91 protein-coding genes and 2 tRNA genes are annotated in these 105,293 nt (G+C 69.4%); 53 read left to right on the forward strand and 40 right to left on the reverse strand.

Annotation, left to right across the window (positions count from 1 at the left end; all coding sequences use genetic code 11):
* The 3 genes from RIC11_RS00180 to RIC11_RS00190 form a co-directional block, all read left to right on the forward strand.
* A partial coding sequence (locus RIC11_RS00180; RefSeq protein WP_350207796.1) for a site-specific integrase occupies positions 1-691 on the forward strand: 691 nt, incomplete at its 5' end.
* Positions 688-1,146 carry a hypothetical protein gene (locus RIC11_RS00185; protein ID WP_350207797.1) on the forward strand — a complete coding sequence of 153 codons (459 nt, stop codon included), beginning with the start codon at positions 688-690 and terminating at the stop codon, positions 1,144-1,146. The genes RIC11_RS00180 and RIC11_RS00185, both read left to right, overlap by 4 nt.
* Before the next feature lie 59 nt (positions 1,147-1,205).
* Positions 1,206-2,435 carry a tyrosine-type recombinase/integrase gene (locus tag RIC11_RS00190; protein ID WP_350207798.1) on the forward strand — a complete coding sequence of 410 codons (1,230 nt, stop codon included), beginning with the start codon at positions 1,206-1,208 and terminating at the stop codon, positions 2,433-2,435.
* Positions 2,436-2,438: 3 nt separating this feature from the next.
* On the opposite strand, the gene RIC11_RS00195 is transcribed toward RIC11_RS00190, so the two are convergent.
* Positions 2,439-2,522, reverse strand: a tRNA-Leu gene (locus tag RIC11_RS00195).
* A gap of 289 nt (positions 2,523-2,811) precedes the next feature.
* Positions 2,812-3,189: a helix-turn-helix domain-containing protein gene (locus RIC11_RS00200; RefSeq protein WP_350207799.1), complete on the reverse strand. Its 378-nt coding sequence runs from the start codon at positions 3,187-3,189 to the stop codon at positions 2,812-2,814.
* Positions 3,190-3,487: 298 nt separating this feature from the next.
* Between RIC11_RS00200 and RIC11_RS00205 the strand changes: the two genes are divergently transcribed.
* From RIC11_RS00205 to RIC11_RS00215, 3 genes are all read left to right on the forward strand, one after another.
* The gene (locus RIC11_RS00205) at positions 3,488-3,706 is read left to right on the forward strand and encodes a hypothetical protein (RefSeq protein WP_350207800.1); all 219 of its coding nucleotides are present in this window, start codon (positions 3,488-3,490) and stop codon (positions 3,704-3,706) included.
* Positions 3,707-4,147: 441 nt separating this feature from the next.
* Entirely contained in the window at positions 4,148-4,576 is a 429-nt protein-coding gene (locus RIC11_RS00210; protein ID WP_350207801.1) for a hypothetical protein, read from the forward strand.
* Between the two features lie 71 nt (positions 4,577-4,647).
* Positions 4,648-5,133 (forward strand): hypothetical protein, encoded by a 486-nt coding sequence (locus tag RIC11_RS00215; protein WP_350207802.1) that lies wholly within the window; start codon positions 4,648-4,650, stop codon positions 5,131-5,133.
* A 33-nt stretch (positions 5,134-5,166) separates the two neighbouring features.
* Here RIC11_RS00215 and RIC11_RS00220 read toward each other — a convergent pair whose 3' ends face one another.
* Complete coding sequence (locus RIC11_RS00220) at positions 5,167-6,897, reverse strand: glutamine--tRNA ligase/YqeY domain fusion protein (RefSeq protein WP_350207803.1); 1,731 nt, start codon at positions 6,895-6,897, stop codon at positions 5,167-5,169.
* A 188-nt stretch (positions 6,898-7,085) separates the two neighbouring features.
* Between RIC11_RS00220 and RIC11_RS00225 the strand changes: the two genes are divergently transcribed.
* The 14 genes from RIC11_RS00225 to RIC11_RS00290 all read left to right on the forward strand — a co-directional run bounded on the left by RIC11_RS00225 (position 7,086) and on the right by RIC11_RS00290 (position 25,583).
* Positions 7,086-8,534: a cytochrome ubiquinol oxidase subunit I gene (locus tag RIC11_RS00225; RefSeq protein WP_350207804.1), complete on the forward strand. Its 1,449-nt coding sequence runs from the start codon at positions 7,086-7,088 to the stop codon at positions 8,532-8,534.
* Positions 8,535-8,638: 104 nt separating this feature from the next.
* Entirely contained in the window at positions 8,639-9,655 is a 1,017-nt protein-coding gene (gene cydB, locus RIC11_RS00230) for a cytochrome d ubiquinol oxidase subunit II (RefSeq protein WP_350207805.1), read from the forward strand.
* A 228-nt stretch (positions 9,656-9,883) separates the two neighbouring features.
* On the forward strand, positions 9,884-11,098 hold the full coding sequence (locus RIC11_RS00235) for an argininosuccinate synthase (RefSeq protein WP_350207806.1): 1,215 nt from the start codon (positions 9,884-9,886) through the stop codon (positions 11,096-11,098).
* A gap of 69 nt (positions 11,099-11,167) precedes the next feature.
* A complete protein-coding gene (locus tag RIC11_RS00240; RefSeq protein ID WP_350207807.1) occupies positions 11,168-11,533 on the forward strand; it encodes a four helix bundle protein in 366 nt (121 codons plus the stop codon).
* A 45-nt stretch (positions 11,534-11,578) separates the two neighbouring features.
* Positions 11,579-13,213 carry an ABC transporter permease subunit gene (locus tag RIC11_RS00245; protein ID WP_350207808.1) on the forward strand — a complete coding sequence of 545 codons (1,635 nt, stop codon included), beginning with the start codon at positions 11,579-11,581 and terminating at the stop codon, positions 13,211-13,213.
* Positions 13,214-13,341: 128 nt separating this feature from the next.
* Positions 13,342-14,133 (forward strand): peroxide stress protein YaaA, encoded by a 792-nt coding sequence (gene yaaA, locus RIC11_RS00250; protein ID WP_350207809.1) that lies wholly within the window; start codon positions 13,342-13,344, stop codon positions 14,131-14,133.
* A gap of 254 nt (positions 14,134-14,387) precedes the next feature.
* Positions 14,388-15,650: a matrixin family metalloprotease gene (locus RIC11_RS00255; protein WP_350207810.1), complete on the forward strand. Its 1,263-nt coding sequence runs from the start codon at positions 14,388-14,390 to the stop codon at positions 15,648-15,650.
* An 88-nt stretch (positions 15,651-15,738) separates the two neighbouring features.
* Positions 15,739-17,019, forward strand: coding sequence for an aspartate/ornithine carbamoyltransferase family protein (locus RIC11_RS00260; protein ID WP_350207811.1), 1,281 nt, complete (start codon positions 15,739-15,741; stop codon positions 17,017-17,019).
* Between the two features lie 86 nt (positions 17,020-17,105).
* Positions 17,106-17,849, forward strand: coding sequence for an NYN domain-containing protein (locus RIC11_RS00265; RefSeq protein ID WP_350207812.1), 744 nt, complete (start codon positions 17,106-17,108; stop codon positions 17,847-17,849).
* 203 nt (positions 17,850-18,052) lie between these two features.
* Positions 18,053-20,800: a hybrid sensor histidine kinase/response regulator gene (locus tag RIC11_RS00270; RefSeq protein ID WP_350207813.1), complete on the forward strand. Its 2,748-nt coding sequence runs from the start codon at positions 18,053-18,055 to the stop codon at positions 20,798-20,800.
* The gene (locus tag RIC11_RS00275; RefSeq protein ID WP_350207814.1) at positions 20,797-21,249 is read left to right on the forward strand and encodes a chemotaxis protein CheW; all 453 of its coding nucleotides are present in this window, start codon (positions 20,797-20,799) and stop codon (positions 21,247-21,249) included. The genes RIC11_RS00270 and RIC11_RS00275 overlap by 4 nt, the downstream gene beginning before the upstream one ends.
* Positions 21,250-21,286: 37 nt before the next feature.
* Complete coding sequence (locus tag RIC11_RS00280; RefSeq protein WP_350207815.1) at positions 21,287-23,632, forward strand: methyl-accepting chemotaxis protein; 2,346 nt, start codon at positions 21,287-21,289, stop codon at positions 23,630-23,632.
* 32 nt (positions 23,633-23,664) lie between these two features.
* Entirely contained in the window at positions 23,665-24,735 is a 1,071-nt protein-coding gene (locus RIC11_RS00285; protein ID WP_350207816.1) for a protein-glutamate methylesterase/protein-glutamine glutaminase, read from the forward strand.
* Positions 24,732-25,583, forward strand: a complete 852-nt coding sequence (locus tag RIC11_RS00290; RefSeq protein ID WP_350207817.1) for a CheR family methyltransferase — start codon at positions 24,732-24,734, stop codon at positions 25,581-25,583. Before RIC11_RS00285 ends, RIC11_RS00290 begins: the two co-directional genes overlap by 4 nt.
* Before the next feature lie 80 nt (positions 25,584-25,663).
* Here RIC11_RS00290 and RIC11_RS00295 read toward each other — a convergent pair whose 3' ends face one another.
* The 4 genes from RIC11_RS00295 to mnmG all read right to left on the reverse strand — a co-directional run bounded on the left by RIC11_RS00295 (position 25,664) and on the right by mnmG (position 29,932).
* Positions 25,664-26,317, reverse strand: a complete 654-nt coding sequence (locus RIC11_RS00295) for a hypothetical protein (protein WP_350207818.1) — start codon at positions 26,315-26,317, stop codon at positions 25,664-25,666.
* Between the two features lie 4 nt (positions 26,318-26,321).
* Positions 26,322-27,044, reverse strand: a complete 723-nt coding sequence (locus RIC11_RS00300; RefSeq protein WP_350207819.1) for a sensor histidine kinase — start codon at positions 27,042-27,044, stop codon at positions 26,322-26,324.
* Between the two features lie 16 nt (positions 27,045-27,060).
* Positions 27,061-27,642, reverse strand: a complete 582-nt coding sequence (locus RIC11_RS00305; RefSeq protein WP_350207820.1) for a response regulator — start codon at positions 27,640-27,642, stop codon at positions 27,061-27,063.
* Between the two features lie 382 nt (positions 27,643-28,024).
* A complete protein-coding gene (gene mnmG / locus RIC11_RS00310; RefSeq protein ID WP_350207821.1) occupies positions 28,025-29,932 on the reverse strand; it encodes a tRNA uridine-5-carboxymethylaminomethyl(34) synthesis enzyme MnmG in 1,908 nt (635 codons plus the stop codon).
* 74 nt (positions 29,933-30,006) lie between these two features.
* On the opposite strand from mnmG, the gene RIC11_RS00315 reads away from it, so the two are divergent.
* Both RIC11_RS00315 and RIC11_RS00320 read left to right on the forward strand, forming a co-directional pair.
* The gene (locus RIC11_RS00315) at positions 30,007-30,615 is read left to right on the forward strand and encodes a Uma2 family endonuclease (RefSeq protein ID WP_350207822.1); all 609 of its coding nucleotides are present in this window, start codon (positions 30,007-30,009) and stop codon (positions 30,613-30,615) included.
* Complete coding sequence (locus RIC11_RS00320; protein WP_350207823.1) at positions 30,612-31,172, forward strand: DNA-3-methyladenine glycosylase I; 561 nt, start codon at positions 30,612-30,614, stop codon at positions 31,170-31,172. The genes RIC11_RS00315 and RIC11_RS00320 overlap by 4 nt, the downstream gene beginning before the upstream one ends.
* 20 nt (positions 31,173-31,192) lie before the next feature.
* On the opposite strand, the gene RIC11_RS00325 is transcribed toward RIC11_RS00320, so the two are convergent.
* From RIC11_RS00325 to hisD, 3 genes are all read right to left on the reverse strand, one after another.
* Positions 31,193-32,434: a hypothetical protein gene (locus RIC11_RS00325; protein WP_350207824.1), complete on the reverse strand. Its 1,242-nt coding sequence runs from the start codon at positions 32,432-32,434 to the stop codon at positions 31,193-31,195.
* A gap of 154 nt (positions 32,435-32,588) precedes the next feature.
* Positions 32,589-33,650, reverse strand: a complete 1,062-nt coding sequence (gene hisC / locus RIC11_RS00330; protein WP_350207825.1) for a histidinol-phosphate transaminase — start codon at positions 33,648-33,650, stop codon at positions 32,589-32,591.
* A gap of 221 nt (positions 33,651-33,871) precedes the next feature.
* Positions 33,872-35,269: a histidinol dehydrogenase gene (gene hisD, locus RIC11_RS00335; protein ID WP_350207826.1), complete on the reverse strand. Its 1,398-nt coding sequence runs from the start codon at positions 35,267-35,269 to the stop codon at positions 33,872-33,874.
* 162 nt (positions 35,270-35,431) lie between these two features.
* On the opposite strand from hisD, the gene RIC11_RS00340 reads away from it, so the two are divergent.
* The 4 genes from RIC11_RS00340 to RIC11_RS00355 all read left to right on the forward strand — a co-directional run bounded on the left by RIC11_RS00340 (position 35,432) and on the right by RIC11_RS00355 (position 37,923).
* Positions 35,432-36,004 carry a peroxiredoxin-like family protein gene (locus tag RIC11_RS00340; protein WP_350207827.1) on the forward strand — a complete coding sequence of 191 codons (573 nt, stop codon included), beginning with the start codon at positions 35,432-35,434 and terminating at the stop codon, positions 36,002-36,004.
* A 13-nt stretch (positions 36,005-36,017) separates the two neighbouring features.
* Positions 36,018-37,091, forward strand: a complete 1,074-nt coding sequence (locus tag RIC11_RS00345; protein ID WP_350207828.1) for a threonine aldolase family protein — start codon at positions 36,018-36,020, stop codon at positions 37,089-37,091.
* Positions 37,092-37,215: 124 nt separating this feature from the next.
* The gene (locus tag RIC11_RS00350) at positions 37,216-37,503 is read left to right on the forward strand and encodes a type II toxin-antitoxin system HigB family toxin (protein ID WP_350207829.1); all 288 of its coding nucleotides are present in this window, start codon (positions 37,216-37,218) and stop codon (positions 37,501-37,503) included.
* A gap of 3 nt (positions 37,504-37,506) precedes the next feature.
* Entirely contained in the window at positions 37,507-37,923 is a 417-nt protein-coding gene (locus RIC11_RS00355) for a helix-turn-helix domain-containing protein (RefSeq protein WP_350207830.1), read from the forward strand.
* A gap of 20 nt (positions 37,924-37,943) precedes the next feature.
* On the opposite strand, the gene RIC11_RS00360 is transcribed toward RIC11_RS00355, so the two are convergent.
* Positions 37,944-39,179 (reverse strand): Glu/Leu/Phe/Val family dehydrogenase, encoded by a 1,236-nt coding sequence (locus RIC11_RS00360; protein WP_350207831.1) that lies wholly within the window; start codon positions 39,177-39,179, stop codon positions 37,944-37,946.
* Positions 39,180-39,307: 128 nt separating this feature from the next.
* On the opposite strand from RIC11_RS00360, the gene RIC11_RS00365 reads away from it, so the two are divergent.
* Both RIC11_RS00365 and RIC11_RS00370 read left to right on the forward strand, forming a co-directional pair.
* Positions 39,308-40,714 (forward strand): hypothetical protein, encoded by a 1,407-nt coding sequence (locus RIC11_RS00365; protein ID WP_350207832.1) that lies wholly within the window; start codon positions 39,308-39,310, stop codon positions 40,712-40,714.
* Positions 40,715-40,770: 56 nt separating this feature from the next.
* Positions 40,771-42,792 (forward strand): hypothetical protein, encoded by a 2,022-nt coding sequence (locus RIC11_RS00370; protein WP_350207833.1) that lies wholly within the window; start codon positions 40,771-40,773, stop codon positions 42,790-42,792.
* Between the two features lie 31 nt (positions 42,793-42,823).
* Here RIC11_RS00370 and aroF read toward each other — a convergent pair whose 3' ends face one another.
* Complete coding sequence (gene aroF / locus RIC11_RS00375) at positions 42,824-43,837, reverse strand: 3-deoxy-7-phosphoheptulonate synthase (RefSeq protein ID WP_350207834.1); 1,014 nt, start codon at positions 43,835-43,837, stop codon at positions 42,824-42,826.
* A 420-nt stretch (positions 43,838-44,257) separates the two neighbouring features.
* On the opposite strand from aroF, the gene msrA reads away from it, so the two are divergent.
* Complete coding sequence (gene msrA, locus RIC11_RS00380; protein WP_350207835.1) at positions 44,258-44,875, forward strand: peptide-methionine (S)-S-oxide reductase MsrA; 618 nt, start codon at positions 44,258-44,260, stop codon at positions 44,873-44,875.
* 38 nt (positions 44,876-44,913) lie between these two features.
* Complete coding sequence (gene msrB, locus RIC11_RS00385) at positions 44,914-45,456, forward strand: peptide-methionine (R)-S-oxide reductase MsrB (protein WP_350207836.1); 543 nt, start codon at positions 44,914-44,916, stop codon at positions 45,454-45,456.
* Here msrB and RIC11_RS00390 read toward each other — a convergent pair.
* The 6 genes from RIC11_RS00390 to RIC11_RS00415 form a co-directional block, all read right to left on the reverse strand.
* Positions 45,453-46,061 (reverse strand): Uma2 family endonuclease, encoded by a 609-nt coding sequence (locus RIC11_RS00390; RefSeq protein WP_350207837.1) that lies wholly within the window; start codon positions 46,059-46,061, stop codon positions 45,453-45,455. The genes msrB and RIC11_RS00390 overlap by 4 nt on opposite strands.
* 53 nt (positions 46,062-46,114) lie before the next feature.
* Complete coding sequence (locus RIC11_RS00395; RefSeq protein WP_350207838.1) at positions 46,115-46,321, reverse strand: dodecin family protein; 207 nt, start codon at positions 46,319-46,321, stop codon at positions 46,115-46,117.
* A gap of 119 nt (positions 46,322-46,440) precedes the next feature.
* On the reverse strand, positions 46,441-47,166 hold the full coding sequence (locus RIC11_RS00400; RefSeq protein ID WP_350207839.1) for a heme-binding protein: 726 nt from the start codon (positions 47,164-47,166) through the stop codon (positions 46,441-46,443).
* Between the two features lie 168 nt (positions 47,167-47,334).
* Complete coding sequence (gene metH / locus RIC11_RS00405; protein ID WP_350207840.1) at positions 47,335-51,090, reverse strand: methionine synthase; 3,756 nt, start codon at positions 51,088-51,090, stop codon at positions 47,335-47,337.
* A gap of 217 nt (positions 51,091-51,307) precedes the next feature.
* Positions 51,308-51,754, reverse strand: a complete 447-nt coding sequence (locus RIC11_RS00410; protein ID WP_350207841.1) for an SET domain-containing protein-lysine N-methyltransferase — start codon at positions 51,752-51,754, stop codon at positions 51,308-51,310.
* Positions 51,751-52,143 carry an S-adenosylmethionine decarboxylase gene (locus RIC11_RS00415; protein WP_350207842.1) on the reverse strand — a complete coding sequence of 131 codons (393 nt, stop codon included), beginning with the start codon at positions 52,141-52,143 and terminating at the stop codon, positions 51,751-51,753. Before RIC11_RS00415 ends, RIC11_RS00410 begins: the two co-directional genes overlap by 4 nt.
* Positions 52,144-52,662: 519 nt before the next feature.
* Here RIC11_RS00415 and RIC11_RS00420 point away from each other — a divergent pair.
* The 6 genes from RIC11_RS00420 to RIC11_RS00445 all read left to right on the forward strand — a co-directional run bounded on the left by RIC11_RS00420 (position 52,663) and on the right by RIC11_RS00445 (position 61,312).
* A tRNA-Thr gene (locus RIC11_RS00420) sits at positions 52,663-52,736 on the forward strand.
* A gap of 108 nt (positions 52,737-52,844) precedes the next feature.
* Entirely contained in the window at positions 52,845-54,170 is a 1,326-nt protein-coding gene (locus RIC11_RS00425) for a DNA-directed RNA polymerase subunit alpha C-terminal domain-containing protein (RefSeq protein WP_350207843.1), read from the forward strand.
* A gap of 89 nt (positions 54,171-54,259) precedes the next feature.
* Complete coding sequence (gene tgt / locus RIC11_RS00430; protein WP_350207844.1) at positions 54,260-55,402, forward strand: tRNA guanosine(34) transglycosylase Tgt; 1,143 nt, start codon at positions 54,260-54,262, stop codon at positions 55,400-55,402.
* A gap of 482 nt (positions 55,403-55,884) precedes the next feature.
* Complete coding sequence (gene yajC, locus RIC11_RS00435) at positions 55,885-56,304, forward strand: preprotein translocase subunit YajC (RefSeq protein WP_350207845.1); 420 nt, start codon at positions 55,885-55,887, stop codon at positions 56,302-56,304.
* A gap of 88 nt (positions 56,305-56,392) precedes the next feature.
* On the forward strand, positions 56,393-59,686 hold the full coding sequence (secD, locus tag RIC11_RS00440) for a protein translocase subunit SecD (RefSeq protein WP_350207846.1): 3,294 nt from the start codon (positions 56,393-56,395) through the stop codon (positions 59,684-59,686).
* Between the two features lie 567 nt (positions 59,687-60,253).
* Positions 60,254-61,312 carry a LysM peptidoglycan-binding domain-containing protein gene (locus RIC11_RS00445; protein WP_350207847.1) on the forward strand — a complete coding sequence of 353 codons (1,059 nt, stop codon included), beginning with the start codon at positions 60,254-60,256 and terminating at the stop codon, positions 61,310-61,312.
* A gap of 34 nt (positions 61,313-61,346) precedes the next feature.
* On the opposite strand, the gene RIC11_RS00450 is transcribed toward RIC11_RS00445, so the two are convergent.
* The 6 genes from RIC11_RS00450 to trpE all read right to left on the reverse strand — a co-directional run bounded on the left by RIC11_RS00450 (position 61,347) and on the right by trpE (position 69,310).
* The gene (locus tag RIC11_RS00450; protein WP_350207848.1) at positions 61,347-63,188 is read right to left on the reverse strand and encodes an ABC transporter permease; all 1,842 of its coding nucleotides are present in this window, start codon (positions 63,186-63,188) and stop codon (positions 61,347-61,349) included.
* 92 nt (positions 63,189-63,280) lie between these two features.
* Positions 63,281-64,231 (reverse strand): serine O-acetyltransferase, encoded by a 951-nt coding sequence (locus tag RIC11_RS00455; protein ID WP_350207849.1) that lies wholly within the window; start codon positions 64,229-64,231, stop codon positions 63,281-63,283.
* Between the two features lie 490 nt (positions 64,232-64,721).
* Entirely contained in the window at positions 64,722-65,570 is an 849-nt protein-coding gene (locus tag RIC11_RS00460) for a PP2C family protein-serine/threonine phosphatase (protein WP_350207850.1), read from the reverse strand.
* Positions 65,567-66,889: a protein kinase domain-containing protein gene (locus RIC11_RS00465; RefSeq protein WP_350207851.1), complete on the reverse strand. Its 1,323-nt coding sequence runs from the start codon at positions 66,887-66,889 to the stop codon at positions 65,567-65,569. The genes RIC11_RS00460 and RIC11_RS00465 overlap by 4 nt, the downstream gene beginning before the upstream one ends.
* A gap of 240 nt (positions 66,890-67,129) precedes the next feature.
* The gene (locus RIC11_RS00470) at positions 67,130-67,678 is read right to left on the reverse strand and encodes a YqgE/AlgH family protein (protein ID WP_350207852.1); all 549 of its coding nucleotides are present in this window, start codon (positions 67,676-67,678) and stop codon (positions 67,130-67,132) included.
* A 96-nt stretch (positions 67,679-67,774) separates the two neighbouring features.
* Positions 67,775-69,310, reverse strand: coding sequence for an anthranilate synthase component I (trpE, locus tag RIC11_RS00475; RefSeq protein ID WP_502879362.1), 1,536 nt, complete (start codon positions 69,308-69,310; stop codon positions 67,775-67,777).
* A 348-nt stretch (positions 69,311-69,658) separates the two neighbouring features.
* On the opposite strand from trpE, the gene RIC11_RS00480 reads away from it, so the two are divergent.
* The 3 genes from RIC11_RS00480 to RIC11_RS00490 all read left to right on the forward strand — a co-directional run bounded on the left by RIC11_RS00480 (position 69,659) and on the right by RIC11_RS00490 (position 71,986).
* On the forward strand, positions 69,659-70,162 hold the full coding sequence (locus tag RIC11_RS00480; protein ID WP_350207853.1) for a UvrB/UvrC motif-containing protein: 504 nt from the start codon (positions 69,659-69,661) through the stop codon (positions 70,160-70,162).
* Positions 70,163-70,267: 105 nt separating this feature from the next.
* On the forward strand, positions 70,268-71,374 hold the full coding sequence (locus RIC11_RS00485; protein ID WP_350207854.1) for a protein arginine kinase: 1,107 nt from the start codon (positions 70,268-70,270) through the stop codon (positions 71,372-71,374).
* 24 nt (positions 71,375-71,398) lie between these two features.
* A complete protein-coding gene (locus tag RIC11_RS00490; RefSeq protein WP_350207855.1) occupies positions 71,399-71,986 on the forward strand; it encodes a DUF488 domain-containing protein in 588 nt (195 codons plus the stop codon).
* Positions 71,987-72,033: 47 nt separating this feature from the next.
* Here the strand turns inward: RIC11_RS00490 and RIC11_RS00495 are convergent, their stop codons facing one another.
* Both RIC11_RS00495 and RIC11_RS00500 read right to left on the reverse strand, forming a co-directional pair.
* Positions 72,034-72,249, reverse strand: coding sequence for a hypothetical protein (locus RIC11_RS00495; protein WP_350207856.1), 216 nt, complete (start codon positions 72,247-72,249; stop codon positions 72,034-72,036).
* Positions 72,236-72,514 carry a BrnT family toxin gene (locus tag RIC11_RS00500; protein ID WP_350207857.1) on the reverse strand — a complete coding sequence of 93 codons (279 nt, stop codon included), beginning with the start codon at positions 72,512-72,514 and terminating at the stop codon, positions 72,236-72,238. The genes RIC11_RS00495 and RIC11_RS00500 overlap by 14 nt, the downstream gene beginning before the upstream one ends.
* 116 nt (positions 72,515-72,630) lie before the next feature.
* Here RIC11_RS00500 and RIC11_RS00505 point away from each other — a divergent pair, with 116 nt between their 5' ends.
* Positions 72,631-73,353: a hypothetical protein gene (locus tag RIC11_RS00505; RefSeq protein ID WP_350207858.1), complete on the forward strand. Its 723-nt coding sequence runs from the start codon at positions 72,631-72,633 to the stop codon at positions 73,351-73,353.
* Between the two features lie 12 nt (positions 73,354-73,365).
* Here RIC11_RS00505 and RIC11_RS00510 read toward each other — a convergent pair whose 3' ends face one another.
* The 5 genes from RIC11_RS00510 to RIC11_RS00530 form a co-directional block, all read right to left on the reverse strand.
* Positions 73,366-74,082, reverse strand: coding sequence for a uracil-DNA glycosylase family protein (locus RIC11_RS00510; protein ID WP_350207859.1), 717 nt, complete (start codon positions 74,080-74,082; stop codon positions 73,366-73,368).
* Positions 74,079-74,267, reverse strand: coding sequence for a DUF433 domain-containing protein (locus RIC11_RS00515; RefSeq protein WP_350207860.1), 189 nt, complete (start codon positions 74,265-74,267; stop codon positions 74,079-74,081). The genes RIC11_RS00510 and RIC11_RS00515 overlap by 4 nt, the downstream gene beginning before the upstream one ends.
* A gap of 66 nt (positions 74,268-74,333) precedes the next feature.
* Positions 74,334-75,137: a polyphosphate kinase 2 family protein gene (locus RIC11_RS00520; RefSeq protein WP_350207861.1), complete on the reverse strand. Its 804-nt coding sequence runs from the start codon at positions 75,135-75,137 to the stop codon at positions 74,334-74,336.
* A 112-nt stretch (positions 75,138-75,249) separates the two neighbouring features.
* Entirely contained in the window at positions 75,250-75,429 is a 180-nt protein-coding gene (locus tag RIC11_RS00525) for a CPXCG motif-containing cysteine-rich protein (protein WP_350207862.1), read from the reverse strand.
* Between the two features lie 103 nt (positions 75,430-75,532).
* Positions 75,533-76,954 (reverse strand): RtcB family protein, encoded by a 1,422-nt coding sequence (locus RIC11_RS00530; protein ID WP_350207863.1) that lies wholly within the window; start codon positions 76,952-76,954, stop codon positions 75,533-75,535.
* A gap of 932 nt (positions 76,955-77,886) precedes the next feature.
* Between RIC11_RS00530 and RIC11_RS00535 the strand changes: the two genes are divergently transcribed.
* Both RIC11_RS00535 and RIC11_RS00540 read left to right on the forward strand, forming a co-directional pair.
* Complete coding sequence (locus RIC11_RS00535; protein WP_350207864.1) at positions 77,887-78,318, forward strand: hypothetical protein; 432 nt, start codon at positions 77,887-77,889, stop codon at positions 78,316-78,318.
* A gap of 95 nt (positions 78,319-78,413) precedes the next feature.
* A complete protein-coding gene (locus RIC11_RS00540; RefSeq protein ID WP_350207865.1) occupies positions 78,414-81,269 on the forward strand; it encodes a secretin N-terminal domain-containing protein in 2,856 nt (951 codons plus the stop codon).
* On the opposite strand, the gene RIC11_RS00545 is transcribed toward RIC11_RS00540, so the two are convergent.
* From RIC11_RS00545 to RIC11_RS00570, 6 genes are all read right to left on the reverse strand, one after another.
* Positions 81,266-81,688 carry an arsenate reductase ArsC gene (locus RIC11_RS00545; protein ID WP_350207866.1) on the reverse strand — a complete coding sequence of 141 codons (423 nt, stop codon included), beginning with the start codon at positions 81,686-81,688 and terminating at the stop codon, positions 81,266-81,268. The genes RIC11_RS00540 and RIC11_RS00545 overlap by 4 nt on opposite strands.
* Positions 81,689-81,731: 43 nt before the next feature.
* Complete coding sequence (locus tag RIC11_RS00550; protein WP_350207867.1) at positions 81,732-82,418, reverse strand: MIP/aquaporin family protein; 687 nt, start codon at positions 82,416-82,418, stop codon at positions 81,732-81,734.
* 100 nt (positions 82,419-82,518) lie between these two features.
* Positions 82,519-86,184: a cytochrome c biogenesis protein gene (locus RIC11_RS00555; RefSeq protein WP_350207868.1), complete on the reverse strand. Its 3,666-nt coding sequence runs from the start codon at positions 86,182-86,184 to the stop codon at positions 82,519-82,521.
* Positions 86,185-86,225: 41 nt separating this feature from the next.
* A complete protein-coding gene (locus RIC11_RS00560; protein ID WP_350207869.1) occupies positions 86,226-87,299 on the reverse strand; it encodes a hypothetical protein in 1,074 nt (357 codons plus the stop codon).
* A gap of 176 nt (positions 87,300-87,475) precedes the next feature.
* Positions 87,476-88,819 carry a helix-turn-helix domain-containing protein gene (locus RIC11_RS00565; protein WP_350207870.1) on the reverse strand — a complete coding sequence of 448 codons (1,344 nt, stop codon included), beginning with the start codon at positions 88,817-88,819 and terminating at the stop codon, positions 87,476-87,478.
* A 97-nt stretch (positions 88,820-88,916) separates the two neighbouring features.
* Positions 88,917-89,519, reverse strand: coding sequence for a flagellar biosynthesis protein FlhF (locus RIC11_RS00570; RefSeq protein ID WP_350207871.1), 603 nt, complete (start codon positions 89,517-89,519; stop codon positions 88,917-88,919).
* A gap of 243 nt (positions 89,520-89,762) precedes the next feature.
* On the opposite strand from RIC11_RS00570, the gene RIC11_RS00575 reads away from it, so the two are divergent.
* The 8 genes from RIC11_RS00575 (at position 89,763) to bioA (ending at position 97,404) form a co-directional block, all read left to right on the forward strand.
* Entirely contained in the window at positions 89,763-90,602 is an 840-nt protein-coding gene (locus tag RIC11_RS00575) for an inositol monophosphatase family protein (RefSeq protein ID WP_350207872.1), read from the forward strand.
* A 144-nt stretch (positions 90,603-90,746) separates the two neighbouring features.
* Positions 90,747-91,010: a 50S ribosomal protein L28 gene (gene rpmB, locus RIC11_RS00580; protein WP_350207873.1), complete on the forward strand. Its 264-nt coding sequence runs from the start codon at positions 90,747-90,749 to the stop codon at positions 91,008-91,010.
* 28 nt (positions 91,011-91,038) lie between these two features.
* A complete protein-coding gene (gene gatC, locus RIC11_RS00585; RefSeq protein WP_350207874.1) occupies positions 91,039-91,329 on the forward strand; it encodes an Asp-tRNA(Asn)/Glu-tRNA(Gln) amidotransferase subunit GatC in 291 nt (96 codons plus the stop codon).
* Positions 91,330-91,433: 104 nt separating this feature from the next.
* Positions 91,434-92,978, forward strand: coding sequence for an Asp-tRNA(Asn)/Glu-tRNA(Gln) amidotransferase subunit GatA (gene gatA, locus RIC11_RS00590; protein ID WP_350207875.1), 1,545 nt, complete (start codon positions 91,434-91,436; stop codon positions 92,976-92,978).
* A gap of 50 nt (positions 92,979-93,028) precedes the next feature.
* A complete protein-coding gene (locus RIC11_RS00595; RefSeq protein WP_350207876.1) occupies positions 93,029-93,412 on the forward strand; it encodes a GxxExxY protein in 384 nt (127 codons plus the stop codon).
* A 33-nt stretch (positions 93,413-93,445) separates the two neighbouring features.
* Positions 93,446-94,933 (forward strand): Asp-tRNA(Asn)/Glu-tRNA(Gln) amidotransferase subunit GatB, encoded by a 1,488-nt coding sequence (gene gatB, locus RIC11_RS00600; protein ID WP_350207877.1) that lies wholly within the window; start codon positions 93,446-93,448, stop codon positions 94,931-94,933.
* Positions 94,934-95,058: 125 nt separating this feature from the next.
* Entirely contained in the window at positions 95,059-95,877 is an 819-nt protein-coding gene (locus tag RIC11_RS00605; RefSeq protein ID WP_350207878.1) for an SAM hydrolase/SAM-dependent halogenase family protein, read from the forward strand.
* Between the two features lie 192 nt (positions 95,878-96,069).
* Entirely contained in the window at positions 96,070-97,404 is a 1,335-nt protein-coding gene (bioA, locus tag RIC11_RS00610) for an adenosylmethionine--8-amino-7-oxononanoate transaminase (protein ID WP_350207879.1), read from the forward strand.
* Positions 97,405-97,497: 93 nt separating this feature from the next.
* Here bioA and RIC11_RS00615 read toward each other — a convergent pair whose 3' ends face one another.
* On the reverse strand, positions 97,498-99,396 hold the full coding sequence (locus RIC11_RS00615) for a sigma-54-dependent Fis family transcriptional regulator (protein ID WP_350207880.1): 1,899 nt from the start codon (positions 99,394-99,396) through the stop codon (positions 97,498-97,500).
* Between the two features lie 200 nt (positions 99,397-99,596).
* On the opposite strand from RIC11_RS00615, the gene RIC11_RS00620 reads away from it, so the two are divergent.
* The 3 genes from RIC11_RS00620 (at position 99,597) to RIC11_RS00630 (ending at position 103,473) form a co-directional block, all read left to right on the forward strand.
* Entirely contained in the window at positions 99,597-101,735 is a 2,139-nt protein-coding gene (locus RIC11_RS00620) for an aspartyl protease family protein (protein ID WP_350207881.1), read from the forward strand.
* A gap of 548 nt (positions 101,736-102,283) precedes the next feature.
* Positions 102,284-102,616, forward strand: a complete 333-nt coding sequence (locus RIC11_RS00625; RefSeq protein ID WP_350207882.1) for an HPF/RaiA family ribosome-associated protein — start codon at positions 102,284-102,286, stop codon at positions 102,614-102,616.
* 524 nt (positions 102,617-103,140) lie between these two features.
* Positions 103,141-103,473, forward strand: coding sequence for a hypothetical protein (locus RIC11_RS00630; RefSeq protein WP_350207883.1), 333 nt, complete (start codon positions 103,141-103,143; stop codon positions 103,471-103,473).
* Between the two features lie 156 nt (positions 103,474-103,629).
* Here RIC11_RS00630 and RIC11_RS00635 read toward each other — a convergent pair whose 3' ends face one another.
* Both RIC11_RS00635 and RIC11_RS00640 read right to left on the reverse strand, forming a co-directional pair.
* On the reverse strand, positions 103,630-104,064 hold the full coding sequence (locus RIC11_RS00635; protein WP_350207884.1) for a hypothetical protein: 435 nt from the start codon (positions 104,062-104,064) through the stop codon (positions 103,630-103,632).
* Positions 104,065-104,260: 196 nt separating this feature from the next.
* The coding region (locus RIC11_RS00640) for a leucine-rich repeat domain-containing protein (protein ID WP_350207885.1) at positions 104,261-105,293 on the reverse strand (1,033 nt) is incomplete at its 5' end.

Here is a 105,293-nt window from a genome sequence, read left to right on the forward strand (position 1 = left end):
GCTCGCCCTCTGGCGGTGGTTCGCCCGGCGCGACGGCCGCACGATGCCCGACGTCGCTTTGCCGCCGAAAGCCCGGAAGACTCCCGAGGCGTGGGTTCCCGAGGAGGTCGAGCGGCTCGACAAGGCGGCCCGCGCGGCCGACTGGTGGATCGGTGGCGTGCCCGCGAACCTCTACTTCCCCGCGCTGATCGGCGTGGCGATCAACACCGGCGAGCGGCACGGCGCGATACACCACCTGGCGCCGGGCGACATCCACCTCGAGAAGCGGCTCGTCTACTTCCGGGCCGAGCACCGCAAGGGCGGGGCGACCGACGCCCGCAAGCCGATCTCCGCCGAGACAGCCCACGACCTGCGGCTGCTGCTCGAGGCGAGCCCGGCCGACGTGTTCAACGTGGTGCAGCTGACGAGCACCTATCCGCCGATGCGGCGGCTGCTCCTCGAGGCGGGCCTGAAGGCGACGCGGAACAACATGTTCCACGCGTTCCGGCGCTACCACGCCACGCAGGTGGCGATCGCCGGGGGCGACCCGACCACGGCGCTGGGCCACAGCGACCCGAGCCTCGCCCGGAAGAGCTACGTCGACCCGACGCAGCTGCCGGCCGTCACGCCGGGGGTGAGGCCCGTGGCTAAGCCGACGCCGGCCCCTCGCCCTGGTTGGCTCGCACGCATCACCGGGAGGGCCGCGTCATGAAGCCGATCGACCTGACCAAAGCGGCCCAGCGGTACGTCGCCGAGCACAAGCTCACGCCGCGGAGCCGCCGCTACCTCCTGGCGATCCCGAAGCGGCTCAGCGAGCACCTCGGGACGCCGGCGACGACGGCCGACCTGGACCCCGTCACGGTGCGGATCTGGCTGCAGGAGCGAGCGGAGATCGTTGGCGAGCTCGCGGTGAGGACCGACGCCAAGCGGTGCGTCACGCTGTGGCGGTGGTGCGCCAGCCAGGGGTGGGCGGACCCGCCGTGGCTGAACTCAACCGAGCTCTGCCCGGGGGAGCTGCGGAAGTACCGGCCAGAGGGGGCGCCGCTCCCCTTGCCGCCGAAGCCGCCGGAGGGCGCTAAGTTCACCGGAGGCAGCCGCTACCGGTTCCGCGGAAAGGCGCCGTCGCGGCCCGATAGCGGCCTGCTGTCGCGGCTGTTCAAGGGCTGATCGATCAACGCCCGGTCGCTCCGCGTGGGGCGGCCGGGCTCAACTCAAAAGGGGGAGCGATGAGCGAGACCATCACCGTGCACGTGGTGAAGTACCCCGGCCGAACCAACCTCATGATGCGTTACCGATGCCCGGTCACGCGCAAGCAGGTGGCCCGGTCGACAGGCACCGCCAAGCGACGCGAGGCCGAGAAGGCCGCGGCGAAGTGGGAGGCGGAGCTGCGGGAGGGGCGGTATCAACGTGACTCGCGGATGGGCTGGGCCGAGTTCCGGGTGTTCTATGAGACCAACGCCCTGGCCGCCCTAGCCCCCGGCACCCGTGTCACGTACTGCGCGACCCTGAACCGCCTCGAGCGATTCTGCCGGCCCGATCGGCTGGCGGATGTCACCACGGCCAGGGTGACCGCGTTCGTGGCTCACCTGCGGGCCGGCGGCTGCAGCGAGGCCACGGTCGCCCGCCACCTTCGGGCCATCAAAGCCGTGACCCGGTGGGCCGTGCGGCAAGGCCTGCTCTCCAACGCCCCGCAGGTTGAAATGCCGAAGCGGGCCCGCGGAGCGAAGGTCATGCGGGGCCGGCCGATCACCACCGAAGAGTTTGAGCGGATGCTGACGGCCGTGCCGAAGGTGGTCGCGGAGGACCTGGACCCGGAAGCGACCGAGGAAGAGATCGCCGCCGACCCGCGCGTCGCCGCTTGGCGGTTCTACCTGAGGGGCCTGTGGCACTCCGGCCTGCGGCTCACGGAGTCGCTGTCGCTCTCGTGGGAGGACCGGCCGGGGGCCATCGTGGTGGACCTGGAGGGCGACTACCCGATGCTGCGGATCCCGGCCGAGGCCGAGAAGGCCCATCGCGACCGCATGCTGCCCATGACCCCGGAGCTCGTGGAACTGCTGCAGAGCGTTCCTGCCCGCCAGCGGCGGGGTCGGGTGTTCAACGTTGGCCCCGACGCTTCGACCGTCTGCCGAACGGTGGCCGCCTTTGGTGAGACCGCGAGGGTGGTCGTCGACGACTCCGGCGGCAAGCGGAAGTTCGCCAGCGCCCACGACCTACGCCGCGCGTTCGGGGCCCGGTGGTCACGCAAGGTCATGCCGACCGTGCTGCGGGAGATGATGCGGCACTCGAGCCTGCAGACCACGATGGCCTACTACGTGGGCGACGACGCCAACGAAACGGCCAAGGCGCTGTGGGCGACGGTCGCCGAACCCGAGTTGGGTAACACCCAAGGTAACACCCGCCCCGAATCGACCCCGTCAGAGAGCGGCCAAAATGGCCGTAAGTCGTTACACGCTTAGGAGTACCGGAGGAGGGACTCGAACCCTCACGGGGTTGCCCCCAATGGATTTTGAATCCATCGCGTCTGCCAATTCCGCCACTCCGGCAACGCACGCTTGGCAGCGAGTCCGCTGATTATGCGTCGTCGCGGCGGCGACGCAAGGCGGCCGCTCGCGCCGCCCGCGACGGGGCGACGACGGGCGGTTCGGGCGGACCTCCTGCTGTCGGTCGCCGCCATCGGCACGGCTCGCGGCTCGTCGTGAGCTGCAGTTCGATGTGCGAAAGCCCGAGCGAAGAGAGCGGCGGTCGGCCGCGTTGGGCCTGGGGATCTCTACGGCGATCGGCGCGGGAACCGCCGTCGGGACCGCCCCAAAGGGCGGCGGGCGTAACGGCGGGCTAGTTCTTGTCCCGATTCCCGACGGCTCTCTTCACGGCCTCCAGGAACTCGTTGGCCGTGTAGTGCGTGTGCACCAAGTCGTCGACGTCCGCTTCGCGGAAGCCGCCCGCCTGCTCCGGGATCAAGCAGAACCCTACGATCGCCGCATCACTCAGGGCGTCGCGGTACCAACTGACGTGCTTCGCGACGTCTTCGTAGGCGGGGATAACGAGCACGACCACCTGGGCCTGCGTCTTGGTGACCTCGGCCACGCCGCGTGTGCCCTCGGGGCTGGTCCGGCGGACTTCGATCTGGTCGTGGCAATCCAAGAAGGCGGCGATGCACTTCCGAAGCACCTCGTGGTCGCACGCCACGTGCACCGAGATCTTGTCGCTCATGACAGAAACCGCAACGGGAGTCGGGGGGCTGGACCGGCGAGGCGCGGCAAACGGTCCGAGCCCGCGCCCCACTCCGGTCGGGGGGTGCGTGACGCCGGCAGTCGGTCGGGCGCTCGCCTAGCCTATCAGCGTCGCCGCCCGCCGGGGAGCGGCGGCCGGTAGACGTCGGTCGCGCCCAACAAGTCGCGACCCACGGCGATCCGGCCGCCACGCCTGAGCGCGTGCTAGGTGTGGCACGGTTTTCGCCCTACTGGTCGGATGGCGAGCTTTCGCCGGTCGGTTTCGGGAGGACTAAGGGATGCGAATCATCAACTGCGAAGGCTGCGGCAGTCCGGTCGAGGTGACCCGCACGACCGTGCGGCCGCCGATCGGAGGTCTCGACCAGTCGATCGGGCTGCACTACCGCTGCCAGTCGTGCGGCGAGAGCGTTCACGAAATCGATTGGGCGAGCAACTTGCATATCGACGAGCCCGATTTAATTGTTGCGTACCCCGTAGAGCTGGTGCGTCATGTTTGATCCCTCGACGGCAACCTCGGCGTTTGCCCTCGCTGTCGGGGCCCTGATGGCGAGCTACCTGTGCCGCTCGCCGTGGCTCTGACCCGTTGGCTTGCCACCGACCCGAGCGGGCGGCAAAGGCTCGGCTGATCTCCGTAACCCGCCGCGCGGCGGAGCGCAGCGTTCTCGCCGCGTGGCGCCTATCGGGCGGAGTTGCCCGAAGGCGCCAAGCCGGCGTTCGGAGAAGCGCGGGGGCGTTTCGCTGAGGTCGGGGCGGGTGGCGGCGATCCACAGCGGTCGGCCGGGGCTCACCCCCACAAGCTGCGTGACCCCTCCGAGCCGACTCCCGATCCGCGGCCCGCTAGCCTCGGAAGCCGGCCAAACGCGGCGTGTGGCGTAGGGTGGCGTATGGCGTAGGGTATCGAGGCTCGCGCCGCCCCACTCGCCCGGAGTGATCTCGCTATGCTCGCACCGATCCAGCTGCCGATCGCTGCGCTGACGATGCTGTTCGTTGCGGTCTCGGTGCTCTCTACGCTGCTCCCGCTGTTGGCAGCGGCGACACGCACCGACGACACGATGCTCAGCTCGATCTCTTGCGACGTGACACGCTCCGCAGACGGCGCGTGCACCGCGGATCCCGGCGTGCCCAACGGCTTGGTCAGTTTTGGCCCAGCCGCCGGTGGCTCAGAGATCAAGGTGCTCTCGGCTGTGTTCCTGGCAAAGAAGCGCCTGTACGACGGGGAGGTCGTCAAAGTCCAGCTCCACCACGCGACGGCGGACTGCTCCGAGTGCGGTCGGGTGGATCTGTCACGAGAAGAAGGAGGCCGCCTGCGGTGCCGGTCTTGTTCGGCCTGCGTCGCCTTCGAACGCGTCGCGACGCCTGAGCGATAGCGAGCGGGGCCGGACCGGCTCGTGGTAGATTCGGGGGCCGATCCGAATCCCCTCCGCCGGGGCGCCCAGCTATGCCAGCGAAGCATTGGTCGACGGACACCTACTCGGTGACGCGTCGCTTCGGCGTGGGCTTGATGCTGCTGGGGACGGTCTACTGCGTGGGCCTGTTGGTCGTGCTGAAGGCCGTGCGTGTGGGCTTCCCTTGGAGCTTCTACTTCCTGTCCGCGTTGATGCTGTTCGTGGGCGTGGCCCAGGCGGCGCTTGCGCGGCTGGGCAGCCCGCGCGCCGTGTCGATGGTAGCCGGCGCCGTTTTCAGCTCGGGCTGGGCGGTGGTGGTAGCCGGAGCGAACGGGCATCTCTTCCTAGTCGACCCGACGCGGCTCACGGCGGTCGCGTGCAGCGGGCTGCTGCTGGGCTATGTGGCCGGCAGCATCGACGCGTCGTTGTTCCTCGTGCACGACTGGCTCACGCTGCGCCGGAGGCTCCGCGATCACGCCCACGAGAGCCTCGACCTGACGCCCGGCGGCAAGCGGCGGGAGTCGCCGTTCGACGATTGACCTTTCGTTGGGCGGCTGTCGTCGCGCGGCGGGTCACTTGCTTGCTTCTTTGCCCCATGTGTCGCGTAGCGTGACGGTCCGGTTGAAGACCGGGGCGTCACCGACCGAGTCGATCGGGTCGGCGTAGAAGTAGCCAAGGCGTTCGAACTGGAACCGCTCGCCTGGCTCGGCGTCGGCCAGGCAGGGCTCGAGCTTCGCGACGACGATCTCGAGCGAGGCTAGGTTGAGGTTGTCGAGAAAAGTCTTCCCCTCGTCGGCCTTGTCGGGGTTCTCGGCCTCGAAGAGGTGGTCGTACAGCCGCACTTCCGCGTCGATGCACTCCTCGGCCGGGACCCAGTGGATGGTCCCTTTGACCTTCTTGTCCTCGAACTTGGCGGACGTGTCGGGGTCGAAGCGGCAGCGGAGCTCGGTGACCTCCCCCGAGCCGTCCTTGACGACCTCGTCGCAGATGGCGATCCCGGCGCCGCGCAGCCGCACCGCCCCGCCCGGCTTCAGGCGGAAGAACTTCTTCGGCGCGTCCTCCATGAAGTCGTCGCGTTCGATCCAGATCTCGCGGCCGAGCACGACCTCGCGGGTCCCCCGCGACGGGTCCTGCGGGTGGTTGTCCAGGTGGCAGAGCTTGGTCTCTTCCCCGTCGGGCAGCGGCGCGCCGTCGGCGTAGCCGGTGAGCACGACCTTCAGCGGCCGCAGCACGGCCATCCGGCGAAGGGCGGTCTCGTTCAGGTGCTCGCGCGCGGCGTCCTCCAGCCACAGCATGTCGATCGTGCTGTTCTGCTTCGTCACGCCGATCCGCTCGCAGAACGCGCGGATCGCCTCGGGCGTGTAGCCGCGTCGGCGGAGGCCGCGGATCGTGGGCATCCGCGGGTCGTCCCACCCGTCGACGTGCTTCTCCTGGACAAGCTGCAGCAGCTTCCGCTTGCTCATCACCGTGTGGGTGAGGTTCAGCCGCGCGAACTCGATCTGCCGCGGCCGGTGGTGCGGCAGCAACCTGAGCTCCGCCAGGCGGTCGAGGAACCAGTCGTACAGCGGGCGGTGGTTCTCGAACTCGAGCGTGCAGATCGAGTGGGTGATCCCCTCGATCGCGTCCTCCTGGCCGTGCGCCCAGTCGTACGACGGGTAGATGTTCCAGGCGTCGCCGGTGCGCTGGTGGGGCAGGTGCTTGATCCGGTACATGACCGGGTCGCGCAGGTTGATGTTGGGCGAGGCCATGTCGATCTTCGCCCGGAGCGTCCGCGCGCCGTCGGGGAACTCGCCCGCGCGCATGCGGGCGAAGAGGCCGAGGTTCTCCTCGACCGATCGGCCGCGGAACGGGCTCGGCTCGCCCGGCTCGGTGAGCGTGCCGCGGGCGGCACGCATCTGATCGGCGTTTTGCTCGCACACGAACGCGTGGCCCGCCTTGATCAGTTCGACGGACCACTCGTAGAGCGTCTCGAAATAGTCGCTCGCGTGCAGCAGCCGATCGCCCCAGTCGGCGCCGAGCCAGCGGACGTCGTCGACGATCGCGTCGACGTACTCCTGCTCTTCCTTGGCGGGGTTGGTGTCGTCGAACCGCAGGTTGAACAGCCCGCCGTACTCCGCGGCCAAGCCGAAGTTGAGGCAGATGCTCTTCGCGTGCCCGATGTGCAGGTAGCCGTTGGGCTCCGGCGGGAAGCGGGTGTGCACGCGGTCGTTGCGGCCCGCGGCCAGGTCCGCGTCGATCTGCTGCTCGATGAAATTCTTCGACGCGGCTGTTGATTCGGCGGCGGGCGTGTCGTCCTTGCACATCGCGGCGGGGGAGGTTGGGCGGGATAGGGCGGGCGGGGAGGTCGGCTTTGGCCCGACAATCTACCACCCGCCCGGTTCGCTGGAGAGGGCGGCTGCCCGCCGCGACAATCCGCCACGCGGTGAACTTTTCGGGCCGGGCCCTTTACATTTACCCGAAACCGAGGCCGCCGCCCCGAGAGAGGTCTGCCGTGCCGCTGCTAGCCGAGTTGGACGTCGTGTTCCTGTCACGCGTGCAGTTCGCGCTGACGATCATGTTCCACTACCTCTTCCCGCCGCTGACGATCGGGTTGAGCGTGGTGATGGTCTACCTCGAAGGCCGGTACCTGTGGACCGGCGAGGCGATCTACGAAACGGCCGCCCGGTTCTGGACGCGGCTGTTCGGCCTGAACTTCGCCATGGGGGTGGTGACCGGCATCGTGATGGAGTTCCAATTCGGCACGAACTGGGCCGCCTACTCCCGCTTTGTCGGCGACGTTTTCGGCTCGGCCCTGGCGGCCGAGGGCATCTTCGCGTTCTTCCTCGAGTCGGGCTTCCTGTCGCTGCTGCTGTTCGGCTGGGACCGGGTCGGGCCGAAGACCCACTTCTTCGCCACGACGATGGTCGCGCTCGGCGGGATCTTCTCGAGCGTGTGGATCGTGATCGCCAACAGCTGGCAGCAGACCCCCGCCGGCCACGTGCTCCGAGAGCACACCGTCGGCGACCGCACCGCCTTGCGCGCGGAGATCGTCGATTTCTGGGCGATGGTCTTCAACCCCTCGACGGTGCAGCGACTCACCCACGTGTGGCTGGGCGCGTTTATCCTCGGCGCGGCGTTCGTGATGAGCGTGTCGGCGTGGTATTTGCTAAAGGGGCGGCACACCGAGTTCGCCAAGCGGTCGTTCACCGGCGGCCTGCTGCTGGCGACCGTCGCGTCGATCGCCCAGGCGGTCTCCGGACACTTCAACGCCGAGATGGTCGCCGAGCACCAACCGGCCAAGCTGGCCGCGATGGAAGGCTTGTACGAAACCCGAGCCGGCGCGCCGCTGTACGTGTTCGGCTGGCCCGACAGCGACGAGCGCCGTGTCGAGTGGGGCCTCGCGATCCCCGCGGGCCTCAGCCTGCTGCTGCACCAGGACCCGTCGGCCGAGGTCGCCGGCTTCGACCGCCTCGAACCGATCTACGGCATGCCGCCGGTGTGGATCACCTTTCAGGCGTACCACCTGATGGTCGGCATCGGCACGCTGTTCATCGCGGCCACGCTCACCGCGTGGTTTTTTTACCGCCGGGGCACGTTGTTCGATCAGCGGTGGCTGCTGTGGTTCTTCGTGGCGTCGGTCGTGCTGGCGATGGTCGCCAACGAGGCCGGCTGGGTCACCGCCGAAACGGGGCGCCAGCCGTGGGTGGTTTACCCGACGGTCGTCGACGGCGTGGCGACCGGCGGATTGCGCACCGCGGACGGCGTGTCCGAGTCGGTCCAGGCCTCCCAGGTCCTCGGCTCGATCATCTTCTTCGGATTGATCTACACGCTGCTCGGCGTGCTCTGGCTGGTGCTCTTGAACGGCAAAATCCAACACGGCCCCGACGACGGCGACCACCACGACGCGAGCGGCGCCAACATCGCCGAGCGACGCCACGACATCGGCATGGCCGACGCCTAGAGTGGCGAGTCGTGAGGCGCGAGGCGTGAGTTGACTCTCGTTGCGTTACGCTCAGCCGCCCTCGATATGACCCGCGTCTCGCAACTCCCATCCCGCGACTCTCAATGGACCTTCAAACCTTCTGGTTCATCCTGCTCGGCGTGCTGCTGGCGGGGTACGCCGTGCTGGACGGGTTCGACCTGGGCGTGGGGATCGTGCACCCGCTGTGGCGGACCGCGCACGAGCGCCGCTTGGCGGTTAACTCGATCGGCCCGCTGTGGGACGGCAACGAGGTCTGGCTCGTGACCTTCGGCGGCGCGTTGTTCGCCGCTTTCCCCGAGGCGTACTCCAGCGCTCTCAGCGGCTTCTACGCCGGCTTCTACACGGCTATCGGCGGCCTCATCTTTCGCGCGGTGTCGATCGAGTTCCGCGGCAAGGTCGACCGCCCGTGGTGGCGCAACCTCTGGGACACGGTCTTCTTCCTTTCCAGCCTGATCACGACGATCGCTTTCGGCGCCTCGGTCGGCGCGGCGATGGCCGGCGTGCCGCTGGACTCGGGGGGGATCATGATGAGCTCGACGCTCGAGCAGATCGGCCCGTTCGCCCTGTTGGTCGCCGCGCTCGCCGTGGCGGCGTTCGCCCTGCACGGCGCGCTGTACCTGTGCCTCAAGGTCGCGGGCGAGCTCCGCGAGCGGACCCGCCGCTGGGCGTGGTCGGCGTACGCGGCCTACGTGGCCCTGTTCCTTGTGGTGACCGGCGCCGCCGTCGCGACCGTCCCCAGGGCCACGACCAACTTCGAGCAGCACCCCTGGGGCGCGGCGATCGTCGTGCTGAACTTCCTGGCCGTGCTCAACGTGCCCCGCTGCCTCGCCAAGCGCCGCGAGGGTCAGGCGTTCGTGTCCTCCGGCTGCTCGATCGCGGCGCTGGTGTTCCTGTTCGGTTTCGCGTTGTGGCCGAACCTGGTCGCTTCGTCGACCGACCCGGACAACAGCCTGACGGTCTACAACGCCGCGTCGAGCGAATCGACCCTGTGGCTGATGACCATCTTTGCGGCCATCGGCATGCCCCTGGTGCTCTCCTACACGGTGATCGTGTACCGCACGTTCCGCGGCGAGGTGCGGCTCGACGAGCACAGTTACTGAGCGTCCCCCTCCCGAGCGGCGAAACCGGCCGAAGCGACACGGCGATCGCGGAAGCCGCCGCCGCCGGACTCAGAGGCCTCGCCGCCGCACGCGCCGCGTGAACTACCGACCGTGGCGGGCGGTCTGGTCCGCAACTTGCGGCCCCGCTCTCGGGTCGGCAGAATCGCCCGGCGAGCGTAACCGTCGGCGAATCGTCCCCCACCCAATCTCTGACCCGCTAACTCCCCCATGCCCTCCTGCGTCCTCGCTTATTCCGGCGGCCTCGACACGTCGGTCATCCTCGGCTGGCTCCAAGACGAGGGGTACGACGTGCACTGCGTGTACGTCGACGTCGGCCAGCCCTGCGAGGACCGCGACGCGATCATGGAGAAGGCGCACAACTGCGGCGCCAAGTCGGCCCGCCTGGTCGACGTGCAGGAGGAGCTCTGCCGCGACTTCGCGTTCCCCGTGCTGCAGTGGCAAGCGAAATACGAGGGGATCTACCTGCTCGGCACGTCGATCGCGCGGCCGATCATCTCCAAGGCGTGCCTGCAAGTGGCCAAGGAGGTCAACGCCGAGGCGTTCGCCCACGGCGCCACCGGCAAGGGGAACGACCAGTGCCGCTTCCAGCTCGCCGCCGAGGCGCTCGACCCCACCGTCAAGATCATCGCCCCCTGGCGGATCAAGTCGTTCCGCGACAAGTTCCCCGGCCGCACCGAGCTGATCGAGTACTGCGACGTCAAGAAGATCCCCGTCAAAGCGTCCGCCGCCAAGCCGTACAGCTCCGATGAGAACTGCCTGCACATCAGCTACGAGGCGGGCGAGCTCGAGGAGGTCGACAACTGCGGCGTGGCGATCCCCGACTTCGGCATGGGCGTGTCGCCGCAGGACGCGCCCGACAAGACCGAGGAGGTCACGATCGGCTTCGAGTCGGGCGTGCCGGTCAGCGTCAACGGCGAGAAACTGTCTGCGCTGAAGGTCGTGCAGAAGCTCAACGACATCGCCGGCCGCAACGGCGTCGGGCGGATCGACATCGTCGAGAACCGCTTCGTGGGAATGAAGAGCCGCGGCGTGTACGAGGCGCCCGGCATGACCACGCTGTACGCCGCGCACCTGCAACTCGAGCAACTCACGCTCGACCGCGACCTGGTGAACCTCCGCGACCGCCTGTCGCCCGAGGTGGCGCGGGATGTCTACTACGGCTTCTGGTACACGCCGAAGATGGACTCGCTGCTGGCCTTCATCCGCGAGGCGCAGAAGCCGGTCACCGGCGAGGTGAAGCTCGGCCTCTACAAGGGCAACATCGAGGTCCACGGCCGCACCAGCCCGCAGAGCCTGTACGACGCCGAGGTCGCCAGCATGGAAGGGGGCGGCTCCTACGACCAAACCGACGCCGAAGGCTTCTTGCGCCTTATGGGCCTGCCGAGCCGCGTGCAAGGGACGGTTCGGCCGCGGGAGTATTGAGCTGAGGGCGCGAGTTGCGAGGCGCGAGTTCTGAGTTGTCGGTGTTGAGTCGATTTCCGTGATTTTCGGGTGAGCAACCGGATGGCTGGATATCGCGACTTGAAGGTCTGGCGTGACAGCATGAACCTGTCGCTCGCGATTTACCGACTCACAAAGGGCTTTCCGGACGACGAGCGTTTCGGTCTCGTTGCACAGCTTCGCCGAGCCGCTGTTTCCGTGCCTTCGAATCTGGCCGAGGGCCACGGCAGAGGAACGCCGAAGGAAATGGCACGTTTCGCCGCGGTCGCAAAAGGATCGCTCTGTGAGTTAGAGACGCAATTGCTGCTGGCGGCCGAACTCGGGATGGCTGACCGAGAATCAATCGATCGCCTGCTGGAGAAAGCTGACGAGGTCAGCCGAATGCTCGCGGGCCTCATCCGCTCAACGTCGAGATAACGCGATCACCCAACTCGCGCCTCGCGACTCACGACTCGCAACTACATGTATCTCACTCAGAATCCCGTTCTGCAGCACGAGCTGCTGGCGAACCTCCGCCGGCCGCGGGCGTTTTTGCTGTTGTTCGCGTACGTCGCGTTGCTCGGCGGGGTGGTGCTGCTGGCTTGGCCGCAGGAGCGCGTGCTCGACATGGCGCAGCCGCAGGCGGCGAAGCGGCTGGTGGGGCTGTTCTTTCTCGGGCAGTACCTGCTGGCCTCGCTGATGGCGCCGAGCTTCGCGGCCGGGGCGATCACGGGCGAGAAGGAGCGGCTCTCGCTCGAACAGCTACTGGCCTCGCCGATGCGCCCCGGGGCCATCGTGTTCGGCAAGCTGCTCGCGTCGCTCACGCACCTGGCGGTGCTGATGATCAGCTCGCTGCCGATCGTGATGCTCTGCCTGCCGCTGGGCGGCGTGTCGCCGTACGAGGTGCTCGGCGCGTACGTGGCGATGACCTCGAGCGTCGCGCTGTTCGGCATGATCAGCCTGTGGGCGAGCAGCTACTTCGGGCGGACCGTGTCGGCGCTGGTGGTCTCGTACCTGATGATCCTGCCGCTCGCGCTGGTGGGCGTGACCGTTTGGAACACGCTCGAGCGGCTGGGGCCGCTGCGGCTGACGATCGCGACCACCGTCGTGCCGGTCGCCTGCTTCGCTGGCTGCGTGGTGCTGTGGGAGGCCGCCCGGCGGCGGCTTCTCTACCCACCCGACCTCGGGGCCGGCGGGCAGGACGCGATCGACCTCGAGACCGAGGGCGAGGATGCCGTCGGCCTGTACATCGACCGCGACGCGTTCCCCGACAAGCTCTTCGCCCCGCCGAAGCGGACCGACTTCCTGCCCGAGGGGGCAAACCCGATCTACGACAAGGAGATGCGCTCGGAGATCTTCAGCGGCGGCACGCTGATGCTCCGCGTGGTGATCCAGATCTCGATGGTGCTCGCCATCCCGCTCATGGCGTGGGGCCTCTACCTGCAGCCGCAGCACGCGCCGTGGTACATCGCCTACGTGCTGCTGTTCAACATGTTGTGCGGGCCGGTGTTCTCGGCCGGCAGCGTGGCGAGCGAGCGCGAAAGGCAGACGCTCGACCTGCTGCTCACCACGCTCATCACCCCGTGGCAGATCCTCTGGGGCAAGCTGCTCGCCGGTCTGCGGGTGTCGACCGTGCTGACCAGCTTCCTGATGTGGCCGGTGCTGCTCGCGTGCCTGATGCCGCTGTACTGGACCGAGAGCGCTTGGAACCTGGTCACGATGGCGGGCTACTTCCTGATCGTCGCGCTGAGCTGCGTGACCACGTCGCTGACGGGCTTGCTGTGCTCGACGCTCTACTCGAAGACCTCGACTAGCTTGATGGCGACCTACTTGGCGATCATCACCCTGTACCTGGCGCCGCTAGCCGCCCGCTACTTCGCGGACACCTTCTACCAGGGGACCGCCGCGGCTGGCCTCGTCACGGCGGCCGGCGCCGTCAGCCCCTTTATCGCCGCGTTCGCGCTGCCGCTGGACATCGAGAGCAGCGGCTCGGCCGGCCAGGTCGCTGGCCAGCCGGTGCTGTTCTTCGCCCACTGCGTGTGGGCGGTCGCGTACAACCTGGCCCTGCTCGGGCTGCTCGTCTGGTTGTTCAAGGCGCGGTGGCGGGTCGCCGATTGATCGTGGCTGCGTGCGCGGCGTCGCCCGTGAGGCGGAACGCCGCGTACGGCGCCGGGAGGTAGCCGAAACGGGCTCGCCGGCCTATCGATCCTGTGTCGCCCGCCCCACGCTCCCCGTGTTCCGATCCGATGCTGATCCTGCTCTCCCCCGCTAAGACGCTCGACTTCGAGCCAGTCGACCGCGACCTGCCCGCAACCAAGCCCGCGCTGCACTCGGAAGCCAACAAGCTGGCTTCGATGCTGAAGGGTCTGTCGCGAGGCGAGCTCTCTGAGCTGATGGGCTTGAGCGATCAACTCGCCGAAACCGCCCACGGCTACACGCAAGGCTGGCGCGTCGCGTGGGACGCGCGGGGATCGAAGCAGGCCGTGCTCGCCTTCCGCGGCGACGTCTACCAGGGGCTCGACGCGGATTCGCTGACCGACAAGCAGCTCGAAAAGTCGCAGAGCAGCGTGCGTGTCCTCTCCGGCCTCTACGGCGTGCTGCGACCGCTCGACAAGATCCAGCCCTACCGGCTCGAGATGGGCTGCCGTCTCTCCAACCCGCGAGGGAAAGACCTCTACGCGTGGTGGGGCGACCGGGTCACCGACGTGTTGAACGACGACCTGGACGACTCCCGGTCGGCTGCGGGCGAACCGCTCGTCGTGAACCTCGCGTCGAACGAGTACTGGTCGGTAGTGAACCGCAAGCGGCTCCACGCCAGGGTCGTCACCCCCGTGTTCAAAGAGCGACACGGCGACCGGTGGCGCGTCGTGAGCTTCTACGCGAAGCGGGCGCGGGGGCTGATGACTCGTCACTTGCTCCGTTCGCGGTCCCTCACGGAGAAGTCGCTGCTGGCGTTTGACTCCGAGGGCTACCGGCACAACCCGGCGCTTTCAAAGCCGGATCAACCGGTCTTCTCGCGCGAAGCCGCAGGCGAATAGGGCGTGCATGGGCGCCGCGGCGCCGGTTGTTTGACCCGCTCGCCGGGGGTGTCTATCTAGAAGATTCCGCGAAAGGCCAGGCCGATCGCGTGCCCGGAGCGCAGCGCCCCCCAACCGCCGAGTAGACCTCCATGCCGCCAGAGGCCGGACGTCCCTCCCCACCGGGGGCGGGGGCGGCGTTTGTATGCGTAGCGCTGCTGTTATCGGCCGCGTGGGCGGACGCGGCGTGCTCTTGTTACGCCTGCCTCGTCGGCGTGTCAGCGCACACGGCAGTCGCGCCGGGCTCTGAGCGCGACTGCGAACCGGTTCCCTCCGCGGAGTTTCAGATCACCGACCGCTGGCGGCAAACCGCCACCGACTTCTCGAGCGCTCGCAACCAGGGCGATCCGATCACGTTGACTTGGGGGATCGTCGCCGACGGCACGCCGATCTCTTCCTTCGGAGCGGAGCCCGAACCGAGCGACCTGATCGCCTCGTTCGACTCGGTTTACGGCGCCGGCGAGGGCGGCCTCCAGCAAGCGCCGTGGTTCCGGCTGTTCGCAGAATCGTTCGCCCGTTGGTCGCAGCTGTCGGGCGTGTTGTACGAGTTCGAGCCGAACGACGGCGGCGCGGCGATCAATCAGTTCACCACCCCGCGCGGTCAGCGCGGCGTGTACCCCGACGTGCGGATCGGTGGCCACCCGATCGGGGTTTCCGAATCGGGGGGCAATACGCTCGCGTACAACTACTTCCCGGACCACGCGGACATGGTGCTCGACACCGAAGACGCCCCCTACTTCGGCAACAGGCAGCTCGATTCCCGCCGGTTGCGGAACGTGCTCATGCACGAGGCGGGGCACGGCCTGGGCTTGAACCACCTGGTCTCGTCCGACTCGGGGCAGCTGATGGAGCCGTTTATCTCGATCGCGTTCGACGGCCCTCAGATCGACGACATACTCGCTGTGCAGCGAAACTACGGCGACCCGCTCGAACGCGACGGCGGCAACGACTCGGCGGGCGCCGCCACGCAGATCGGCTCCTTCCAGCCGCACGACAGCTGGGTCATCGGCGCCGACGGGCGGGCGGTGGTGGTCGCCCCCGACCAGACCGACTTCGTCAGCATCGATGGCCTGTCCGACCGCGACTACTTCCGATTCGAGGTCGCCGAGCCCACCACGGTTAGCGTGACGCTGTCGCAGGTGGGGCGCTCGTACCTAGAGGGCGCCACGGAGGCCGAGCAGCTCTTGCTGGAAACCGCCGAGCTCAACCCGCTGGAGGTCGAGCTCATCGGCGGCGGCTACCAAGGGATCGCATCGCTGCGGGGGCGGCGGCCAGAGGGGATCGACACGGTCAGCATCATCGCCGCAGCGCCGCTGACGCCTGGGGTCGACTACTACGTCGGCGTCCGCGGGACGATCGACAACGTGCAGCTCTACGAGCTGTCGCTCGAGTTCGGGCCCGCGCCGGTCCCCGAACCCCAGGCCGCGCTGCTGATCCTGGCCGGTCTAGCCGCCGCGGGCGCCAGGCGTGTGGCTTGACCGCCCGATCGCGGGCGCGGGATAACGCTTGGGGCCGGGCGGAAAGGCCGCCGGCGTTTCTCTGGGCGTGACTCAAGCGGTACTGGCCATGCAGGGCGGATCCGAGTCGACGCGGCTAACCGAGGCCCTCGGGCCGCTGCACCCGACACGCGACGAGCTGGACCTGCAGGCCTACGAGGCGCGGCTCGCCCGCCCCGTCCGCGTCAAGGCGGCTGAGCTGCAGCGCGACGGTCGACTCCGCCACCTGATCTTCGCCGGACAGCTGTCGCCGGCCCTGCTTGACGACTTGGCCGAGACCGCCGACCAAGTGCGGGTGCTGTCGAAGTCGCGTGCGGGTCAGGACTTCCTGCGGGACTTGCTCGCGCACCGTCGGGCCATGCTGTACTTCACGCAGCCCTCGACCCGCACCTTCCTGTCGTTCACCGCCGCCTGCCAGATCCTCGGGATCACCTGCAACGAGGTCCGCGACCCGAGCACCTCGAGCGAAGCGAAGGGCGAGACCCGCTTCGACTCGATCCGCATGTTCTCCAGCTACTTCGACCTGATCATCATGCGCTCGCCGGTCGCGCGCCTGGCGGAGAGCTGCGCCTACTTGATGAACGACTTGGCCCGCAGCGCGCAGCGCAGCGTACCCATCGTCAACGCGGGCAGCGGCGCCGATGAGCACCCCACCCAAGCTCTGCTCGACGTGTACACGCTGCAGCGGACTTTCAAGTTCGAGAACCCCGCCGACTCCCCCGTGAGCCGCCTGGACGAGCTCCGCGGCCGCTACGGGCACGCGGACCTGTCGACCGGCTTGGCGCACAAGACGTACGGCTTCTGCGGCGACATCGGCCGCGGCCGCACGGTCCGCTCCCTGGCGATGCTGCTGGCGGACTACCCGGGCGTGAGGCTCGTGTTCGTCACGCCCGACCACCCCGCCCTGCGGATGCGCGACGACCTGCGGCAGCGCCTCGCCGAGCGCGGGGTGCCCGTGCTCGAGGTCGACTCTTTCGAGGCTCCGGTCGATGGCGTTCCGGCCATCGAGGCGATCGACGCCCTCTACATGACGCGTGTCCAGAGAGAGCACGACACGCCGGCCGACCAAGAGTCGCTCGCCCGGCTCGACTTGTCCCCTTACAAGCTCACCCGGGACCTCGTCGCGCGGATGAAGGCCTACGCGCCGATCCTGCACCCGTTCCCGCGCGACCAGCACTTCGGCGAGATCCCCGCCGAGATCGACTCCGACCCCCGCGCGATGTACTTCCGCCAGGCGCGCAACGGCATGTGGGTCCGCGCGGCGTTGCTGGCCCACCTGCTCGACGCCGACGGCGCGATCGAGCGGTACTTCCACCGCGAGTTCCGCGAACACCACATCTATAGCAGTTGATCCCGACGCTGTGAGTCGCCGCCCTCAGGGCCCGCGGCGCCCGGTTCACGGCGGCCGTGCCCGCCCAGCGCCCCACGACCGAGACCATGCGCCTGTTGATCGACGGCTACAATCTGCTCCACGCGACCGACTTGTTCGGCGCAGGCGAGCTGGCGGGCACGTTGCGCGGTTCTCGGCAGGCGCTGGTCGATTTCCTCGTGGATCGCCTCTCGCCGGCCGAGCGACGCGACACGTTGATCGTGTTCGACGCGGCCGACGCCCCGCTGGGGCTGCCCGACCGCGCGACCCAAGACGATCTCGACATCCGCTTCGCGCGGGGCTACCCCGACGCGGACGCGATGATCGAGCACCTGCTCGAATCGGGGCGGCCGCACCGGGGCCTGACGGTCGTCAGCGGAGACCGCCGCGTGCAACGCGCGGCCCGCTCTGCCGGCGCGGAGTGGGTCGACAGCCACGAGTGGTTCACCGCGGTCCGCCACCGGCCGGCAGGATCTCCCGACCGCGTCGCGGATCGCCCGACGGCCGACGCCGGCTCGCAAGCCGAGTGGATCGCCGAGTTCTCCGACCCGGCGGCTCTGGCCGAAGCGCGCCGCCAAGCGGCAAACGACCCGCTGCCGCCGCCTCGGCCCTCGGCGCCCCCCCCGTCGCCGGAGCCCCCCAGCGCGCCCCCGGAGCGCCGCCCGCCCCGACGCAAGAAACGGCGCCCCCCGATGGACGACGCGCCGGTGAAACCCGAACAGCCGTTCGGCGAAGGCCTGTTCGACCCCTTCCCGCCGGGTTACGGCGAGGACCTTCTGCGGCGCGATCCGCGCGGCCGCGGCGAACAGTAGCCGGCGTGGGCTCGGCCGCGGCGGCCTAACCGGCACAACCCGCCCGGCGTTCGCGCGGGCTCGAGCGACGCTGGCCGTTATCCGCGTCGACTCTCGTCATCGGATCACGCCGTGCCGCCAGCGTGACTTACGTTTTCTCACCGCTCCCCAGCCGAGGGGGCGGCCGAGCGAAGTACGCCAGCGGACCGACCGAGGATAGTGCCGTGGAAGACAACGAATTGCTCGCCGACTTCGTCGTCGAGGCGACCGAGCACCTGTCGGATATCGAGAACCAGTTCCTCGCCATCGAGCAGGCCGCACCGGCCGTCGACGTGGGGCTCGTCAACGAGGTGTTCCGCGCGATCCATTCGATCAAGGGCGCCGCCGGGTTCTTGGGGCTGCGAACGGTCAACGACCTGGCCCACAACCTCGAGAACGTGCTGAACATGATGCGGAACGAGGAGCTCGCGCCCTCTTCCACGATCGTCGACGACATGCTCAAGGGCGCCGACGCGCTGAAGTGCCTGATCGACGACGTCGAGAACTCGAATTCCTCCGACGTCTCGGAGCACATCGCGGCGCTCGAAAGGATCGCGGCCGCGGCGATGCGGGCGGGCGACGAAGCCCCCGCGCCGGCCGAACAAGCCGCGACACCGGCCGCCACGCCCGCGCCGATCGACCGCACGCCGACCGACGAGGAGCTCGAAGCCGCTATCAACGCGAAGCTGGCCGAAAAGCTGAGCGCCAAAAAGGCCGCCGCCACGCCGCCGGCCGCAGCGCAAGCCGAACCTGCGGCCGCAGCGCCGACCGCAGCGCAAGCGGAACCGGCGGCCGACCCCATCGACGCGGCGAAGACCGACGCGCCCGACAAGGCGCCGAAAGCCGCTCCCGAGGCGCAGATCCGCGTGGCGGTTGGGGTGCTCGACAGCCTGATGAACCTCGCCGGCGAGCTGGTGCTCAGCCGCAACCAACTGCTGCAGGCCGTCTCGACCCAAGAGAAGAACGGCCTCGAAGCGATCTCGGCGCGGCTGGACCAGATCACCAGCGAGCTGCAAGAAGCGATCATGCAGACCCGCATGCAGCAGATCGGCACGGTTTTCGGCCGCTTCCCGCGCGTCGTACGCGACCTGAGCAGCAAGCTCGGGAAGCAGTGCGAGTTGGTCGTCGAGGGCAAAGAGGTAGAGGTCGACAAGACGATCGTCGAAGCGATCGGCGACCCGCTGACCCACCTGGTGCGCAACTCGATCGACCACGGCATCGAGACGCCGGAGGACCGCGAAAAGGCCGGCAAGGCCGCTGCCGGCACGCTCCACCTGAAAGCCTGCTACCAGGCCGGCAAGGTGCGGATCGAGATCAACGACGACGGCGCCGGCATCGACCCCGCCAAGCTCAAGGCCAAGGCCCTCGCCAAGGGGATCATCACCCCCGAGCAGGCGGAGCAGATGAGCGACCGCGACGCGATCCGGCTGATCTTCGCGCCGGGCTTCTCCACCGCCGAGAAGGTGACCGACGTGTCGGGCCGCGGCGTCGGGATGGATGTCGTCCGGACCAACATCGCGAGGCTCGGCGGCACGGTCGACGTGGAGTCGGAGTTGGGACAAGGCTCCAACATCACCGTGACGCTGCCGCTCACGCTGGCGATCATCCCATCGCTGATCGTCCAAGTCGGCTGCGACCGCTTCGCGATCCCGCAGGTGAACATCGCCGAGCTCGTGCGTGTGCGGCAGAACGAGCGGGAGGAAAAGCTCGGCCGCGTCAAGAACGCCGAGGTGCTCCGCCTGCGCGGCCAACTGCTGCCTCTGGTGCGCCTGCGCGAGACGCTGGGCTGCCAGCCCGCCGAGGGCCGCGTGCAGGGCAACGCGACCGGCGCCACGAACGTGATCGTGGTCGACACGGGCCAGACGCGTTTCGGGCTGGTCGTCGACGCGTTGCACGACTCCGAGGAGATCGTGGTCAAGCCGCTCGGGCGCCACCACAAGGAGTGCCGCCAACTGGCCGGCGCGACGATCCTCGGCGACGGGCACGTCGCGTTGATCCTGGACATCGCGGGGATCGCCGCGGAGGAAGAGTTCCGCAGCGAAGAAGAGCTCAACGAGGCGGAGCAGTCCCCCGAGCGACGCACCGACGAGCAGGTCGACACGCAGTCGCTGCTGCTGTTCCGCAACAACGAGAAGGACCTGTTCGCGGTGCCGATGGACATCGTCGCCCGCCTCGAGCGGGTCCGCGTCGACCAGATCGACTCGGTCGCCGGCCGCGAGGTCCTCCAGTACCGCGACGCCACGCTGCCGCTGATGCGGCTGGAGAACTGTATCGCGGCGGGCGTGGGGGACTACGCGGAGAGCGTGTACGTGGTCGTGTACGAGGTGCGGGGCCGCGAGGTCGGCCTGCTCGCGCCGATCCTGGAGGACATCCGTGAGGTCACCGCGAGCGTCGACACCGCCACGTTCCGAGAGCCCGGCGTCATCGGTTCGCTGGTGCTGAACTCGCGGACGGTCCGCCTGATCGACCTGTTCGAGGTCACCCGGCTCTCGCACCCGGACTGGTTCGCCGGCGACACGCACGACGAGTTCGCCGCGGACGACCCACCACTGATCTTGCTGGCGGAGGACTCCGCGTTTTTCCGCTCGCAGGTGAAGTCGATCTTCGAAGAGTCCGGCTACCGCGTCCGCGATTACGAAGACGGCCAACTCGCCTGGGACGCGATGGACTCCCACGGCGAGCCGTTCGACGTCGTCGTGACCGACATCGAGATGCCGAACATGAACGGGTTCGAACTCTGCGAACGGGTCAAGGCCGACCCACGCTTCGCCGGCACGCCGGTCATCGCACTGACGTCGCTCGCCGGGTCGGCGGACGTCGAGCGCGGCATCCGAGCCGGCATCGACGATTACCAGATCAAGATGGACCGCGACAAGCTGCTGACCGCCATCCAGAACTTCGCCGGGTGCGCCGCCCAAGGGAGCCACGCATGAGCCTCGCAACCGCCAAGCCGTCCGCGGCCGATCCAACGCAGTACGCGACGTTCTACGTCGGCGAGCAACTGCTGGGCGTCGACATCCGGATGGTCCAGGAGATCAACCGGCAACTCGACATCACACCGGTGCCGGGCGCGTCGCGACACGTGCGCGGAGTGATCAACCTCCGCGGCGAGGTCGCCACCGTGATCGACCTGCGGAGCGTGCTGGGGCTCCCCCCCGGCGAGACGACGCGCGACACACGCAACCTGATCGTCCACTCCCAAGGCGAGGCGATCGGCCTGCTGGTCGACCGCATCAGCGACATCCTCACCATCGGGGCCGACCAGGTCAGCCCGCCCCCGTCGAACGTCGATGGGGTAGACGGCCGGTTCTTCCGTGGCGTGCACACGCTGGAGAAAGACATCTGCGTGCTGCTCGATGTCGAACAAGTGCTCGCTGATTGACCGAGCCCAATCCCTCACCGCCCGCTGCGCGGTTGCCATGAAGATCCGAACCCGCCTCATCGCCGGATTCCTCGCGTGCGCCGTGGCGCCGCTTCTGGTCGCGTGCGGCGTGGGCTACCTCTCGGCCGAGTCGGGCCTGGAGAAGCTCCGCGCTCAAGCCACCGAAGACATCCGAGCCCGAAGCGTCGTGTTGCTCGAGCAGCAGCGCTCGCTGAAGCAACGGCAGGTCGAGGCCTACTTCGGACACATCCGTGACCAGGCGGTCACGCTGGCCGAGAACCGCATGATCGTCGAGGCGATGCGACGCCTGCCCGGATTCTTCGATCGCTACGCGGCCTCGATCGTCGCCGAAACCGATCCGGCGGCCTTGCGCGGATCGCTCCGCCAGCACTACACGGACGAGTTCGCCACCACCTACGCCAAGAGGAACGCAGGCGAGCGCCCGGACGTGGACGCGCTGCTGGAGCAACTCGACGACACGGCAATCGCCCTGCAGCACGCCTACATCGGCGCCACGGAGAACCCGCTCGGCTCGAAACGCTTGCTCGACGCCGCCGGCGCCGAATCGGACTACGGCCGGTTGCACAACGTCATCCACCCGGTAATCCGGCGCTACTCAGAGAGGTTCGGCTACCACGACATCTTCCTGGTCGACCCCGGGTCGGGCGACATCGTTTATTCGGTCTCCAAGAAGCCAGACTTCGCTACCTCACTGAACGACGGACCCTACGCGGGAACGAATCTCGCTCAGGCATTCCGCCGCGCGGCAGAGGCGTCGCATGGCGAGTTTGCGATCGCGGACTTCGAGCAATACGGTCCTTCCTGCGAAGCGCCCGCCAGCTTCCTCGCCACCCCGGTGTTCGATGGCGAAGAGCGGCTGGGCGTGCTGGTGTTCCAGCTGCCGGTCGACCGGATCAACCAGATCATGACGGCCCGCGAGGGGCTGGGAGAAACCGGCGAGTCGCTGCTGGTGGGCCCCGACTCCAAGCTGCGCAGCGACTCCCGCCTGGCCCCCGAGACGCACAGCCTCGAGGCGTCGTTCCGCAACCCGGAAGCGGGGGCCGTCCGGAGCCCCGCCGTCGAGGCGGCCATGCGGGGCGAGTCGGGCGCCGAGCTGATGAACGATTACCGCAACGAACCGACCCTGGTCGCCTACGCGCCGGTCGACGTGCTAGGTCTCCGCTGGGCCATCCTGTCGAAGATGGACACGGCCGAGGCGTTCGCGTCGGTCGCGACGATCGAGCGCGCCGCCGCGGGGATCGCCAGCGGGCTGCTGTGGACGAGCATCGCGGTGCTCGTGCCGGCGATCGGTGCGGCGCTGGCTGTCGCGTGGCTCGTGTCCGGGTCGGTCGCGGGGCCGCTGGCGGAGCTCGTCGAGCGGGTCAGGTCGATCGCCCAGGGCGAGGCGGACCTCACGCAGAGGGTCGAGATCGGCCGGAGCGACGAGTTCGGAGAGCTCGCCGCGTCGTTCAACGCGTTCATCGAGCGGATGCAGAAGATCCTCCGCCAGGTGTCCCAGGCGAGCGAGTCGCTGAGCGGCCGATCGACCGAACTCACTTCCACCGCGACGACGCTCGCCGCCGGCGCCGAACAGACGGGGTCGCAATCCGCCACGGTCGTGTCGGCCGCGGAACAGATGTCGCAAGCGATCGCCACCGTCGCCGCGACCAGCGAGCAGATGTCCGCCAACGTGCGCTCGGTCGCCGCCGCCACCGAGGAGATGACCACCACGATCAACGAGATCGCCAAGAGCGCCGAGCAGTCGGCCAACGTGGCCGATCAGGCCGCGCGGCTGGCGGAGATCAGCAACGATCGGGTCGGCGGGCTCGGCGCGTCGGCGGACGAGATCGGCAAGGTTATCGAGGTCATCCAAGACATCGCGGAACAGACGAACCTGCTCGCGCTCAACGCCACGATCGAGGCGGCCCGCGCGGGCGAAGCCGGCAAGGGGTTCGCCGTCGTCGCGTCGGAGGTCAAGGACCTCGCCAAGCAGACCGCGTCCGCGACCGACGACATCCGCAAACGGATCGAAGGGATCCAAGCCTCGACGGGCGAGGCCGTCGGGTCGATCCGCGAGATCACCGCGGTCATCACCAACGTGAACGAGGTCGCCCGGACCATCGCCGCCGCGGTCGAGGAACAGAGCATCACCACCCGAGAGATCTCGCAGAACGTGTCCCAGGCGGCCGCCGCCACCGACCTGGTGGTCTCCGGCGTGAGCGATTCGGCGCGGTCCAGCCAGGGCATCTCCCAGAGCATGCTCGGCGTCGACCAGGGGGCCAAGCAGACCGCCGGCGCCGCGACGCAGACCCGGCACGCCGGCGCCGAGGTCTCGCGGCTAGCCGCCGAACTCCGCACGATTGTTTCGCAGTTCCGCCTCTGAGACGCCCCACGACCCCGCCACAACCCGATCCGATGCCAAGCAGGACGCGTTGCTTAGTCGTCGATGACTCGACGCTCTACCGAAAGATTGTCCGCGACGTGCTGAACAGCCTGCCCGACGTGGAGGTGGTCGGCGCCGCCAGCGACGGCCAGCAAGCCATCGAGCGGATCGACTCGCTGCGCCCGGACCTCGTCACACTCGACCTCGAGATGCCCAGGCTCGATGGCATCGGCGTGCTCCGAGAGCTCCAGCGGCGCCGCATCGACGTGGCCGCGATCATGGTCAGCGCATTCACCGCCGCCGGCGCGAGGACGACCACCGAGGCGCTGCGGCTCGGCGCCTTTGACTTCGTCCTCAAGCCATCGACCAACTCGCTCGACGAGAGCGTCGCCCAATTGCGACACGACTTGGGCCCCAAGCTGCGCGCCGCCGCCTGGCGCAAGCGGACGCCGTCGCCGGCGCCGCAGACGGCGCCGCGCGCGCCCCGCCCCGCCCCGCGCCTGCGTCTGCCCGGCCTGCGACCGGACGTGGTCGCGATCGCCGTCTCGACCGGCGGTCCGCAGGCGTTGACCCAGTTGTTGCCGAGGCTGCCGGCGAGCTTCCCGACGCCGGTACTGGTTGTCCAGCACATGCCCCCGTTGTTCACCAAGAGCCTCGCCGAGGACCTCGACCGGCGCTGCCCACTCACGGTGAGCGAAGCCTCTCAGGGCCAGCCGGTGCGCCGTGGCGAGGTGCTGATCGCGCCGGGCGGCAAGCAGATGCGGGTCGCCAAGTCGGCGGCCGGCCCGGTGATTCAACTGACCGACGACCCCCCGGAAAACAACTGCCGCCCCGCGGCCGACTTCCTATTCCGGTCGGTGGCGTCGGTCTACGGCGCGAAGTCGCTCGGCCTGGTCCTGACCGGCATGGGCGACGACGGCGCGCTGGGCGCCGAGAAGATGAAACAGGCCGGCGCCGTGATCCTCGCCCAGGACGAGGCTAGCTGCGTCGTCTACGGCATGCCCAGGGCGGTTGTCGACCGCGGGCTGGCCGACGTCGTCGCGCCGCTGGGGCGGCTGCACGAGCACCTGGCCGCGGCCGCGGCCGGGAGGGCGTTGGCATGAAACCGACACCCGCGGACATCGATGCGGTCTGCAAGCTCGTCGACGAGCTCTGCGGCATTTACCTCGACACGAGCAAGGACTACCTGATCGAGGGGCGGCTCGCGAAGCTCGTCGCCCGAACCGGCGCGAAGGACTACGTGGACTTCGCCCGCCTGACACGGGGCAGCACGAAGCTGCAAACCGACGTGGTCGACGCGATCACCACCAACGAGACCCTGTGGTTCCGCGACAACACGCCGTTCGAGGCGCTGCGCTACAAGATCTTTCCGGAGCTGATCGACGCCAAGGCGAAGTCTCCCTTCCCGCGGCGCTTCCGCGTCTGGTCCGCCGCTTGCAGCACCGGCCAGGAAGCCTTCAGCATCGCGATGGCGTTCGCCGACGCCGTGCCCGACTTCGAGTCCTGGGACTTCCAGGTCTACGGAACGGATATCTCGCAGGCGGCGGTCGCGCACGCGGAGCGCGGCGAGTACAACGAGCTGGAGATCAGCCGCGGCCTCAGCCAGAAGCACCGAGGCGCGTTCTTCCTCAAAACGCCCGGCGGATGGCGGATCAACGACGCGCTCCGCCGCCGGTGCCACTTCGAGGTCCGCAACCTGCTGAGGCCGTTCACGAACGTCGGCACCTTCGACCTGATCTTCTGCCGGAACGTCGCGATCTACTTCGCGCCGGACGACCGCCGATCGCTCTTCCTGCGATTGGGGCAGACACTCAACCGCGGCGGCTGGCTGTTCACCGGATCGGGCGAATCGCTGGCCGACCTAGGCCCCAATTGGGCGCCGAAGCAGCACTGCCGCGCGGTCTGTTACCAGCCCAACGGCTGCAACGGCGTGGCGACCCTCGCCCGCTGAGCCGCCCCGCGCAGCGTTGCCTCCCGCAGCGCCTCCCCGCGCGGCGCCGCCCCGCGCAACGCCGCCCCGCGGCAGCCGGCTCAGACGGCCACGGACCTGACGATCGCCTCGGCGGCTCTCACGCTCAACCGCGGCTCGTCCCCGCCGAGGCGGGGCGATTCCCCACGCAGCAACGAGCCGAAGAAGCGGCCCGCCTCGCGGGCGGCGGTCCGCGGTCGCGACCTGGGCGCAGCGCCGTCGCGAGCGACGACCACGCCCACGAGCACCGCCTCGATCGCTAGGGATTCGGCGCCGCGGCACGCGGCGACCGCCCAGTCGCTCGCAGCTTGGTCGCCCGTCGCCCGACTCCCGACAAAGGGCGCCGTGGGGATCGGCGGAAGGCCGCCCAGCGCTCCGCCCAGCTTCGCGCCCGCTGCCTCAGCCGCCATGACCGCCTCGCCGATCGCATGACCACCCGGCGCCACGGCGACCGGCCCCACCACGACCAGCCGCGAGAACCGATGGGCCGCGAGCAACGCCTCGACGGCCGAGAGAAACGACGGCGCAGCGGCGGCGGTCACCCTCCGCGGCCGCGCCTGCACCACGCGGCGCCCGAGCCACTCGCCGGACTCGGTGGCGATCGATTTGCCTTCGCGTGTGACCCGCCCCGTCAGCTCGCGGGACAGGTCGGGGCCGTGACAGGCGGAAACGTCCCAGAAGGCGACGTCGCAACGCTCGGTTGCAATCGGTGGCATAGCGTCACGCGAGCGGCAGGCTCATGACGACGCGGACGCCGCCCTCGGGTCGGTTCTCTAGCAGCACGTCGCCGCCGTGCAGGGTGACGATCCGCCAGCATTTGGTGAGACCAAAGCCAAGCCCGCGCCCGGCCTCGCGCCCGCTGAAGAACGGATCGAACACGTGCGGGAGCACCTCGTCCGGCACGCCCTGCCCGTCGTCCTCGACGGTTATCAGCCCGGCGTCGCCCGTCGCGCAGACACGAACCAGCACGGCGCCCTCGCCCTCGGTCGCGTCGAGCGAGTTCTGAACGACCGCGCGCAACGCGACGATCAGCTGATCCCGGTCCGCCCACGCGGGCGCGGGGGTCGAATCCTCCGTGACCTCGAGCAGCACGCCCCTCTCGTCGGCGAGCGGCCCCTGCCCTTCGACGACGCTCCGGGCCACCTCCAGCAAGTCGATCGCCTGCCGCTGCGGCTCGGGCGGGCGGGCGAACAGCATCAGGTCGGAGATCATCTCGTGGGCGCGCATCGCGGCGCGGTGCATCGCCTCGAGGGCCTTCCGCTTGTCGGGGTCGTCCTCGCGCTTCAGCAGCGTTTGGGCGCGCAGCGCGATGTTGGCCAGCGGGTTGTTGATCTCGTGGCTCGCCCCGTACGCGAGCTCCTTCATCGCGTCGAGCTTCGCGTCCCGCAGACGCTGCTCGAACCAGCGCCGCAGCTCGTCGGAGATCGGCTCGGGGGGGCTCACGGCGACCTGCGAGGCCTCACCCGGCGGAGGCCGCTTCGACGTCGAGCAACTGGCAGACTCGCTGCATCAGCGTGTCGACGTCGAACGGCTTCTTCAGGAACTCGTCTGCGCCGGCGTTGCGCAGCTGCTGGATGCGGTCCTCTTCGACCATGCCGCTGATGCAGACGATCTTGACGTCGTCCATGGTCTTGTCGCCGCGGACGAGCTTGCAGACCTCCATCCCGTTGATGTCGGGCAGCATGACGTCGAGCACCACCAGGTCGGGCCGGAACTCCTTGATCATCATCCCGGCCTCGAAGCCGTTGTTGACGCTCCGTACCTCGAACCGGCCGTCACGCTCGAAGTGATCGACCAACAAATCGACGAGGTCGACGTCGTCGTCGACGATCAGCAGCTTCCTCCGACCGCTGTCCAGCGCGTCGGTCGGGATGCCGTTGTCACGCATGAACGTGTACAGCTGATCGCGCGGTATCCGCCGGAAGCGGCTGCCGGGCACGCGGAAGCCCTTGAGCTGCCCCGAGTCGAAGCAGCGGATGATGGTCTGCTGGCTGACCTTGCAGATCTTCGCCGCTTCGCCAGTAGTGAAAACTGTCTTCATGGACGAACCACCCCCGGTCCTTGGTTGATGCCCTGTCCGTGTGTGTTGGCTGTGGCTTTCGTGGTCGTGGTCTGTCGAGATGGGCTCGGCGTCGGGCCTCGCGGGCGCCGCCGTGCTCGTCGCCGCGGCCAACGAACGGGTAGCTTTGCAGACTCGCTCGACCGTGCAAACGTCATTCGCAACGCAAACCACACCCGTGCCGCAGATCGCTAGCCCCGCCGCGTTCGCCGGCCTTACCCGGATCACCCCGACCGCCGGATTATACGGCGGCGCCGGGCGCCGTCAACATCGCTCCACTCGCCGCAAACCAATGCTGCGAAACAACTTACTCAAGGATAACGGCGGGTCGGGGGTCGGACTCCGCCTGGCGATAGCGAGCTCCTCACGCGCGGGGTCCGCTACTCGCTGGCCGTTTCGGCGTGTCGAGGTACGCCATCAGCAGTGCGATATCCGACGGTGTAACGCCGCTGATGCGGCTTGCTTGAGCCAAGTCGACCGGCTGCACACGCGACAGTTTCTCGCGTGCTTCGTGCCGCAGATGCACCAGCCGGTGGTAATCGAAGTCGGCGGGAACCCGCTTGTCCGCCAGCCGCCGTTGGCGATCGACTTCCGTCTGCTGCCGAGCGATGTAGCCGGCGTACTTCACGTCGATGACGGCCTGCTCCGCAGCCGCCAAGGGCGTCGACGCGAGGAGCGAAGCCGCCTCCGGCGGCGCCAGCGCTAGCACGGCGGACCAGTCGACCTCGGGACGCCGGAGGTGCTCCGCCAGCGAACGCCCGCCCGCGCGGGTCGTTTGCAGCAGCGCGGCGACGCGGCCCATCTCGCCCAGTTTCTCCCGCAGCCGCTCGGACCGTTCCGCACCGACCAGCCCGCACCGCTCACCGACGGGGGTGAGCCGCCGGTCCGCGTTGTCCTGCCGGAGCAGCAGGCGGTATTCGGCGCGGCTGGTGAACATGCGGTACGGCTCGTCGACGCCGCAGGTCACCAGGTCGTCGATCAGCACGCCGAGGTACGCCTCGTCGCGCGAGAGAACGAGCGGCTCCCGGTCCGCCACGGCCAGCGCCGCGTTGGCGCCCGCCAGCAGGCCCTGGCCTCCGGCTTCCTCGTAGCCGGTCGTGCCGTTGATCTGCCCGGCGAAGTAAAGGCCTTCGACCGACTTGGTCTCGAGCGTCGGCCTGAGCTGGTCGGGCGGCGCATAGTCGTACTCGACCGCGTAACCGTACCGCATGATCTCGGCGCGCTCGCAGCCGGGCACGTGGCGGAACAGCTCGTCTTGCACGTCGCGGGGCAGGCTGGTCGACACGCCGTTGACGTACACCTCCAGCGTGTTGCGCCCCTCGGGCTCGAGGAACAGCTGGTGCCGCTCTTTGTCTGCGAAGCGGACGACCTTGTCTTCGATCGACGGGCAGTACCGCGGGCCGCTGGTGGTGATCTGCCCGCTGTACATCGGCGCGCGGTGCAGGTTCTTCCGGATCAGCTCGTGCGCCGCGGGGCTCGTGTAGGTGATGTGGCAGGGGAGCTGCGTCTGGGGGATGCTGTTGGTGAGGAACGAGAAGGGCTGCGGGGTGTCGTCGCCCGGTTGCGGCTCGCACGCGTCGAAGTCGATCGTGCGCGCGTTCAGACGCGGCGGGGTGCCGGTCTTGAACCGCTCGAGCCGGAAGCCCAGGCGCTGCAGCGAACCGCTGATGCCGGCCGACGCCCCCTCGCCGGCCCTGCCGCCGGCGGTCTGGACCTCGCCCGTGTGCATCAGGGCCTGCAAGAACGTCCCGGTGGTCAGCACCACCGCCCGCGCGCGGTAGACCGCCCCGCCCCGCACCCTCACACCAACGACGCGCGGACGAGCGGCGCTCGAAGGATCTTCCCCCGTCGCCCGCCCCTGGTCGCCCGTCCGTCGTTCGACCGAGAGCTCTTCGACCGCCTCCTGCCGCAGGGAGAGGCCCGGCTGCTCTTCGACGATCCGCTTGATCTCGGCCTGGTACGCCCGCTTGTCGGCCTGAGCGCGGGGGCTGTGCATGGCCGGGCCCTTGCGGAGGTTGAGCATCCTGAACTGGATGCCGGCCGCGTCGATCGCCCGCCCCATGGCGCCGCCGAGCGCGTCGATCTCGCGGACGATCTGCCCCTTGCCGACGCCGCCGATGGCCGGGTTGCAGCTCATCTGCCCGACGGTGTCCAGATTGGTGGTCAACAGCGCCGTGCGCGCGCCGATCCGCGCCGCGGCGAGCGCGGCCTCGGTCCCCGCGTGGCCGGCGCCGATGACGAGCACGTCGTAGTCGTAAGTCGCCGTGTTCATGTATGATGGGTGTACGCGTTTCGACCGTTGCAGCAATGCAACCGGGTAAGCACCACTCCCGGCTGAAGACTCGTATGTCCGACCTCATCCCTCAGGGGCCGCCTGACTCCGCACTCCAGGTCTTTACGGCGCCAGACGTTCTGGAGCGGGTCCATCGGATGTCGATCGACGAGTACCATCGCCTCGGCGAGTCGGGGATCATCGGTGAGCGAACGGAACTCATTCGGGGCGTGGTTGTCGACAAAATGAGCCAGTCGCCGCTCCATTGCTACATCGTACAGGTCCTTTTGCAATGGCTCGCTAGTGGCGTGGGTGACCACTGGACCGTCCGGCCGGGCCTCCCTGTGACGACAGCCGACTCGGAACCGAAGCCCGATGTCTGCGTCGTCGCTGGCGGTGCACACGACTACGTCGCGGGCCACCCAACAACCGCTGCGTTGGCGATCGAGGTGTCGATCTCATCCGAGCGGCTCGATCGCGAAAAAGCCGCTATCTACGCCGAAGCTGGAATCGACGAATACTGGATTGTCTTCGGGGAACGACAGAACGTCGAGGTGCACCGCGCGCCGGTTGCGGGCCGCTACACAGAGATTATCACGGTCCGGCTCGGTGAATCGATCGCACCGATGGCGTTCCCCCAATTGTCGATTCCAGTAGCTAGCCTCTTCCCGCCGGCCGCATGACCCGCTGCCCCTGGGCCGAGGTCTCCGACCTCGACCGCCTGTACCACGACACCGAGTGGGGCGTGCCCGTGCGCGACGAGCACCGGTTGTTCGAGATGCTGACCCTCGAGGGCGCCCAAGCCGGGCTCTCGTGGAGCACCGTGCTCGCGAAGCGCGAGGGCTACCGGCGCGCGTTCGCCGGCTTCGACCCGGAAGCCGTCGCGCGGTTCACGGCCGCGCGGGTCGACCGCTTGGTCGCCGACAAGTCGATCATACGCCACCGCGGGAAGATCGAGTCGACGGTCACCAACGCGCGGGCGGTGGTCGCCCTCTACGAGGCCGGCGAGACGCTCGGCGCGAGGCTGTGGTCGTTCGTCGGCGATCGGCCGCGGACCAACCGCTGGCGGACGCTGGACGAAACCCCCTCGTCGACGCCCGAGAGCGAAGCGATGAGCCGCGAACTGAAGCGCCTGGGCTTCCGCTTTGTCGGCCCGACCACCTGCTACGCGTTGATGCAAGCTGCGGGCATGGTGAACGACCACCTGATCGGTTGCTTCCGCCACAAGCAAATGGGCTGATGGCTAGCCGCGGCCGTTCGTTAGCGCCGGTACTCCAGGCCGCCGAACCAGCCGTGGAGGAACAGGTCGTCCTCTTGCGGGGTGACGGGCGGCGGGGCGACCCACAGCGCGTCGGCCAGCTCGACGCCGTTGAAGTAGATCACCTGGTAGCCGCCCCGGAGGGCGAGCGACTCGTTGAGCTGCCACACGCCCGCCACGGCCGCCTCGGTCACCAGGGCGACACGCGTGCCGTCGGTCGAGGCCTTCGAGCCGGCGGTGAGGGAGTTGACCGTGGTGTCGATCGTCTCGACCGGCGTCGTGCCGCCCGTGGGGATCGTGCTGACCCGTTCCTTCGTCGTGACGGTTGTCCTTTCTTCGAAGACGTGGTCGCGGTCGACGATGTTGCAGTACAGCCCCCCGGACACGAAGCCGTTGACATGGAACCGCCGCGTCGGCCGCCACATGTCGAGCCGCACGCCCCCCTGGAAGCCGATCAGGTTGTTCTCGATGGACACGCCGCGGCGGGTTTGGGAGGTCGCCGACGAGAGCGTGTCGCCGACGTCCAGGGGGTCGCCGAGGATGACCGTCGTGAACTGGCGATTGAAGTCGCTGATCGACTCGTCGAGCGACAGGTACCGCACGCCCGCGAAAGGCTTCAGGTAGCCGGGCGTGACGCATTGGAAGTTCACTTCCAGAGCGTGCAGCGTTGATTCGTATTCGAGCAGGCGGCGTTGCAGGATGTCGATGTCGCTCAGCGGCAGGTCGATCGCCGCGATGGTCTCCAGCTCGTAGAGCGCCTCGGCGAGCCACTTCTCCGCGCCGACGTAGCCGACCTGCAACTCGTAACCCTCGAATTGAGGGTACTGGCTGGAAGCCAGCAGCCGAACGCCCGCCGCGTGGTCGAAGTTGCTGCGGAACTCCAACGGGGGCAAGGTGGTCGCCGGCGGGATGGGCTCGACCTCGGCGAGGATCGCGTCGAAGTCGACGGCGTCGCGGAACAGCACCAAGCCGTCGGCCGTGACCCGCCACCGCGGCCCGACCAACCAGTTGTCGCGGAGGCCCGGTCCCGTGCGGAACGGCGAACCCCCGACCGGTCCACCGCCGGCGGCCGAAGCCGCAGCGAGCTGCTCAGAGAACGTGCCGTTGGGGTAAGCGGCCGACGCCTCAAGAGGCACGAGCGTCGGCGACGCGACTTCCTGGGCGGCCGACAGCGCCGCGCAGCTCGCCGCCAGCAACGCCGGCAGAGCGAACCGCCAACCGATCTTGCCAAGCCCGCTGGGCATGCGTCGCTCCCCCGTCCGTTCCGGCGGCCGATTTACCCGCTGACTTGCTGGGCGCAGGCCGTCCCCGGGTCTCGTATCGGTCGCCTCGGGGGCGGCACAGCACGCGTTTTCGGCAACAACGGCACAAGCCGCAGAACCCGCCTGCCCGGCAGGGTCAGACAGTCGCAAGCAAGGCCAGCAGCTCGTCGTTCTGTTCGGGCGTGCCGACCGAGATCCGCAAGCCGTCCTCGCCACCCGCCCAGCCGGGGTGGTGGATATAGCGGACCAGCACGCCCTTGTCGCGGAGCCGCTGGTAGATCGCCGGGTGCTCGCCCGATGGGTGGGTCGCCCAAACGAAGTTCGCGTGCGAGGGGGTCGGTTGGTAGCCGGCCTCGGCGAGGCCGTCGGCCAGCCGCGTCCGCTCCGCCACGACCCTCGCCACGTTCTCCGCGAGCCAAGCCTGGTCGCCGATCGCTGCCGTCGCGCCGGCGATCGCCAGCGCGTCGCAGTTGTAGCTGTCTTTGACCTTGGCGAGCTGCTCGATCACTTGCGGCTGGGCGACCACGTAGCCGAACCGGAGCCCGGCGAGCGCGTAGCTCTTGCTGAGCGACCGGCTGACCAGCACCCGCTCGTTGGTCCGAACCAGGTCCAGGCAGTTGCTCGGCGCAAAGTCCGCGTAGGCCTCGTCGACCAACAGCGGGAACGGGGCCGCGTCGGCGATCGCGGCCACCTCGCCCGGGGCCAGGTGCGTGCCCGACGGGCTGTTCGGGTTGGCCAAGTAGGCCAATCGGACGTCGGCCGCGGGGGCGGTGAACCCGTAGCCGAGCGTCCAGTCGGCCTCATAAGGCACAACGTCACACCGCGCGCCCTGGATCTCCGCCAGCGTGCGGTACAGCACGTACGACGGCCTCGGGTACCGCACCGCCTGGCCTTGGCCGACGAACGCGCGGGTGACAATCGTGAGGATGTCGTCGCTGCCGTTGCCGCAGAGGATCCAGTCGGGGGTGATCTCCGGGTTGTCCTCGCGCAGCACCTCCGCCGCCCGCTCGCGGAACGCACTGGCGGTCGGGTCCGGGTAACGCCGCAGCGAGTCGGCCGAGGCCGCGCGGATCGCCTCGAGCACCTTTGGCGAGGGCGGGTAGGGGTTCTCGTTGGTGTTGAGCTTAACGAGCTTCGTCCCCTTCGGCTGCTCGCCGGGGACGTAGCCCGTCATCTGCTCGATCGCTTCGCGGAACATGCTTTTTGGAACCACAGATAAACGCAGATACCCACAGACGATCGCGCGGCCGGGCGAGCCCACAGCATTCAATATTGAGCCGGCCGAGAGCCTCTTCGGTTAAGTCTTGCTCACTGCAAGCCAGGGTAGCTACTCCCTAGGCCAACCTCGGTTTCCTGTCGTACTCTCTCGAGCGGGCCTCGCCAGAACACAACGTCTCGCCGACCCGCCTCGATCCGTGTTTATCCGTGTCCATCCGTGGTTCCTTTAGCACCCCGGATCGTGACCGCCCGCGCGTGGCCGGTGAGGCCCTCCACGGTGGCGAGGCGCACGATGTCGTCCCGCTCGGCGGCGAGCGTGTCGGCCGTGAATGCGATCACGCTGTTGGATCGCAGGAAGTCGTTGCTCGAGAGGCCGTTGGCGAACCGCGCGGTCGCGCCGGTCGGCAGCACGTGCGACGGGCCCGCCGCGTAGTCGCCCACCGGCACCGGGCTGTGGGGCCCCAGGAACACCGCGCCCGCGCAACGAACCCGGCCGAGCATCTCCTCCGGGTCGCTGCACGCCAGGTGCAGGTGCTCGGTGGCCAGCTCGTCGCACAACCGAGCGGCGTGCTCCCGCCCCTCGACGGTGATGAGCGCGCCGAAGGCCTCCAGCGAGTGCCGCGTCAGCTCGCTGCGGTCTAGCTCGGCGAGTTGCTCCTGGAGTTGCTCGGCGACCCGCTCGACCAGCGGCTCGTGCCATGTGATCAGAACCGCCGAGCCGGGCGAGTGCTCCGCCTGGGCGATGAGGTCTGCGGCTACGTATTCGGGAGGGGTCGTCTCGTCGGCGACGACGATCACCTCGCTGGGGCCGGCGATCGAGTCGATGCCCGCCTCGCCGAACACGCGACGCTTCGCCAACGCGACGAACAGGTTCCCGGGCCCGACGATCTTGTCGACACGCGGCACGCCCTCGCAGCCGTACGCGAGCGCCGCCACGGCCTGGGCGCCCCCCATGCGGTAAACCTCGGTCACGCCCAGCTCGTGGCACACCGCGAGCAAGTCCGCGTTGTAGCTGCCGTACGCGGTCGGCGGCGCCACCACGGCCAGCTCCTTCACGCCGGCTGCCTGCGCCGGAACAGCGGTCATCAGCAGCGTCGACGGGTAAGCCGCCGCGCCGCCGGGGACGCACAAGCCGGCCCGCTCCAGCGGCAGGTACCGCTGCCGCAGGTAGCCCCCGCCGGGGATCTCGACGCGGACGTCCTTGTGGAGGATGGCCGTTTGGAACCGCATGAGGTTGTCGCGGACGCGGCGAACCGTCGCGAGCAACTCCGGGTCGGCTCCGGCGTGGGCCTCCGCAAGCTCCTCCGGCTTCACACGCAGCGAGTCAGCGGACATCCGGGCGCCGTCGAGCTTGGCCGTGTACTCCAGCACCGCTCCGAGGCCGCGCGAGCGCACGTCGTCGCAGATCCGGTCGACCACCTCGACCGGCGAGAGGGGCTCGCCGAAGACCTCCATCGTCTTGCGCCGCCCGGCCTCGGAAACGACATTCCCGTCCGGCGCGAGGTTGCGGCGCAGCCGCTCGATCGCCGCCGCGGAGTCGGGCCGCCGCGCGTCGATCCGCGGGATCGCGACGCCGGCAGTGGGGGCAGGACTTTCCATAACGGCCAAGGTAACCTCACGTCGCGGCGGGCCCCAGTGCCGCTGGCGACGCCCCCCCGGGCGTGACCCGGCTTACACAACCGGCCGAGCGTCGCGTGCGTAACTCCGGGATCCGGGGTAGGCTGCGGCTGCCCACTGCCCAGACACGCCAGGAGCCCAGCGATGTTCACCCGCCCGACACGCGCCGCCGCCGCGATCTCCCTGTCGCTCGCAGCCACTCTCGCCGCGGCCCAAGACACGGCGGCGCCGTCCGGCGCCATCCGAGTCGGCGACGACGCGCCCGCCGTCGAGCTTCCGACGCTGGGAGGGGGCCAGATCGATCTGGGCGAGGCCTTCTCTCAGGGCAAGACGGTCTTGGTCGTCCTCCGCGGCTTCCCGGGCTACCAGTGCCCGCTGTGCTCTCGGCAGGTCGGCGACTTCGTTGATTCGGCCGACGCGTTCGAGGAAGCCGGCGTCCGCGTCGTGATGGTCTACCCGGGCGCCGAAGGGCAGCTCGCCACGAAAGCCGAGGAGTTCATGGCCGGCCGCGCTCTGCCAGAGGGGTTCACCCTGGCGCTTGATCCGGGCTACGACTTCACCGACGCTTACGGCCTCCGCTGGGACGCGCCGCGCGAGACCGCCTACCCTTCGACCTTCGTGATCGACAAAGGCGGCCGCGTCGCGTGGGCGAAGATCAGCAAGACCCACGGCGGCCGCGTCTCGGCCCAGGAGGCGTTGGCCGCGGCCAAGGATTGAGCGCCGGCCTCGCATGATCGACCTCCGCAGCGACACGGTCACCCGCCCCACGCCCGCCATGCGCGAGGCGATGGCTACCGCCCGAGTCGGCGACGACGTGCTGGGCGACGACCCGACCGTCGCGGAGCTAGAGGCCCGCGTCGCGGAGCTCCTCGGGAAGCCGGCCGCCCTTTTCGTGCCCTCGGGCACGATGAGCAACCAGCTCGGCGTGCGCGTGCACTGCCAGCCCGGCGACGAGCTCGTCTGCGACACGCAGTGCCACATCTACAACTACGAGCAAGGCGCCTACGCGCAGCTGTTCGGCGTGGCCGCGCGGCCGCTCGACACGCCCGGCGGCGTGCCCACGACCGACCAGCTCGACGCAGCGATCCGTCCCGACAACATCCACTTCCCACGCACGCGGCTGTTGTGCCTGGAGAACACGCACAACCGCTGGGGCGGACGTTCGGCCGAGTACGACGAGGTCCGCGCGGCTTGCGAGCTGGCGGCCCAGCGCGGCCTAGCCCGTCACTTGGATGGAGCGCGGCTGTGGAACGCGGCCGTCGCTAGCGGACGGCCCTGGAGCGACGAGCTGCGCCGCTGGGGCGGGTTGTTCGACACGGTTAGCGTCTGCTTCAGCAAGGGCCTCGGCGCGCCGGTCGGCTCGGCCCTCTGCGGCCCCGCCGATCTGATCCGCCAAGCCCGCCGCACCCGCAAGGCCCTCGGGGGCGGCATGCGGCAGGCAGGCGTGATCGCCGCGGCGGCGCTCTACGCACTGGAGCACCACGTCGACCGCTTGGCCGACGACCACCGCCGAGCGCACACGCTCGCCCAGGCGGTCCGCGAAACGCCCGGCCTGTCGCTGGTCGACGACCGCTGCGACACGAACCTGGTGCTGGTGGACGTCGACCCCTCGCTCGGCGCGGCGGCGGGTTTCGCCGGCCGGCTCGCCGGACACGGCGTCGGCCTCCTGGCGATCGGCCCGCAACGCGTGCGCGCCGTGACGCACCTGGACGTGGACGACACGCAGATCCATCGGGCGACTAGCGCCCTACGGGATTCGCTGCCGGCCGGCCGCAGCTCGGCGTCCGCCGCTGGAAGCTATTAGCCTCATCCCACGACTAGCCTCATCCCACGACGCTCCCGTTCCGCGGATCGCCGTGGCCACCGAATTAACATTCTGTTAAACTTCGGCGACAGGCGATCGAGCGCGGGCTAGGCTGGGTCGGGGCATGAGAGTTATCTCGAGGAAAACGCTACGCGAGTTCTGGGAGCAGCACCCCGACGCCGAATCCCCCCTGCGTGCATGGGCCCAACTCGTCAGCCGCAACCGCTTCGGGAGCTTTGCCGAATTGCGACGGACGTTCCCTACAGCGGACCGTGTAGGCCGCAAATTCGTGTTCAACATCGGCGGGAACAAGTACCGCCTGATCGCGGCGATACACTTCAACACCCAAGTGCTTTACGTGCGGGGCGTGCTCAGCCACGCCGAATACGACCGAGGCGACTGGAAGGACTGACCGATGGCGAACTCCACCGCAAGCGACCGTCAGAAAGCGGCTTACCTCGACTTGGTTCAAAGGTTCCCGCTCCGTCCGATCCGCAGCCGGAAGGAGCACGAGGGGGCCCTAGCGGTGATCGGCGAGCTCATGGACGAGCCACGCCTGAGCCGGGCGCACCAGGACTATCTTGACGTGCTGGCCTGCCTCGTGGAACGGTACGAGCAGCAGGCCGACCCGATCGGACCAGCGACCGACGCGCAGCTGCTGGCCCACTTAATGGAAGCACACGGCGAAACCGCCCTCTATCTGTCGAACGCTGTCGGCATCGCCAACACGACCATCTCGGCCGTGCTCCGCGGCAAGCGGAAACTGACGCGAGCGCAGGTCGCGGCTCTAGCAGCTCATTACAGCGTATCAACCGCGACCTTCGCGGGCTGAGGCGCCCCGCGCCGCGGCGCTCACGCCACGCCGGCCAGGTGCACCGCGCGGGCCACCCGTTCGATCCCGACCATGAAGGTCGTCGTCCGCAGGCTCAGGTCCCTCTCTTTCGCGCGGTCCCAGATGTCGTCGAACGCGTGCGTGAGCGTGCGGTCGAGCTCGCCGCGGACGCGGTCGAGCGTCCACCGATAGAACTGCCGGTTCTGCGCCCATTCGAAGTAGCTCACCGTCACGCCGCCGGCGTTCGCGAGGATGTCCGGCAGCACGGTCACGCCGCGGTGGTGGAGCCGCTCGTCCGCGTCGGGCGTGACGGGGGCGTTGGCCGCTTCGACGATGACCGGCGCCTTGATCCGCTCGGCGTTGTCCTCGTTGATCACGCCGCCGATCGCCGCGGGGATCAGCACGTCGGCCTCGAGCTCGAGCAGCTCCTCGCCCGGGATCTGCTTGCCCCCCTCGAAGCCCTCGAGGTGGCCGTGGTTGTCCAACGTGTGCCGCAGCGCGGCTTTGACGTCGATCCCGTCCGGGTCGTGCCACGCGCCGGTGTGGTCGCTCATCGCGACGATCTTGCAGCCCGACTCGGCGAGGAACTTCGCCGCGTGCGAGCCGACGTTGCCGAAGCCCTGCAGAGCGACCCGCGTGCCGGGCGCCTTGCGTCCCAAGTGGCCGAGCAGCTTGATCGTCAGCAGGCCCACGCCGCGACCGGTCGCCTCCTCGCGGCCGGGGATGCCGTAGTGCTCGACCGGCTTGCCGGTCACCACGCCCGGGTTGAACCCGTAGTACTTGGCGAACTGGTTCATGATCCAGGCCATCTCTTCGTGGCCGGTGCCCATGTCCGGCGCGGGGATGTCGGTGTCGGGGCCGATGACTTGGTGGATCGCGTCGACCAGCTTGCGGGTGACCCGCTCTTTCTCGGCCTGGCTGAGGTCGCGCGGCGACACGGTCACGCCCCCCTTGGCGCCCCCGTAGGGGATGTTCACCACGGCGGTTTTCCAGGTCATCAGCGACGCGAGGCCGCGGACCTCGTCGAGGTCCACGTGGTGGTGGTACCGCAGGCCCCCCTTCATCGGCCCGCGGGCCGAGTTGTGCTGCACGCGGTAGCCGACGAGCGTCTCGAGCGACCCGTCGTCCCGCCGCAGCGGGATCTGCACGGTCAGCTCGCGCTCCGGCTGGATCAGCAGCCGGCGGATCTCTTGCGGCAGGTCGAGCTGGTCGGCCGCCTTGTGGAAGTAATGCTGGACCGCCTCGAAGGCTTTCATGCAGTGCGGCTTGTGAATCGGGGTGTTGCGAGAGTGGGCAGGCCTAGACTGTAGCGCGGCGGGCCGCTTCGCAACAATAACCGGCCCCGTTCGTAGCGGCGCCGAGCGGCCGCCCGTAGACTAAACGGATGCGGCAGAGACCCGGTTCGCTCGTATCGCTCTTGACCATCGCCGCGGCCGCCGGCTGCGGCAAGCCCGCTGCGCCGCCGCAGCCGGCGGCCCCGCCCGCTCCGCCCGCAGCGGCTTCGCCCGAGCCGCCCCTCCCGGCGGCGACCGCGCCGGAGTCGACCGGCGACGGCCGCCGGCTCGCCGATGACGATGGCCGCACGCTCTGGGCGTCGCCGACCGACGGGGGGCCGATCGACCTGTCGCTCGTCCCCGACCAGAGCGGCCTGTTCCTGTTCGCTCGGCCAGCGGCGTTGCTCGCTACCGACGAGGGGCGGCGAGTGTGGCGCGCGCTGGGTCCCTCTGGCCGGGCGGCCCGAGCTGCGGTCGAGTCGGCCGCCGGCAAGCCTCTGGAGGACGTCGGCTCGGTCGCCATTGGCGTGCGGGCCGGCCAGTCGTACGACCGCGTGGCGGCGACGCTGCTCGTCGAACCAGAGCCCACCGACGCGGCGCCGCTGGTTCAGCGCGAGGTCGAGCAGCTCCTCGAAGCGACCGACCGCGACCGCTGCTTGACCCTCGTTTTCTCGCCCCGCTTCTTGCTGGGCGACGGCGCCTCGCTGCTGGATGGCGCCTGGGCGCCGCTACGCGGATTGCTCCTCGCCCAGACCCGGGACCGCTGGTCAGCCGCGTCGCTCAGCCTGCACGTGGACGAGCCCGGCCGGCTCTACTGGGAGCTCCGCGTGCTGGCCGACGCCCGCACCCCCGAGACCCACACCGCCCAAGCCGTCGCCCAGCGGGCGGGCCAGTGGGGCGATGAGCTGCGCCGCGTGGTCGACGCCCGCGAGTGGTCGCCGTACAGCGCGGCGGTGGTCCAGAGGTCGCCGGAGATGCTCCGGGTGCTCGGCAAGTACGCGCGGCGGGGCGTCGAGGGGAGGCAGGCGGTGGTCAACGGCTGGGCGCCGCCGGGCGCGGCTCACCAACTGCTCCTGGCGGGCGAGCGGATCGTCGCCGAGCTCGCCGCGCCGGCCGCCCGGCCCGTGACGCCCGCCGCCGACAGCCCGCCGGCGACGCTCGCCGAGCGGCTCCAGCGGCCGGTCACCATCCGCTTTGCGCGGGAATCGCTTGAAACGGCTGTGTCGGTTCTGTCGGAAGCGATCGGCGCACCGATCGAGATCCTCGGCCGCGACCTACAGTTGGAGGGCATCACTCGGAACCAGATGCTCGCCATCGACTTAGAACAACAGCCCGCCGCCACGGCGCTGGTCGAGGTGCTCCGTCGCGCGAACCCCAACCCGCTCGCCGAAGGGCCGGCCGACCCAAGGCAACAGTTGGTCTACGCGGTCCGCGACGACAAGCTGGTCGTGACCACCCGCGCCGCGGCCCGGCGCCGTGGCGAGGCGCTGCCCGCGGCCTTTGTCGCCGCGGAATAAACAGCCGCCGGATTGCCGAATCACCCGCTCCGCGAGCCCCACTCCACCCGCCCCCCGTGACGACGATCCGCGTCCAATGCGAAACCTGCCGCGCGAAGCTGCGGGTGCGCGACGAGGGCTTCCTCGGCGAGGTCCACGCCTGCCCGCGTTGCGGCAGCATGGTGCTGATCGCCCCCGGCGGCGCGGCGCCTAGCGAATCGGCGCTGCCGTCGGCCGGCACGACCGCCGCGCTCAGCAACACCCTCGAGGCCCTCGACGACGGGCTCGACACCGAGTTAAACCAGGGTCCCGCCAGCGGCGACCCGCCCGATTCGATTGCCCAGTCGCCTGCCACAGACGGCGCGGGCGCCGACCTGCCTACCGAGACCGACGCGGCCACCCCGACGGCGGCCGAAACCACCGGCGGCTTGGCGGCCTGGGCGCCGCTGGCGACCGCCGGCGTCGCGCTCGCGGCGACGGCCGCGGTGCTGGTTCTCTGGGCCTTCCAGACCTGGGCCCGTCGGGACGCTTCGGCCTCAGGGGGCGAATCCTCCGCCGCCGCCTCGGCCGACGTTCTGCCATCGAGCGTTTCCGACGCGGCCGAATCGCAACGGCCAGGACCGGAAGAAGAGGCCCTCGCCGCGTCCGACTCGCGGCCGGTCGACCTCAGCGCCGACACGGCGGCGCCCGATCCCCCGCCACCCGAAGCGGCGCTTCCCGATGCGCCCCCAAGCTCGCCAACCGACGAGCGACCCGATGCCGACCAGCCGGAGCGTGTCGCGTTGGCCGATCGGCCGGCCCCCGCGCGCGACGAGCCCGACGCGACGCCCCCGCCGACCGACGACGCCGAGCCGATGGCGATCGACCCGCTCGCTATCGACCCGCTCGAGGCGGAGCTGATCCTCCGTCGCACGCCGGGCGACAACAGCCCGACCGACGACACGCCGGCCGACGCGGTCGCGCTGGATGGCGCCGCTTCGGGTGAGGTGGATCTCCAAGCGCCGCTCTCTCCCGAGGCCGAACTCGATCAGCGATTGGCTCGGGTCGCCAGCGGACAAGGCATCTGGCTGCAACGCGGCCCCACCGACGAGACCACCGGCCCCCCTACGGCCGACGCCGCCCAGCGCCTGGCCTCGCTGTCGCCGGCGATGGAGCTCCGGGGCGTTCCTCTGAGCGCCGCGGTTGGCTTGGTCCGCGACCTGTCAGGCGTGCCGGTGGCGCTCTCGCCCGCCGCTTTGCGACGCGCCGCCACGGGGGCGGACACGGAGATCGACTTGGTATCTGACAACGAGCCGCTGGGCGACGTGTTGGCCGATGCGTTGTCGCGGTCGCGACTGGCGTACGCCACGTCCGGGCCTTACGCGGTCGTGACCCGCCAAGGAGTCGACGGATCTAAATCGATCACCCACCAGGTCGGCGACTTGGTCGGCGACGAGCCGTCGCGGCTCGCCGAGTGGCTCACGGAGCTGACGCCGCTCGCCGACCCGGCCACGATCGACACGGACGGCCGCCTGACGCTCGCCGCGCCGCTGGCGACCCACTACGACCTGGTCGTGCTCTGCGAGCGTTTGCGTTTGGCGCGCGGCGGCGCGCCGGCGACGAAGTACCCGCGCGAGCTGCTGACCGCCGAGCCCGCGCTGCTGGCGGCCGCGCCGGTCCTCGACCGGCGCACGACGTTCAGCTTCGTCGAGCCCGCCACGCTGGCGGAGTTGTTCGACCACTTCGAGCGCGTGACCGGGCGGCCCTTCCTCGTCGACTGGCCGGCGCTTGGGGAGCTGGGCCTCGGGCCCCGATCGAGGGTCGCGTGCTCGGTCGTGAACCGGCCATGGCGGGCGGCCCTCGACGGCGTGCTCGGCCCGCTCGGCCTGAGCTGGGACGCGACGCCGCTGGGGCCGCTAGTTGTTTCGACCGGCGCCCCGTCGCCCGATTGGCGACGGACCGACTTCTACCCCGTCCCGCAAGAAGAAGCGCAGCGCCTCGCCGAACGGCTGCCCGGCGGCGCGGCGACCGCGTACGACGCGGCCTCCGGCACGCTCGGCGTGCACGGCGGCCCCGCGGTTCACCAGGCCGTCTGGGCGGCGCTGCGACGCGCGCCGTGATCGGCGCCTCGCTGCGGCGCGGCCGGCGGGGCTACAAGGTCCGGTCCATCGCGTCGGCGATACGCCGGCACTGGCCCATCATCGCTTCGAACGCGTCGCACGAGAGGGTCTGGTAGCCGTCGCTCTTGGCGTTCTCCGGGTCGGGGTGGACCTCGACGATCAAGCCGTCCGCGCCGGCGGCGATCCCCGCCCGCGCCATCGCCGGCACCAGGTTCGTGTGGCCGGTCCCGTGGCTCGGGTCCACCACGACCGGCAAGTGGGTCTTCTGCTGCAGGTAGGGGACCGTGGTGAGCGGCAGCGTGAAGCGCACGTGCGACTCGAACGTGCGGATGCCGCGCTCGCAGAGGATCACGCGGCCGTTGCCGCCGTCGAGGATGTACTCGGCGGCCAGCAGCAGCTCGTCGACCGTGGCGCTGGGGCCCCGTTTGAGCAGCACCGCGGCGTTGGCCTTGCCGCAGGCCTCGAGCAGCCGGTAGTTCTGCATGTTCCGCGCGCCGATCTGCAGCACGTCGGCGTACTCCGACACGAGCGGCACGTCCTCCGGCGAGACGACCTCGGTCACGATCGCCAGGCCGGTCTCTTCGCGGGCCTTGGCCAGCAGCTTGAGCCCCTCTTCCTTCATGCCCTGGAAGCTGTAGGGGCTGGTGCGCGGCTTGAACGCGCCGCCCCGCAGCGCGGTGGCGCCGGCCGCCTTGACGGCCTTGGCGGTCGCCACGATCTGCTCTTCGCTCTCCACGCTGCAGGGCCCGGCGATCACGCCGATCGACTTGCCGCCCAGCTCGAGCGACCCCGCGCGCACGACGGACGTCTCCTCGTGCGCCTCGCGGCTGGCGAGCTTGTACGGCGCGAGGACCGGCATCACGTTGTCCACGCCCGGAGCGGACTCGAGCGACCGCACGCCGTTGACCCGCTCGTCGCCGATGGCGGCGACCACCGTTCGCTCGGTTCCACGGAGCACGTTCGCCTTGAGGCCGAGGGCTTCGACGTGCTCGACCAGGTGCTGCAACTGTTCTTCGGTAGCCGAGCGTTTCATCACGACGATCATGGCGGTTCGGTGTGGCTAGGGTCGCCGCTCGGCGGCGCGTGGGAGAGAGATTTCGAGAAAAAGCGGGGAACAAGCAAACAAAAAAACCCCGGGGCGCCTGAGGGGGGGGGCGACCCGGGGTTCGGTGATCTGCCTAACTGAAAGCGGCGTTACACACGACCCTCCGCGCCCCGGCTTCCGTAAAAGAAGCCGAGGAAGGTAAACCAGAAGTAGGTCGCTGCCGCTTGCATCCCTCGAGTATCACTCCGCTTAGGAAAGAAAGCAAGCGGAAACGGCCCCCGGGTCGCCGCGGCCCGCTCGGCCGCTAGAATCCCAGCGAGAGCCCCCGCCCGTCGTCCCGACGCAAAGTCTATGACCCCCACTCGATCCCTCGCCGCCGTGGCCGCACTTGCCGCCGCGGCGTTTGGAGCAGTTTCCCTTATGAGTGACGCCGCCCCCGCCCGCGACGACCTGTCCGCCGCGAAAGCGACCCCCGCCGACTCCGACCGCCCTACCCGCGGCGCCGCTGTGGCTACTTTCGGCGGCGGCTGCTTCTGGTGCACCGAGGCCGTGTTCGAGGCGACGGCCGGTGTCGACTCGGCCGTGTCGGGCTACGCCGGCGGCGACACCCCCGATCCGACCTACGAGCAGGTTTGCTCCGGCACGAGCGGCCACGCCGAGGTGATCCAGGTCACCTACGACCCGGGCAAGGTCTCGTACGAGCGGCTCCTCGAGATCTTCTTCCGCACCCACGACCCGACGACGCTCAACCGCCAAGGCGCCGACGTGGGCACGCAGTACCGGAGCGTCGTCTTCTACCACGACGAGGACCAACGCCAGACCGCCGAGCGCGTGAAGGCAGCCCTCAACGAGTCCGGCGCGTACGACGACCCGATCGTCACTCAGGTCGCGCCGCTGGAGAAGTTCTACGAAGCCGAGCCCTACCACCAGGACTACTTCGCGAACAACCCGGGCCAGGGTTACTGCCGCGCGGTGATCGCTCCCAAGATGGACAAGTTCCGCAAGGCGTTCGCCGATCAGCTCAAGCCGGCCGACTGAACCGCCCGCAGCCCGCAGCACAGACAGGGCCCTCCGCTATGCGTAAGTTCCTCGCCATCGCCGCCGCGTCGATCGGCGCCGTCGCAGCCGCAGCCTACGCCGCGGGCGACGCCGCCTCGTCGGAGTCCGCCGCACGCGAGCCGCTGCCGCCCGACACCGACTGGTCCAAGGTCGACTGGAAGGAGCGGCTCACCGCCGAGCAGTACCGCGTCACCCGCGAGGCGGGCACCGAGCGGCCGTTCGACAACGCGTACTGGGACAACAAGCAAGCGGGCGAGTACCGCTGCGTCGGCTGCGACCTGCCGCTCTACTCCTCCGAGGCGAAGTACGAGTCCGGCACCGGGTGGCCCAGCTTCTACAAGCCGGTCGACCCCAAGGCGGTCAGCGAGCACGAGGACCGCGGTTGGTTCACCACCCGCACCGAGACCCGCTGCGCCCGCTGCGACGCGCACCTGGGGCACGTGTTCGAAGACGGCCCCGAGCCGACGGGTCTGCGTTACTGCATGAACTCGGCGGCGCTGCGATTCGTGCAAGAGCCCACCGAGGGAGGCGTGGAAGCGAAGGTTGAGTCGACTCGCTAAACCCGCCATTCCTCTCCGGACTGGGACTGCTTGACGACAACAAACGGCCGGTCTGCGTCGTCCAGGAGGCTAAACCCCAGCGGGAGCACGTTGCTGCGGAGCTCGGCGTCGCCGACACCCGCTTTGCCGACTTCCGACAGTCGACTCCCGTCGTGGCGGTACAATTCCAGCAGCCAGGGCCGGCGGTCGACAAGCAGCAGCTCGCTCACTCCCACGCGTGCATAGAAGTCGAGTTTCTCCCGCGACTTGTCGTCTTTGCTGACGACTTCCACAACAAAGTCGGCGCTGTTCCAGAACACGCCGTGGCACTCCGCCGTGGTGTCCGACAGAAAGGCGACCACGTCGGGGCAGCGGTAGTCCCGCTTCCAGTCCGCAGGATTGGCCGAGATATTCACGCCGGGACGCACGCGGCCGAGTTTTCGAACTTGGACCGCTTCCCACAGAGCGTGGGTTACGCCGGCGACGATCTCTTGGTGCTCGTCTTCAGGATAAGCGTGCATGACGTAGACCCCGTCCCAGACCTCGTCGTACTTGTCGGCGCCCGACTCGCGCCGTTGCCGGCGGAGTTCGGCCTCGAGTTCGGGGTCGGCTAGCAACACGGCCATGGCGGGGGGCTCCGAGAGAGGGCGGCTGCTCGATTATAGCCCGCCGCGGCGCCTCAGTCCTTCAGAACGAAGGTCACCATCAGCGTCACGCGGTAGGCCTTGATCTGGTCTCCCTCGACCTCGACCTTCTGGTCTTTCACCCAAGCGCTCTTCACGTTGTCGAGCGTCTTGCACGCGCGGTCGATCCCCATCTCGACGGCGTCTTCGAAGCTCTTGTCGCTCGAGGCGATGATCTCGGTTACGCGGGCGACCGACGACATGGCTGGGGCTCCGTTCGATTGGGGAAGGGGAAGCAGCAAACTCCCCGTAGGCTACCGCCATTCGCCGCGCATTGCACGCAAGCCCTCTGTGTGCGGCGCCGCGTTTGTCGTTCCCGCCCTCAATCGCTGCTATCGCTAGCCACCGGCTCGAGCGTTAGCTGGGCCTCCCAGTACTTCGACTTGTCGGGGACCGACGGGCCGTTATAGCCGAACAAGCGGAACGGCTCATCGCCCGCCGCGCGGTACTCGGACTGGCCGTCGAGCCACGCCTGGAGGGTGGCCCGCGCTTCGTCGGCGGCTTGTTCGGTCATCCTGCCCCGCACGCCGAGCGAGGCCACCGTGGTCGCCGGCGCGTCCTCGACCCGGACGCCGTCGACCGGACCCTCCTGGCCGACGCTGGTGCTCTGGTAGAGGAAAGCCATCGCGCCGTCGTTGCCGCGCGGCGCGTCGGCCATCTCGACCGGCGCGGTCATCGGGATGCCCTGCTTCTGGATGTGCTGGAAGAGCGGCCAGAACGACGGGCCCACCGCCTTGCGGTAGGCCGGGTACTCCTTGACCTCGATCACGCCCACCGGCGTGTACGCCGGGAAGCCCTCGGGCAAGGGGGCCTCGTCGTAGGGGCGGAACGAGAGCATATCGCGGGCCTCGTCCAAGCGGCCCTGCTCGATCGCTTCGCGCGCGGGGCTGTGCGGCTCGATCTCGCCGGCCGCCGCTGGCAAGTCCTCGAGCCAGCCCTGCACTTCTTCGGGCAGCGGCATCCGCTTGCCCTGCCCCGCGGCGATAGCGACTCCGCCGGCCAAGACCGCCACGGCGGCCGCGAATCGCTTCCAGTTGAACCAACGCATCGCGTCACCTCTCCATTGGAATGTCTGAAGGCCCAGCCGGAGTGTAGGAGCCTCCGATCGGAGTGACTGCCCGTTGCGTGTAGTTAGAGAGCCCACGAATCGATCGAATCGGCGAGAGCCGCTCTTCGCAAAACGATTAGCAGCGATTCGATTCGTGGGCCTCTGCGCTCAGGGCTCGTAGCCGAGGTTCGGCGACAGCCACCGCTCGATCTCCGCGAGCGGCATCCCCTTCCGCCGCGCGTAGTCCTCGACCTGCTCCTTGCTCAGCCGGTCGACGGCGAAGTACCGCGCCTCGGGGTGGGCGAAGTACAGGCCGCTGACGCTCGCCGCGGGGTGCATCGCGTAGCTCTCGGTCAGCTTTAGTCCGATCGCGTCCTCCGCGCCCAACAGGTCGAACAGCGTCTGCTTCTCGGTGTGGTCCGGCTGGGCCGGGTAGCCCGGCGCGGGGCGGATGCCGCGGTACCGCTCCTTGATCAGGTCCTCGGCGGAGAGCTGCTCCTCTGTGCCGTAACCCCACTCCCTCCGCACGCGCGCGTGCAGGCACTCGGCGAAGGCCTCGGCCAAGCGGTCGGCCACCGCCTTGACGAGGATCGAGTTGTAGTCGTCGTGGTCGGCGTCGTACTTGGCGGCCAGCTCGTCGCAGCCCACGCCGGCCGTGACCGCGAAGCCCCCCACGTAGTCTTCCCGGCCGCTCTCCGCGGGCGCCACGTAGTCCACGAGCGAGCGGAAGTCCTTCTGCCCCTTCCGGTCCCACTGCTGCCGCAGGCAGTGCAGCCGGCAGCGCTGGGCGGACCGCGAATCGTCGGAGTAGACGACGATGTCCTCGCCGTCGGCGGCCGCGGGGAAGAAGCCGTACACGCCCCGCGCCTTGAGCGAGCCGTCGGCGATCACCCGGTCGAGCATCCGATTGGCGTCGTCGAACAGCCGCCGCGCCTCGCCGCCGACGAGCTCGTCGTCGAAGATCTTCGGGTACTTGCCACGCAGCTCCCAGGTCATGAAGAAGGGCGACCAGTCGATGTACTCGCGCAGGTCGCCCAGCGGGAAGTCCTCAAGGACGCGAACGCCGGTGAACCCGGGCTTGGGGATGTCGACCTGGGACCAATCGGTCGCGAACCGCGCCCGCTTGGCCTCCTCGAACGGCTTGAGCGTGACCGCTTGCCGCTTGTTGAAGCTCGTGACGAGGTCGGCCTGCAGCTTGCGGTTCTGGTCGAAGAACGCGCTGCGGGCCTCCTTGTTGATGAGCTTCTCGACGACGCCAACGCTGCGCGACGCGTCGAGCACGTGCACGACGCCCCCGCCGCCGGAGTCGACGTCGTAGTGCGGGGCGATCCTCACGGCGGTGTGCTTTGCGCTGGTCGTGGCGCCGCCGATCAGCAGCGGCACGCTCATCTCACGGCGCTTCATCTCTTTCGCCACGTGGACCATCTCGTCGAGGCTCGGCGTGATCAGCCCGGAGAGGCCGACCACGTCGACCCCCTCGGTCTGCGCCGCGTCGAGGATCTTCTCGGCCGAGCACATCACCCCCAGGTCGATGACCTCGAAGTTGTTGCAGCCCAGCACCACGCCGACGATGTTCTTGCCGATGTCGTGCACGTCGCCCTTGACGGTGGCCATCAGCACCTTGCCGCGCGCCTGACCCGCCGTGCCGGCCTCTTCCTTCTCGGCCTCCATGTAGGGGGTCAGGTAAGCGACCGCCTTCTTCATGACGCGGGCCGACTTCACCACCTGCGGCAAGAACATCTTCCCGGCGCCGAACAGGTCGCCGACGGTGCTCATGCCGTCCATCAGCGGCCCCTCGATCACGTTGAGGCACTTGGGGTACTTCTGCCGCGCCTCCTCGGCGTCTTGCTCGATGTGCTTGACGATCCCCTTGATCAGCGCGTGCCGCAGCCGCTCCTCGACCGGGCCTTGGCGCCACGACTCGTCCTCGACGGCTACCTTCCCGCCCTTGTCTTTGACGGTCTCGGCGAAGTCGACGAGCCGCTCGGTGGCGTCGTCTCGGCGGTTGAGCAGCACGTCCTCGACGCGCTCTTTCAGCTCGGCCGGGATCTCGTCGTAGACCTCCAGCTGCCCCGCGTTGACGATCCCCATGTCGAGGCCCGCGCGGACCGCGTGGTACAGGAAGGCCGAGTGCATCGCCTCGCGGACCACGTCGTTTCCGCGGAACGAGAAGCTGATGTTCGACACGCCCCCGGAGACCTTCGCCCCGGGGCACTCCTGCTTGATCCGCCGGGTGGCGTTGATGAAGTCTAGCGCGTAGTTGTTGTGCTCCTCGATGCCGGTGGCCACGGTGAGGATGTTCGGGTCGAAGATGATGTCCTCGGGCGGGAAGCCGGCGCCCCCCTCCGACTCCGGCGCGACGAGCAGGTCGTACGCGCGCTTGCAGATGCGGACCTTGTTGTCCTCGTCGGCCGCCTGGCCCTCCTCGTCGAACGCCATCACCACGGCCGCGGCGCCGTAGTCGCGGCAGAGCCCGGCGCGCCGCAGGAACTCCTCCTCGCCGTCCTTGAGGCTGATCGAGTTGACGATCGCCTTGCCCTGCACGGCTTGCAGGCCGGCCTCGATGACGGACCACTTGCTCGAGTCGATCATCACGGGCACGGCCGCGATGTCCCCCTCGCCCGCGATCAGGCGGAGGAACTTGGTCATCGCGGCCTCCGAGTCGAGCAGGCCCTCGTCCATGTTGACGTCGATCACGTTCGCGCCGTTTTGGACCTGCTGCCGCGCGACCTCGATCGCCTCGTCGTAGTTTTCCTCCTTGATCAGCCGGGCGAACTTGCGGCTGCCGGTCACGTTGGTCCGCTCGCCGATCATCAAGAACGCCGCGTCGGGCCGCAGCTCCATCGGCTGCGTCCCCGACAGCCGCAAGCGGCTGGGGACCGCCGTGCGGCGGTGCGGCGCGGCGTGCTTCACCCGCTCGGCGATCGCGGCGATGTGGTCCGGCCCTGTGCCGCAGCAGCCGCCGACGATATTGACCCAGCCCTGGTCGGCGAAGTCGCCCACCCATTTGGCCATGTCGGCCGGCCCGAGGTCGAACTGCCCCATCTCGTTCGGCAGGCCGGCGTTCGGGTGGCAGCTGACCGGCACGGTCGCCACACGCTGCAACTCCTCCAGGTGGGGCCGCATCACGTCCGGCCCCAGCGCGCAGTTCATGCCGATCGACAGCATCGGGAAGTGCGCCAGCGAGTTCCAGAACGCCTCGACCGACTGGCCCGACACGAACGTGCCGCCCCCCTTGTCGAACGTGCCGCTGACCATCACCGGCGTGTTCGCTCCCAGCTGCTCCAGAGCGCGGCGGATGCCGATCAGGCACGCCTTGGCGTTGAGCGTGTCGATGACGGTCTCGACCAGCAGGATGTCGACCCCCGCTTCGACCATCGCGCGGGCCTGCACGCGGTAGGACTCGACCATCGTGTCGAACGCCACGTCGCGGTTGCTCGGGTCCTCGACGCTGGTCGAGATCGCCATCTGCTTGGACGTCGGCCCGATCGACCCGGCGCAGAAGCGCGGCTTGTCGGGGTTCTCTTCGGTGAACTCCGCGCAGGCCTGCTTGGCGAGCCGGACCGCCGCGGTGTTGATCTCGCGGCACAGCTCCAGCGGGTCGTGGCCGGCCTCGGCGAACTCGAAGTCGAGCATGCCGACGGGGCTCGCGCCGAAGGTGTTCGTCTCGACGATGTCGGACCCGGCCGCCAGGTACCGGCGGTGGATCTCGAGGATCGCGTCGGGCCGCGTCACGCAGAGCAGGTCGCCGAAGTTCTTCAGGTCCTTGTGGTGCTCGGCGAACCGCTCGCCCCGGACCTGCGCCTCGCCGATGCCCAGCGCCTGGATCTGCGTGCCGGTCGCCCCGTCGAGCAGCAACACCCGCTCGGAGAGCAACGACTGGAGCAATTCGGTCTTGTCTTCGGCGACAGCAGCGACAGGCATAGGTACCAGCGGGTGGGGGTGCGAACGAGGATCGGCTCTTCGGGACCCCGCGCGAGCCGCCCGAACACCGGGCCGCGCCGTGGATCCCAACGGGGGAGCAGCCCCCTATTATCCCCAGACCGCAGGGCGTTCCCACCCGTAAAAACAAACGCGGCGGCCCCGGGGTTCGCCCCCGGGGCCGCCGCGCGGTGTCGTTAGGAGAGTGTCGAGGCGCTCGTCAGGCCGTCGCGGCGGCGGCCGTGACCAGCCGCCGACCGGCGACCCACCCGCGGCAGTTCTCGGCGCCGCAGCGGCACTCGAACGGCCGGAAGAGCACGTCTTCGGTGTGGTTGTAGTCCATCGTGAGCAGGTCGCCCGGCTCGATGTCCTTCAGAGCGTGGTAGAGCCTGGTTTCGGGGTCCAGACGCGAGTTCGGATCGCAGCTGTGCAACGTCATGCCGGCGAACCAGGGGTCGTCCAGGTGCAGCCCGGGGCCGACCTGGAGCGAGTGCTGGGTCATCCGTGTGGTGAGTCTGCCGTTCATCCTGAAAAGCACGTCGCCGGCCAGGAATTCCCGCAACACCACGACCCCTCGGCCGCGGTTTTCATCCACGTCGATGACGCGGAAGTCGCCCGCACGCGGCTCGTCGGCCACCACGGGCAAGTGTTGGGGGTAAATTCTCATTTCCTGTAAATCACCTCGCAGCTGAGATCGGACGGGGAAAGAAACTCTTCGACGACGCGGCGCACGGTGGCCTCGTCGAACGGCTTGCAACTGAAGACGTCCAGGTACATGTCCCGGTGGGCGTCGTTCGTGTGGATCGTGATCGCGCTGGTCGTGATCAGCTGTACGCCCGAGAGGCCGATGTCGTTCCCCTCGCCGAAGCGGGCGACGATCGGCGGCCCGAAGCGGACCATGTCGATGTCGTCCGCCATCTGCACGAGGAACTCGTACATCTTCTCGATCGAGAGGATGTTCTCGTTGCACCCCAGCGCCGTGGCGACGCAGTGCTGCCCGTAGTGGGGCTCGCCGTTGTGGGTGATCTTGCGGTATTCGGTCAGGGTCGTGGGCATTCGCGGAGGGGCCTCGAGCGATAGCAAAAGTGGGAATCTCAGGAGCGGTCCGCCGGCGCGCAGACGCCCGGTGCGGGACCACAACGTGAAGCGAGAGACGCGACGTGATAGGTGGGGGAACCGCACCGCCCGAGCTTGCCGGGTCGACCCGTTTGCCGGATCAACCCAACTCTGCCGGACCAGTGCGCCGAGTGTGACGACGCTTGCGTTGTCAGCGCTCTGGGACGAGCCGCCGAGGTCTGCCGCGTGGGGAGACCAATCGTCGCGATATCCGTCAGCTCTTCAGGGACGGCTCGTGTGGCCTTACCTGACACTAATGCCCCGGTTGCCGCAAGAGCGAAGCCGCAAAGTTTCTCGGCGCTGCCCCAATCCCCGTGGCGAGAGAGCGGCCCCCGACGAGGGGCGCCCTCTCGCGCCGCTCGCCGAGGCAGACCACCGCTTGGCGCTCGCGGCCCAGATTGGCTATGATTCGGGGCTTGCGTCGCCGTGCCGGGCCTGGGCCCGGCTCGACGCTCGCCAGCCAGCGTAGCTTCAATTGGCAGAGCACCGCATTCGTAATGCGGGGGTTGCGGGTTCGACTCCCGCCGCTGGCTCTTCACTAGCGGGCAGTAGGCAGACGGCGGCTGGCAGCCTCGCCGTCGAGCACCGATCCGCCCGCGATACCCGGCCCGCTGCCCCCCCTGCCCTCTGCCCAGTTGAACATGACGGCGCTCGACACCGACCTGAAGCAAGCCATCCTCTCGACCGCGGCCTTCGGCCCCCGTGAGATCTCCGAAATCACGGCCGGCATCGCCGCCAACTACAGCCGCTACGGCGAGCTGAAGGAAGCCGTCCAAGAGCTCGAGGCCCAGCCCAGCCGCACCCCGGCGACCTCGGCCAAGCTGGGCGTGTGCCTGTACCTGCTGGGCCGCTACTCCAACGCGATCGACGTGCTCAGCAAGGCCGACGGCGGCGCCCTCACGCACTTCTACCTCGGCAAGTCGAAGCTCGCCCTGGACCGCTACGACGAGGCCGTGCAGTCCTACGAGTCGGCCGGCAAGGCCGGCTACGACAAGGACGCCGTCGCCCTCGCCCAAGCCGAAGCCGTCCGCTACTCGGGCGACCCCCAAGGCGCGCTGAAGCTGCTCGACGGGCTCTCCGGCGCCGTCGAGCAAACCGCCGACTACCTCTACCAGCGCTCGGCCACCGTGCAGGCCCTGTCGGGCAACCCGGAGGAGGTCGTCGCGCTGCTGGAACGCGCGGTCGCGGCCGACCCGGCCCACGGCGGCGCCCTGTTCGGCCTCGCCCTAGAGAACGACCGCCGCGGCAACGACGACTACGCCCGCAACCTGTACGAGAAGGCGGCCCAGCAGTTCCCGACCCACGTGGGCACGCTGCTGAACCTCGGCGTGCTGTACGAGGACCTCGAGCAGTACGAGCGGGCCAAGGGCTGCTACCAGCGGATCCTCGACGTGTACCCCGGTCACCAGCGGGCCCGGCTGTTCTTCAAGGACGCCGACGGCAGCCGCGACATGTTCTACGACGAGGAGGCCCGCCGGCAGCAGGACCGCCTCGCGCAGGTGCTGGCGATCCCGGTCACCGACTTCGAGCTCAGCGTCCGCAGCCGCAACTGCCTGCAACGCATGGGCATCATGACGCTCGGCGACCTCACCGAGACGACCGAGCAAGAGCTGCTGGCCAGCAAGAACTTCGGCGAGACCTCGCTCGTCGAGATCCGCGAGATGCTCAGCTCCAAGGGCCTCGAGCTCGGCCAGTTCGCCCACCAGAAACGCGAACAAGACCCCCCCTACAACCCCGACGCGCTGTCGGCCGACGAGCGGGCCCTGCTCGACCGGCCGATCAGCGACCTCAGCCTGTCGGTCCGCGCCCGCAAGTGCATGGTGCGTCTGGGCCTGACCACGGTCGGCGAGCTGGTCCGCCGCACCCCCGACGACCTGCTGGAGTGCAAGAACTTCGGCGTCACGAGCCTGAACGAGGTCCGCGAAAAGCTGACCGTCCACGGCCTGAAGCTCCGCGGCGAAGCCTAGTGAAAGGCGCTAGTTCGACGGCGCTAGGCGCTAGTTTCTACTCGGTCAGCAAGGCCTAGCGCCGAGCGCCTCTCAGCTAGCGCCTGGCCATGCCGCCCGTTTGGTACGAGCCGATCTCCCTGGACCCCACCGGCGCACGGCGGGGCCGGCTCCACACGCCGCACGGGGCCATCGAGCTGCCCGCGTTCATGCCGGTCGGCACGGCCGGCACGGTCAAGGGCGTCGATTGCGAGCGGCTCGCCGAGACCGGCGCCCAGATGGTGCTCGGCAACACGTACCACCTGCTGCTCCGCCCCGGCCCAGAAACCGTGGCCGCCCTCGGTGGCCTCCACGCCCTCAGCGGCTGGGCCGGGCCGATGCTCACCGACTCCGGCGGGTTCCAGGTCTTTAGCCTGGCCGACAAGCGCCGTATCGACGAGCACGGCGTGCGGTTCCAGTCGCACGTCAACGGCGACACGGTCGAGCTCACCCCCGAATCCTCCGTCTGGGTGCAAGAGCAGCTCGGCGCCGACGTGGCGATGGTGCTCGACCACGTGATCGAGCTGCCGGCCGACCGCGACGCCGTCCGCGACGCGATGCTCCGCAGCCAGCGGTGGGCCGAGCGCTGCGTGTCGGCCGCCACGCGCCGGGACCAATCCCTGTTCGGCATCGTGCAAGGCGGCCTCGACGCGGAGCTCCGGCAAGAATCGGCCGAGGGACTCCTTGAGCTCGACCTGGCGGGCTACGCGATCGGCGGGCTCAGCGTGGGCGAGCCGGCCGCCGACATGTACCGGACGATCTCCGCGACCACCCCGTGCTTGCCGCCGGACAAGCCCCGCTACCTGATGGGCGTGGGGACGCCCCGCGACCTGCTCGAGGCCGTCGAGCGCGGGGTCGACATGTTCGACTGCGTGATGCCGACCCGCAACGGCCGTAACGCCCTGGCTTACACGGCCAGCGGCCCGCTCCGCATGCGGAACGCCCGCCACACGCTCGACCCACGGCCGCTGGAAGACGACTGCCCGTGCGTGGCGTGCCGGCGGCACAGCCGCGGCTACTTGCGGCACTTGTTCATGGCCGGCGAGATGCTCGGCCCGATCTTGCTGTCGATCCACAACCTGACCTTCTACCAGCGTCTGATGGCCGACACGCGCCGCGCGATCGAAGCCGGCCGGTTCGCGGCGTTCAAGGCCCAGCGGCAGCTCGCTTGGCGGACCGCCGAGCAGAGCGCCGAGGAGTGCGGCGAGAATTAGCCACGAAACGCGGCGAGCCGCTTCCCTTTTCGTTTGAAACGCGACAGACACCCGGCGCAGCGCGTGTAACGCTAAAAACGCGCTTTTTCGCCCTAAGCTCAGGCGCGGCATCGGGTTGTGATACGTTACGCGCCGCGCGACGAGTAACGTTATCGGCCCCTCGCCCCCGACGCGGCGTTCGATTCTCGCCGATCGCGCCACGCGCAAGCCCGCTTTTGGCCGCCGCCGGCCGGACAGGCGACAGCGGACGGCGGAACGTCGCGTGCCCGCGGCCCAAGCAGTGCACCCCCAACCGCATTCCGCATTCCGCATCCCGCATTCCCGACGCCCGGCGGCCCTGCCAAACGGCCGGCGACGGCGCGCGGAGCGTCTCCCCTTTCCGCTTTGGCGGCAAGGCTTTACCATTCGCGGTTTCCGTCCGATCGCCCAAGCCAGGCAGGGGGGCGCTCGCCGCTGGTGCGGCGCCCGCGCCGCGAGGCCCAGTGTCGTTTTTGATCCCGCCGTTGTTGCTGCTCTTCGATCCGATGCGGGGCTCCGCCCTCGACGGGTGGGCCCACGCTGGGCTGGTCCACGCTGGGCTGGTCCATGCTGGTTCGGCGTTGGCCCAGGCCGACGGCGGGGGCGGCGCTGGCGCGCTGACGGCCCTGCTGCCGTTCGTGGCGATGCTGGCGCTGGTGTACTTCCTGTTCGTGGTTCCGCAGCGGACCAAGGACAAGCGGTTCCAGCAGATGCTCGACGGCATCAAAGAGAACGATCGGGTGGTCACCACCGGCGGCCTGCACGGCGTGGTCACCAACATCCAACGCGACGCGGGCCGGCTCACGCTCCGCGTCGACGAGTCGACCGGCGCCAAGGTCCGAGTCGCCCTGTGGGCGATCGACTCGGTCGAGCGCGACGACTGACGCTGCCCCCTCAACACACTCCGCCGCCGCGACGGTCCTCCCGCGGCGCCCCCGACAATAACCGATTCCCGTCATGGTCACCCGACCGATGCCGACCCCTTCCGTGCTCTTCTCCTCCCCGGTCGCTAGCCGCTGGTTGGGCGTGCTGCTCGTCGCGCTAGCGGCGGCCACGCTGTGCGGCTCGCCGGCGCCGGCCCAAGAGAACGCCGATACGCCGGCCGCCACAGCCGAGCCAGCGGCCGAGCCAGCGGCGGAGCCAGAGGCTGCCGACACGCCGCCGGCCGAGGCCGCCGCGGAGACCGACGCCGACACGCCGGCCGTCGATCCAGCGCCCGAAACGCCGGCCGAGGAACCGGTCGACACGCCGGTGATCGAGCCGGCCGCCGCGCCGCCGTCGGAGGTCGCAGCCGGCGCCGATGTGGCCGAAGCCGACCCGGCCGAAGGGGAGCCCATGGCCGGCGTGCCGTCGCCAGAAAACCGCGACCTCGCCGCGGGCGACGCGGCCGAGGCCGCCATCGATGAGGCCGACGCCGGCGGTGGCAGCGCGCTGACGTGGCTCGTGACGCTGGCGGCGATCGTCGTGCCGATCCTGCTGGGCAACTGGCTCGCCAAGGCGTGGAGGATGCCGGAGAAGGCGTGGCGGATCGCCACCGTGCTGACCTCGTTGTCGGTGGCCGCCCTCTGCGTAGCGACCGGCCAGTTCAAAGGCGGCCCCGACCTGGCCGGCGGCATCACGCTCGTGTACGAGCTGGCCGACCCGGACCTGGTCTTCGACCCGCTCGACCCCGACCAGCCGCCGGCCGACGAGGCCGACGACGCCGAAGGCCCGCGGCGCCGCGTGGACATGGAGCAGTTGATCGCCGCGCTGAAACGGCGGATCGACCCGGCCGGGACCAAGGAGGTCTCGATCCGCAACTACGGCGGCGCGATCGAGATCATCATCCCGAAGGCCGGGCCGGACGACCTGCAGTTCATCAAGCGGCGGATCACCGACCTGGGGCAGCTCGAGTTCCGGATCGTCGCCGACCGGCGCTGGAGCGAGGACCGCAACATCATCGAGGCGGCCGCCAACCTCGGCCCCAGCGAGAAGATCGTGTCGATCGGCGGAGCGACGCGCGCCAAGTGGGTCCCCTACGACACCGAGAAGTTCCCCGTCGAGGACCCGCGGCTGGTCACCCGCGAAGCCAACGGCCGCGACGAGATCCTCGTGCTGATGGACCGCTGGGACGTCACCGGCGAGTACCTGACGGGCGTGTCGAAGTCGTACGGCGACCTGGGCCGCCCGGTCGTGAACTTCAACTTCGACTCGATCGGCTCGGCCAAGTTCGGCCGCTTCACCGGCGAGAACCTCCCCAACCCGGCCACGCCCGACGTGAAGCGTAAGCTGGGCATCCTGCTCGACGACACGCTGCTCTCCGCGCCGGAGCTGAACGACCGGATCACGGGCAGCGGCCAGATCACGATCGGCGGGCCGAACGTCGAGCAAGAGGTCGACAACCTGGTCGGCATCCTCAACGCGGGCAGCCTGCCGGCCGCGCTGGTCAAGACTCCAATCAGCGAAGAGCAGGTCAGCCCCACCCTCGGCGCCGAGACGATCCAGCGCGGCACGTTCGCGATCGGCGTGTCGCTCGCCGCGGTGCTCCTGTTCATACTCGTCTACTACCGCTTCGCCGGCCTCGTGGCCTGCCTCGCGCTGGCGGCCACGCTGCTGCTGGTGCTCGCCGCGATGGTCGTCATGCAGGCGGCGTTCACGCTGCCCGGCCTGGCCGGCCTCGTGCTGACGGTGGGCATGGCGGTCGACGCGAACGTGCTGATCTTCGAGCGGATCCGCGAGGAACTCGCCAAGGGGGCCGGCCTGCGGATGGCGATCCGCAACGGCTTCGGCAAGGCCACCACGACCATCATCGACGCGAACGTCACCACGCTGATCGCGGCGGTGATCCTCTACAACGTCGGCACCGGGCCGATCAAGGGGTTCGGCATCACGCTGTTCCTCGGCATCGTGATGTCGATGTACACCGCCATCTTCTGCGCCCGCACGGTGTTCGACATCGCCGAGCGGCGCCGCTGGATCAAGACGCTGAAGTTCGGCTCGATCCTCGGCGAGACCAACATCGACTTCATCGGCAAGCGTGTGCCGGCGATCGTGTTCTCTGTGCTGTTGATCGCGGCCGGCTTGGTCGGCGTGTTCGGCCGCGGCGAGAACCTGCTGGACATCGACTTCACCGGCGGCTCGAGCGTCACGTTCGTGCTCGACGAGCCGATGACATTTAGCGAAGTGAACGAGAAGGTCCGCTCGACCGAGCTGGGGGATAAGAACCTCACCGTGATCCAGAGCGGTGAGACCGGCCTGCGGTTCACCGTGAACAGCGGCATCGACGACGTCGAGCGTGTCGAGGCCGTGATCGCCGAGGAGTTCGGCGACTCGCTGAAGAACTACGCGCTGGCGATCGGCGAGCCCGAGGCTTTCGAGGAGCGTGGCGGCACGACCGGCACGACCCTGCCGCTCACGTTCAACGAGGGAGAGGGCTTCGGCGAGAACGACGGCCTCACGCACGACGCGCTCGTGGAACGGATCGAGGAGATCCTCGCCCAGTCCGGCCGGCCCGGCGTCGAGCCGCAGCTAGAGAACCCCGCGTACACGGCGGGCAGCAGCCAACGGTTCAAGGAGTGGACGATGCGCCTCGGCTTGCCGGCCGAGCAAACCGTCGAGGTCGCCGAGGCCCTGCAAGCGGAGCTGGCCGCCGAGCCGCTGTTCCCGCTGGCGAGCAAGATCGGCGCGCGGGTCGCCGGCGACCTGCAAGAGAAGGCCGTTTGGGCGGTCGTCCTCAGCCTGATCGGGATCATCGCGTACCTGTGGTTCCGCTTCCAGAACGTGTACTACGGCGTCGCGGCGGTGATCGCGCTGATCCACGACGTGCTGGTCACCCTCGGCGCGATCGCCCTGTCGGCGTGGGTCGTGTCGGCCGTGCCGCCGCTCGCCACGGCGCTGCAGATCGACGCGTTCCAGATCAGCCTGCCGATCCTCGCGGCCTTCATCACGATCATCGGCTACTCGCTGAACGACACGATCGTCATCTTCGACCGCATCCGCGAGGTCCGCGGCAAGAGCCCGCGCCTGACCGCCGAGACAGTCAACAAGTCGATCAACCAAACCCTCAGCCGCACGGTGCTGACCTCGCTCACCACGTTGATCGTGGTCGTGGTGCTGTACTTCTTCGGCGGCGCCGGGATCCACGCGTTCGCGTTCGCCCTGGTGGTCGGCGTGATCGTCGGCACCTACTCCACGGTGTTCATCGCCACGCCGGCGCTGCTGGCGCTGGCCGGCACCGACGACGACGGCACCGCCGCCACGGCCGGCAACCCCCGGGCCGCGGCGTAAGGGGGGAGTTGCTAGTTGCTACGCGCCGGTTGGCCGGTGCGGCGCAGGCGTGTTGGTATGGCCGCCGCGCGCCGCCAGTCCCAGCGCGGCAGGGCCCAGCGCGGTAGGGCCCCAGCGCGGTAGAGACCCAGCCCCGTGGCGGCAGCCCGGGGCACAACGCGAAGCACAGCCCCGCACCAGCCGTTGTCACCGGCGGCGTTTCGCTAGTCCGCACAGCTTCGCGCAGAGCGCGCGCTGTTTCTCTTGCGGCGCCGGCCCGGCCGCGAACTGCGGGTCGCCCGCCGCGTAGAAGGGGCCAGCCAGAAGGGCGCCGCCGCGAACGGCCCGCCCGCAAGGCTTCGCTGATCGGCCCGAAGCGTCCTTCACCGCCCCCTGCTGGCGGCGCCGGCGCCGGGGCGCCGATCTCTCTCAACGACACCGATGTAAGCGGACCCGGACCGGACGACGCCGGGCCGCTGTTGTGTTCACGGACGAGCCTTTCCTTACCAAGACCCGCGCCCGCGGTACGCGCTAGCCACTCGTGGCGGCGCCCCTCGACGGCGACGGGTCGCGGACCGGGTCCTCGCCGTGAACGAATTTGCAAAGCTAGTCTCATCGCTCGTGCTGCTTGGCGCGGGCTTCTTTGTCGCCTCGATCCTGGGACCGCCCGACGCGTTGGAGCGAGTCGCGGGCTACTTCCAAGGGCCGCAGCCGCCCGAGGTGGGCCTGCAACCGGTGGCCGGCGACGCGCCGTCCCTACGCACCGACGCGTGGCCCGCGTTGCCGGCCGCGTCCGAAGAGTCGGCGCCGGCCGCCGACGAGCCGAACGGCGGGTGGGGCGGCCCGGTCGCGCCGAGTGTGGACCGCGCGTCGTGGCCCGCGCCGGAAGCGTCGGCCGACAGCCGGCCGGTCCTGCCGGGTCCCGCGTCGTGGGACGGCGCGGCCGACCCGCCCGCGTTGCCGGAGTTGACGCCGCCCAAGCGGCCGCTCAAGCCAATCCCCCGCGGCGGCGCCGCGCAAGCGACGCGCGGCGAGGCCCCCGCCACGCCGCGGTCGGCCCAAGCGGCCGTCGCCCCCCCCGGCAGCGCGCCGGCCGAGCGGGGCACGGCCGAGCGGGGCACGCTCGCCGACAGCCCGTACGGCAAACGCCCCGCGTACGACCCGGCGGTCGGCGGCGTGGCGTGGGACGCGCCGGCCGACGACGCGTTCGCGCCGCTGCCGGGCCCGGCGGCGATCGAGCGGACCGCCGCGGTGGGCGACTACCAGCAGCACGTCGTCTCCGACGGCGACACGCTGGAAGAACTGGCCGAGCGTTACCTGGGCGACGCGGCCCGCGCTGGCGAGATCTACGAGCTCAACCGCGACCGGCTCGACAGCCCCGACCTGCTGCCGATCGGCATGGTGCTCCGCACGCCGACGCTGCGTGCGTACGAGCGACCCGCCGACCGCTCGGCCCCGACGGGCGACGACGCCTCGGCGACCGGCGGGGTGTTCTCGACGGTCTCGTCGGCGACGCCGCACCGCGCGGCGCGGCCGCTGACGCGCGTCGAGCAGAACGCCGAGCCCCGCCTGAGCGACGAGCAACGGCTCGGCCCGGTCGACCCGCTCTACAGCCACGAGGTGATGTGGGGCGCAAGCCCCTGGTGAGCCGCTGATAACCCTCCCGGGGGAGCACGCCGGCTCAGGCCGGCGCCGGGGTGGTCGCGCCGGTGGCGTCGGGGCGCTGGTCGGGGCGCTGGTCGGGGCCGCTCGGGGGCCGCGACGCGGCGGCGGGGTTGGCCCGGGTCGCGCGGCCGCAGATGCGGTCGAAGTGCCGGATGTTCGCCGCGGTGACCGCCGCCCCCAGCGCCACGTAGAACAGCGTGCCGCCGGCGTAGGCGAAGAGGATCTCGTCGTCGGGCGGTCCCTCCGCGGCCAGCAACATCGGCACGGCCAACAACACGGGCGCGACGGCCGGCAGGCCGAACAGCTCGAACAGCAGATCGCTGCGTGTGAGGATGCCGGTCAGCATGCCCAGGAGCACCGGGTAGACCGCGGAGATCGCCAGCATGATGGCGATGGTCACGCCGACCGCCTTGATCGAGCTGCCGATCCGCAGCGACGCGGCCAAGCCAACGGCTGTCGCCGCGAGCGAGACGATCCCCAGCGACAGCGCGAAGCCCAGCGCGGCGGGGATCGCCACCGGGCTGTAAATCAGCGCCGTCAGCGGGATCGCGACCGCGCCGGCCAGGCCCCAGCGGAAGTTGTAGAAGTTGCCCCCCATCTTCCCGGCGACGATCTCCGCGCCGGTGAGCGGCGTGGTGAGCAGGGAGAGCCAGGTCTCGCGCTCGCGTTCGTAGCTCACCAGCCCCGCCGCGCGGGCGCCCATGGCGAGAACGACAACCGACCCGACGGCGGTCGCCAGCCCGCACGCGACGAGCATGTAGTCCTCGAAGTCGACCCGCCCGCCGAACAGGTACCCCGACGCGATCACGCCGACGAGCGTCGCGGCGATCGCGATGACCAGCACCCCGACGCCGACGCGGTGGCGGATCGCCGCGCCGCGTTTCTTCGGCAGCGACGCGGCGTACATCTCTTTCCACAGCACCGGGCGGAGCTCGTAGGGGGAGCGCGTGGCGGACGCGGCGGCGCCCTTCTTGCCGGCGGCCTTCTTCGCATGTCCCGGCGCGCCGGCCGCGGCCAGGTGCGTGCGGCGCACCGTGGCGACGGCCACCGCCAGCAGCACCGCGGTCACGCCGAGCTGGGCGCCGCAGGTTTTGAAAACGACCGACGAGTCGAAGTCGACGCCCAGATTCCCCCCGAGCAACCCGCCCCCCTGGATCATCGCGGCGACCGGGTTGATCAGCAGCAAGAACCAAGTGACCGGCTGCAAGACCCACTCCGACAGCCACACGACCCAGGGCCGCTGGACCGGGCTCAAGAACGCGCCCGCGGCGAGCAAGAACCCCGGGAGGATCAGGAAGGCGACCGTCCCGGAGATGGCGCGCTGGGCGGCGTCGCGGGCCCGCTCGTGGTAGGCGCCGGTCAGCAGCGCGTACGACGCGACCAACGCGCCGGTCGTGGCCAACAGCGCCGCGTGCGCCAGCAGCAGCTCGCCCGGCACGCCGCCGAGGAGGCGGAAGATGGCGAGCACCGGCGCGGCGGCGAGGACGATCTTGCCGACGGTGAGCAGCCGCGCGAGGAGCTTGTCGAGCACGATCTCGGCGTTCGACAGGTCGGTGGCGAACAGGTACTCGATGGTCCGCCGCTCGCGCTCCGTGGCGATCGCCCCGGCCGCGACGACCGGCGTGACGGCCAGCACCGCGCCCATCGTGAGCCACGCCGCGCTGGTGTAGAAGGCCGACGTGATCTCGGCCAGCGTGCGGATCGACAGGGTCGACTGCTCGTACGCGCTGACGCCCGCGTAGATCAGCGCGAGGACCGCGAGCATCGCCGCGCCGACCAGCGCGCGGATCCAGAAGTAGCGCGTCTTGCGCCCCGCGGCGATCATCTCGTGGCGGAAGACGGGGCCAAGCGCAGGCACGGGCGGCGGGCTCGGGGGCGAGGGGACGCGGGCGCCCGACTGTAACACGCCGGTGAACGAGAGAGATAGAGAACCGGGCTGTTCCCTCCCCCTCACGCCGGGGCCGCGGCGTCGCCGCCGCGGACGCGTAGCTTCGGCTTCTCGATGACGATCGTCGAGTGCGGCTCGACGCTGTCGGTGAGCCACACGCTCGAGCCGATCACCGAGTCGTGCCCGACGGTCGTGCGGCCGCCGAGGATCGTGGCGTTCGCGTACACGACCACGCGGTCCTCGATCGTCGGGTGCCGCTTGGTGTCGCGCACCAGCTTGCCGTCGGCGTCCTTGGGGAAGGACAACGCGCCGAGCGTCACGCCCTGGTAGAGCTTCACGTGCGACCCGATGCGGCACGTCTCGCCGATCACGACGCCCGTCCCGTGGTCGATGAAGAAGTACGGCCCGATCGTCGCGCCGGGGTGGATGTCGATCCCGGTGCGGCCGTGCGCCCACTCGGTCATCATCCGCGGGATGAAGGGGATGTCGAGGTCGAACAGCTGGTGGGCCAGGCGCTGGACGGTGACCGCTTCGAGGCCGGGGTAGCAGAAGATGACCTCGTCGGCGCCCTTGCACGCGGGGTCGCCGTCGTAGGCGGCCTCGACGTCGGTTGCGAGGACCTCGCGCAGCTCAGGCAAGCGGTCCAGGAAGAGCATCGTCTTGGCTTGGCCGAGCGCCTCGAAGTCCTCGACCGACTCGCAGTCGCCGACCAGCCCGTCGCGCACCGCCTCGTGCCGCAGGGCGCGGCCGACCTGCTGGGTCAGGCGGTCGTGCAGGCGGTCGACGAGGTCGCCCACGTAGTAGCCGATGTTCCCCCGGTGCAAGCCCTCGCGGTTGCGGTAGCCGGGGTAGATCAGCTCCATCAGGTCCTGCGTGGCGGCGACCACCTCGCTGTAACGCGGCAGCGGGCAGTGCCCCAGGTGGTTCAGCTTGCCGAGCCGGTCGTAGGTCGCCACCAGGCGCTGGGTGAGCCGCGGTAGGTCGTCGTCTTTTACGCGGGGGTCGGTTGCCATCTTTGGGCTCCCGGGAGGGGGTCGGCGCCGTGGCCCCAAGCGGGCGAGGGGCGGCGGGGCGGGCCGATTGCAAGCGAGAGAGAAAGCCCGCGGCGCCGTGCCGGCGCCGCTAGCGGACGCATCGTCCCGCGCCGGCCGTTGGCCGGGCGGGCTCGGTACACGCGCCGCGGACGCCGTTTCTGCCGTGCTTGCTCATAGCGCGCATCGTAGGCCGACTAGGAAGACCGGGCAACTCGCTGCGGCCTACTTCGGCGCCAAGCCGCCCGGCGGTGCAGCGTTTCTGCCATCGCCCGGAAGGTCGAGGAGGGGGGAAGCTTGAGGCTTGAGGCTTGAGGGGTGAGGCTTGAGGGGTGAGGCGTGAGGGGTGAGGCGTGAGGGGTGAGGCGTGAGGGGTGACGGTTAGTGGTGGCTCGTGAACGTAACGCAGGGGTCCCTCGTCCCCCGTCCCTCGTCCCTCGTCCCTCGTCCCTCGTCCCTCGTCCCTCGTCCCTCATCCCCTTCGCATCACGAGCAGTGTGAGGTCGTCGGCTTTGGCCGGCAGGTCGATAGCGGCGCCGAGCATCCGCTCGCGCGCCGCTTGGGCGACGCGCTGGGCCGCGGTGGCGGCGGGCCCGCGGCGTACGAGCGACACGATCTCGGCCACGGTCAGGTTGTCGAACAAGCCATCGCTCGCGACCAGCACCGTGTCGAGCTTCGCCAGCGGCGCGGCGGCGCCGATCTCGATCCGCGAATCGGCCGCGCCGACCACGTTCGACACCAAGTGGCGCTCGTCGTGGTGCATGGCCTCGTGGTGGTCGATGAGGCCCGCCTCGACGCCGTAGCCGACCGGCGAGTGGGCGGTCGTGAGCAGCTTCACCTTGCCGCGGCCCCCGCACACCAGCACGCCGGCGTCGCCGACGTGGTAGGTCCGCGCGAGGTCGCCGTCGGGGCCGCCGATGGTCACCTCGACAACGGCGAGCGTCGTCGCCGCGCCGGCCCCGATCCGCATGACCGCCCCGTTGGCCGACTCGATGCCGTCGAGGATCGCCGTGCGGAGCTGGCTCGTTTGGCGGTCGGCGCGGTCGATCGCGTCGGCCAGTTCTTGGATCGCTCGGCGCGAGGCCTCCTCGCCCCGCGCGGCGCCCCCCAGCCCGTCGGCGACCGCCAGCACCGCCGAGTGCTCGTCCCACGGGATGACGGCGGCGGCGTCTTCGTTGACGGTCTCTTTGAAGGGCGAGCGGCTCGAGTAAGCGGCCACCGCGCGACCGCCCAGGCGGCCCCAGAGGGCCGGCTCGGACATGTCGCATTGGAAGTAAAGCGCCGCCGCCATCGTGGGGCCTCGCCCGGCGCGGGGACTCATGGGGTTAGTGACCGCAGCGGCTTGCCACACCACGGGCACCCGCGCCAGAACTCGGAGACCACGCCCCAGCCGCACGACTTGCAGCGGTCGCGCACGCCCTCGACCTTCCAGTGGCGCCGGACCTTTGCGTGGCACCACGGGCAGTACCGCATCCAGGGCATCAGGAGCTTGCGGTCGCAGCCGGCCGCGGAGCACTTCGCGGTGTAGCGCTTGTCGGTGTACTGCCGCTTGGTCTGGACCTCGAAGCCCGGGCCGTAACACCACGGGCAGTACCGCCAGTCGAGCTTCATGCCGCGCCGGCACCGCGGGCACGCCTGCGGGAAGCGGGTCTCGTCGGGCAAGCGGGTGCGGTCGGCGCGGCACCAGGGGCACCAGAGCATCGGCTCGGAGACCGGCCCGTCGCAGCGCTCGCACTCGAGCCGCGTTTCGAGCTGCGCGCCGAAGCGGCGGCGGAACTCGCTCCGCTGCACGGTCCGCCAGTTCTGTGTGGTGACGCCGCCGCGGCGGCGGCGGCCGGCTGAGCCGCTGGCGCCGCGCGCCGCCTTCCGCCCGACCCGCTTCCACGCGGCGCGCATCGCGCCGGCGTCCGCGTAGCGCTTCTTCGGCTCCAGGTCGATCGCCCGCCGCAGCACGGCGACCGCTTCCTCGCGCAGCACGCGCGAGATCCGCTCGCTGCCGGCGAGCGGGTCGCGGTAGGGCCACTCCGGCAGCGAGCCAGAGAACATCCGCCACAACGACAGCCCCATCGAGAACACGTCCGACCGGATCGACGGCGCTCCGAGCGCCTGCTCCGGCGCCACGTAGCCGACGGTGCCCGCGCCCGACCCGCGGAGCGTGCGCTGCGCGAAGCGGGCGATGCCGAAGTCGCCCAAGCGCACGCGGCCCCCTTCGAACAGCAGGAAGTTGTCGGGCTTCACGTCGCAGTGGGCGATCGAGCGGTCGTGCGCGTAGGCCAACCCGGCCAGCATCTGGTCCGCGTAGTCCAGGGCGGTCTTGGTCGCCAAGCGGCGCTCCAGGCGGTCGCCGAGCGATTCCTTGGCCAGCGCCGTGACGATCACGAACACGCCGTCGATCACGTCGGCCGACTTCAGCGGGAGCACGTTCGCGTGGTCGAGCGACGCGACGAGCCGCACCTCGCGGCGGAACGTCTCGGCCGCCTCGTCGTCCATCAGGTGGGTGTGGGGCGCTTTCATCGCGACCCGCACCCCTTCGATCGTGTCCCGCGCCTGGTAGACGGTCGCGAACCCCCCCTCGGCGAGCCGCTTCTCGACGAGGTACTTGCCGAGGCGGCTGCGTGGTCGGAGGCGTTTTTCGGGCATCGCGGGGCGGCCTGAGCAGGGGGACGCTACAGAGTAAACCGCCCCGACGCCCGCAGCGCCAAGGGAAGCGTGGGTTGCTGCGTTGCGCCCAACGCTCGCACGCCACCCCCCGCGTGGAAACCAGAGCCCTTGGGCTTCACAGGCCGGGGAGTTGCGAGCCGAATCCGGCGTGCCGCAACTCCCCGGGCTCACGCCGCGGGGCTCCCTGGTCGCGCGGGGCGGGCCGGGCCGCGCGGCGGGTCAGTTCAGCGACGGGTCGTTCGGCAGGCGGTCGGGGTCGAGGCCCGGGACCATCACGGCCAGCGCGATGCGGCTGGTGACCTCGCGCCAGACCGTCGTGGGGTCGGCGAACACGTCGTCCGAATGGGCGGGCGTGGTGAGCCAGCTCCCTTCGTTGAGCTCGCCCTCGAGCTGCCCACCGCCCCACCCGCTGTTTCCGCTGTACAAGCGGAACGGGTGCTTTGTCTGCCGCACGAGGGGGTCGACGGTCGCGCGTTGCATCGACAGGTACAGGCCGGGCAAGACCTGCTTCTCGCTGAGCTCCTCCGACGTGTGCAACGCGATCAGCGGGCCCTGCACGGGGCCGCCGTAGTTGAGCGGTTGTTGGCAGTCGCAGGGGTCGAATTCGACGGCCTCCCACACCTGCTCGACGGTGCGCTCCGTCGGCCGATTGAGCACCACGCCGAGCGCGCCGTTCTCGTTGTGCTCGAGCAGCAGCACCACGGACTGGCGGAAGTTCGGGTCGCGCAGCTTACGCGAGGCGACAAGCAGTTGGCCGGAGAGAGGCAAGGACAGGTGGCGAATTGAGGGGTGATAGGGGGGTAGGTGGGCAGGCCCTATGTTCCCGCATTCCCCGCTAGGCATCTATCCCCTGCTGCCTGCTGCCTATCGCCCGTCACCTGCGAGCCGCTGCCGCGTCAGCTCGATCGCTTTGAGCAGGCCGCGGGCTTTGTTGAGGGTTTCTTGGTGCTCGCTGGCGGGCACGCTGTCGGCCACGATCCCCGCGCCGGCCTGCACGTAGGCCTTCCCGCCGGCGACGACGATCGTGCGCAGCGCGATGCAGGTGTCCATGTCGCCGGCGAAGTCGAGGTAGCCCACGGCGCCGGCGTAGGGGCCGCGGCGGTGGGGCTCGAGCTCGTCGATGATCTGCATGGCGCGGACCTTCGGCGCGCCGGACACGGTGCCGGCGGGCAGGCACGCGGCGAGCGCGTCGAACGCGTCGCGGTCGTCGGTCAGGCGGCCGGTCACGTTCGACGTGATGTGCATCACGTGGCTGTAGCGTTCGATGACCATCACGTCGGACAGCTCGACCGACCCGTACCGCGCCACGCGGCCCACGTCGTTGCGGCCCAGGTCGACGAGCATCACGTGCTCGGCCCGTTCCTTCGGGTCGGCGAGCAGCTCTTCGGCCAGGCGGCGGTCCTCCTCCTCGGTCGCGCCCCGCGGCCGGGTGCCCGCCAGCGGCCGCACCGTCACCTGGCCGTCGACCACGCGGACCATGATCTCCGGCGAGCTGCCCACGAGCGTGCACGACGGGGTGCGTACGTAGAACATGAACGGGCTGGGGTTCACCACCCGCAGCGTCCGGTAGAGCTCGAACGGGTCGTCGGCGTACGGCGTGGCGAGCCGCTGGCTGAGCACCACCTGGAAGATGTCGCCCGCGCGGATGTACTCGACGCACTTCTGGACCGCGGCCTCGAACGCCTCCTTGGTGAAGTTCGACTGGAACGACAGCGACACGCCGCCGGAGGTGTCGATGTCGGCGGGCGCCAGCTCTCGGGAGGGGGTGGCCACGCGGTCGACGAGCTCGTCGACACGACGCTGCGCGTCGAGGTAAGCGCGCTCGCGGTCGGCGCCGCAGGACACGTCGGCCAGCACGATGACGGTGAGCGTCTTGTCGACGTTGTCGAACACCAGCAAGTGGTCGAAAAAGCCGAACGCCAGGTCGGGCAGGCGCCGGTCGTTCTGCGGCGCGTCGGGCAGGCGCTCGACGTACCGCACCGTGTCGTAGCCGGCGTAGCCGATCGCTCCGCCGACGAACGGCGGCAGGCCGTCGGGCTTGGCGACCCGCACGCTGCCGACTTCTTCGCGGAGCGTCTGGAGCGGGTTGGCGGCGGTGAAGGTCTCGCGCCGCGGCTCGCCCCCATCGAAATGGGTGCGGGTGACCGACTCGCCGTCGGCTTCGAGCAGCAGGTACGGGTCGGTCGCTAGGAAGCTGTAGCGGCCGACTTTCTCGCCGCCGATGACGCTCTCGAACAAGCAAGCGACCGCCCCCTCGCCCGCCGACTCCAGGCGGTGGAACGCCGAAACCGGCGTGAGCGCGTCGCTCACCAGCCGACGCCACACCGGCACGCGGTCTGCTTCCTCGGCCAACCGAACGAACTCCTCGAGCGTAGGACGGTGAGCGGTCCGGTCGGCCACGAGAACAAACTCCTAAGGAAGGTCCGGCGTACAGATGGGTTGCGGCTTGCTAGATGGGGCGAATCGGTCGCGGCGAATCCGACGCGGCTAGCGTCGCTGGAACCGCGCGCCCGGGCGCCCAAGTGATCGCCAGACAGCCACCCGCCGCGTGCGGTTCGCTTGGCGGGGTCACTCTAGCACCCGGCGCCGTGGGCTTACAGCGCCGCCGTCGGCCCGCCCCCGCCGGCTTGTATCCCGTTCCGACGCAAAGGTTTACGCTACGAAAGGGGCGGGCCTCATCGCCTTGCCCAGCCCCACCACGCCCGATAGACTCCTGACGCCCGCCAAGCGGCCGAAGAGGAACCCCCGATGAAGTGCCAGAAGTGCGAAAAACCGGCGACCTTCCACATCACCGACCTGGTGGACGGGGAGCCGAAAGAGGTCCACCTGTGCGAGCTCTGCGCGAAGGAGTTCCTGTCGCCGATCGCCGACGAGGCGGACTCCGTTGTCCCCGAGATGGCGGGGCTGCTGGCGCAGCAACTCACGATCGGGCAGACGGCCGAGCAGCTAGCCGAGCTCGACCAGCGGGTCTGTCCCGTGTGCGGGATCAGCTTCCTGGAGTTCCGCAAGCAAGGCCGGCTGGGCTGCCCGCACGACTACGTGCACTTCGCCAAGGAGCTGGAGCCGCTGCTGGTCAACATCCACGGCGAGACGCAGCACGTCGGCAAGACGCCCCGCCACGGCGGCGAGGGCGCCGAGCAACAGACGCAGCTCATCCGCCTGCGCCGCGAAATGAAAGAAGCGGTCGCCGGCGAAGACTACGAGCGGGCGTCGGTGCTGAGGGACGAGATCCGCGGCATCGAGCAGAGTTGAGAGGCGGCGCTAGGCGCGCGGCGCTAGGCGCTAGTTTGTCGTCGATAAGGCTTTGAACTCACAAAACTAGCGCCTAGCAACCAGCGCCTAGCGCCTCCCCCCCAAATGTCCCTCGACCTCGCACTGATGGCCCGCGACTGCGGCGAGTGGCTCCGCGCCTCGGGGCCGGAGTCGGACATCGTCATCAGCAGCCGCGTCCGCTTGGCGCGCAACCTGACCGACTTCCCGTTCATCTCCCGCGCGAGCGAGAGCGACCGCGAGCAGATCGAGCAGATCCTCCACGCGCGGATCGACGCGTTGCAGTCGGCCGGCAAGCTGCCCGACGCGGCCCCCGGCGCCGAGCTGCACTACATCGACGTGAGCCACCTCGACGAGGTCGACCGCCTGTTCCTCGTCGAGCGGCAGCTGATCAGCCGCGAGCACGCCGAGGCCGAGGGCGCCCGCGCGGTCGTGATCGACGGCGGCGAGCGGTTCAGCGTGATGATCAACGAGGAGGACCACCTGCGGATCCAGGTGATGCACTCCGGGCTCGACCTGAACCGGGCGTGGGAAGAGATCAACCAGATCGACGACCTGCTCGAAGAGCAGGTCACCTACGCGTACAACGACCGCCTGGGCTACCTGACCGCTTGCCCCACGAACGTCGGCACGGGGATCCGCGTGAGCGTGATGCTCCACCTGCCCGCGCTGGTGATCACGCGGCAGATCGACAAGGTCTTCCGCAGCCTGCAGAAGATCAACCTCGCCGTGCGGGGCCTGTACGGCGAGGGCTCGCAAGCGATGGGCGACTTCTATCAGATCAGCAACCAGGTCACCCTCGGCATGACCGAGGAGGACCTCCTCGCCAAGGTGGCCGACGTGGTCCCCGTGCTGCTGGAGTACGAGCGTCAGGCGCGCACGTTCTTGATCCGCGAGAGCCAAGAGACGCTCCACGACCGGGTGAGCCGCGCGTTCGGCATCCTCCGCACCGCGCAGACGATCTCGAGCGAGGAGACCCTGCACCTGCTCTCGAGCGTGCGGATGGGGATCAACCTGGGCCTCATCGGCGACGTCGAGATCCCGACCGTCAACAAGCTGTTCGTGCACACCCAGCCGGCCCACCTGCAGAAGCTGGCCGGCATGGAGCTCGACCAGTCCGACCGCAACATCGAGCGCGCCAGCTACCTGCGGCGCCACCTCAACGGCGGCAAGACCGAGCCGGGCGCGAACTGACTCTGGCGGACCGCGGGGCGCGCCGTGTCGCGTGAGATCTTCACCGTCGGCTACTCCACGCACGAGTGGCCCGGCTTCCTCGCGTTGCTCCAACGCGCCGGCGTGACCGCCGTGGCCGACGTGCGGTCGCACCCCGCCGCGCGGCTGCCGCAGTACCGGCAAGAGACCCTCGCGCCGGCCCTACGCGACGCGGGGATCGCGTACGTGTTCCTCGGCGAGGAGCTGGGCGCGCGGCGCGTGGAGCCGGAGTGCTACATCGACGGCCGCGCCGATTACGACCGGATCGCCCGCTTGCCGGCGTTCCGCGAAGGGATCGCCCGCCTGCAGCGCGGCGCCGAGCTCCACACGATCACGCTATTGTGCGCCGAGCGCGAGCCGCTCGACTGCCACCGCGGCGTGCTCGTCAGCCGCGTGCTCAGCCAGGCAGGCTGGCGCGTGCGGCACCTGCTGGCGGACGGCACGGTCGAAGAGCACGCCCAGACCGAGCGGCGGCTCGTCGAGTGGATGGGCGTCGACCCGCTGCTCGACGCGGCCGCCGATCCGGGGGAGTTGCTGCGGCGGGCTTACTTCGAACGCGCGCTGGAGGTGGCGTATCGGCCGCCGGGCGTTTAAGCGAGCGGCTCGTCGCAGCGTCAGGAGCGGATCCAGGCGGTGCGGGGCTATCCGCTCGCCTCGGTGGGCGCCGTTTCGGTCGCTGCTTTACGCAACGCTTCGTTGATGGCTTCCGGAGTGCCGAAGTGCGCCATCAAGTCGGGATCGATCAGCACAAAGTTCGTGCCTCGCCGGTAGGCCGCGGCGTACTTCCCGCGAACCGGCTTCGCGTCGGGGCCGAAGTCGTAATGGTCGCGCATTTCGCCGGGATCAGGGTCGTTCATCGGTGTACCTCGCCGTCTCGCGTCGATTGGCTTTCCGGGCCCCGATCAAGCGAGTCGCCCCCGCACGGTCGGTGTGCCACACCACAATCAGTCTACCATGGTTGGAAAGCCCCATGGTGATGTAGCGATCTTCCCCAGCGGAGTGGTCCGGGTCGAAGATCGTCGATCCTCCGAAGTCCGCGAAAACGGTCACCGCCTCCTCGAAGCTCACTCCGTGTTTGACGAGGTTTGCCGCGGCCTTCTTCGCGTCCCACTCAAAGTTCATCCGAGGTTCTCACGCCGGAGTGGGAAAAGTGATCACCGAGCTGGTCTTGTCGATGGGCTAGCGATCCCGCCCTTACCAGGAGTGTCCAGCCCGACTCGCGTACAGGTTACCTCCGCATGCCCAATCACAAAAAGGCGAGTGAGCAGCTGCCCCCCTTCATCCAACGCGACGGGGACCGCTATCGGTTTCAATGGCGGACTGCGGCATTACTGGTAGTCATCCTTTGCGTGGGGACCAGCGCATGGGTGGCGGCCGCTGTAACGTTCGGCCTCATGCCGTCCTTCCCGTTCGGCGTGCTGGCAGCTTTGCACGCCTTGTGGGTGGCAGGGTTCCTCGCATACGGCGTCAATCAGGAACGCCGGTATAACGCCGGCCTCCCGTCACAGTCGAGCCGCGGTTTCGGGCTGCTCGAAGCCTTGATCCTGTTGACTGGCGTCGCGGTTGCGCTGGGACTACTGAGCTACGACCATCGGCGACAGCTAACCGTCGAAGCTCGTCTGGAATCGTTGGAACTCAGAGCCGCCGAAGTGCTAGGTCCCGATGGAGGCATTTATCAAGAACCTAACGGCGCGCATGTGTTTATCGACGACCGAACCTTCAATGACGAAAGACTCGCGAGATTCACGGCGATGGCCCGCGAAGCCGGCCTCCTCAAGTACTTCGCCGCCCTGACCTTCGGCTCCCGTCCCAAGAATCTTGATACGCCCGCGAAATGGCCCGGCGTTACGGAGGACTCATTGACCGTTCTCAGCCAGTGGCCTGCGTTGGAGGTGGTGCGGGCAGATGGAACCGCCCTCGCTCCAGAGAAGCTGCAAGCTTGGGATGACGACGCACGATAAACCTGCTGAGCATCACCACACACCCGCCGCCTCTAGCTGCCCCGTCGCCGCCTCCGCCCAGCCGCGGTTCGCCGCCGGGCTGGCCGGGCTCGGGTGCAGCACGGTCGTGACGCGCACGCGCTCGCCGGCCACGCGGTCGAGGCAATTCTCGGCGTACTTGCCCACGCCGACCGCCCACTCGGGGCGGAGCCGCTCGAGCAGCTCGGCCAGGTGCGCTTCGCACGCGGCGGCGAGCGGCTCGCGCTCCGCCGCGGGCAGCTTGTCGGGCGTGTGGTTTTTGCCCGACTCGGTCATGAAGACCAGCGGGCAGTAGTTCGCGACGAAGTGCTCGCGGAAGAACGCGTCGGCCGAGCCGAAGCGCCCAGCGAACAGCCCCCACAGCCGCCGGCCCGAGACCTCGCTCCGCCGGCAAGCGAAGCCCTCGACCGGCCGCTTCGGGTGCTCGTTCTTCGGCTTGCTGACCGGCGCGTCGACGCCGATCCAGTCGCGCGCGGCGGCCACCTCGCCGAACGGCACGCCGGTCTGGGCCATGCCCCAGGGGCCGGGGTTCATCCCCAGGAAGACCACCCGCTTCCGCCCGGCGCCCGCCTTGCGCAGGTAGGCCTCGTGCGGCGCCCACGCATAAACCAGCGGGTTGTAGACGTGCGTCACCGGCGGGGCGAAGCGCAGCCGCGCGACGCGGCGCCGGAGCGTCTGGGCGTTCTCGATAAGAGCGTCGACCTGACTCACAGCGGACCGAATAGCACCGCGAGCACCTGCTCACGGGTCACCGTCGGGTAGCCGTCGAGAAAGTCGTCGATCGTGTCGCCCGCCTTGAGGCAATCAACGAATGCCTGCAGGGGCACACGCGTGCCGCGGAACACGATCGCTCCGCTCATCGTGTCGGGCGACGACGAAAGGGGGCCGGGGGGCATGCCCCAAGTCTACAAAGGCGCGCCGGTCGCCGGCAACTCATAGCCCGCGCTGCGTGCCCGCCCTCCTCACTCCACGACGACCCCGTCGAGGCCCTCCTCGGCCGCGGGGATTTGCGGGTTCATCTTCTCGAGCGTGTCGCGGAGCAGCTCGCTCACGATCAGGTTGCGGTACCACTTGCGGTCCGAGGGGATCACCTGCCAGGGAGCGTGCCCGGTGTTGCAGTTGGCCAGCGCGTCCTCGTAGGCGGCTTGGTAGTCGTCCCACAGCTCCCTCTCGGCGAGGTCGGCCCGGCTGAACTTCCACCGCTTGTGCGGCTTGTCCAGCCGCGCCTGCAACCGCTCGCGTTGCTCGTCCTTGCTGATGTGGAGGAAGCACTTCAGCAGCACGACGCCCCCCTCGGTCAGCAGCTTCTCGAAGTCGTTGATCCGGTCGTACCGCTTCCGCCACTGCTCCTCGGGGACGAGGTTGTGCACACGCACGACGAGCACGTCCTCGTAGTGGCTGCGGTTGAAGATGCCGATGTTGCCGCGGCGCGGCACGGCGCGGTGGATCCGCCAGAGGAAGTCGTGGTCGAGCTCCTCGTGGCTCGGCTGCTTGAACGGCGTGATCTGGAAGCTCTGGGGGTTGATGCCGGTCATCACCGTGCGGATCGTGCCGTCCTTGCCGGCGGTGTCCATCCCTTGCAGCACCAGCAGCAACGCGCGGCGGTTCTCCGCGTAGAGCTGGTAGGCCAGGTCGCGCGACCGCTCGGTGTTCTCCTCGATCCGCTCCTTGGCCTTCTGCTTGTCCCAGTCGCCTCGGACGTGTCGCGGGTCGACGCCCTTCAGGTCGAGCCGCGTGCCGGGAGCGAAGGTGATGGGGTGGGGCATGGGCAAAGTGGCCGGGGAGAAGGATCCGGTGGTAGGTAGAGCGTCGCTCGCCCATGATGACTGCCACGCCAGGGGCCTGCCACCTGCGGCCTACCCCCGGCCACCCGCGGCCTCATTCCAATTCCCCCCAGGCGTGCGCTTCGCCGTCTGGGTCGATCTCGACTCGGATCACGTTCGCGCGGCAGCACACGGGGCAGTCTTCGACATACTGCTGGCTCGCGCCGGCCGAGAGGTCGATCGGCACGACGATCTCCTCGCCGCACTCGCCGCAGGTGTAGGAGGCTTCGTGCATGCTAGAAGGTAGAGGGCAGTAGGCAGAGGGCAGCAGGCAGGCCTGCTAAACGGTGGGGCTATTTGAGCAAATCTGCCTACTGCCCTCTGCCCTCTGCCTACTCCTAATCCTCCGCTCGGCTGCCGTCGCCGCACATGCGGACTAGCCGGGGGTCGAACCGTGCGACGACGTCGACCAGGTCGGCCTGGGCGCCCATGACCGCGTCGATGTCTTTGTACACGCCGGGGACCTCGTCGGCGCCGGCCGCGAGGACCTCGACGCCCTGCCCCGCTAGCCGCTTCTTCTCGGCGCCGAAGCGGAACGTGTCGCGCGCCTGACGCCGGCTCATCCGCCGCCCCGCGCCGTGCGACGCGGAGTTCAGGCTCCCCGGGTTCCCCTTGCCGCGGACCACGTAAGCGGGCGAGGCCATCGAGCCGGGGATCACGCCGAGTTCCCCCGCGGCGGCCGGCGTGGCGCCCTTGCGGTGGACGACCACCTCCTTGCCGCCGTGGAACTCCTTCCACGCGAAGTTGTGGTGGTTCTCGACCCCCGCCACCACGTGGGCGCCGAGGAGCTTTGTCACCAGGCGGTGGATCACCGCGTGGTTGGCCGAGGCGTACTCGCCCATCAGGTTCATCGCGGCCCAGTACGCTTGGCCCTCCTCGCTGTCGAGCGGCAGCCACGCCAGGCGGCCCAGCTCCGCGTGCCGCTTGGGCAGCAGGCGCTGCGCGATCTGGCTGTACGTGCTGCACACCGCCGCTCCGGCGCCGCGGCTGCCGCTGTGACTCAGCAGCGCGAGGTAGCGGCCCGCGTCGAGGCCGAGCTCTTCGTCGCGCTCGTCGAGGGTGAGCTCGCCGAACTCGACGAAGTGGTTGCCCGAGCCGCTGGTGCCGAGTTGCTTCCAAGCGGTGTCCTTCTTCTCGCGCGTGACGCGCGAAACGCCCCAGTCGCGATCGAGCACCTCGTGCTGCTGCCGCGGCGAGTGCTCGACGCCCACTCCGAAGCGTGTGCCCCCCTCGAGCGCTTCCTTCAGAGCGTTGCGGCGCGTGTCGATCGACTCGGGCGGCAGGTCGAGCACCGACAGCTTCATGCGGCACGCGATGTCGACGCCCACCGCGTACGGGATCACCGCGTTCTCGCAAGCCAGCACGCCGCCGATCGGCAGGCCGTAACCCACGTGCGCGTCGGGCATCAACGCGGCGCCCACGGCCAAGGGCACGCGGCACGCCTGACGCATCTGCGCGTGGGCGCCCGGGTCGATCGCGTCGTCGGGCGAGGGGGCCTCCCACGACTGGTACGCGATCGGCTCGCGGCGCGGCGGGTCGGGCGCGGCGGCGTCGTCTTCGAGGGCTTGGGCGAAGGGGGCCCACACGGGGTCGCCCTTGTGCTCGGCGGGCGAGCGCAGCACGGCGGCGATGGCTTCCTTGGCGCGCTTGCCCTTCAACCCAAACCCGGTCCCCTGCTCCGACGCGGTCGACAAGCAGCGGATCGCGGCGGGCACACAGACCGGAGGCACGCCGAGCTTCTCGAGTTGCTTGCGGTTCATCGGCGGGATCCTCTCTCGCTGCGGGGTGCGGCTTTCACGTGCCGCACGGGACCACGGCGGCCGGCGAAAAGTTCGAGAAAAACCCGTGCCAGAGCAGAACCAAGGGGCCGCTGGGTGAGTCTAAACAGTTAGGAATCGGCCATTTCCCGGGACAAATCTCCGCTGCACCGTTCCGGGCCGCCGATTAAACTAACGGAGTCGAGGTCGCGCTAACGCGGCGCGACGGACGAACCGGTCCCGTGGGGGTGTCTCTGGCATTCTCGCCCCACGCGTCCAGCACTTAATACGAAGGAGGTGGTACTTTGACCGACTGTTGTAAGCGTAGCCAGCCAGGTGGTCTGGCTTGACGACGACCGGCGGGTCGCCGTGAGCGACCACCACCTGCTTCGACCAGCGCCGCCGCGTTCTGTAGCCGGCTGTATGCCGACGGCGTAGCGAGCGGGGTCTAAGCACTGACAACGACACCCGGCCCCGCCCTCGTGGCGGGGCCGGGCTTTTTTTTGTCCATCCGGGTTTTCCGTGAGTGCAGTTCCCTCGGCTCGGGCTCGACAAGAGGAGGCCGCCCCGCCCGTTTCCGCCGTCGCGTCGATCCCATCGGAGGGCGAGGACCGACGCGACGGCGAAAACGGGAGGGGATCACCAAGCTGTAGTACTTTGGGGCGTGATTCTGGATCGATAGGTCTCGCTCGAGCCCCGTCGTCGTCGCCCTCGCGTCGGCCGTCACCCCTGGGCCGCGGTCGATGCGAGGGCGATGGCGTCGGGGCGACCCCCCGCTCGTTGTTGTCCGAGTTGAGGTCCAAATACGCGTTTGTCCGAGGTTTCTTACGGAGAACCCGGAAGGACCTTTTCTTGCCCAGCGAACGCGTGCGGACCCGACTCGCCGTCCCGTCGGCCGCTCCCCCGCGGTCGCGGCTGGGCGTACACTCGCGGCGATGCACGCCGACCCTCCACCCGAACCGAACCCCGACGACCCGCTCGAACAACAGCAGTGGCTCGTCGAGTCGTCGCTGCCGTTGGTGTTCGCGACCTACGACGAAGCGATCGCCGACGGGCTGCCGCACCCGGTGGTGGTGCTCGTCGATTGCGAAGACGAGCTCGGCTCACAGATCGCCCGGGGATGGCTCGGCGACGACACGGTCGACGACGCTATCGCCGACCAGCCCGCCGAGTCGGACGACGGCCAGCCGCTAACCACCGTGTTCGCGCGGGCGGTCGCGTGGAGCGAAATGGCGGGCCTCGCGGAGGCCTTCCCCTACTTGTCGGGGGCCCTCGCCGAGGGCCCGCCGCGGGGGGGCGTGATGGTCGTGGGGGTTACGGCCGGCGGCGCCTCGGCGCTGACGGCGCCGTGGGACGCCCGCCCCTGAAGCAGCCGATTCGCCCCGCGAGAGTTGGGCTTCGGGCCGCCGGGCTTGTACAGTGGGGAAACGCTCGCCCGCAGAATCCCCGCCGAGGCTCGTCGATGCCGCCGAAGCATCTGAATACTCCGCTGCTGCTGTCGCTGGTCGTGTCTGTTGCGGCCGCCACGGCAAACCGCCCCGTGCTCGCCGACGCGCCGGCCGTGGGCGCGCTCGCGCAGTTCGAGGGCCGCGGCCCGCGCGGTCGCCCCGGCGGCTCTCCGCCGGGGCAGGAGGCCAAGCCCGAGGGCGAGAAGAAGGACGAGGAAAAGAAGGACGAGAAGGGCGACGAAAAGAAAGAAGAAGACAGCGAGAAGAAAGACGGCGACGACAAGCCCGAAGCGCCGAAGCCGGTCACCCGCCCCAACGAGCCCCCCAAGCCGCCCGACCCGCGCGAGCTAGAAGCCAAACCCGACGAGAGCGGCCGCGTGTCGTTCTCGTTCAACGGCCAGCCGTGGGCCGACGTGCTGCAGTGGCTCGCCGCGGTGAGCGACCTGAGCCTCGACTGGCGGGAGCTGCCCGGCGACTACCTCAACCTCACCACCCAACGCGCGTACCCCCTGCCCGAGGCGCGCGACCTGATCAACCGCCACCTGCAAGCGCGGGGCTACGCGCTGCTGCTCTCCGGCGAGGTGCTCAGCGTGGTGAAGCTCTCGGAGCTCGAGCCGAGCCTCGTGCCGCGTGTCGACGAGGAGGAGCTGTACGACCGCCAGCCGCACGACATCGTCAAGCTCTCGCTCGAGCTGCCGCCCGGCCTCGAGGCGAGCAAGGCGGTCGAGGACCTCAAGCAAGCGATGGGCCCCCACGCGAAGGCGCTGCCGCTCGCGGCGACCAAGCGGGTCTTGCTGATCGACAACGTCGCCAACCTGCGGATGGTCAGCGCGCTGCTCAACTCGGAGCGGGTGGCCGCCGAGGGCCGCGAGGTGCCGCGCGAGTTCTTCCTCGAGTACGTGCAGGCGTCGGAGGTGATCGACATCCTGTACGTGGTGCTCGGCCTCGACCCGAACAGCCGCCCCAGCCAGATGGAGCTGCGGATGCAGCAGCAGAAGCTGGAGCTGATGCAGCAGATGGCGCAGCGCGGGCAGGACGTCGCGAAGCTGCTGCAGAAGGAGGGCCCGCCGGTCTACCTGGCCTACAACCGCCAACGCAACAGCGTGCTAGCCAACGCGCCGCCCGCCGAGATGCGGGTCATCGCGCGCGCCATCGAAGCGCTCGACGTGCCCTCGACCGAGGCGCCCACCGCCGGCGACCCCGGCGACCGCACGCTCGAGCAGTACCGCCTGAAGACCATCGCCCCGCAAGCGGTGATCGACACGCTCAACGAGATCGGCAACCTCAGCCCCCGCGCCGAGCTGCGTGGCGACGCCGACTCCAAGACGCTCTTCGCCCGCGCGTCGCAGCGCGACCACACGAAGATCGGCGAGCTGATCGAGCAGCTCGACGGCGCCGAAACGGTCGTCGAGGTGTTCTGGCTCCGCCGCCTGCCGGCCGAAGCGGTCGCCGGATCGATCCAGGCGCTGATCATCGAGAAGCCGAAGGAGGACGACGACGACGATATGCCGTGGTACTACAGCTACCGACGGAACCGCGACAGCGACGAGGAAGAGCCCGACACGATCCTGCGGGTCGACGCCGACATCGAGAACAACCGCCTGATCGCGCGCGGCACGCCGCGGCAGATGGAAGAGATCCGCGACCTTCTGACGAAGCTGGGTGAGCCGCCGCTGCAGGAATACGAGAACCGCAACATGCGCGTGTTCGACGCGCTCGGGCCCGAGGAGACAGCCCGGCTGTTGCGGCAGATCGAGTCGGCGTGGCCGGCCATCGGCGGCGAGACCGAGCTCGTGCTGCCGCCCGACGCGCAGGAAGACGAACCCAAGGCGACCGACGACTCCGCCGAAGAAGACGCCAAAACCGAACCGCGCACCACCGCGCAGCGCCCGCCCAACCGCTTCCGGTTGCTCAACGTGAGCGACGGCGGCGCCGACGAGGAGGCCGAACCCGCCGCCAAAGCGACCAAGCCGAAGGCCACCGTGCAGCTCGACTCTTCGGGCCGGATCGTCGTCGCGTCGGACGACCCCGCCACGCTGGCCCGATTGGAGAGCCTCGTCGAGCAGCTCGCCCCCGCGCCGGACCGCTACCGGGTGTTCCCGGTGAAGAACCGCAACCCGGAGGACATCGTCGACAGCCTCGAGACGTACTTCAGCGACTTCCTCGCCGAAGAGGAAGACGATTTCAGCCGATACCTGAGTCGACGGTTCGGTGACGACGACGAGCCCGTCAAGCTTTCGCGACGCCAGCCGCTGCGGTTCCTGGCCGACGACTGGAGCAGCACGATCCTGGTCGCCAACGCCACGCCCGATCAGCTCGCCGAGATCGGCCGGTTGATCGATGCGTGGGACCGCCAGCCGATCGACGACCGCGTCGTCGTGCGACGCACGCGCACGATCGCGCTGGAGTACGCGAAGGCGTCGACCGTGGTCGCCGCCGTGAAGGAGGTCTACCGCGAGATGCTCAGCCGCGGAGACAAGGAGTTCGACACGCCGGAGAACAAGGGGCGTAGCTCCCTCACGCGGTACCTCACGCAGCTCGACACCCGCGACGGCGCGTCGGAGCCCGCGTTCATCGGGTTCGACGGGCTGCTGTCGCTCGGCGCCGACGACGAGGCGAACGTCGTCATCGTGTCGGCCCGCGACGAGGTCTTCCAGAGCGTGGTGGAAACCATCCGCGAGATCGACCAGCAGGCCAAGCCGACCACGACCGTGCGCGTGGTGCCGATGGAAGGGGGCCTCGCGACCGGCGAGCTACGCAACGCGCTGCTCAGCGCGCTGTCCGCACAGGGCGCGGCGGTTTCCACGTCGAGCAACGACGGCGACCGCGACCGACGCCGCGACCGACGCCGCCGTGGCCGGGGCCGCTAGGCGCCGCGTTGACCTGCCAAGAAAGCGGCGATCTTCGCGCGGATCTCGTCGCGTACCCGGCGGAACTCGCCCATCTGCGCGGCCTCGTCGCCGCTGGCATAGTACGGGTCGTCGAACGGCCAATGAAGCGTCTCGGCCGCGTTGGGGAACACGGGGCACGCGTCGCGGGCGTTGTCGCACACGGTCACGGCCAGGTCGAACCGCTCGCTGGCGAACTCGTCGACCGACTTGCTCTGGTTCGCCGAGATGTCCAGCCCCAGCTCGTCCATCGCCCGGATCGCCAGTGGGTTCACGTACCCCGCCGGCCGCGAACCGGCCGACACGGCCTCCCACTGCCCCTTGCCGAGGTCGTTCCAGAGGCCCTCGGCCATCTGGGAGCGGCACGAGTTGCCGGTGCAGAGGATGAGAACGCGTTTCATTAGGGAGGGCGGAGGTGATGGGGGTAGGGCGGCGGGACGCAGCTCACGCTTCCGGCGCGGAGGCGATCAGCTCTTCTTGGCTGTGGTCGACGCCGCGGCGGAGGTAGTTGCTCACGGCCACCGCCAGCAACGCGCCGCCGACGGGGCCGACCACGTACAGCCACATGGGGCCCATGTCGCCGCCCACCAACGCGGGGCCGAGGGAGCGGGCCGGGTTCATCGACGCGCCGCAGACCGGCGCGCCGCAGAAGACCGCGAAGGAGACCGTTCCGCCGATCACCAAGCCGGCGAGCACGGTCTCGGGCTTGCCGGGCGCGGTCACGCCGAGCACGACGAACATCAGGAAGAACGTGAGCACGACCTCCATCACCAGCGACCGCCACAGCGGCCCCACCGGCAAGGTGGGGCCGAGCGATTCGGCGTCGGGGAACATCGCCCACAACAGCGCGCTCGCGGCCACGGCGCCCAGGCACTGGGCGGCCACGTACGGCGCCACGTCGCGCGCGGCGAAGCGGCCCGTGGCCCAGATCGCCACGGTCACCGCCGGGTTGATGTGCGCGCCGGACACGTCGCCGATGGTGTAGACCATCGCGGCCACCACCAGACCAAACGCGAGCGACACCCCGACCAGCCCCACCGCGCCGCCGGAGAACCCGTCGGCCACGACCGCGCCGGTCCCGGCGAACACCAGGGCGAACGTGCCGATCGCTTCGGCGGCGTAGCGTCTCATAGGGGGGGGCCGGGAGCGGCTTGGCGGGGAAGAGGCACAGCAACAGGGCTGGCACTCTAGCCGAACCGGCCACGGCCGGGGAGGACCCGCGGCCGGGGCCTCACGCGGAACGGGTCGCGGCGGCCGCCGACGCGGTCGCGCCGAGCAGGATCAGCACCGCTTGGCTGGCGGCGAATCCCAGCAGCCACAGCGCGGTGCTGCTCTCCGAGGCGCCGTACGCGTGCAGCCCCACGCCCAGCTCGTTCACGCCGAACCAGCTCCAAGTGGTGACGATGTTGCCGCCGACGGCGAGTGTGGCCAGGCCGGTCGGGCCGACCATCTTGCCCCACCGCGCGTGCAGCACCAACGCGTTCCACAGCACGATGATCAGCGCGCCGTTCTCCTTCGGGTCCCAGCCCCAGAAGCGGCCCCACGAGTCGTCGGCCCACAGCCCGCCGAGCACCGTGCCCACGAAGCTGAACAACAGCGCGAAGCAGAGCACGCCGTAAATCATGCCAGACACCTGCCGCGCGCCGCGCGCGTCGACCGCGCCGGCGAAGCCCAGCGCCTTGGGCAGCGCCGCGGCGAACAGGTAGGCGACGCCGAACGCGCCGGCCAGGTAGGTCGCCGCGTAGCCGAGCGTGACGGTGACCACGTGGGTCGCGAGCCAGAACTGCGTGTCGAGCACGGCTTGGAGCACGGTGAACGTGTCGCTGTCGAGCGACAGGTAGTGGGCCACGATCAGCGTGGCGAAGCCGAGGGCCGAAGCGACCGCGCTGCCGATCCCCAGGCGGTACACGGCCTCGTAGGCCACGCCCAGCAGCACCACCGCCCAGCCGATGAAGACCGCCGACGAGTAGAGGTTGGTGACCGGCGGCCGGCCGGAGATATAGACCCGCGCCGCGAGCGCGAGCGTGTGCACGACGAGCGTCACGACGATCACCGCCGTGGCGCTGCGGGCCAGGCACCGCGGCGCCACGCGCCCTAGCGGCAGCCAGCTCGCGGCGGCGAGCACGAACGCGACCACGTACATCGCCGCGCAGTAGTAGAACGGCGTGAAGCGGTTGAGCCAGGTCTCGAAGCGCACCTTGCCCGACGAGAGCCGCTCCGAGAGGGCCAGCTCGGCCGCGGCTTCCGGGTTGGCTGCCAGGGCGCGCTCGTGGTCGCTCGCGGCGCGTTCGATCTCGTCGAGGGACTCCGCCAGCGCGGCGTCGTCCCCGCCGGCGTAGGCAGCCAGCGCACCCGACCAGGCGGCCACGATCGGCGAGCGGTCCTTGCCCTGGATCACCCGGGCCAGGTCGTTGAGGCTCGCCTCGAAGAGCGTGCGCCACGCGCCGCCGACTTCCGACGGCGGCGCGACGGCCGGCGCTCCCGTGCGGCGGAGTCGGTCTACCTGTGCCGTGGCCTGGAGCAGCTCCTCGCGGAGGCCTTCTTCGGTGCGGCTAGAGAACCGCGGCTCGCCGAACGCGCCGACCACCTTGTGGAACAGGGTCAGCTTGTCGGCCAGCTGCAGTGTTTTCTCTTGCACGATGCCCAAGGGCTCGGCCGACTCGCCCCGCTCGCCGGCCGCCTCGATTGCGCGGGCCTGAGCGACGGCCGTGTCGACTTGCTGGCCCAGGCGCTCGCCCTCGGCCATGACCTCTTGGTAGCTGTAGCGGTACGAGCCCGGCCGCGGCGGCAGGCCGAGCAGGTCGAGCAGCTCGACGTTCTCGATCCGGAACACGCGGTGGGCGTCCCAGCCGTCGCGCTGCGACACGCTGTCCAGCAGCCACTCGGCGGCGGGCGTGGGCTCGGCGTCCTCGCCGGCCGGCTTGACTTCTTGTAGCCCGCTGAGCGCCTGAAGCGTGGTCCGCGCGAGGGTGTCGATCGGCTTGACCCGGCCCCCTTCGGCGACCGGCGCCGCGGCGAAGCGCGACACGGCGTCGGCCGCGTCGCCTGGGGCGCGGGCCTTGCTCGCGAAGTAGCCGGCCGCTACCAGCGCCGCCAACGCGGGCGCCCACACGGCCGGCCGCCGGAGGTTCGACACCGAAAGCCATTCGGCCGAGGCCTGTGGCTGGGCGGGCTGCGCGGCGTCGCGGGCGGCCTCGTCTTGGCGGCGGCGGACGAACCGGCCGAGCGTGATCGCGAAGTGGGCGACCAGGCCGAAGCCGACGAACACGCAGCTCACGTAGGGGATCATCCAGCCGCTGTTGGTGACCACCTGCAACACGGTCGTGGCCTCGGTGGCCTCGTCGTAGCTCGACTGGTAGAGCGTGTCGCCCGCGTACCGCAGCGGGTTGTTCATCCAGATGCTGACCGGCCGCCGCACGCCCCGCGACGGGTCGCTGAGGACCACGTCGGACTGGAAGTTCTTCGGGATGCTGGTGCCCGCGTAGCGGTCGAAGGTGAAGTCCTCCAGCGTGATCGCGTAGTCCTTGTAGAGCCGCTTGAAACGCAGGTCGATCTGGCGGGGCTGGCCGCCGACGTCGACCGGTTGCGGCGTGAGGCCGCGCTGCACCATCGGGCCCGCCTGCCAGGTCGACGCCGACACGAGCCACACGCCGAGCGAATCGCCGGAATCCTTCTCGAGCAGCTCGACGTACGCCGACGGCCGATTGACCCCGCCGCCGGTGGACACGCCATCGACCGAGCGCTGCGGCAACGCGACACGCTCCAGCCCCGCGCCCTGGGTCGCCGGGTTGTCTTCGGCTTGCTCGGCCGGAAGGAGCGTCGAGTTCACGTCGAACCGCGCGACGCGCAGATCGAAGGGCAAGTCGGCGTGCGAGATCACGGCGCCCGACTCGGCGGCCGCGGCCAGCCGGGAGCCCGGCACGACGGTCACCCGTTCGGCGTCCCCCTCGTCGGTCACCACGGCCAGCTCGACGCGCCGGATGTCCTCCGCGAAGTTGACGGTGGCGCCCTCGGGGACCGTCATGACCCCTTCGACGGCGGACAGGTGGGTCACCAGCTCGCCGACCATCAACAGGGCGATCCCCGTGTGCAGCAGCACGATGCCGGCGCGCTGGCGGAAGACCATCCAGCAGCCCGCGAACGTCAGCACGGCCGCCGCGCCGCACTTGGTCAGCTGCCACACGATCCGCATGCCCGCATCGTCCGGCCCCACGCCCGGGTTCGCGTACAGGTAACCCGCCAAGCCCACCATCACGGCCGACACGCCCGTGGCGAGCCACCACTCGGGCGCGCGGAGGCGGTCGCGTCGCTGGACGCACAGCCACAGGGCCCACAGGGACCCGCCGGCCAGGGCCGCGCGGATCGCTTGCCACAGCCCGTCGCAGAACGCGGGGGAGAGCTGCCCTTTGAGCGACTGGTCCATCCCCTCGACGATCACCCACAGGGTCGCCGCGGCGCCGGCCGCCAGCACAGCGAGGCCCGCCGAAAGGCGGCGGCCCTTGGCGGCCACCTTGAAGCGGACCGCGTGGGCCGCCATCAGGTTGGCGAACATCGCCGAGCCGATTAGCAGCCCGCCCGGGAACCAGAACCCGCCGCTGACCGGCTGGGGCTCGCCCTTGGTGAACAACTCGACCAGGCGCTGCAGCGCTTGCAGCTCGACCCACGCGAACCAGACCCGGAAGTACGACTGCTCGACGACGAACCAGACGTCGTGGTCGACCTGGGCGAGCGTGCCGACGAAGACCAGGAAGATCGCCAACGCAAAGAGCACGACCGTCAACCGCAACGACGCCAGCCACCGCAGCACGGCGCCGGGCGCGGCCGGGTGGGGCTTGGGCGCCGGAGCGCGGGCGGCGTCGGCGGCGGGAGGAACGGGCTCGGCGATGGCGGAAGCCATATCGGACCCGCCGGCACGGTTCGGCCGGCGGCCTCGGAGGGTTATTCGAGCGACAGCGAAGCGAGCCAACCGCGGAACGCGTCGCGCTGCGCGTCGGCCTCGGCGGTCGGGCCGCGCAGCTTGAAGAACCACGCCTGGTCGCCGCGCACGGCCATCGCGGCGTGGGTGGTTTCTTCGGGGCCGGCTAGGTGGAAGTACGACCCTTCCGCGCCAAGCAGTTCGATCGACTCGGCCGAATCGGCGAGGTCTTGCTCGGTCGTGGGAGGCAGGCCGACTTCGCCGCGCCAACGGTTCACGTTCGGCAGCCGCTCGCCCATCGCGCCGCTAGCCGGGAAAGCAAACGCCGTTACCTCGGCGCCGCCGGACGTTTTGTACGAGGCCTTTCGCATCGCGGACCCGGGGGCGGCGGACCAGTCGTCGGGCGGGTCGCCGCGGAGCTCGGTCTGCTGCGGCGGCGCGGCGGGGGCCTGCGGTGCGGAAGGCGGCGCGGCCGCCGGGCCGGCGAACGGGGCCGCCATCGCGCCGGCCTCGAACCAGCCGCGCTCGTCGACCAAGACCGCCTTGCCGGCCACTTCGTCCAGCGGCTCGGTCGATTCGCCGAGACCCTCCGCCGAAACCGGCGGCAGCGAGAGCTGGCCACGCCAGCGGTTCACGTTGTCTAGCACTTGCGACGACCAGTCCCCCACGACAGGCAAACCGATGACGCTGATCTCGAGTTCACTGTCGCCGGCCGGGGCGTAGAGGGTCGCCAGACGCATGGCTCGCTCGTCGCCGGCCCGCCAGCCGTCGGGCAGGTCCCACGTCGGGCGGCCGTCCTCTAGCCGAACGCTCCGCAGCCAGCCCTTGAGCTCCTGGGCCGCTGCGTCGACTTGCTCGACCGGGCCGACCGCCTTGAAAAACCACGCCTGGTCGCTCCCCGGCACGATCGAGGCGATCATCCGGTGCGTCGGCTCGCCCGTGGGAGTCACTGGCGGGGCGCTCGGAGGGCCCGCCGGCGCGGCGGGCCGCGCCTTGGCGACGCGGTACGTCTGGATCGGCTCTTCGGGGCGGCAGCCGACCAGGCACGCACTCCCTACGAGCGTGGCGGCGGCGGCAACGACGAGGCGACTAGGCACGGCGGCGGGCGCTTGGAGGGTGCGGGCTCGGGGGAGCGGTCCGGCGAGCCCCCTATCCTACGACGCCCCCCGCGCGGCGGCCTACCCGACAAGCCTTGGGCCGCGACAGCTTGCCGCAGCGTCGCGTGTCGAGCGGCCCCGGCGCCCTCGCTCAGCCCGAGACCCGGCGCCCTCGCTCAGCCCGAGATCAGGCTGGCCAGGCTCTCCATCACGCTGCTGCTGAACGAGAACGGCTCCTCGTAGGTCCACATGCTCCGGAGCAGCTCCAGCGCGAGGAAACCGCAGAGCAGGCACGCCAGCAGGCTCGCGCAGAGGAACCCGAGGATCCAGCCTGGGAAGGTCGCTTCTTGGGACATGACCGGCGCCGTGGCGACGCCCGCCCCCTCCACGCCCAGCCCCGAGGGGCCACCCAGGCCGCCGGCGCCGAGGCCCTCGCCGAAGCCGTCTTCGTCGTCCTCGTCGATCGAGTCGAACGCGGGCAGGTCCTCTTCGCTCTCCTCCATGTCGTCGAGCGACACCACCTGCGAGCTGTCTTCCTCGTCGTCGCCGGCCTCGTCGGGCGTGAGCTGGAAGTCCTCGTTGCTGACGGCGCTGCCCCCCAGCCCCGACACGCCCGAGCCCGCCGCCGAGAGCGACGCCAAGTCGAGCGACGAGCCGATCGCCGAGCCGCTGAGGTCCGGCGGCACCTCGTCGAGGGAGAATCCGCTGTCGCTCGGCGCGAGGTTGACGCCGCTGTCGCCGGCGGCCGGGTCGGACCCGTCGGACCCGCCGAGGACGAGGTCGTCGTCGTCGTCGGCGGCCAAGTCGATGCCGGAGAAGCCGGCCATGCTGCCCGAGCCGGACTGCGACGCGTCGCTGCCGGCCAAGTCGAGCTCCAGGTCGTCGTCGTCGTCGTCGAGCTGCGGGTCGCTCTTGCCGGCAGCCGAGCCGGCCGGCGGCGCGGCGCCGGTGTCGAGCTCGAGCTCGCCGCTCTCGCCGGCCAGAGCCGGCGTCGACGACGCCGGGCCGCCCGATGGCGCCGGCGCGTCGTCCGAGCCGGACGCGAGCGCAAGGTCGCTCTCGAGCGACAGCTCGCTCTTGCCGATGATCGTGCTCTGAGGGCGCGGGGGGCCGACGTCCTCGTCGGTCAGGAGGATCGACTCGGCGTCGTCCCCCTCGCCGAGCGGCTCCACGCCCAGGCCGATGTCGTCGTCGTCGTCGCTGTCATCGACGGCTGCCTCGGCCGGCGTGTCCGCTCCTTTGTTCTCCGCCGGCGGCGGCTCGATCGGCGCGGGGCCGGGCGTGGGCGGGTCCTCCAGGCTCAGCTCGCCCGAGTCGAGCGACAGCGCGTCGTCCGACGGCGGCCCCTCGCCCGGCAAACCCTCCGCTTCGAGCTTCTCGATCTCCTCGGTGCGGAACTTCCAACTCGGCCCGTCGCGGTACGCGCGGAGGTCGCCCGCTTCGCGGAGCTGGTTGAGGCGCTCTTTCGGCACGCCCAGTTTGGCGGCCGCGTCGTCGAGGCTGATGAACTTCTGCGACATGCGTCAGGCTTTTTCGCTGGGGCGCTCGGCTCGCCATCCGCCGGCGTGGCGATGCCCAACGACCCCGGCAAGCCCGCCGGGCCAAAAGCCCGGCGGCTTACTGTCGGGCCTCGTCGAGCATCACCTGGATGTCTCGCGGCGCCGGATTGCTGCTGTTGTATTGCGGCAAACTAAGGTCCGCAGTGAGGTTACGGACGGACCTCAGCATAATCTCCCCGCTCTCCGCGTCGACTTGGTAAACCGCGAAGACTCGGCGGATCGGGTCAAAAACGAGGGCTAGGTGCTTCCCATTCCGATTTTCCAGGATTTTCCAATCGACCACGCCCGGCCCCGATGCGGGGCTCGTCGGTCGCGACCGTCCCACGGGCCACTCCGGCGCGGCCAGCTCTGGGCTGTCGGCCCCCGCCGGTGAGGCGGCCAAGCCGTCCGCCTTGGGCGGCGCCGCTTCTGCGTAAGCAGCCCTCGTGACCGGGTCCGGCGCCGGCGGGGCGGTGAACACACCGCTCGGACGGGTCCGGTCGTTCTCGCTCGGAGCGGCGTCGGTCTCGTCGTACGGGCGGGCGGCCTGCGGGTGGCTGGGCGTCTCCGCGGCTGTCCGCATCGGCGGCCAACGGAACTCTTGAGCCACCCCCTCCGGAGCGACCGCCACGCCCATCACGGTGATCAGCAATCCAAAAAGCCGGACGCAGCGGGTAGCCATCGGTCGCCTCCATGCGTGTGCGGACGGGAAAGCCGAAGAGTCCTGCCGGCTCGCCCCCGATTCTACGCGTCGGCCGCGTCGCCTACCAACCGCAGACCGGCAACCGCAGACCGCCCCGGGTGGACCGCCACGCGCCCGCCGGACGGCTTTTGCCGCCTTGCGGCGCAGCGCGTGTCCGATAGCCTGATTCGTTGCCGGCCGATTCCGCGGCCGCGGCCTCCGCCACCTGCCCCCCCAGCTCCGATGCCCTCGACCACCGCCAATTCCCTCTCCGACTCCGCCCGCGCCGCCGCCGAAGAACGCCTGGAGTGGGCGCGAGAGATCGCGTTGGAAGCGGGCGTGGTGACGCTCGAGCACTTCCGATCGCGGTCGCTGGGTGTGGAGCGAAAAGGGGACGGCTCGCCGGTCACCATCGCCGACCGCACGGCCGAGCAACAGCTCCGCAAGCGGATCGAGGACCGCTACCCAGACGACGCGATCCTCGGCGAAGAATTCCCCGCCAAAGAAGGCCGGTCGGGCTACAAGTGGATCCTCGACCCGATCGACGGCACGAAGGCGTTCGTCCACGGAGTGCCGCTCTACACGAACCTGGTGGCGGTGATCGAGGAGGAGTCGGGCGAGCCGATCCTCGGCGTGGTCAACGCGCCGGCTTCGCGCGAGACGATCTACGCGGCGGTCGGCGGCGGCGCTTGGTACCAGTACGGCGAGCAGACCGCCTACCAGGCCTACGTGTCGCACACCGCGACGCTGGCCGAGGGGATGTTCCTCACCGGCGACGTGGCCGGCTTCCAGGACCGCCCGCAAGACGCGACCGACGTGTACATGGCCCTGCAGAACGCTGCGCGGATCAGCCGCACGTGGGGCGATGGCTACGGCTACATGATGGTCGCGATCGGCCGCGCCGAAGTGATGATGGACGCCCAGATGAGCCTGTGGGACGCCGCGTGCCTGAAGCCGATCCTCGAAGAGGCCGGCGGCACCTTCACGAGCTGGTCCGGCGAGCCCACGGTCCACGCGGGCGAGGGGATCGCCACGAACGGCCGGGTGCTCGACGAGGTGCTGGGCCACACCAAGGGGCGGTGAAAGCGGTCTGTCGGCCGTCGGCTTCTGTCGCCGGCTAGCCTCAAACCCACCACAGACCACCGATTGCGGGCCCGCCCCCAGGCCGCTAGGCTATGGGGCTAGCTCCAAACCACCCCGCCTCGCCGGTCGATTCGAGAATTCCCGATGGCACGCGCTTGTGAACTCTGCGGCAAAGGCCCGCAGATCGGCAACCAGGTCACCACCCGCGGTAAGAAAAAGTACCTGGGCGGCGTCGGCACCAAGATCACCGGCCAGACCAAGCGGCAGTTCAAGCCGAACTTGCAGCGGGTCAAGGTGACCGGCCCCGATGGCGCCGCGCAGCACATCAAGGTCTGCGTGCAGTGCATCCGCAGCGGCGCGGTCGTCAAGAAGGTCCGCAACTCGCCGTTCCAGGTGCCAGCCAAGTAGCAGCGGCCGGACGCGTAAGGAGCCCCCGATGGCGATCTCCCGCGAAGACGTCGAGCGGGTCGCCCTGCTGGCGCGGCTCGAGCTGGACGAAGCCCAGGTCGCCGAGCTGACCCCGCAACTGGCGGAGATCGTCGCCTACGTCGACCAGCTCGCCGAGGTCGACACCGAGGGCGTCGAGCCGATGGCGCACGCGGTCGAGCTGACCAACGTGCTCCGGCCCGACGCGGTCCGCCCCGGCCTGTCGCACGAAGCGGCCCTGGCCAACGCCCCGCGGCACGACCACACCGGGTTCCGCGTGCCGGCGGTGCTGGACGAGTGAGCCGAAGGGGAAAGCGGAAAGGGTCGCCTTCGGTCGCTTCCTGACGGGCGCGGCTCGGTTTAAGGTTTGGCTCTCTAGCCGAACCGACTCCGCAGCGTTTTCCGATGGCCGATCCCTCGCTCACCTCGCTATCCGCCGCCGAGCAATTGCGTCGTCTGGCGTCCGGCGACTTGACTTCGGTCGAGCTGACCCGCGCGTATCTCGACCGGATCGCCGCGGTCGATGAGCGCGTCGGCGCGTTCCTCCGCGTGTCGGGCGATCGGGCGATCGAACAGGCCGAGTCGATCGACCGGCGCCGCGCCGCGGGCGAGGGGCTCGGCCCGTTGGCCGGCGTGCCGGTCGCCGTGAAGGACGTGCTGTGCGACGCCGATGAGCTCTGCACTTGTGCTTCCAAGATGCTCGAGGGCTTCCGCCCGCCGTACGACGCGACGGTCGTCGAGCGGCTCAAAGCGGCCGACGCGGTCCTCATCGGCCGCACCAACATGGACGAGTTCGCTATGGGCGGCTCGACCGAGAACTCCGCTTTCCAGCCCACACGCAACCCGTGGGACCTCCGGCGCTCGCCGGGCGGCTCCTCCGGCGGCGCAGCGGCCGCGGTCGCCGCCGGCGAGGCGCCCCTGTCGATCGGCACCGACACGGGCGGCTCGATCCGCCAGCCGGCCGCGCTGTGCGGCGTGGTGGGCCTGAAGCCGACCTACGGCCGCGTCAGCCGCTACGGCTTGGTGGCGTTCGCCAGCAGCCTCGACCAGGTCGGCCCGCTCGCCAGAACGGTCGAGGACGTCGCGCTGCTGTACGACGCCATCGCCGGCCACGACCCGCGCGACTCGACCTCTCTGCCAAACGAGCTACGCCCCGCCGCGCCGGAAGTCGACAAGCCGCTCGAGGGGCTCCGCGTCGGCGTCGTGCCGGAGCACTACGCCGAGGGGCTCGACCCGGAAGTGCGCTCGGCGGTTGAGAGCGCGATCGAGGGCTACCGCCAGCGCGGCGCCGAGGTCGTCCAGGTCGAGCTGCCCCACGCGCGGTACGGCGTGGCGACCTACTACGTGATCGCCCCCAGCGAGGCCTCCAGCAACCTGTCCCGCTACGACGGCATCCACTACGGCCACCGGGCCGACGAGTCGCAGGTCGCCGCGGAGCTGGCAGCCGAGCGCAAAGCGGCCTCCGAGTCGGGCGACAAGGCGGCCTTGGCGAAGATCGACTCCGCGCTGGTGCGCCTGTACCGCAAGAGCCGCACGGAGGGCTTCGGCCCCGAGGTCAAGCGGCGGATCATGCTCGGCGTTTACGCGCTGTCCGAGGGCTACGCCGACGCGTACTACCTGAAGGCGCTCAAGGTCCGCCGGCTCATCCGCGAGGACTACGACCGCGCGTTCGAGAAGGTCGACGTCATCGCCGGCCCGGTCACCGCCGCGCCGGCGTTCAAGCTGGGCGAGCTGGTCGACGACCCGCTGTCGATGTACCTGGTCGACCTCTACACGGTCAGCGCAAACCTGGCCGGCCTCCCCGCCGTGAGCCTACCCTGCGGCCAATCGAAGAGCGGCCTCCCGATCGGCCTGCAACTGATGGCCCCCCACCTCCAAGAACCCCGCCTGCTCCGAGCCGCCCGCATGCACGAAGCCGCTAGCCCCACCCTCCCGACGCCCTCCCTTTAGTTGCCCACGAATCGATCTAATCCTCGCGAATCTGGAGCAAGGGGCTGTTCATGGCACAGCTGGTGTTGAAAGACGAGGCTTACCGGATCGTGGGGGCTTGTTTTGAGGTTTACAACACTCTCGGGTGCGGGTTTCTGGAAGCGGTGTATCAAGAAGCGCTAGAACTCGAGCTTTCCGAGCGAGGGATCCCGTTCAAATCCCAGGCAGCGCTCCGCATTGCCTACAAGGGCCGGACTCTCTCAACCGAATACAAAGCGGATCTGGTCTGCTTTGGCCAAATACTTGTCGAGCTGAAAGCGGTGAGCGAGCTTGTTGATGCTCACCGATCTCAGACCCTCAATTACCTGCACGCCACGAGGATGCCACTCGGTTTGCTCGTCAACTTCGGACACAAAAGCGACTTACAGCACGAGCGATTTCTCCCTCGCCGTTGATTCGCGAAAATTCGCTCGATTCGTGGGCAAACAATGGACTACCAGACAATCGTCGGCCTCGAGGTCCACGTGCAGCTCGCCACCCAGAGCAAGCTGTTCTGTGGCTGCCCGACCACGTTCGGCGCGGCGCCGAACACGCAGGTCTGCCCCGTGTGCCTAGGCCTGCCCGGGTCGCTGCCGGTGATCAACGCCCGGGCGGTGGAGCTCGCGCGGGTCGTCGGCGTGGCGCTCGATTGCGAGACCCCGAGCGCCGAGCACGACAACTACACCAAGTGGGACCGCAAGCAGTACTTCTACCCCGACCTGCCCAAGGGCTACCAAACCAGCCAGTTCGACCTGCCGATCACCGAAACCGGCGGGCTGGACATCGCGCTGGAGGACGGCCAGCCGAAGCGGGTCCGCATCACCCGCGCGCACCTCGAAGAGGACGCCGGCAAGAGCCTGCACGACGAGTCCGGCGCGGGGGGCGACTCGGTGATCGACCTCAACCGCGCGGGCACGCCGCTCTTGGAGATCGTCAGCGAGCCGGACCTGCGGTCCGGCGCGGAGGCCAAGGCCTACCTCGAAGAGCTGAAACTGCTGCTCACCTACCTGGCCGTGTCCGACTGCAACATGCAAGAAGGCTCGCTGCGGGTCGACGCGAACGTGAACCTGCACGTGCCCGACCCGGCGGGCGGCGGCAAGCCGGCCGCCACGCCGATCGTCGAGATCAAGAACCTCAACAGCTTCCGCGCGGTCGAGCGGGCCATCGAGTACGAGGCCCAGCGCCAATGGCGCGACTGGCAAGAGACCGGCCGCCGCCTGGGCCAGGCGCCCAAGCAGACCCGCGGCTGGGACGACTCCGCCGAGGTCACCCGCCCGCAGCGCGAGAAGGAAGAGTCGAGCGACTACCGCTACTTCCCCTGCCCGGACCTGGAGCCAGTCGTCACCACGGCCGCCGAGGTCGAGCGCCTGCGCAGCGGGATGCCCGAGCTGCCCGCCGCGTTGCGGCTGCGCTTGCAAGCGGACCACGGCCTCTCGGCGTACGACGCCGGCGTGATCGTCAACCAGGGGCGCGACCTGGCCGACTACTTCCTCGCCGTGGCCCAGCAATCCGGCGACGCCAAGCAGTCCGCCAACTGGGTCACGCAGCACGTGCTGCGCGTGATGAACGCCGAGGGGAAAACGCTAGACGGGGTCGGCCTGCCCGCCGGCCGACTGGCCGCGATGATCCAGAAACTCACCGCGGGCGACCTGCCGAGCCCCCGCGCGCGCGAGGTCTTCGAGACGATGATCGCCGAGGACACCGATTGCGACGCGGCGATGAAGTCGCTCGGCATCGAGGCGGTCGACGAGTCGGAGCTGGTCGCCCTCTGCGAGCAGCTGCTCGACAAGAACCCGAAGATCGTCGCCGACGTGAAGGGCGGCAACGAGAAAGCCGTCGGCGCCCTCATCGGCCAAGCCAAGAAGCACAACCCCAACGCCGACCCGGGCCGCGTCCGCGCGATCTGCCTCGAGCTGATCGCCCAACGCGACGCCTAAGCTCTCACCGCCAAGTCGCCAAGAGCGCCAAGTTCGCCAAGGAATCGCGTCCTTCATCCGACCTCTTGGCGGCCTTGGCGCTCTTGGCGTCTTGGCGGTTCACTCGTCTAGCCGGGACCGCCCCCATGCTGATCACGCTGACCACCGATTTCGGCCCGGGCGGGCGGTATGTCGCGCAGATGAAGGGGGTGCTCTACGCCCGGGCGCCCGGCGCCACGGTCGTCGACCTGTCGCACGACGTGGCGCCGCAAGACGTGGCCGGCGCGGCCCGCTTGCTCGAAGCGGTCGCCCCCTACTGGCCGCAACGGACAGTCCACCTCGTGGTCGTCGACCCCGGCGTGGGAACCGACCGGCCGATCGTCGCCGTCGAGGCGCTCGGCCAGCGGTTCGTCGGCCCCGACAACGGCTTGTTCGGCTGGCTCAACGACGCGGTCGACCGCGCCGTGGCCGTCGACCCGCTGCGTGTCGAGCTGGCCGGCGACTCCAGCACGTTCCACGGCCGCGACCTGATGGCCCCGGTCGCCGCGCGGCTCGCGCAGGGCGCCGACTTGCACGAGTTCGGCAAGGCCTGCGAGTCGCTCGCCGAACTCGCCACGACGGCGGCGGTCGCCGTGCGTGACCGGGAGGGACTCGTCGCCGGCGAGGTGACCGAGGTCGACCGCTACGGCAACCTGATCACCTGCGTGCCCGAGTCGGCATTGGCCGACGCGCCGCGCGACGGACGGCTGCGCATCACGCTGGGCGAGCACGAGACCTTCGGCCTCTGGCGCGCCTACGGCGAGCACCCGCCCGGCACGCTGGTGGCGCTCGTCGGCTCCGGCGGCCACGCCGAGCTGGCCATCGTCAACGGCGACGCCGCCGCGATGCTCGGCGCGCGAGTCGGCGACACCGTCCGCTTCGAATGGGAGCCCCCGAATCGATCGAATCGGCACGAATCCGAGTGAGAATCGATCATTTGCTTACCTGTGGGAGGCGCCTCCTGACGCCGATTACGCCATGCCGATGCAAGTCGGCTGGCGTACCGTTATCGGCGTCAGGAGACGCCTCCCATAGTCGAACCGTAACCCATCGAAGAGTTGAGAGCCCGACGCGTCCGATTCGCGAAGATTCGATCGATTCGTGGGCCCAAGACCCCAATGAAAACATCTCCCGAAGACCTCCCCACCTGGGACCGCGACCACTACTGGCACTCGTTTCAGCCGATGGCCGATTACGAGCCGCTGGTGATCGAGCGGGCCGAGGGTTCCACCCTCTACGACATCGATGGCCGCGGCTATCTCGACGCGGCAAGCAGCATGTGGTGCGCGGCGCTCGGGCACAATCATCCCCGGATCAACGCGGCGATCACCACGCAACTCGGCAAGCTCGCGCACTGCACGAGCCTCGGCATGGGCGCCGACGTGGCCGTGCGGCTCGCCAAGCGGCTGGCGGACCTCGCGCCGGGCGACCTGCGGCACGTGTTCTTCTCGAGCGACGGCTCGTCGGCGATCGAGATCGCCATGAAGCAAGCCCTCCAGTACTGGCGCCAGCGCGACGAGCCCTGCCCCGAAAAGACCAAGTACCTCTCCTTCGGCCACGCCTACCACGGCGACACGATCGGCGCGACGGCCGTCGGCGGCATCGGCCGCTACCACGAGGTCTTCGGCCCGATCCTCTGCGAGACCGTCCGCGTCGAACCGCCCGACACGCGGAAGGGGGCGCCGGAGGACGAGACCCAAGCCGCGCTCGCAAGGCTAAGGGAAGTCTTCGAGTCGGAAGCCGACCGCATCGCGGCCGCGATCGTCGAGCCGCTCGTGCAATGCGCCGCCGGGATGCTCATGCACCCGCCCGGCTTCTTGTCGGGCTTGCGCAAGCTGTGCGACGAGCACGGCGTGCTCCTCATCGCCGACGAGGTGGCCGTCGGCCTCGGACGCACCGGCCGCCTCTTTGCCTCGGGCCACGAGAACGTCACGCCGGACTTCTTGTGCCTCGGCAAGCACCTGACCGCGGGGTACCTGCCAATGGCGGTGACCCTCACCCGGCCTCACATTTACGAGGCGTTCCTCAATCGCACTCCCGACGAGGACCGCACGTTCTGGCACGGCCACACCTTCAGCGGCAACGCGCTGGCGGCCGCCGCCGCGATGGCGACGCTCGACGAGTTCGAAGCGGGCCTCCTCGACGGGCTCCCGGAGCGGATCGCCCACCTCGGCGAGCGGCTCTGCGAGCTGGCCGCCCACCCGCAGGTGAAGCACGCCCGGCAGTGCGGCATGATCGCCGCTTTCGACCTCGAGACCGACGAGGGCTTCTTAGCCGAAAACTCACCGGGCCGCCGCCTCGCTCGCTACGCGTTGGAGCACGGCGTGTGGCTGCGCGCGAAGCCCGACCTGGCCTACGTCATGCCGCCGCTGAACGTGTCGGCCGACGACCTCGACCGGATGTTCGACGTCGTCGCCGCGGGGCTTGGTAGAACCACGGATGAACACGGATAAGCACGGATGGTTTCTTGCCCACGAATCGAGCGAATCCAAACAAACCAAAGTCGTGAAGATCCGGCAGCTTCGTGGGCAATCTCTCATCCGCGTTCATCCGTGTTCATCCGTGGTTCCCTCCCCCTCTTCCATGCCAAGCTGCTTCATCTTCCGGTACAGGTTCGACCGGTGCAGCCCCAGGTCGCGCGCCGCGGCGGCCACGTTGCCTCGGGTGCGGTCGATCGCGCGGAGGATGTGGCGGCGCTGGAACTCGTGGGTCGCTTCGGCGAGCGCGCCCTCGATCGCCGGCTCGCCGCTGCCGCTCGGCTCGCCGCGGTCGATGATCGACAGCTCCTCCGGGCCCAGCGTCGGCCCGTCCGACAGGTAGGCCACCCGCTCCATCAGGTTCCGCAGCTCGCGGATGTTGCCGGGCCAGTCGTGCGTGGTCAGCTTCCGCTTCGCCGCGGCCGACAGCTTCGGCGGCCGGCGGCCGCGGGTCTCGCAGAACTGCCGCAAGAAGTGCTCCGCGAGCAGCAGCACGTCGTCGCCCCGGTCGCGTAGCGGGGGCAGCTCGAGCGTGACCACGCAGAGCCGATAAAAGAGGTCCTCGCGGAACTTCCCCTCGGCCACCCGCGCGGACAGGTCGCGGTTGGTCGCCGCCACGACACGCACGTCGACGCGCCGCGGCTCGGCGCCGCCGACGCGCACGATGGTCTTGTCCTCTAGCACCCGCAGCAGCTTCGCCTGGCCGCCGGGCGACATGTCGCCGATCTCGTCGAGCAGGATCGTCCCGCCGTCGGCTAGTTCGAACTTGCCCGCGCGGTCCTCGTGGGCGCCGGTGAAGGCGCCCTTCACGTGGCCGAACAGCTCGCTCTCTAGCAGCGACTCGGCGATCGCCGCGCAGTTGACAGCCAGCAGCGGCTCGTTGCGTCGGCGGCTCTGGAAGTGGAGCGACTGCGCGACGACCTCTTTGCCCGTGCCGTTCTCGCCGAGGACCATGACCGCCAGGTCGGCGTCGGCCACGCGGCGGATCGTCGACCGCAGCGCGTCGATCGCCGGGCAATCGCCCAGCATCCGCACGCCGGCCGCCGCTTGCTCGACGAGCGCGTCGCGGCGCTCGATCAGTTCCTCGACCTGCTGGGTGTTCGCCACGGCGACCGCCGCGAGCTGCGCGAACTCCGTGAGGCCGCGCTCGTCTTCCGCGGTGAACTCCCCCTCGCGCTTGTTGATCAACTCGAAAGCGCCGAGCCGCTCTCCCCCCGGCGCGTCGAGCGGCACGCACAACAGCGACTCGGTGCGGTAGCCGGTCGACTCGTCGGTCGAGCGGTCGACCAGCCCGCTCTCGCCCGAGCGGGTGCGCATCGGCCGGCCCGACTGCACCACCTGGCCGACGACGCCCGCCTTGTCGCCGACGACCAGGCGGCCCTCGGGCAGGCCCAGGGCGGGCCGGCCCACGAGCTGCGACGCGCCGCGGTCCCAGAGGAAGATCGTCGCGCGGTCCGAGCCGAACAGCTCGGTCGCCGCCTCGGCCATCTGCTCGAGCAGCCGGGCCGTGTCGCTCGACTCGCCCCAAGCGAGCGACAAGCGGACGAGCGCCGCCAGCCGCTCGGTCCGGTCGTTGTCCCCGCCCGTGGCCGCCGCGGCGCGGCGGGCCGAGCCGCAGAGGGCCGCCACGGCCGACGCGTCGATCTGCCCGCGCGGGCCGCGGAGCGTGAGCACGTCGTGCTGCGGCCCGCCGTGCGGGGCGGCGATCGGCACGGCCAGCCAGCCGCCGGACTCGACCGCGCGCTCCGCGTCGAGCGCGTCGGCGGCCGCTTCGGGCAGGGCCGCGCCGCCGGCCGGCTCGGCCGCTAGCAGGCGCCACTCCGGCGCGGCGGGCCGCCACAGGCACGCCGCCCCGGCGCCCGTCGCGGTGCGCAGCGAAGCGACAAGCCGCCTGTCGAGCGACTGCGGGCTGTCCGCCAGGGCCGCCATCAGATCGATGGCGATGCGGGCGAGGGGAGTTGTCGTCATCATGACAGCCGAGCGTGACCCGAACGGCCCACCGACGCAACCTCGCCTGCCGCTCTACCTGCCCTCGGCGCATGCGGTTTACCGGCGACGCTCCGCGGCGAGTCACCCGATCGTTGACCGCTCCGCAGCCGGCGCCTAGCCTGCGAGGGTGGCGCCAGCTAGTGCTTTTCGCCACCTAGAAGCACCTCAGAAGGGGCAAGATGCAGCAGCTCTCCCGGACACGCTCGACGCTTGTCGCGGTTGCGATAGCGCTCGCCGTGGCGACCGCCTCCCGCGCCGCGGCGCAGACGCCGCTCGACGGCTTCTACCCGCTGGTGGGGATGGGGATCACCGACGAGTTCGTTTTCGACGACCTGCTCGGCACGTTCGCTCTGCCCGAGACCGGCGTGGGCTCCAACGCCATCGGCCCCGGCGGCACGCCCTACTACGACCTGGCCCTGCTCGACACCGGCGCCGCGCTCTCCCTCGTCAACGACCGGGGCTTCGACGGCTTCGGCCTCGGTCGGTCGGACGTGGGCGGCGGCCGCGATGGCTACCGCGGGACCGAGGTGATCCAGCTCGGCGGCGCCACGGGGCAGCTCTTCGCCACGATCAACGACCCGTTCGGCCTCTACGCGAGCGGCCTGCAAGACCGCGCGTCGGCCGGCGCGCAGCTCACGATGAACGGCGCCGTGCTCGAAGGCCAAACCAACACGTCGACGGTCACGCTCCCGCCCGAGTCGGCCCTGCCGAACATCGTCGGGCTGCCGTTCGCCAGCCAGTACGCGACCCACATCCGCAACGACCAGCCGCAGGTCTTCCAGCTCGGCGGCAAAACCATCCGCGCGCCGGCGATCGACTTCCAGCCGCTGGGTTCCGGCGGCGGCGGCATCAACCGCAAGGCGCCGCTCGCGCTGAACCCGGGGAGCACCTTCCTCCAGCCGCCCGCCTACTTCAGCAACATCCTCAACATCGTCGACGGCATCCCGGTCCACGAGAACCCGACGCTGCCGACCGTCATGCAAGGCGGGCTGTTCCTGAACGTGCGCGCGCAGAACAACGGCGCCGACCTCGGCGGCACGCAGCAGTTCTTCTTCGACACGGGGGCGAGCGTCACGGTGTTGTCGCAGCTCAGCGCGCTGGAGCTCGGCTTCGACGTGCTCGTCGACGAGCCGGAGTTCACGATCTCGATCGTCGGCTCCGGCGGCCTCATCAGCGACGTGCCCGGCTTCATCCTCGACGAGTTCACGGTCGTCGCCCTCGGGGGCAACGTGGTCGTCCAGAACGTGCCGGTCATCGTGCTCGACGTGACCGACCCGTCCGACCCGGGCAACATCGTGCCGGGCATCTTGGGGACCAACATCCTCTCGGGCCGCAACGTGGTGATCGACCCCAAGCCGGCCGACGGCTCCGGCGGCGAGAGCGCCGGCGTGTATATCAGCGACCCGGTGACGAACCAATTCAACTGGTCGGCCACCACGGCGGCTGCCGCCTGGGGCGCCGCCCCCTCGTGGGACGCGGGGGCCACGCCCGACTTGCTCAGCGTCGTCGACGCCCGCCCCGCGACCGCGTCCAACCAAACGGCGACCGTTTCGGGCGAGCAGTACGCCTGGACGGCAAACGTGGCCGGCGGCGAAGCCGGCGCGCGGATGAGGGTCGCCATCGGCGACACAGCGAGCTTGACCACCTTCTCCGGCGTGTCGATCGCCGATGGCGGGGAGATCGACCTGACGGGCGGCGTGCTCGACGCCCAGTACGTCGACGTCCGCGGCGGCCGGCTCGCCGGCGAGGGCCAGGTGCGTGTCGGCAGCGGCCCCATCGAGGGGCAAGTCGAGGTGGTCGCCGGCGCGATCGCGCCCGACGGGGCGATGGCGATCGACGGCCGGCTGATCATCGGCCCCGGCGGCGCCCTCGAAGTGTCGCTCCACGAGTCCCAGCCCGACTTGCTCACGGTCACCGGCTCCGCCGCGCTGGAGGGCGACCTGGTCGTCACGCTCGGCTACACGCCCATCCGCGGATGGACCTACAACCTGATCACCGCCGAGAGCCGCGGCGGCGAGTTCTCGACCGTCACGCTCCCCGACGCGTACGAGTGGGACCTGCGCTACACGGCCACCGGCGTGCAGCTCGAACTGCTCGCCGTCGCCGGCGACTTCAACGCCGACGGCCGCGTCGACGCGGCCGACTACTCGGTCTGGCGCGACGGGCTCGGCGTCGACTACGACCAGTCGGACTACCACCGCTGGGCCGACAACTACGGCGCGGCCTTCCCCCAGATCTCCGAGTCCGTGCCCGAGCCGGCCGCGGCGATGCTCGTGGTGCTGGCGCTCGGCGCGAGGGGCCTTGGCCGACGGGGCTGATCGCGAATTGGCCAAAGACGGCGGGCGCCCGCCTGTCGCGTAGCGTTACAAACGCGACACGCCGAAAAAACGCGCGCCACGCTAATTCGGCCGTTTCTGCCCCTAATCCGTTGCCACGCCTGGGGTTGCGATTCGTTACAACGCATCACGCTGTAACGAAACTCTTGCCGCTCGTCGGGCCGTGTGGCGTCCTGTCGATTGTCGCCGAGCCGGCCGCCGGCCGCCGGCAAAATAGCCGCGGGCAGGCGCCAAGGTGGGCGAGGTCTAGCCGGCCGCTACGCTTCCCCGGCTGACTCCTAGGCCCCTCCTCTGCGTACGCTACCCCTGCCACGGTAGCGCCGGCCTCGGTGGCGCCGCGAACTCGGGGTTCGATCTTCCGCGGAGGCAGACTTGACCGCCGGTCCTCCACAGGAAGAGTTGGCGAGGGCGAAAGGACGGGCTCGCGCGATCGGGTCGCCGCCTTGACCGATCGAGCCCCGGCCGTCCCACTGCAACAGCCGCCTCGCGGACACGCGGCCTCCTCCTGTCACCGACGCCAAGGAACCAGCATGCAAATCATCATCAACAGCAACAGCCAAGTGCTGATGGATCAGGAGTCGATCGAGCAGCACGAGGCCGAGATCGCGGCGGAGCTCGATCGGTTCAAAGAACGGCTCACCCGGATCGAGGTCCACCTGACCGACGAGAACAGCCTCGCCAAAGGGGGCGACGACGACATCCGCTGTCTGATGGAGGCCCGACCCGCGGGCCAGCAACCGGTGGGCGTCGAGGTCCGGGCGGCGACCGTCGAGCAAGCCCTCCGGGAAGGCGCCGACACGCTCAAACGGCGGCTGAGCACGATGTTCGAAAAGGCCCGCACCGAACAGCGACGCCCCCGTTGATCGCGACCCCCGATCGGCGTGCCTGTGTGCGTCTCGGCAGTGGGGTAGGTCGGGCTGTGCCTGGCTCCCTTGCTTCCGAAACGGAGCGACGGGCCGCGGCGCCGGCTCGCCCGGCAGTGGACACAGGGTACCCGCTTCGCACTGCTGGACAAAGCCAGCAGTGGCGCCCGGCGGAACCCAGAAGCTCGCAGGAAAGTGGTCGCACAGATGCTCGATTACGCGGCCTACGGAAGCCTCCACTGGAAGGCCGAGACCATACATTTCAATCACTAGCCTGAAGGCACGAGCATGTCCCAAACAGGGGTAAGTGCGAAGGTAGGTCTATGACGGGCAGAAAGCATGGGCTTCAATGTGTCCAGGATATGAAAGGCGGCGGAGGATATAAGCTCTTCGCAAATCAGATCTCGGGCTACCCCGCTACCCAAAGGGTTTGTTTCGATTTACTGCTAGAGTCCGGTGATCACGGTATCGTTATTGGTCCGGAGGGGCGGCAGGGCCCTGATGGAGTAGAATACACAACGCTTATGCCGTACACATGGACGGCGAATGAAATGAGAAACGTTCAGTGGAATGAATGGTGGGGGCAAGCTCTGCCGCAGGAGTGCGTTATCGCTCCGGGAGTACGCAACGTCCTGTGGCGTCTATTTGCTAGGGAGAGTGAAGATTGGAGAATGCCGAAGAAGGAGGGTGAATTCGGCGAGCCTAACGCAATTGAGATACTCTGCGATGGGCAGACCCACATTGCAGCGATGCAATCAAGAACTGCCGGCGACATGTGGTTGGATCTGTTTGTCGGCGAACGGTTTCCAATCGAGGACGACAGCCGCGGGAAATTAGTCTCGTATTTGGAGGTCTAGGGCTGTCTTGAAACGGCGATGGCGTGAGGTGCTCTCCCGGCGGGTGGCACTGCTGGCTCGTCCAGCAGTGGACACCGGGTACCCGCTACGCACTGCTGGACAAAGCCAGCAGTGGCGCCCGGCACAAACACCGCAGTAGCACCGAGCGTAGGTCAATCATTGAGATTCAACGGCGAATGCGTTTTCAATCTCGCTATAAATCACAGGCATCCCCATCGATAGCATCGGTTTCACGTTTGAGTCGCCTACCTCCTCTACTGTCCCGATGTAATCGTCACCAATAAAAACGCCTCCACCAACTTCCCGCTTCGTGAGCAGCCTGCCTCTTTGAGAAAGCGGCTGGTGAGCCAACTTTATCCAGCCGGAAAGCTCAATATTTTCTTCGTGTGTGTATAGTGGGCCGAGCACCCTTGTTGAGAGTGGTGTCCCAGTATCGGGGTCGTAAACAACGCGGTCGCTCTGCCGGCCTCTGACGCCAAATACTACGAAGCCAACCGCGTGCTTAAAACGCTCAGATAGGTGCAGAATCCAACCGATGGCTGTCCGGCCATCCGGTAGAGGGATTTCTACGATGTCGCCTTCCTGGAACATTCTTACCTTCTGAGAAGGCCGGTTCGCCGAAGAGCTTCAATTATAAGTTGATGGTCTGCGACGGGTGGCACTGCTGGCTCGTCCAGCAATGGACACCGGGTACCCGCTTCGAACTGCTGGACAAAGCCAGCAGTGGCGCCCGGCGAAGCGTGACTTAATCAACTAATCAAGTGGAATCCGGTTGGCTTTCCAAGAGCTAATACTGCATTTCGACAAAGATTTCACCGCCGCCCTCGCGACCTGAGCCACGTCGACCTGTTTTTCTGACATAAACCACCTCAAGACTTCGACTCGCCGCAAGGATCTCGCTTAGCTGCACGTCGAGGCTCGCCCGGGGCAATGTGAGCTCTTCCAAATTCGGCATCGCCGCGATCCCTGCGAAGAAGTCGGCGACGTCATCGACCGATATCTCGTCATCACGCCAACGATACAGCGTCAAGCGGCGCAGCTGCGACAGCGTAATCAGCGACCGGCAGGCTTCCAAATCGAGCCCCACTCCGTCCAGGACGATCTCCGAAAGCCTCGCGTTCGCCCGCAGGGGGGCGAAACACGGCCCCCGTAGGGCGCCGCCGCGAATCTCTAGGTACTGAAGCTGCGTAGCGTCTTCCAGGTCTAGCGTCGTCAGACGCTCCACGCCGTCGTCTCGAGATAGCTGTTCCTCGGGCCGCTCATTCACAATGTGAAATGTCAGCTCCGAGAGCGCTGCAATACCTGCAAGCGCACTCACGCCGTCGTTAGAGAGCTGTCCCGCACCGATGGTTAGTGACTGAAGCCGGCCTACCTTCGCGAGAGCCTCGCACGCTGCATCTGTGCAATTATAGGTAGCTAGATGCAGGTGTTGCAGCTTTGGCGCCTCGCAGAGCAATTCGGCTTGCTCCGCCGAAATCTCCCGGTCGACCGAGGAATAATGCCTGCCGCTCTCTAGGCGGAGGTATTTCAGCTCCTGACATCTCCCAAAGTGTCGCAGCCCTTCGCTCGAGACCGTGCCGCTCGTCACGTCGACTGTCTCAAGGTTCTGGAAACCTGGCAGCTGTTCTGCCGCATCGTCGTCCAACCATGATTCGCCATCACCGTGATCCCTGAGCGTGCGGTACTTGTTTACCGCCCTCGCGCTATTGCGCCCTTGTTTGAGTGGGTCTAGCTTGGGTGCATGGACGCCCGCGGACCCGAGACGGACTGCCCGAACTGCAAGCGGCTCGAGCGAGAGGTCGCGGAGCTTCGTGAGGAAG

The sequence above is a fragment of the Botrimarina sp. genome, from assembly GCF_040219535.1.
GTDB lineage: Bacteria > Planctomycetota > Planctomycetia > Pirellulales > Lacipirellulaceae > Botrimarina.

Excerpts from the sequence above, each read along its gene's own strand:
- RIC11_RS00360 (WP_350207831.1), bottom strand. The coding sequence starts at position 39,179 with ATGAAAGCCTTCGAGGCGGTCCAGCATTACTTCCACAAGGCGGCCGAC.
- RIC11_RS00265 (WP_350207812.1), top strand. The coding sequence starts at position 17,106 with ATGCGCCTGTTGATCGACGGCTACAATCTGCTCCACGCGACCGACTTG.
- gatC (WP_350207874.1), top strand. The coding sequence starts at position 91,039 with ATGGCGATCTCCCGCGAAGACGTCGAGCGGGTCGCCCTGCTGGCGCGG.
- RIC11_RS00260 (WP_350207811.1), top strand. The coding sequence starts at position 15,739 with ATGCAGGGCGGATCCGAGTCGACGCGGCTAACCGAGGCCCTCGGGCCG.
- RIC11_RS00525 (WP_350207862.1), bottom strand. The coding sequence starts at position 75,429 with ATGCACGAAGCCTCCTACACCTGCGGCGAGTGCGGCGAGGAGATCGTC.
- hisD (WP_350207826.1), bottom strand. The coding sequence starts at position 35,269 with ATGGAAAGTCCTGCCCCCACTGCCGGCGTCGCGATCCCGCGGATCGAC.
- RIC11_RS00365 (WP_350207832.1), top strand. The coding sequence starts at position 39,308 with ATGCGGCAGAGACCCGGTTCGCTCGTATCGCTCTTGACCATCGCCGCG.
- tgt (WP_350207844.1), top strand. The coding sequence starts at position 54,260 with ATGCCGCCCGTTTGGTACGAGCCGATCTCCCTGGACCCCACCGGCGCA.
- RIC11_RS00305 (WP_350207820.1), bottom strand. The coding sequence starts at position 27,642 with ATGAAGACAGTTTTCACTACTGGCGAAGCGGCGAAGATCTGCAAGGTC.
- RIC11_RS00530 (WP_350207863.1), bottom strand. The coding sequence starts at position 76,954 with ATGAACCGCAAGCAACTCGAGAAGCTCGGCGTGCCTCCGGTCTGTGTG.
- RIC11_RS00320 (WP_350207823.1), top strand. The coding sequence starts at position 30,612 with ATGACCCGCTGCCCCTGGGCCGAGGTCTCCGACCTCGACCGCCTGTAC.
- RIC11_RS00605 (WP_350207878.1), top strand. The coding sequence starts at position 95,059 with ATGCTGATCACGCTGACCACCGATTTCGGCCCGGGCGGGCGGTATGTC.
- RIC11_RS00290 (WP_350207817.1), top strand. The coding sequence starts at position 24,732 with ATGAAACCGACACCCGCGGACATCGATGCGGTCTGCAAGCTCGTCGAC.
- msrB (WP_350207836.1), top strand. The coding sequence starts at position 44,914 with ATGCGTAAGTTCCTCGCCATCGCCGCCGCGTCGATCGGCGCCGTCGCA.
- yaaA (WP_350207809.1), top strand. The coding sequence starts at position 13,342 with ATGCTGATCCTGCTCTCCCCCGCTAAGACGCTCGACTTCGAGCCAGTC.
- RIC11_RS00415 (WP_350207842.1), bottom strand. The coding sequence starts at position 52,143 with ATGCCCACGACCCTGACCGAATACCGCAAGATCACCCACAACGGCGAG.
- RIC11_RS00210 (WP_350207801.1), top strand. The coding sequence starts at position 4,148 with ATGCTCGCACCGATCCAGCTGCCGATCGCTGCGCTGACGATGCTGTTC.
- RIC11_RS00325 (WP_350207824.1), bottom strand. The coding sequence starts at position 32,434 with ATGCCCAGCGGGCTTGGCAAGATCGGTTGGCGGTTCGCTCTGCCGGCG.
- RIC11_RS00485 (WP_350207854.1), top strand. The coding sequence starts at position 70,268 with ATGTCCCTCGACCTCGCACTGATGGCCCGCGACTGCGGCGAGTGGCTC.
- RIC11_RS00245 (WP_350207808.1), top strand. The coding sequence starts at position 11,579 with ATGTATCTCACTCAGAATCCCGTTCTGCAGCACGAGCTGCTGGCGAAC.
- RIC11_RS00200 (WP_350207799.1), bottom strand. The coding sequence starts at position 3,189 with ATGAGCGACAAGATCTCGGTGCACGTGGCGTGCGACCACGAGGTGCTT.
- RIC11_RS00355 (WP_350207830.1), top strand. The coding sequence starts at position 37,507 with ATGGCGAACTCCACCGCAAGCGACCGTCAGAAAGCGGCTTACCTCGAC.
- gatA (WP_350207875.1), top strand. The coding sequence starts at position 91,434 with ATGGCCGATCCCTCGCTCACCTCGCTATCCGCCGCCGAGCAATTGCGT.
- RIC11_RS00565 (WP_350207870.1), bottom strand. The coding sequence starts at position 88,819 with ATGTCGCAGAAGTTCATCAGCCTCGACGACGCGGCCGCCAAACTGGGC.
- RIC11_RS00390 (WP_350207837.1), bottom strand. The coding sequence starts at position 46,061 with ATGGCCGTGTTGCTAGCCGACCCCGAACTCGAGGCCGAACTCCGCCGG.
- RIC11_RS00215 (WP_350207802.1), top strand. The coding sequence starts at position 4,648 with ATGCCAGCGAAGCATTGGTCGACGGACACCTACTCGGTGACGCGTCGC.
- RIC11_RS00295 (WP_350207818.1), bottom strand. The coding sequence starts at position 26,317 with ATGCCACCGATTGCAACCGAGCGTTGCGACGTCGCCTTCTGGGACGTT.
- RIC11_RS00595 (WP_350207876.1), top strand. The coding sequence starts at position 93,029 with ATGGCACAGCTGGTGTTGAAAGACGAGGCTTACCGGATCGTGGGGGCT.
- RIC11_RS00400 (WP_350207839.1), bottom strand. The coding sequence starts at position 47,166 with ATGCGTTGGTTCAACTGGAAGCGATTCGCGGCCGCCGTGGCGGTCTTG.
- RIC11_RS00345 (WP_350207828.1), top strand. The coding sequence starts at position 36,018 with ATGATCGACCTCCGCAGCGACACGGTCACCCGCCCCACGCCCGCCATG.
- metH (WP_350207840.1), bottom strand. The coding sequence starts at position 51,090 with ATGCCTGTCGCTGCTGTCGCCGAAGACAAGACCGAATTGCTCCAGTCG.
- RIC11_RS00425 (WP_350207843.1), top strand. The coding sequence starts at position 52,845 with ATGACGGCGCTCGACACCGACCTGAAGCAAGCCATCCTCTCGACCGCG.
- RIC11_RS00495 (WP_350207856.1), bottom strand. The coding sequence starts at position 72,249 with ATGAACGACCCTGATCCCGGCGAAATGCGCGACCATTACGACTTCGGC.
- hisC (WP_350207825.1), bottom strand. The coding sequence starts at position 33,650 with ATGTTCCGCGAAGCGATCGAGCAGATGACGGGCTACGTCCCCGGCGAG.
- RIC11_RS00625 (WP_350207882.1), top strand. The coding sequence starts at position 102,284 with ATGCAAATCATCATCAACAGCAACAGCCAAGTGCTGATGGATCAGGAG.
- RIC11_RS00540 (WP_350207865.1), top strand. The coding sequence starts at position 78,414 with ATGCCGCCGAAGCATCTGAATACTCCGCTGCTGCTGTCGCTGGTCGTG.
- bioA (WP_350207879.1), top strand. The coding sequence starts at position 96,070 with ATGAAAACATCTCCCGAAGACCTCCCCACCTGGGACCGCGACCACTAC.
- RIC11_RS00220 (WP_350207803.1), bottom strand. The coding sequence starts at position 6,897 with ATGTGCAAGGACGACACGCCCGCCGCCGAATCAACAGCCGCGTCGAAG.
- RIC11_RS00480 (WP_350207853.1), top strand. The coding sequence starts at position 69,659 with ATGAAGTGCCAGAAGTGCGAAAAACCGGCGACCTTCCACATCACCGAC.
- RIC11_RS00275 (WP_350207814.1), top strand. The coding sequence starts at position 20,797 with ATGAGCCTCGCAACCGCCAAGCCGTCCGCGGCCGATCCAACGCAGTAC.
- RIC11_RS00505 (WP_350207858.1), top strand. The coding sequence starts at position 72,631 with ATGCCCAATCACAAAAAGGCGAGTGAGCAGCTGCCCCCCTTCATCCAA.
- RIC11_RS00315 (WP_350207822.1), top strand. The coding sequence starts at position 30,007 with ATGTCCGACCTCATCCCTCAGGGGCCGCCTGACTCCGCACTCCAGGTC.
- RIC11_RS00620 (WP_350207881.1), top strand. The coding sequence starts at position 99,597 with ATGCAGCAGCTCTCCCGGACACGCTCGACGCTTGTCGCGGTTGCGATA.
- RIC11_RS00575 (WP_350207872.1), top strand. The coding sequence starts at position 89,763 with ATGCCCTCGACCACCGCCAATTCCCTCTCCGACTCCGCCCGCGCCGCC.
- RIC11_RS00235 (WP_350207806.1), top strand. The coding sequence starts at position 9,884 with ATGCCCTCCTGCGTCCTCGCTTATTCCGGCGGCCTCGACACGTCGGTC.
- RIC11_RS00460 (WP_350207850.1), bottom strand. The coding sequence starts at position 65,570 with ATGAGTCCCCGCGCCGGGCGAGGCCCCACGATGGCGGCGGCGCTTTAC.
- mnmG (WP_350207821.1), bottom strand. The coding sequence starts at position 29,932 with ATGAACACGGCGACTTACGACTACGACGTGCTCGTCATCGGCGCCGGC.
- RIC11_RS00520 (WP_350207861.1), bottom strand. The coding sequence starts at position 75,137 with ATGCCCCACCCCATCACCTTCGCTCCCGGCACGCGGCTCGACCTGAAG.
- RIC11_RS00280 (WP_350207815.1), top strand. The coding sequence starts at position 21,287 with ATGAAGATCCGAACCCGCCTCATCGCCGGATTCCTCGCGTGCGCCGTG.
- rpmB (WP_350207873.1), top strand. The coding sequence starts at position 90,747 with ATGGCACGCGCTTGTGAACTCTGCGGCAAAGGCCCGCAGATCGGCAAC.
- cydB (WP_350207805.1), top strand. The coding sequence starts at position 8,639 with ATGGACCTTCAAACCTTCTGGTTCATCCTGCTCGGCGTGCTGCTGGCG.
- RIC11_RS00515 (WP_350207860.1), bottom strand. The coding sequence starts at position 74,267 with ATGCCCCCCGGCCCCCTTTCGTCGTCGCCCGACACGATGAGCGGAGCG.
- RIC11_RS00350 (WP_350207829.1), top strand. The coding sequence starts at position 37,216 with ATGAGAGTTATCTCGAGGAAAACGCTACGCGAGTTCTGGGAGCAGCAC.
- RIC11_RS00465 (WP_350207851.1), bottom strand. The coding sequence starts at position 66,889 with ATGCCCGAAAAACGCCTCCGACCACGCAGCCGCCTCGGCAAGTACCTC.
- RIC11_RS00550 (WP_350207867.1), bottom strand. The coding sequence starts at position 82,418 with ATGAGACGCTACGCCGCCGAAGCGATCGGCACGTTCGCCCTGGTGTTC.
- RIC11_RS00455 (WP_350207849.1), bottom strand. The coding sequence starts at position 64,231 with ATGGCAACCGACCCCCGCGTAAAAGACGACGACCTACCGCGGCTCACC.
- RIC11_RS00570 (WP_350207871.1), bottom strand. The coding sequence starts at position 89,519 with ATGGCTACCCGCTGCGTCCGGCTTTTTGGATTGCTGATCACCGTGATG.
- RIC11_RS00410 (WP_350207841.1), bottom strand. The coding sequence starts at position 51,754 with ATGAGAATTTACCCCCAACACTTGCCCGTGGTGGCCGACGAGCCGCGT.
- gatB (WP_350207877.1), top strand. The coding sequence starts at position 93,446 with ATGGACTACCAGACAATCGTCGGCCTCGAGGTCCACGTGCAGCTCGCC.
- RIC11_RS00340 (WP_350207827.1), top strand. The coding sequence starts at position 35,432 with ATGTTCACCCGCCCGACACGCGCCGCCGCCGCGATCTCCCTGTCGCTC.
- RIC11_RS00635 (WP_350207884.1), bottom strand. The coding sequence starts at position 104,064 with ATGTTCCAGGAAGGCGACATCGTAGAAATCCCTCTACCGGATGGCCGG.
- RIC11_RS00615 (WP_350207880.1), bottom strand. The coding sequence starts at position 99,396 with ATGACGACAACTCCCCTCGCCCGCATCGCCATCGATCTGATGGCGGCC.
- aroF (WP_350207834.1), bottom strand. The coding sequence starts at position 43,837 with ATGATCGTCGTGATGAAACGCTCGGCTACCGAAGAACAGTTGCAGCAC.
- RIC11_RS00535 (WP_350207864.1), top strand. The coding sequence starts at position 77,887 with ATGCACGCCGACCCTCCACCCGAACCGAACCCCGACGACCCGCTCGAA.
- RIC11_RS00185 (WP_350207797.1), top strand. The coding sequence starts at position 688 with ATGAAGCCGATCGACCTGACCAAAGCGGCCCAGCGGTACGTCGCCGAG.
- msrA (WP_350207835.1), top strand. The coding sequence starts at position 44,258 with ATGAGTGACGCCGCCCCCGCCCGCGACGACCTGTCCGCCGCGAAAGCG.
- RIC11_RS00555 (WP_350207868.1), bottom strand. The coding sequence starts at position 86,184 with ATGGCTTCCGCCATCGCCGAGCCCGTTCCTCCCGCCGCCGACGCCGCC.
- RIC11_RS00630 (WP_350207883.1), top strand. The coding sequence starts at position 103,141 with ATGCCGTACACATGGACGGCGAATGAAATGAGAAACGTTCAGTGGAAT.
- RIC11_RS00190 (WP_350207798.1), top strand. The coding sequence starts at position 1,206 with ATGAGCGAGACCATCACCGTGCACGTGGTGAAGTACCCCGGCCGAACC.
- RIC11_RS00395 (WP_350207838.1), bottom strand. The coding sequence starts at position 46,321 with ATGTCGTCGGTCGCCCGCGTAACCGAGATCATCGCCTCGAGCGACAAG.
- RIC11_RS00205 (WP_350207800.1), top strand. The coding sequence starts at position 3,488 with ATGCGAATCATCAACTGCGAAGGCTGCGGCAGTCCGGTCGAGGTGACC.
- secD (WP_350207846.1), top strand. The coding sequence starts at position 56,393 with ATGCCGACCCCTTCCGTGCTCTTCTCCTCCCCGGTCGCTAGCCGCTGG.
- RIC11_RS00285 (WP_350207816.1), top strand. The coding sequence starts at position 23,665 with ATGCCAAGCAGGACGCGTTGCTTAGTCGTCGATGACTCGACGCTCTAC.
- RIC11_RS00545 (WP_350207866.1), bottom strand. The coding sequence starts at position 81,688 with ATGAAACGCGTTCTCATCCTCTGCACCGGCAACTCGTGCCGCTCCCAG.
- RIC11_RS00500 (WP_350207857.1), bottom strand. The coding sequence starts at position 72,514 with ATGAACTTTGAGTGGGACGCGAAGAAGGCCGCGGCAAACCTCGTCAAA.